Below are 91,750 nucleotides of genomic sequence, written 5' to 3'. Positions count from 1 at the left end.
AATCCCCATAGCGCACCGCGTGCGGCCCGCAGGTTCGGGCACCGTCGACTTTCCGACGCCTCGCGGCGTCCGAAACTCTAAACGGAAGCGGACCGGCGACTTTTGCGGTCACTACCCAGAAGCAGACTGACCGCTACCGGCCCAGTTCTTGCCATCAGATTACTGTTGTGGCCTTCCTCAACGTGCACCGTGGCGTTGCCGATCCGGCGGACGCAACCTCAACTTCGTTGGCTCGATATGTTCGGTCAGGAAGGAAAGATGTTCGAGGGCTATAAGTTTATCCCCCAATTCAGCCTCTTCATCATAGGTTCGCTCTGTCTCCGTTTGACCTTCGTGACCAAAGATGTCGCAACGGACACTGTCCGCGACTTTGCCCTTCAGGATTGTTGTGCACATACCACGATAGCTGTGAACATTTTTGTCAATCCAGGCACCCCTGTTTCGATGTCGCCATTCGGTGCCTTCGGGAAACGCCCATGCGCGCAACTTTTCAAAGATTGACTTCCGAAACGTATCGGCGAAGCTTCTGGCTTTCGGAGCCTTCATTTCGGGAAACAGATATGTGTGACCGAGGCCACGCATTGCCTGAACATAATCGATAAAGCCGAGGCGAATAAGTTCAGGATGAATGGGAAGCTTGCGGATGGACTGCACGTTCTTCAGATCGCGATCTTCGCTGTAATCGATCTGCATATATGGGATCGGGTCATCCTCATGGACATCGGCTAGCCGTAGTCCGGCAAGTTCTGAACTTCGACCACCATAGAGAGGCAGCATGATCGGTAGGTAATACCATGCGTCGTGAAAAATTTCGTCGCCAGCATTTAGACGATCATCAAGGCCCGCTGAGCCGGACCAAACCGGCGCAGAGAGTATGTGGCGAACTTCTTGTGGGGTCCAGTTAGCTCGCAGGTCGCGCTTACGCTTAGCCTTTCGGCCGCCATTCTTCGTCAGCGTTGCACGGGCAGATTTGAAATCAAGAGCCTCTGCTGTCCTGTGGCCACCTCCCTCGGCACTTGCGCCGAATTCGATGACCTTCGCGATCCAGGTCAGATGCTTATTCATCGTTTTCTGGCTGATACCAACTTCGGATGCAGGCATCTCTTTTGCCCGCGCCAGACTGGCAGGGAAACCTTGTTCACGCTCTGCCGTTGTGCGACCCCAGCGATTGGGGAGGGTTCGGCACAGGGCTTTGAATTTTACGACGCTCTCTTGAGTGATGTTTTCGATTTCTACGTTGTTTCCCGACGCGAAGTCGAACATCGCGATAGCCGTTCGAACCTGCTTTATTGTATCCGGGCTCCAGCCATCCTCGTAAGAGGCTGCAGCGATGCAGTCCTCCGCCGCTTCTTTAAGCAGCTTCGTATCGGCTGTTTTCGTTTCTGAGTTCCGATAAGGAGCGTTGGTTTCAGCGGCTACGGTAGCTTCCTGAGGCGTAGGTCCTTCGAATTGCCCTGTTTGCGGCTTTTCGCCACCATCCGCAGCGCACTCTGACGCTGCGACCGGTTCGTGCGCCGTCGTCGTTGGCTCAGTGTCATCCGCCTCGTTGAAAGCCTGTTGTTCATCGGGTCCACTTGTCTCGGGTTCGATATCGTTTTCGTAGGCAAGGGGGGCGTCGTCCCGAAGAGCCTCGTCAATCCAATCTCGAAAGTCGAAACCGCTATCGGGCAATTGCCGCGCGGCCTCCAAGCAGGCGGCCGCTCGAGCTTCATAAATCAGGCGCTGCAACTTTTCGAGATTTGACCCGGTCGGGGTGATCTTGAAGCTTGAGGCGTAATCGTCGAGTTGACGCTTCGTAACTTCGGTCTTTCCCCTACGTTGATGGCACAACATCGCGACGCATGACGCATCATCCGCCGACCAGCCGCGCGCCAGGAGATCGTCAAAGTGGTCCGGAGTAAAGTCGGCGTCAATTCCGCGACGGGCGCGAATATCATAGAATTCCGCGAAGACGCGATTGGCGCGTGCGTCGTCGGCAGGATCATCGCCGTTCCCAATCTGATCGGTTAAGATACGGTCCAACTGAACCCGCATCGCGTCCTTGAATGCAGCTTTCATCTGATCGGGACGGATTGCGACGCCAACGCTTCCATACGACATACTTATGTTCCTCGCCTGAACCTCCAGACGAGCCATAATACCACGCGCAGTTCGGTAGTTACCAGTGCAAAGTGAGAACGAAACCGAAACAGGCGTTCCTGCAAGCGTAAGCTTGCGTCGCCAATGATAGGTCCCACCGCGAAGGCGAAGATTGGTAGTCGTCATCGAATACGCTCCCTGTGGGAACAGCGATGGGAACAGGTTTGGGGACAAACCTACCCGACCGCTGAAAGGATCGCCAATTTTCAATGACTTAGGGGTAGTTGGTCGGGGAGAGAGGATTCGAACCTCCGGCCCCTGCCTCCCGAAGACAGTGCTCTACCAGGCTGAGCTACTCCCCGACCGATGTCTGCCGCCGGTGCGAACCGAACGGCGAGGCAGGAGGGCGCCTATAGGCAGACGGCGTCCGCGTGGCAAGCATAGTTCGCACATTCGGGCGTCTTTCTTTTGTCCACAGGTCTGTCCACGCCGTGCCCACAGGTTCTGTACAGGCTGTAACACGCTTGTCCTCGGGCTTTTGCCACGTACCACACTCCCCTTGCACACGGCGGCCGGGCAACGTCTAAGCTGACGGCCATGAACACGAATCCCGAAACCGGCGACGCGGCCGGCGAATCCGACACGCCCGCTGACATTTCATCGCGCGCGAACGCCGATCATTATGAATGGCAATATCTCGATCTCATGCGCCGCATATGGACCGAAGGCGACGAAAGGCGGGACCGCACCGGGATCGGTACGCGATCGGTGTTCGGCGTGACGATGCGTTTCGATCTGTCGGACGGCGCGATGCCTTTGATCACGACGAAGCGCGTGTATTGGAAAACCGCGACGCGCGAACTGCTGTGGTTCCTCACCGGGGAAACCAATATCAGGCCGCTCGTGCAACAGCGCGTCGGGATCTGGACCGACTGGCCACTCGACCGGTACCGGCGCGAAACGGGCGAGCCAATCAGTGCCGAGGATTTTTCCGCCCGCATTGCAGAAGACGCCGAGTTTGCCCGGCGATGGGGCGATCTCGGCCCGGTCTATGGCAAGCAATGGGTCGATTGGCCGACCTATGTGCCGGCGGGGGACGGGCTTTACCGCAAGGGAGAGGGTGTGAATCAGGTCGCGCAGCTTGTGGAAAGTCTGCGCGGCAATCCGGGTAGCCGGCGCCATATCCTCGAGGGGTGGAACGTCGCGGAGCTGGATGCGATGGCGCTTCCGCCGTGTCACAAGACCTATCAGTATCATGTGGCGGACGGACGGCTGAACGGCCTCCTTTACCAGCGCAGTTGCGACGTGGCTTTGGGGCTACCGTTCAACCTGTGGTCGGCGGCGCTGCTGCAACGCATGCTCGCGGCGCAGGCGGGGCTGTTGCCGGGGCGCTTTACGTGGATGGGCGGGGACACGCATCTCTACCTCAATCACGAACCGCTGGTGACAGAGCAGTTGGCCCGGACGCCGTCGGGTCGCCCGATTCTGTCGATCCGCGATGGGGTTAAAAGCATTTTCGACTATGGGATCGAAGATTTCACCGTGTCCGGCTACGCGCCGCAACCGCATATTTCCGCGCCCGTCGCGGTCTGATTGCGAGAGTTTGAAAAAATATTACGTCTCTGTTTCGATCATCGTTGACAGCGTGGAACAGCTCGCCTAATTGCCCGTCACCCCAAGGGGAGAGCGGGTGTAGCTCAGTTGGTTAGAGCGCCGGCCTGTCACGCCGGAGGTCGCGGGTTCAAGTCCCGTCACTCGCGCCACTTGGGGATTTCGATCCTGATCGAACAGCATGGCGGCGGTATCCGAAAGGATGCCGCCGCGCTGCGTTTGGCGGGCGATGGGCCGCCGGACGGCATGATATCCAAACCCGCCGCCGGGTTACCGCAGAATCAGCCCCAGCGCCCCGTTTCCATCCAGATGAGAAAGCGGCGGAGCGGCAAGAGCCACGCGATGCCCAGCACGAGATAGACCGGCACTTGCGCCAGCACCGGCCAGCGTGAAATCGGCTCCACACTTGGGGATTTCGATCCTGATCGAACAGCATGGCGGCGGTATCCGAAAGGATGCCGCCGCGCTGCGTTTGGCGGGCGATGGGCCGCCGGACGGCATGATATCCAAACCCGCCGCCGGGTTACCGCAGAATCAGCCCCAGCGCCCCGTTTCCATCCAGATGAGAAAGCGGCGGAGCGGCAAGAGCCACGCGATGCCCAGCACGAGATAGACCGGCACTTGCGCCAGCACCGGCCAGCGTGAAATCGGCTCCACCAGCGTGACGACGATCCCCGAATAGATCAGCATCCCGAAAAGCAGTGCCAGCACGCCCACAGGCTTTCGCCACGTCGGTTTCCATTCTGGATCGGTCATGGGCGTGCCTTTTCAAACGGGCCGAAGAATCGCGTCGGCGTCACCACCGCATCCAGGGGACGGTCATGCGCCTCGCAGGGCAGCGTATCGACCTCCTGTACATCCCAGGCCATGCCGATGGCCAGCGTATCGCGATTCGCACCGAGCCAGCGGTCGTAATGGCCGCCGCCCTGTCCCAACCGCTCGCCCGCAGCGGTAAAGCCGACGAGCGGCACGATCAGCACATCGGGCACCAACGCCGCGGTATCGGCTTCAGGCTGCGGCATGGCGAAGGGACCGCCGGCCAGATCGCTATCGTCCCACGGGTCGGTCCATTCGCGAAAATTCATCGGCGCATCGCGGTCGGCAAAGGCGGGGAGGGCGATGCGGTGACCGGCCTCCTGAAAAAAGCGGGCGTAATGGCGGGTCGGGGCCTCGTGCGCGGCGGCGTGATAAAGGCCGATGACGGCATCGTCGCCGATCATCGCCAGCATCGGCGCCGGCGGGCGCCGCATGATGAGCGCACGGGTCGCATCGGGCAGGGCGGCGACATGGTCGCGGCGCATCTGGCGCAATTCGGCGCGCAGGGCTTTTTTGCGCGCGGCCTGCGTTTCGTTCATCCGTGATGCCTTTTAAAAGCCGGGAAAGGGTGACGGGCCCACCATTTGGTCGTTTGCCGTGTGAAATCCTCTGACGCCTGTAACGTCAGGTGGGGGCCATATATCCCAGGCCACGGCCCGGAACAGGGACAGCCCCCTAGGATTGCTTATAGCCTCAGGGATGTTCTGTCGGCTCGTGCCACGCAGAACCCGTCGCTTCGTGATTTAGGGATGATGGTCGCCGCCCTCAAGGTGGCGGGCGATATTTTCGATGCGCTGCGTGATGGCGTCGATCGTGCGCGACAGCTGCGCGTCCGCTTCGGGATCGCGTTCGGGCGGGGCGGATCGTGGCGCCGGGGCGGCCGCGCGCTGCATTTCGTGGAGCTCGTCGGCGAGCATCAGCGCAGCGAACAGCAACATGCGCGGTTCGCTTTGCCCCATCGCGCCGGCCTTGCGTATCGATTCGTCGATTCTTTCGCCCAATGCGCGAATGTGCTCTTCCTCGCCCGGTGCGCAGCTCACGGCGAAACTGCGCCCGCCGATCGAAAGCTTGAGATTGCTCATGCCGAAGCCCTGTCCGAAGCCGCGCCCGGATCGCCGCCAGCCAATTCGTCTGACATGGCGGGAGTCAGCCCGGCGATAAGCACGTCGATCTCCTGGACCGCAGTCCCGATCCTGTCCCGCATCGCGTCGCGCTGCCGCCGCAAATCGTCGATTTCGGCGGTGTGCGCCTGCGGGCGGGTTGCGGCCTGCTCCAGCCGGACAAGCGCGCTCTGCAATCGCGCGAGCGCGGCTTCGGGCGTATCCACGCCGGTTTGAGTGTCATGGCTGTTCATCGTTAGTCGTTCCTCGCCCCTCGCAAAATCGTCGATTCGCCGAACGGGATCGTCATACGAGCCCGCGGCCGCTCCGTTAAACGGCGTCGAACCGCCCGAGCGACCGCAACCGAACCCCACCATGCGGCGGGTCGGTTCGCGAACGCGGTTTGTCTTAGCGCACAGAAACGATTGGTAAAGCAATGGTCAAAAACGGTTTTACACCCTATCGCATCGAGGCAGGCGCTGCCCCGTGGCGGGACAGCCGGGGTGCAAACTTGACGAGGCGGCACCGCACCCGCAAAGCACGCCCGCCGACGAATCGAAACGTGCAATCGAACAAGGGGCCACTCAACGCCGCCCCGAAAGGCCGGAATACAAGAGAATGACTTTGGATCGCAGCCAGCTCACCCCCATGGCCAACGCCATTCGTGCCTTGTCGATGGACGCGGTGCAGGCCGCCAATTCCGGGCACCCCGGCATGCCGATGGGCATGGCCGATGTGGCAACGGTTCTGTGGTCGGATTATCTGAAATTCGATCCCAAATCGCCCGACTGGCACGACCGGGACCGTTTCGTCCTGTCCGCAGGGCACGGTTCGATGCTGATATATGCGTTGCTCCACCTGTCGGGCTACGACCGGCCTACGATGGACGACATCCGTAATTTCCGCCAGCTTGGCAGCGTGTGCGCCGGGCATCCGGAAAACTTTCTCATCCCCGGTGTGGAATGCACGACCGGCCCGCTGGGGCAGGGGCTGGCCATGGCGGTCGGCATGGCGATGGCGGAGCGGCATCTTAACGCCGAGTTCGGCGACGCGCTGGTCGATCATCGTACGTGGACGATCGCCGGGGACGGCTGTCTGATGGAAGGGATCAACCACGAGGCGATCGGCCTTGCCGGGCATCTGAAGCTTGGCCGGCTGAACGTGCTTTGGGACGACAATGACATCACCATCGATGGTGCGACCTCGCTTTCGACGAGCGAGGACATCAAGGCGCGCTATGCCGCGACCGGCTGGCATGTGACCAGCTGTGACGGGCATGATTTCGGCGACATCCGCCGCGCTCTGGATGAAGCGGTGGCCGATCCGCGTCCGTCCCTCGTCGCGTGCAAGACCGTGATCGGCAAGGGCGCCCCGAACAAGCAGGGCACGTCTGCCACCCATGGTGCCGCGCTTGGCGACGAGGAAATCGCCGCGGTCCGCCAAACGCTGGGCTGGAGCGCCGCGCCGTTCGACATTCCGTCCGACATCGCCGCCGAGTGGCAGCAGACCGCCGTGCGCGGACGCAAGGCGCGGCAGGAATGGACCGACCGCCTCGCGAAATCGCCCGACGGGGAGGCGTTTCGCGCCCGCATGTCGGGTGAATTGCCCAAGCTCGCCGACTGGCAGGAATACAAGGAGCAGCTAACTCGCGACATGCCGAAGATGGCGACGCGCAAGGCGAGCGAGGCGGCATTGGGCGTGCTCACCGCGTCGGTCCCAGCGCTCGTCGGCGGGTCGGCCGATCTCACCGGGTCGAACAATACCAAGACGCCCGCGACCACGCCCTTTACGGCGGAGGATTACGCGGGTCGCTACGTCTATTACGGCATTCGTGAATTCGGCATGGCCGCGGCGATGAACGGCATGGCGCTGCATGGCGGGGTCATCCCCTATGGCGGCACCTTCATGGTGTTCTCGGATTATTGCCGCCCGGCCATCCGCCTCTCCGCCCTGCAGGAGGCGCAGGCGATCTATGTCATGACGCATGATTCCATCGGGCTTGGCGAAGATGGGCCGACGCATCAGCCGATCGAACATCTCCAATCGTTGCGCATGATCCCGAACCTGCGCGTGTTCCGCCCGGCCGACGCGCTCGAAACGGCGGAATGCTGGGAACTGGCGCTGCGCCATACGACGGGGCCGTCACTTCTCGCGCTCAGCCGGCAGAACCTGCCCGCGCTGCGCACCGACGCGGATCAGAACCGCAGCGCGCGCGGCGCGTATCGCGTCCGCGCCGCCGATGCGCCGCGCAAGGTCGTCCTCATCGCCAGCGGTTCCGAAGTGCAGCTCGCGCTCGACGTCGCGGAGGTGCTGGAGGCCGAAGGCGTGGGCGCGGATGTCGTGTCCATGGTCTGTACGCAGCTTTTCGACGAGCAGGACAAGATCTACCGCGACGATATCTTGCCGCACGTCAAGCCGAGCGATATCCTGCGCGTTTCGATCGAGGCGGGCAGCTCTTACGGGTGGGAACGCTATACCATGCTGGACGGTCTCCAGATCGGGATCGACCGGTTCGGCGCTTCTGCCCCCGCCGCGGATCTGTTCGAGAAATTCGGTTTCACGACCGATGCCATCGTTCCGCAAATCAAAGCACGTCTAGGCATCTAAGAGGAGTTTCAGCATATGGCGACGAAGGTTGCAATTAATGGTTTCGGTCGTATCGGACGGCTGGTTGCGCGCGCTCTGCTCGAACGCGACGATCACGATCTGGAACTGGTGGCGATCAACGATCTCGCCGATGCGAAGGACAACGCGCTCCTGTTTTCCTACGATTCCTCGCACGGGCGCTTCCCGGGTGAGGTAACGTCGGACGCCGACAGCATCACCGTGAATGGCAAGAAGATCGCGGTCACGAAGGAACGCGATCCCGGCAAGCTCCCGCACAGGGCGATGGGCGTCGACATCGTGCTCGAATGCACGGGCTTTTTTCAGTCGAAGGAGGCGGCCAGCCCGCATCTCGATGCAGGGGCGAAGCGCGTGCTCATCTCCGCACCGGCGAAGAATGTCGACAAGACCATCGTGTTCGGCGTCAATCAGGGTACGCTGACCGCCGACGACATCGTCGTGTCGAACGCAAGCTGCACGACCAACTGCCTCGCGCCCGTCGCAAAGGTGCTGCACGAAGCGGTCGGGATCGAACGCGGTTTCATGACCACGATCCACAGCTACACCAACGATCAGCGCATGCTCGACCAAATGCACTCGGACATGCGTCGTGCCCGCGCCGGGGCGCAGAACATGATCCCGACGACGACGGGTGCTGCCCGCGCGGTCGGCCTCGTGCTGCCCGAACTCAATGGCAAGCTCGATGGCAGCTCGGTCCGCGTGCCGACGCCGAATGTCAGCCTGATCGATCTCGTGTTCACCCCGTCGCGTGACACCAGCGCTGAGGAACTGAACGAAGCGCTCAAATCCGCGGCCAATGGCGCGCTGAAGGGCGTGCTTGATTATACGGAAGAGCCGCTGGTGTCCTCGGACTTCAACCATTATCCGGCCAGCTCGACCGTGGACAGCCTCGAGACCGCAGTGCTGGAAAACAAGCTCGCCCGCGTCGTGTCGTGGTATGACAACGAATGGGGCTTCTCCAACCGGATGATCGATACCGCCGGCGTGATCGCTGGCCTGATCTGAGCCGGGGGGCGGACGATGAGCGTGGGGCGGTTGGTCGGCATTGCGCGGCATGACCGCCCGCGCGGTCCGATCGAGGAAATAGACGCCGTCGAGGTTACGGCCGAAGCGGGCCTCGACGGCGATTATCGCGGCGCGATGAAGCCGGACGGCCCGCGCAAGCGTCAGGTTTCGCTCATCACCGCATCGGGATGGGCCGCCGCCATGGCCGACCTCGATCTCGCGCCCGACGCCATCCGTTGGTCCGAGCGTCGCGCCAACCTGCTCGTCGATGGCATTGCCTTGCCGCGCGAGGCGGGCGCACGAATCCATATCGGCGAAACTCTCGTTATCGAGGCGGTGCAGGAATGCGACCCCTGCAGCCGGATGGAGAACATTCACGCCGGATTGAAGGCAGCGCTGATGCCGGATTGGCGCGGCGGCCTGCTGGGCCGGGTGCTGAAGGGCGGGCATATCGCCATCGGCGACATCATAAGGATCGAAGCATGAGCAGCTTTCGCACTCTCGACGATATTGAACAGGTTTCGGGCAAGGTGGCGCTGGTTCGCGTCGATCTCAACCTGCCCATGAACGGCGGGCAGGTCACCGACCGCACGCGGATCAATGCCTCGGCGCCGACGATACTGGAACTGGCCGATGCGGGGGCGAAGGTGCTGCTGCTCGCGCATTTCGGCAGGCCGAAGGGGCAGCGAAGCTCGACCCAGTCGCTCAGCATGGTGGTCGACGCGGTGCAGGATGTTCTGGGCCGGGAAATCATGTTCGTGCCCGAAGTTGCCGGCGATGTCGTCGCGCAATCGGTCGGCATATTGCGCGATGGCGATGTCGCCATCCTCGAAAATACGCGCTTCTGGCCGGGCGAGGAGGCGAACGACGCCGAATTTGCCGCGGCCATCGCCGCCAATGGCGATTTCTACGTCAATGATGCGTTTTCCGCCGCCCATCGCGCCCATGCCAGCACCGAGGCGATCACCCATTGCCTGCCCAGCTTTGCCGGGCGTGCGATGCAGAAGGAGCTGGAGGCGCTCGACAGGGCGCTTGGCAATCCGGAAAAGCCGGTCGCGGCCGTCGTCGGCGGGGCGAAGGTGTCGAGCAAACTTGCCGTGCTGGAGCATCTTGTCGGGATCGTCGATCACCTCATCATCGGTGGCGGCATGGCCAACACCTTCCTTGCCGCACGCGGGGTCGATGTCGGCAAATCGCTGTGCGAACATGAATTGAAGCCCACGGTCGAAGCGATCATGGAGGCGGCCGATCGTTCGGGCTGTACCGTGCATCTGCCCTATGACGTTGTGGTGGCGACCGAATTCGCGGCCAATCCCGCATCGCTGCGCACGTGCAACGTGCACGAGGTCGCGGCGGAGGAAATCATCCTGGACATCGGGCCGCAGGCGACCGAGGCATTGGGCGATGTGCTCAAGACCTGCCGCACGCTTGTGTGGAACGGCCCTCTCGGCGCGTTCGAGACAGAGCCGTTCGATGCGGCGACCGTATCCCTCGCCAAGACCGCCGCCGCGCTGACCCGCGAAGGCTCGCTCGTATCGGTGGCGGGCGGGGGCGACACGGTCGCGGCGCTCAACCATGCGGGTGCAGGCGATGATTTCACCTATGTCTCGACTGCTGGCGGGGCCTTCCTCGGATGGATGGAAGGGCGCGAATTGCCTGGGGTTGCGGCGCTGACGCCCTGAATTTTCCGAACCTTTCTCGAATACAAGACCAAACAGGGGATTGCGACGATGACTTACGACGAAATGCTTGAACAGATCCGCAATGGCGACGGCTTCATCGCCGCATTGGACCAGAGCGGCGGTTCGACGCCCAAGGCGCTGCGCGGTTATGGTGTCGATGACGATGCATGGTCGGGCGACGAGGAAATGTTCGCCATGATCCACGCCATGCGCAGCCGCATCGTGACCTCGCCATGTTTCAACGGGGACAAGGTTCTCGGCGCGATCCTGTTCGAAAAGACCATGGACGGCGAGGCCGACGGCAAGCCGGTGCCCACCGTCTTGCAGGAGCGGGGCGTGGTCCCTTTCCTCAAGGTCGACAAGGGGCTGGAGGACGAGGACAAGGGCGTTCAGCTGATGAAGCCGATGCCGGGCCTTTCCGAATTGTTGAAGCGCGCGAAGGACAAGGGCGTATTCGGGACCAAGATGCGTTCGGTCATCCATTCCGCCGAGGCGCAGGGTATCGCCGCCATCGTGAAGCAGCAGTTCGATGTCGGCAATCAGATCGTCGATGCAGGGCTGATGCCGATCCTGGAGCCGGAATACACCATCACCGCAGACGACCGCGCTGAGGGTGAAAAAATCCTGCGCGATGAAATCCTGAAAGCGCTGGACGAGCTGTCTGGCGGTCGCCAGATCATGCTGAAGCTGTCGATCCCGGCAGTGCCCGGCACCTATGATGCGCTGGTCGACCATCCGGCGGTGGCGCGCGTCGTCGCGCTTTCGGGGGGGTATTCGCGCGCCGACGCCTGCGCCGAGCTGTCGAAGAACAAGGGCATGATCGCGAGCTTCAGCCGCGCTCTGCTCGAAGAGCTGCGCCATCAGATGGACGACAAGCAGTTCGACGACGCGCTTTCCGCCGCGATCGAGGAGATCTACTGCGCATCGGCGGAGAAGAACGCCGCCTGAGCCTGCGCCTATGGCGTGATCGCGTAAACGAAGCGGTAATCCCCCGTCGGGATTGCCGCTTCGCCTTTTTCAGGCGCCACGTTCGTGAGCTGAACGCGGGTTCCGCGCAACGTGGCGTCCTCCCCGGCGATGAGCGTGCGTGTCTCGGTCCCTTCTTCGCCCTCTACCGTCACCTCCACGACGACGCGGCCGACCCATACGCATTGCGTGCCCACCGGACAGCGGCTGTCTTCAATCACGGCCTGCGTGGTGAGTGTCCAGTCGTCCGCCCGCACCGGTTCGCCGATGGCAACAGCCGCCCGCGTCGAAGGCGGGGGCGAGGTGCGTTCCGTGCGTTCCTCGCCCATCCCCGCACATCCGGAAAGCGTGGCGAGCGCCATGATGCAGGCAGGCAATATCGTTCGATCGTGCATAAGACTTCACACTCCTTCGCGACGCGGTTAGGGCATCGGGCATGAACCGCACCGATCTCTATCTCATTTCGCCGCTCGACGTGACCGGTGATTTTCCGGGCCGGCTTGCCCGCGCCATCGATGCCGGCGACGGTATCGTCACCGCTTTCCAGTTTCGCGTGAAGGACATGGATCAGCACGAGGCCGCACGTCTCGCCGAACCGCTCCACGCGATCTGCGCCGATCGCGGCGTCGGATTTATCGTGAACGATTCCATCAGCCTCGCCAATCGGCTCGGCGCCGACGGCGTGCATCTGGGGCAGGGTGACGGCACGGTTGCCGATGCCCGCGAAAAACTTGGCAAGGACGCGCAGATCGGCGTGACCTGTCATGCAAGCCGCCATCTGGCGATGGATGCGGGCGAGGCGGGGGCCGATTACGTCGCGTTCGGCGCGTTCTTTCCCAGCACGACGAAGGAAACCGAACATCGCGCAGAACTCGAACTGCTGGAATTCTGGCAGCATCTGTTCGAGATTCCGTGCGTGGCGATCGGCGGCATTACGCCGGAAAACTGCGCCCCGCTGGTGACGGCGGGGGCGGATTTTCTCGCGGTGTCGGGCGCTGTCTGGAACGGGGAAGAGGCGGCGTCGGTCCGTGCCTTCGCCCGCGCGATCGCCGACGCGCCGCCCCGGCCGGAGGGCGAATTTCGTCGCTAGGGGCCCGGCACGAATTCGTCTCCGCGACGTTTGATGCAGGAACGAGCGAACCGGTGCGTATCGAGCGACGACCGGAACTGATGAGGATGTGACGATTATGCGGCTTTCCCCTGCAACCCTGGCGTTTCCTCTGGCTCTGGCACTGGTCGCGTGCGGGAGCGAGGCCGAAACGCCGGAGCCGCAGCCGACGCAGAGCGAGGCCGCGGTAGACGACAACGACGCCGACGCCATGGCCAGCAACGATCCCGCGCCCGGCGAAACGCAGGCCAAACAATATCCCGACAGCGAGGAGCGGCCCACGATGCAGTTGCAGGTTGTCCTCGACCGCCTCGCCTTTTCGCCGGGGGTGATCGACGGAAAGATGGGCCTGTCGACCCGCAATGCGATCGAGGGGTTCCAGATGGCCAACGATCTGGAACCGACCGGCGAAATGAACGACGAAACCCGCGCAGCGCTCGCCGAATATGACAATATCGCCGCAACGCGCGTCGTCACCATTCCGGAAGAATTCGCCGTTGGCCGGTTCGAGCCGGTCCCCGACGACCCGGCCGAGCAGGCACAGATGCAGCGTTTGGGCTACGCATCGCTCGAAGAAAAGCTGGCCGAACGTTTCCACACTACGGTCGAGACGCTTCGCATGCTCAACCCCGATGGGCGCCCCGCTGGCGCGGACATGCTGGGCGCGAGCGCGACGCAGCGGTTCAACGATGGCGATGCGGCGGAAAGCGGATCGGCCCCGAAAGCCACGCCGTCGGCGTCCGCTTCCGCGTTGCCGGGCGCCAGGGAAGATGCCGAAAATGCGAATGGTTCCGCTTTCGCCGCCGGACAGAAAATTCGCGTTCCCAATATTGGCGCCGATTTCATGGACCGCCGGGCAAAGCTGGATGATGAGTGGCGCTCCACGCTGCGCATGCTCGGCGTCGGGACGGAGCAGCCCGATGCCGCCCGCATCGTGGTCGACGAATCGGAAAAGACGCTCGTCGCCTATAACGACAGCGATGAGGTGATCGCGACGTTCACCGTGACCTCGGGATCGAGCAATGATCCGCTCCCCATCGGCGATTGGAAGATCGATGGCGTCGCGCATAACCCGCCCTTCGCCTACGATCCCGACCTGTTCTGGGACGTGCCCGATAGCGAGCAGGACCGGCAATTGCCCCCCGGACCGAACGGCCCCGTCGGCGTCGTGTGGATCGACCTTTCGAAGGAACACTACGGCATTCACGGCACCTCGGCGCCCGAAACCATCGGCCGCGCGCAAAGCCATGGGTGCGTCCGCCTGACCAACTGGGATGCGGCGCGGCTCGCCGAAATGGTGTCGGGATCGACCAAGGTCGTGTTTCAGAAATAGGCGGGCCGGATGAACCCGTCGCGCGACAATTCGGGGCGTTTCGCCCGCGATGTGAAGATCGCGGTGATCAGCATCGCGCTGACCTCGATCGCCTGGTTGCTGGCCTATGCGCTGCTCGACCCCTATCGTCCGCCAGAACCGACCTATGATCCGAGCGTCGGCGATGCGCCGTTGCCGGCGCCCGGCGATGCCCGCGATGGGGCCGCAGTGCAGGCCCGCGGCGAGGGAAACACTCCGCCGGTCCGGCGTGGCGACATCGCTACGCGCGATCTGCCGGCACGCGCCCCGCTTGCGATTCCGGTCGCCGGGGTTCGGGCAGAGATGCTGACCGACACGTTCCGCGATGCGCGCGCGGGCGGCGCACGGGTTCATGACGCCATCGACATCATGGCCCCTGCCGGAACGCCGGTGATGGCGGCCGAAGGCGGTGTGGTCGAGAAACTGTTCCGCTCCGACGAAGGCGGCAAGACCGTCTATATCCGCACGCGGGACGGGGGAGAGATTCATTATTACGCGCATCTTGGCGGCTATGCCGCGCCATTGCGCGAGGGCGTGCGGATACGGCGCGGCGACCGGATCGGCACGGTCGGAAGCACCGGAAACGCCGATCCGTCCGCGCCGCATCTTCATTTCGCGGTGATGCGGATGGAACCGGGTGAGGAATGGTTCGAAGGGTCCGCCATCAATCCATACCCGTTGCTGACCGGGCGGCGCTGAACCGCGGATACGCCATGTGCGTAAGGGTGGATTGGCTTTCGTCCGATTGATCCCTATCTGGCAGGCACGCCCATACGAACACGCCAGACGGACATACGCATCATGACCATTCACAAGACCCGCATGCTCATCATCGGTTCCGGCCCCGCCGGGCTTTCCGCCGCGATCTATGCCGCGCGCGCAGGGATGGAGCCGATCGTGGTGCAGGGGCTTCAGCCGGGTGGGCAGCTCACCATCACCACCGATGTCGAGAATTATCCCGGCTTTCGCGACGTGATCCAGGGGCCGTGGCTGATGCAAGAGATGCAGGCGCAGGCAGAGCATGTCGGCACGCGGATGATGTGGGACACGATTACCTCGGTCGATCTGAAGAGCGGGCCTCCGTTCGTTGCGAAGGGCGACAGCGGCGACGAATATCACGGCGACACGTTGTGCATCGCCACCGGGGCGCAGGCGAAATGGCTGGGGGTGGAAGGCGAGCAGGCTTTTTCCGGCAAGGGCGTGTCGGCCTGCGCGACGTGCGACGGGTTCTTCTATCGCGGCAAGAAAGTCGTGGTCATTGGCGGCGGCAATACCGCGGTCGAGGAGGCGCTCTATCTCACCAACCATTCCGATGACGTGACGCTCATCCACCGGCGCGACAGCCTGCGTGCCGAAAAGATTCTTCAGGACCGCCTGCACAAAAGCGACAAGATCAGCGTACTGTGGAACAAGACGGTCGAGGAATTCTGCGGCGAAGACGGCAAGGGTCTGACCCATCTCCGGCTGAAAGACACCGATACGGGCGAGGAAAGCCGCTTTGACACAGAGGGCGCGTTCGTCGCGATCGGCCATGCGCCGGCGACCGAATTGTTCGCAGGGCAGCTCCCCCTCGATCCGTCAGGATATATCGAGGTGGCGCCCGGTACGCCCAGGACGGAAATCCCCGGCGTATTCGCATGCGGCGACGTGATGGATCACACCTATCGCCAGGCGGTCACGGCGGCCGGTACCGGGTGCATGGCCGCGCTCGATGCGGAACGGTTTCTGGGCACGCTGGAGGTCGCGCGCGACGAAATGGCGGGCGAGGACGCCTGAGCCCTGCGCGTGGCAAGCCAGCCGGGCCTCAGCGCCCGGCGCGCTTTTCCATGACGAAGCGCAGCAGCGCGCCATAGGTTTCGAGCATGTCGCCATCGACTTCGTCATCCTCGATCACGATGTCGAAGCTGTCCTCGATCTCGGTGAGAAGCCCTGCGACCGCCTGCGAATCCAGTTCGGGCAGCGCGCCGAAAAGCTCCGTATCCGCGTCGAAACCGGCGACCCTCTGTTCCGAAAGCGCCAGTATGTCGGCAAGCACGGCCCGCAATTTCGTATCGGACGACTGGATGACCGGGGGAATGGCTTCGTTCATAGCGCCCGGCGGCTTAGCTTTTGAAGGGCGCGGACGCAAGCATGGCGGCGCACGCTGGCAATGCTATGGATAGGATCATGACACCGCCGCATTCCCGCCCTGTCGATCATCTCGCCCTTTGCGGCGCGCCGGACGCCGATGCCCTCGTGCTGAAGGAGCGGACGCTGCCCTTTGCCGGGCTGGAGCGTGCGGTCGGGCACCTCGCCGCATGGCTTGCGCACAGGGGGGAGCAGGAGGGATGGGAAGACGGTGCCCGGGTGGCGAGCTGGGCGGGGAAGGGCTGGCTGACCTGCGTGATGCCGCTCGCCGCGCCGCGCGCGGGAATGGTGCACGTGCCGGTGAATCCGGTCCTGAAGCCCGCGCAGGTGGCGCATATCCTCGATGACAGCGGCGCGCGGATGATTATCGGCAACGCCGGTCGGCTTGATACGCTGGGCGATGGCGACGTGCCCGCGGGCTGCGCTATGGTCGAGGAGACGACCTGCGAAAAGGCGGCGATGGGCGGAAATGCCATGATGCCGTCGTCCGCCAAACCGCACGATCTCGCCGCGATCCTGTATACCAGCGGATCGACCGGGCGGCCAAAGGGGGTCATGCTCAGCCACGCGAATCTCTGGCTGGGCGCGGAGGCGGTGGCGTCCTACCTTCGCATGGGGCGTGACGACCGGACCTTGTGCGTCCTCCCCCTGGCGTTCGATTACGGACAGAATCAGCTGTTCTCGACATGGTTTGCGGGCGGTGCGGCGGTGCCGATCGACTATCTTTTCCCCCGCGCCGTGGTGAAGGCCGTCGCGGACAGACGGATCACCACGCTTGCCGGTGTCCCGCCGCTCTGGGTGCAATTGCTGGAGCAGGAATGGACGGCGGAGGCGCGCGCGACGCTGCGGCGGCTTACCAATAGCGGCGGCGCGCTGGGCGAACCATTGGTGCGGGCATTGCGAGCCCGCTTTCCCGATGCGCGGCTCTACCCGATGTACGGCCTGACCGAGGCGTTTCGCTCGACCTTTCTCGACCCCGACGTGGTGGACGTAAAACCGACCAGCATCGGCCGCGCCATTCCGCATGCCGAAATCATCGTGATGCGCGACGACGGAACGCCGGGCGGACCGGGAGACGAGGGCGAGCTGGTCCATGCAGGGCCGCTCGTCGCGCAAGGGTATTGGCGGGATCCGGCGCGCACCGCCGAACGGTTCAGACCCGCGCCGGCGAAATCGCGCTATGGCGGCATGGCGGTGTGGTCCGGCGACAGGGTGCGCATGGGCGAGGACGGTCTGCTCTATTTCGTCGGGCGGCGCGACGCGATGATCAAATCCTTCGGTCAGCGGATCAGCCCGCAGGAGATCGAGGATGCGGCGCTGGGCACCGACCTTGTGGCCGAGGCCGTCGCATTCGGCCTGCCCGATGCCCGCGCGGGGCAGACCATTCACATGGTCGCGCGCGCGGCGCCGGGGGTCGGTTCCGATCGCGCGCAGGCCGAATTGCCGAAGGCATTGTCCCGCGCATTGCCGTCCTTCATGCAGCCGGCCCATATCCATTGGCGCGATGAAATGCCGCGGGGCGCAACCGGAAAGCTGGACCGTGCCGGCCTCATCCACGCAATCGAGAGTGCTGCACGATGAAGAAGCTTGGCCCCATTCCCGATGGTTTTACCACGCTCGACGGAGAGCTTGCCATCGACGGTACGCCGGTATCGCAATGGGCGGGGCATACGCCTGCCTTCGTCTATTCCGCCGCCATGCTCGAACGGCGGGTCGCGATGTTGCGGTCGGCAATGCCGGGCGATCTGGCGATCCATTATGCGATGAAGGCGAATCCGTTTCCGCCATTGCTGTCGCGCATGGCGGGGCTGGTCGATGGTTTCGATATCGCCTCGGGCGGTGAATTGCGCCTGGCGCGAGAGGCGGGCGTGGAACCGGCCCGCATCAGCTTCGCCGGCCCGGGCAAGGACGATGGCGAATTGTCCGATGCGATCATGGCGGGCATCACGCTGAACCTGGAGTCCGAGGGAGAAGCGCGGCGAGCTTTCGCGATCGGAGAGCGGCTCGGCATTGCGCCGCGGCTGGCCATTCGGGTCAATCCCGATTTCGATCTGCGCGGCTCTGGCATGAAGATGGGGGGCGGACCGCGCCAGTTCGGCATCGATGCGGCGCGCGTTCCCGCGCTCGTCCGCGAAATCGTGGAGAGCGGGGCGCATTGGCGCGGCTTCCACATCTATGCGGGGAGCCAGGCGCTCGATGCGGCGGCGGTGATTGAAACGCAGGCCGCCACCATCGCACTGGCCGCCCGACTGGGTGAGGACAGCGGCGCGGCGGTGCCGCATTGCAATCTGGGCGGCGGTTTCGGCATTCCCTATTTCGCGGGTGACGCGCCGCTCGATATCGACGCGGTCGGGCAGGCGTTGTGCGGGCAATTGTCCGACCGTCCCGCCATATTGCGCGACACGGCGTTCGCGATCGAGCTTGGCCGATGGCTCGTCGGGGAGGCGGGGGTCTATCTGTCCCGCGTGCTCGATGTAAAGGAGAGCCACGGCGAGATCTTCGCGGTGATCGACGGGGGGCTGCATCATCAGCTCGCGGCATCCGGAAATTTCGGAACCGTGGTTCGGCGCAACTATCCCGTTGCCATCGCCAATCGGATGGATGCGCCGGCGATGGAGCGTGGGCAGACCATCGTCGGGCGGCTGTGTACGCCGATCGACCGGATTGCGGAGAATGCCGCCCTTCCGCGCATTGAAACGGGCGATATGGTGGCGGTTTTCTGTGCCGGTGCGTATGGGGCGAGCGCGAGTCCCTCGGACTTTCTGGGCCACGGAAAGGCCACCGAACTTATCTTTTGATGGGGCCAATCGGCCATTTGCACCATTACGGAGGTAATTTTTCGCGGATTTCCCCGTGGCTTTCTAGTTAACATTTGATTTAGTTGGATATGGATGCAGCTACGCTTATGCATCGAAACCTTATTGGGCATAATTCTCTCGTATCCCAGCGCAGAGGGCATGCTCATGTTTCAGAACGATAATGCGACTTTCGAAGACCGGACGCAGGTGCTTTTCAGGCAGGTGCGCGTAGGCCCGGCACAAGCGATGCGCCAATGCGTCGCGGCGGTGCAGCGCGGTGACCGCAACATCGTGCTGACCAGTGCGCTGCGGACCGAGCGACGGACGATCCTCACCGAAATCGGCCGGCTGGTCGGACCGAACTATCGACGCGTGTTGCGCTTCGATGCCGCGTTGGAATGCGGTCATATTCTCGACCGGCTCGATATCGATTGCGAAGATGCCCGCACCGAAACGTCGCGCCATCTCGTCGTCATCGATAATGCTGAAATGATGGACGCCACCACGTTGCGCGCACTTGGCGACATGGAAAGCCTGCCGGGCGGTTGCCCGCTTCAGATCGTGCTGGCCGGTGGGGAATTGTTGATTTCCCGCATGTTCGAGCCGAGCAGCAGCCAGCTGTGGTCCGCCACGAAACTTGCGCTAACGCTCGACGGAAGCGAGCCGGAAATGCGCAGCCAGATCGGAAGCGCCGACCGGCTCCGCCGCGAAATCGCCCGGACAGAAGCAAAGCTCGCCACTCAAAAGCGCATGCTCGCCATTTTCGAAGAATGCGGTAGCGATGGCGCCAATACGCTGATCTGATGCTTCGCGAACGGAGAAGATGGCGCCGATTTACCGACTAAAGTTCTCTCGCGACCGCAATGGAAAATCGTTTATTGTTCGCCATGCCCGCGTGCGAGGTAATCGGCCGATTGCATTTCCATCAGCCGGCTCACCGTTCTTTCGAATTCGAAGCGCCCGTCGCCCGCCTCGTATAGGTCGGCCGGTTCGGCATCCGCGCTTGCGATCAGCTTGACGCCGTTTTCATACAATGCATCGATCAGCGTGACGAAACGCGCCGCCTCGTTCCGCTCGCTCGGCGTAAGGCGGGGGATGCCGACGATGATGACCGAATGATAATTGCGCGCAATGGCGAGATAATCGGCGGCGCCGCGCGGCTCGCCGCACAGCCGCTTGAATGAAAAGACCGCAACGCCCTTGAGGCTCTTCGGCACCCAGATGCTTCGCCCACCACTCACCGGAAGATCGGTGCCGCTGACATGGTCGGCATCCTCGGGCGGGTAATCGGTCAGGCGGAAAAATGCCTCCCGCACCTTGTCGGTCGCGGCTTCGCCGAGAGGCGTGTGCCAAGTTTCGATGCCCGACAGCCGTTCCATGCGATAATCGTTCGGACCGTTGAGCGGGACGACCTGCAAACGCCGTTCGATCAGCGCGATGAACGGCAGGAAATGCTCGCGGTTGAGGCCGTCCTTGTAAAGGTCGGACGGCGGTCGGTTCGACGTGGTGATGATGGTGACATCCTGCTCCATCATCGCGGTGAACAACCGGCTCATGATCATGGCATCGGCGCTGTTGTTGACGACCATTTCATCGAACGCGAGACAGCGAACTTCGCCCGCGATGGCCGTCGCAACGGGCAGGATGGGATCGCCCGTTTCCTTCGCCCGTTCGGCCCGCAGCCGGTCATGCACGTCGAGCATGAATTCGTGAAAGTGAATGCGTCGCTTCGCCTGTACGGCAAGCGTGTCGTGGAACAGATCCATCAACATGGATTTGCCGCGCCCGACGCCGCCCCACATGTAGATTCCGCCGGGCGGCGGCGGCGGCGCCTTGCCGAACAGCTTTTGCAGGACGCCGCCTTGCGACGGGGCGGCTTTCTCGATCTTCTGCTGCAACGCGTCGAGCGTGACGGCGGCCTGCTGCTGCTCGGCATCGGGTCGGAGTTCGCCCGCGGCGACGAGCGCCTCGTATCGTTCGATCATCCCTGTCACAGTTCAGCTCGGCTTCCGCATAATTCCGGAAAAACTGGCGATGGTCGCATCATCCTGAACCATCAGCCCGCGAACAAAAACCATCCGCCCGGTTTCGCGCACGACCTCGACCACCGCGTCGAGCGGTTTGTTCCCGTCACCCGGCCCGACGAACTGGGTATTGAGTTCGACCGTCGCGCCGCCAAGGAATTGCTTGTCCAGCATGGTCGATGCGCCGGCAAAGATTGCGACGTCCGCAAAACCCAGGATGATGCCCCCATGGATGAGGCGATTGAGATTAAGGTGGCTGTTTTGCGGAATCATCCGAACGCGCACGCGCTCCCCTTCGCGGCGGGCGTGCATGGGGCCGAGCACGGCCTGATTATACTCGTCGGAACGGCCGACCAGCCACTCCATCCAGCCGTCCGCATCGCGAATGGGTTCGCGCCCACCGGCAATGGCAGGGGAATGGGCGGCCATGTCGCTTGTCATCTCAGACGAGCCGTTCGGCTTCCATCTTCTTGATTTCGGCGATCGCCTTCGCGGGATTCAGCCCCTTGGGGCAGACATTCGCGCAATTCATGATCGTGTGGCAGCGATACAGGCGGAAGGGGTCTTCCAGCTCGTCCAGCCGCTCACCCGTCATTTCGTCGCGGCTGTCGGCGAGCCAGCGATAGGCCTGCAACAGGATCGCCGGGCCGAGGAACTTGTCGGAATTCCACCAGTAGCTCGGGCAGGCGGTGGAGCAGCACGCACACAGGATGCATTCGTAGAGCCCGTCGAGCTTGTTGCGCTGTTCCGGCGATTGCAGCCGCTCCTTGCCCGCAGGGGTCGGCGTGACCGTTTGAAGCCAGGGGCGGATCGAGGCGTATTGTGCATAGAAATGCGTGAAATCGGGCACAAGATCCTTCACCACGTCCATGTGGGGAAGGGGGGTGATGCGCACTTCGCCCGCGCCGCAATCCTCGATCGCGGTGGTGCACGCCAGCGTGTTGCGCCCGTTGATGTTCATCGAACACGAGCCGCAAATCCCCTCCCGGCAGGAGCGGCGGAAGGTCAGCGAGGGGTCCTGCTCGCTCTTCATCTTGATCAGCGCGTCGAGCACCATCGGCCCGCACGTGTCGAGGTCGATCTCGAACTTGTCGTAGCGCGGGTTTTCGCCACTGTCGGGGTCGTAGCGATAGACCTTGAATTTCTTCACCCGGCCCGCTGTTTCGGCGGCGTGGGTATGGCCCTTGCCGGTGATCTTGCTGTTTGCGGGGAGGGTAAAGGTTGCCATGGGTTCGATCCGTGATCCGTGCTGCAGATGCGTTGTTTTACCAACAGCACATGCGCGCGATAGTCAAGGGTGGGGCTGCGTTTCGTCGGCCCGATGCAGCCTTTGGGAAAGGATGGGCTGTGCAATGTCATATGTCCGGCGGTTGTCGACATCAATGGCGAGCGCGCCATCGGTAAAGCTGACACCCTTCATGCGAATGCCGAATTTGCGACCAAGCCGCTTCATCGCACCGTCCAGCGTGATGAGCTTTGCCCGCATGAGCAGGATGTTCACGACGCCGAACGCCCGCACCATGCGCGAAGGGTTGTTCATGAACTGCCCCCCTTCGCGAAACACCTCCGCGGCGGCGAATGCCTTGCGATTGGCGAGCGCGTAAATGTTGCAATTGGCGTAGCCTGCGTCCTTCAATTCGTAGAATCGCCGCTGCCCTTCGGGATGGGCGGCAAGGACGCGTTCCCGCGTGGCCAGCCCTGCTGCGGCGTCGGCATCGTGCATCGCATCGCGCATCGCATCGAACCCTTCGCGGGTGAGCAGGACATTGTCGGCGGTGGTGATGATGAACGGGCCTTCGTCGCCTTCCGATGCGGCGATGACCGAATCGACGATACCCGGTTGCGACGGGACGAGCCGGACGGGCCGGTCGGGCCGGTCATAGGGCGCGACGACGGCGCCGACCGCGTCGTGCGCGTCCGCTTCTATCGAAATACGCACCTCCGCAATGTCCGGAATGTTCGACAGCGTTTCGAGAACATGGGTGATAAGCGGCGCGCCGCAGATCGGCACAAGGCATTTGTGCGAAACGTCGAATTCGCGGGCGAGCGGATTCACGACGCCGGTACGCTGCGCGGCGAGCATCAGGACGGTGACGGGCATGTGGCTCATAATTCAGTACCCCTCGGGCGCGGCCATGAGGCCATTGCGGATGAGGCTGTCGGCAAGAATGGTCTCGATAAGCTCCGCCTGGCTCAACCCGGCGAGGGCTGCGGCGCGGCCGAACACCTTTTCCGACCACAGGTTGCAGTTGAGATTGACCTCCAGGAACATGATTTCGCCCGTATTTTCGTTCACGCGAAATTCGAAGCGGCCATAATCGAAGGGGCGATACTCCGTCCAGAGCCGCCGTGTCATGTCGGCGATGCGCGCGGCCATCTCCTCGTTCTCGAACGGGTCGAGTGAATATTTGCCGCTGCGATCGACCAGATCGCGCTTTTCATAATAGGTGCGCAGGTGCGAGGGATCCTGTTGCCGGAAGATCTGCATCGGAAGGATATGCGGATCGCGCCACGTCATCACCGGCACCTCGACATCGCTGCCATCGAGGAACGGTTCGACGAGGGCATCGTGCCCTTCGTCGTGAATGGCCGCGATCGCATTGCGAATGCCGTTCCAGTCGGACGCGTCGCGCACGCCCCACGACGCAGACGATGCGTTCGGCTTGATGACGTAGCGTTCCGCCTCCGGGCAGCCGTCTTCGACGACCGGTGCGCCCCTGCGGTAGATCGCCCAGGGTGCGGTCGGCACACCGGCAAAGAGCGCGGCGCGTTTCGCCAGATGCTTGTCGTCGGACAATCCGCGCAGGATCGGGCTCGCGCCAAGGTGCGGGATGCCGAGCCGGGCGCACAGCAGCGGGCCCAGCATCTCGGAATTGAAGAAACCCGCGCGGTTGAGCAGCGGGAACACGAAATCCACCTGCGGATCGTCGAACAGCACTTCGAACCGGTCGGCCAGCTTGAGATTGAGGTCCAGCCCTTCGAGGATCGACCGCACCTCGTGATGATAGACGGCATGGTTGCCATCCTCGGGATGCGGACCGCCGCCCCACAGGGCATGTTTCGCAATGAACAGGATGCGCGTGCGCGCCTTCGTCATATCGTCGATTTTCAACGGCTCGATCGCTGGCAAGTGGAGTCCTTTCATTACGTCTAGCCTGGCCTCTTAAATAGGCTATAGCCTGCTTCCAAGATGATTTCGAAAATTGACCCGAGCCGCCCTTGCGTTGCGTCGATGGCGTGGCAGGCGCTGTCCGGCAGCGACGCGACCCGCGACGACGCGACGAAGGCGATCGCGCTGATGGCGTCGGGAGGGGATGCGCGCATCGTGCTCGACCCCGCGACGGGCCTCAACACATACATGTCCGCGCCCTACCCGCGCGATTGTCTTGCCTATGCTTCATCGACCGCAAATGACGTTTCGCCGGCCGGCTTCGCGCACGCGCTGGCCGCGCTTCGCGAGGATGCAGGCTCCTACGGCGCGCGGCTCGATACGCTGCGGGCACGGATCCGTGCGGCCTATGGCGCGGCGCCGGATCATGCGATCGCCTTCGCCCCATCGGGCACGGACCTTGAATATGTGGCGCTGGCCGCCGTGCGCGGGCGCGGGGCGGGGGGCGTTCACAACATCCTGCTCGGCGCGGACGAGGTGGGCAGTGGATGCATCCATTCCGCCCATGGCCGCTATTTCGCCCGTGAAACCGCGCGCGGGATCGCCGTCGTTCCGGGGGAGGAGGTCGACGGCATCGGTCCCGTCGCGCTTGCCGATGTGGCGGTGCGATGCGGCGCCGGACTGGCCCGGTCGAGCAGCGAGATCGCCGATGCCATCGCGGCGGAAGCGGAGCGTGGAATTGCGGACGGGCGGCACGTGCTGGTGCATGTGGTGCACGGGTCGAAAACCGGGTTGATCCTGCCGGAAATGACGGAGCTGACGGCGTTGAAGACACGTTTCGGCGATGATGTCAGCTTCGTCATCGATGCGTGCCAGGCCCGGATCACACCGCGTGCGATCGCCGCGTATCTGGCGCTGGATGCCATTATCTTCCTGACCGGGTCGAAATTCATGGGTGGCCCCCCGTTCAGCGGATTTGCCATCCTGCCGGCCGGCCTCGCCCGACATGCGGCTCTCGTACCGACAGGCTTTGCCGCGATATTCCGACGGGACGAATGGCCGCGCGAATGGCCGGGCCGCGACCTTTTGCCATGCGAGGATAATCTCGGCCTGTGGCTTCGGCTCGAGGTTTCGGTCTTCGAACTGGAACGATGGCAGGCGACGCCGATGCATCGGATCGAGGCGGTCATCGACGCCTTTCGCAATGCCGTGACCGAACGAATTGTGACGCCGCTCGGCCTATCGAAGGTTGTCGCCTATCCGCCGGGGCAGGCGGAAACGGCGGAAAACCATCCGGTCGCCATGCGCACGCTGGTCACTCTCGACATCAGCAGCCTGCCCGGTATCCGGAGTTTCGCGGATGCGCAGACGCTGCATCGCCGCATGGCCAATGCCGGGATCAGGCTGGGTCAACCGGTGAAATCGGTCCGCATGCCCGATGGCGGCTGGGGCGGGACATTGCGGATCGGGCTGTCCATGCCGCAGATTGCCAAGCTCGCGCAATGTGACCAGGACGAAGCCATTGGCATGCTGCGCACCGATATGGAGCGTATTGCAACCGCCATTCGCAGCCATGCGATAATGCCGGAATAGCAGGGGCACGGATGACGAACGCAGACCCAACGCGCGAACGCAGCTGCGTCATTTTCGGCGCATCGGGCGGCGTCGGCCATGCCATGTGCCGCCAGCTCGCCATGAGCGGCGCATTCGCCCGCCTCTATGCCGGAGCGCGAAGCGGCACGGTGCCCGATAGCTCCGAGGCCGTCCCCGGCGGGACGCCGATCACCCCCTTTTCATTCGATTTGACCGAAGAGCAGGGCATTGCCGGCATTGCGGAGCGCGTCGCGAACGAAACCGCGCCCGAAATGGTCATCGTCGCGACCGGCCTGTTACAACGGGAACCCGAGATTCGTCCCGAGCGCAGCTGGCGCACGATCGAACCGGCAGCAATGGCCGAGATGTTTCAGGTCAACACGATCGGCCCGGCCATTATCGGCAAACATTTCCTGCCGCTTCTTCGCCATGCGGAGCGGCCGGTCTTCGCCGCGCTTTCCGCGCGGGTGGGATCGATCGGGGACAACGGGTTGGGCGGCTGGCACAGCTACCGCGCGGCGAAGGCGGCACTGAACATGGTGTTGCGCAATTTCGGGATCGAGCTTCACCGCCGCAATCGCGAGGGGATCGTGGTCGCGCTTCACCCCGGAACGGTGGAAACCGCGCTGTCCGAACCGTTTCGCGGCAATGTGCCAGATCGTCAGCTATTCACGCCGGAGCATTCCGCGCGTTGCCTGCTTTCGGTGATCGACGGGCTGACTGCGGAAGACAATGGCGGATTTTTCGCCTGGGACGGTTCGCGCATCCCCTGGTAACGGACGGCAAAAGGCCCGCCCCCATAGAGGGGCGGGCCGTTCGTGAATGGTGGCGAGGTCGGATCGACCCCGCCCGACACTCTTATCCGAACGTCCGCTGCCACCAGCCGCGCCGGGGCGGCTCCTGCGGCGTCGGCTCGGTTTCATCCTTGGCAGACGCGGGTTCGGGCTTTGCGGGGGCGGCCGGTGCTTGCGCCGATGCCGCGTTCTCCGCCGGGGCCGGGGTGGGGGCCTCTTCGCGTGCCGCAGATTGCGCCGGCACCGCATCGGCGGTGGCCGAAGACGACGTCTGATCGCCCTCGCCAGCATCCGGCGCGGCCTCTGCCTTCTTCTTGCGAGGGCGGCGCGGCTTCTTGGGCTTGGGCGCATCGTCCGCGCCTGCCTCGGCGACGGGCACGTCCGCCGTCTCGCTCTCGCTCACCTCGGCCTTCTTGCGCCGGGGGGAGCGCCGCGACTTCGCTTTCGGCTTCTCCTGCTCGGCATCGGACGTGCTGTCCTCGGCAAGGCCATCCGATGGCGATACGTCGTCGGCGGGGACTTCGGACGCGGGCATTTCGGCCTCACCCTTTACCGCGTCGGACGTGTCCGCATTGCCGCTCTCGGACTGATCGTCCGATTTGCGGCGACGGCGACGACGCTTGCGCGGCTTGTCCTCATCCGCGGCGCCGTCCTGCGTTTCGGCGCCATGGTCCGTATCGGCATCGGTCTCGCCATTGCTATCGCCCTGGCCATCGGATGCGTCGTCGCCATCGTCCTGCGTGTCGCGCGTTTCGTCGCCGTGGCGGTTGCCACGGTTGCGGCGACCGCCACGCCGGCGGCGGCGGCGCTTGCGGCGATTGCCGTTGTCGTCCTCGCCCGTTTCGTCGTCGCCCTTTTCCTCGTCGCTCCGGTCGTCGTCGCGACGCGTTTCCGTACCGGCGCCCGCTTCTTCCTCTTCTTCGTCCTCGTCATCCTCGACATCGTCGGAATCGAGAATATCGTCCTGAAGCGTCTCGAACTTCGGCGAAAAGGTCGGTTTGGGGCCGGAGGAGCTGGCGCGCATCTTCGCGCCCTCGTTCTCGCCTTCGGGAAGCACTTCGACCATGACGCCGTAACGCTCCTCGATCTCGGCGAGGTCGGCGCGCTTGGAATTGAGCAGGTACACCGCCGCTTCGGTGCTGGCATAGAGGCTGATGGTGCTGCCCTTGCCCTTGGCGGCCTCGTCCTCGATCATGCGAAGGGCGGAAAGACCCGCGCTCGACGCGGTGCGGACAAGGCCCGTGCCGTCGCAATGCGGGCATTCGCGGGTCGTCGCCTCAAGCACGCCGGTACGCAGACGCTGACGGCTCATCTCCATCAGGCCAAAGCCCGAAATGCGCCCGACCTGAATGCGCGCGCGGTCGTTTTTCAGCGAATCCTTCATGCATTTCTCGACCTTTCGGATCGAGGAATTGTTTTCCATGTCGATGAAGTCGATCACGACCAGCCCGGCCATGTCCCGCAGGCGCAATTGCCGCGCGATTTCCTTCGCCGCCTCCAGATTGGTGGCGAGCGCGGTCTGCTCGATCCCGTGTTCCTTGGTCGATCGGCCCGAGTTGATGTCGATGGACACCAGCGCCTCGGTCGGGTTGATGACGAGATAGCCGCCCGATTTCAACTGCACGACCGGATCGTACATCGCGCTCAGCTGATCCTCCGCCCCGTAACGCTGGAACAGGGGGACAGGGTCGGCATATTGCTTCACACGCCGCGCGTGGCTCGGCATGAGCAGCTTCATGAACTGCTTCGCCGCCTTGTAGCCCTCGGGGCCTTCGACGACGACTTCCTCGATCTCGCGATTGTAGATGTCGCGGATCGCGCGTTTCACAAGGTCGCTGTCCGAATGGATCGGCGCAGGGGCGCTGGCCTGCATGGTGCGTTCGCGGATCTCGTCCCACAGCCGCGCGAGATAGTCGAAATCGCGCTTGATCTCGGTCTTGGTGCGGGACAGGCCGGCGGTGCGCACGATGCATCCCATCGACCGCGGCAGGTTCATTTCCGACACGATCTGCTTCAGCCGCTTGCGATCGGCGGCGCTGCTGATCTTGCGCGAGATGCCGCCGCCGTGGCTGCTGTTGGGCATGAGCACGCAGTAACGCCCGGCGAGCGAGAGATAGGTGGTGAGTGCCGCACCCTTGTTGCCGCGCTCTTCCTTCACGACCTGCACGAGCAGGACCTGACGCCGCTGAATGACGTCCTGAATCTTGTAGCGGCGGCGCAGGGCGAGCCGTTTCGCGCGGGCTTCGTCGGCGGCGCGCGCCTTGCCGCCACCCTGGCGGCGGCCCTTGCCGCGGGCACGGCGGGGGCGGCGATTGTCGCCGTCGTCATCGCCATCGTCGTCGGAGCCGCCCTCGACGGCGCCGTCCTCGATCGTGGCGACGTCGTCCTTCTCGCTCGTGTCGACCTCGGTCAGACCGTCGCCGGCCATTTCATCGGCGAGCGCGTCGCTGCTTTCGTCGTCGTCACGATCGTCATGGTCGTGCCCGTCGTCGCCGGAATCATCGTCGTCGTCGGAACGCAGGCGCGCCTCTTCCTCGGCGTGTTCCTGCTCCGCGGCGAGGAGGGCGTCGCGGTCCTGCTTCGGGATCTGATAATAATCGGGGTGGATTTCGCTGAACGCGAGGAACCCGTGCCGATTGCCGCCGAAATCGACGAAGGCCGCCTGAAGCGAGGGTTCGACCCGCGTTACCTTCGCGAGGTAGATATTGCCTTTTATCTGCTTGTGGTCGCTCGATTCGAAATCGAACTCTTCAATCCTGTTGCCCTTGAGCACCGCCACCCGGGTTTCTTCCTGGTGGCGCGCATCGATCAGCATGCGCGTTGTCATCAATTATTCTCCGTGCGCACGATATGGGGGGCAGGCCGCGTGGCGGCTGCCCGGCATAGGTGCGTTCGTTTGGGGAAACGCCCGGCCGGATGGGGAACGCATGTCCGAAGGCCGTGGCGTTCTGGTATGAATTGCCGGACCGGCGCGGGTTGCCCCGTGCCCCCGGCGGCGAAACTGTAACCGATGGCATATGCGGCCTGAAATGCGGGCGCGCGGCCCGCCTCATGGCATTGGCGACGGCGAAAGCCTGCAAGGGCTGCGCTGCTGTCGTCATTGCCAGAACCATAGATACCATCACCTTGAATTGCCCCGCCCTTGCCATGCGCATGATGTTCCATGCGCCCGGAAATGGGAAAGTGGCCGCCGGTCTGCGTGCAGAAAGGATCTTCGCCCCGCGTCCGGCCCCGTTCGGGATATGCCGCGCCGTCCCGAAAAAGGGCGGCGGCCCGCGCCGTACAGGGCGGGCGTTTCGCGTGACGAGAGGCGGATCTGCCACCGGTCGGGATCGACGCTAGCATTGCGGATCGGTTACGGCAACACGTCTCGCAACGATGGAAGGTTGCGATGATCGTTTCGCGCGTCGAACGCGGCATATGGGGCAAGAGTGTTGCGGGGGCGGTGTTTCCCGGCAATATCGGGCAGCGATGATGCGAGGGGGCGCTTCTTTTCCAGTACTCATGGCGTGGACCGCTTCGCTCGCGCTTTGCGGCGGGGCGCTTGCGGCGGCGCTGCTCACCGTGTTTCCGCCGCAGCGCGCGATGGCCGTCTACCGTCGCGATCTGCCCGCAGCGGTGCCCGTGGCCACGCCATCCGTCGCGATGGCGAGCGGCGCGACGGCGGGGTTGCCCCTGCTCGTGATCGACCCTGGGCATGGAGCGTTTGATTATGGCGCAACCGCGATGCACGGCTCGGATGGCACGATGGTCATGGAAAAGAATGTCGCGCTGTCGATCGCGATCGCGCTTCGCGACCGGCTCGTTGCGCTTGGCGGGGTGCGGGTGGCGTTGATCCGGGAGGATGACAGCTTCCTGCCGGTGGAGCATCGCCCGCGCATGGCGGAAAAGCTCGGCGCGGCGGCGCTGATTTCCATCCATGTCGACAGCGCGCCCGGTCGCGCGTCCGGCGCGCGGGGTGCCACCGTCTATACCCTGTCCCCGTCGCGCCGGGAACGCGGCCCATCGGGACGAAGGCGCAACGGACCGAACCGCGGCGCACGGGGGCAGATCGCCCAAGGCTCGGAAATCGCGATGATCCTCGATGATCTGGCCTGGCGTCAGACCGCGTTCGAATCCGCAATGCTCGCGCAGGCGGTCGAGGAAGAGGCGCGCGGCCGGCTTACGCTGCGCACTCCTTTCGCCCGTTCGGCACGGTTTGCGGTGCTGTCCTCCCCCGAATTTCCCGCCATCCTGTTCGAGGCCGGCTATCTTGGCAATGCCGAGGATGCCGACCGCCTGCTTTCGCCCGAAGGTCGCGGCGAAATCGTGGACGTGCTGGCCCGTGCGGCGCTCGGCTTCTTTGCCGAACGGGAGCGTTGGGGCGAATAGGCGTCCGGTCCGCCGCGTCTTCGCCCCGCGCCGCCGCGATCGGCAGCGTTCAGCTCAGGGTCAGTGGAAATCGGCTTTCACCTTCGCGAAATCCCGTGCTAATCCCCCCGGCGAAATGACAGCATCGACAAAATCCGAAAACTTTCTCGCCCGTGCGCGCGGCGATCTTTCCGTTCTGGGCGCCCGGATCGGTGAACGCTGGCGGGCCAGCCGGCTGTTTCGCTGGCTCTCGATCCTGTTCGTCCTGGGCGTTGCGGTGGCATTGGGCGCCTATGCCTTGCTGGGCGCGGGGTTGCCATCGGCGGATCGCCTGCTCACCTATCAGCCGCCACTGCCCACCATGGTACGCGGCGCGGACGGCGAAATCATCAACAGCTATGCGCGCGAACGCCGGGTGCAGCTGCGCTTCGTCGATTTTCCGGAGCCGCTGATCAATGCGTTCCTGTCGGCGGAGGACAAGACGTTCTGGAGCCATGGCGGCGTCGATTACACAGGGCTTGCCGGCGCGGTCGTCGATTATGTCAGCAAGATGGGATCGGGACAGCGCGCCAAGGGCGGCTCCACCATCACGCAGCAGGTGGCCAAGAACATCCTCGTCGGGGACGAATATTCGGTCACGCGCAAGCTGAAGGAAATGATTCTCGCCCGCCGGATCGAAGGCGTGCTGACGAAGGAAGAGATTCTCGAACTCTATCTCAACGAGATACCGCTGGGCCGGCAGAGTTTCGGCGTGCAGGCGGCATCGCGCGCGTATTTCGACAAGGATGTCGGCGATCTCGACCTGCACGAGGCGGCGTTCCTCGCGATCCTGCCAAAGGCGCCCGAACGGTATAGCCGCGCCAAATATGCCGATCTCGCGCTGGCCCGACGCAATTACGTGTTGCAGCAGATGGCCGACAATGGCTGGGCCAGCCAGGCCGAGGTGGACCGCGCGACCGCGCAGCCGCTCGGCCTCAAACCCCGGCGCAGCACCGATTACGACACGGCATCGGGCTATTTCGTGGAGGAAGTGCGGCGCCGCCTCATCGACAAATATGGCGAGAATGCCGAGGACGGACCGAATTCGGTCTATGCCGGCGGGTTGTGGGTGCGCACCTCGATGGATACCGAGCTGCAGCGCGCGGCGCGCACCGCGCTGCGCAAGGGCATCATGCGATATGGCGGCAGCCGCGGCTGGCACGGGCCGATCGCGACGATCAACATGGACGAAAGCTGGCAGACGCAGCTCATCGTCTCGAACCTTGCCATCGATTACAAGGATTGGCGCGTGGGCGTCGTGACCGAACGCGATGGCAATACCGCTCGCATCGGCTTTTCCGATGGGGAGACCTATCCGCTTTCCGTCCTGCCCGACGCGATGAAGGCGGGCGATGTCATCGTCGCCTCGCCGCAGGGGGATGGCTGGCGCACGCAGACGGTGCCCGAAATTTCCGGCGGTCTGGTGGTCGAAGACCCGCACACCGGGCGCATCATGGCGATGCAGGGCGGCTTCGATTCGCGGCTCGGTTCCTTCAACCGCGCGGTGCAGGCGAAACGCCAGCCCGGCTCCACGATCAAGCCGTTCGTCTATGCCAGCGGTCTCGATGCCGGCATGACCCCCGCGACGCAGGTCAACGACGCGCCGTTCTGCGTGTGGCAGGGTGCGGATCTGGGCGAAAAATGTTTCCGCAATTTCGCCAATCAGCGCGGCGCGGGAATGCAGACGATGCGATGGGGCCTTGAACAGTCGCGCAATTTGATGACGATTCAGATCGCGAACGACACCGGCATGGACAATGTGACCGACACGTTCCGCCGCGTCGGCATCGGCGATTACGAACCCTATCTCTCCTTCGCCCTGGGCGCGGGCGAAACGACCGTGACGCGCATGGTCAATGCCTATGCGATGCTCGCCAATCTGGGCCGGCAATATGATGCCACGCTCATCGATTATGTGCAGGACCGCAACGGCAAGGTGATCTGGCGTTCGGATAAGCGCCGCTGCGAAGGGTGCAACATGGCCGAATATGACGGCGGCCCGATGCCGCGCCTGCCGCGTGCGGGCAAGCAGGTCATGGACCCTGCCACCGCCTATCAGGTGGTTCACATGCTCGAAGGCGTGGTACAGCGCGGGACCGCGACGCGGCTGCGCGATCTCGACCTGCCGCTCTTTGGCAAGACGGGCACGACCAACGGGCCGACGAATGTGTGGTTCATGGGCGGTTCGGCCGATCTGGTCGCAGGCGTCTATCTCGGCTTCGATCAGCCGCGCTCGATGGGCGGCTATGCGCAGGGCGGCTCGCTCGCGGCGCCGATCGTGAAGGATCTTATCCTAGAGGCGAAGGACCGCTGGCCCGACAAGCCGGTGCGCGCGCCGGAGGGGATCCGCATGGTCCGGATCGACCGCCGTTCGGGCAAGCGCGTCTTCGAAGGCTGGCCGACGGACGATCCGAAGCCTGCGATCATCTGGGAAGCGTTCAAACCCGATACCGAGCCCAAGCGTTCGGCCAATCGGCAGACGCTGGAGGAACGGCGCATGGCCGCGATTTCGGCCCTGCGTGCCGCGATGCAGGAGCGCACGACCACCAGCCGTTCGGGCCCTGTACGCCGCAATTCGGGCGAGCAGCAACAGCAGATCGACGATACCTTCCTGGAGGATCAGGGCGGCATCTACTGATCCATCCGCTCTGTAACGGGATCGCGCGGGGCGGGCGGGCGCCTATTGCCACCGCGCCGCGCCATCCCTAGAGCGGCACACGACGGGCCGGATTGACCGGCGTTTCGAAACAGGCGCCGCCGCATTGCCGGCGGCAAGGCGGGCGATCCACCGCGATGCCCCGCTCAGGAGAAGATTGCCATGCGTGCCGAAGGGCAGGCCCATATTGACCGTATCGATGCCGCGCTCGCGCTCATCCGCCGTTCGCTGGACTGGGATCGGGCGCTGCGGCGGCTGGACGAGCTTAACGCGCGGGTCGAGGATCCGACGCTCTGGGACGATCCCAAGGGTGCGGAAGAGGTGATGCGTGAACGCGGCCGGCTGGAATCGTCCATCGGCGCGGTAAAGACCATCTCTGCGGAAATGGCCGATGCGGTCGAATTCGTCGAACTGGGCGAGGCCGAGGGCGATGATTCCGTGGTTGACGAAGGGCTGTCCAGCCTCGCGCGGCTGGCCGATCGGGCCGACACCGACAAAGTGCAGGCGCTGCTTTCGGGGGAGGCGGACGGATCCGACACCTATATCGAGGTGCACGCCGGCGCCGGCGGGACCGAAAGCCAGGATTGGGCCGAGATGTTGCAGCGCATGTATGCCCGCTGGGCTGAGCGGCGCGGTTTCAAGGTCGAGATCGTCGATTATCACGCGGGCGAACAGGCGGGCATCAAGTCCGCGACGCTGCTGGTCAAGGGCGAGAACGCCTATGGCTACGCCAAGACAGAGAGCGGCGTGCACCGCCTCGTCCGCATCAGCCCGTATGATTCGTCGGCGCGGCGCCACACGAGCTTTTCCAGCGTGTGGGTGTACCCGGTGATCGACGACGATATCGAGATCGACATCAACCCCGCCGATCTCAAGATCGACACCTATCGCGCGTCGGGTGCGGGCGGGCAGCACGTCAACACCACCGATTCCGCCGTGCGTATCACCCACACGCCCACCGGCATCGTCGTCGCGAGCCAGAACGACCGTTCGCAGCACAAGAACCGCGCCACGGCCATGAACATGCTGAAGGCGCGGCTCTATGAAAAGGAACTCGCCGAACGCGAGGCGGCGGCGAGCGGCGAATATCAGGCGAAGACCGAAATCGGCTGGGGTCATCAGATCCGCTCCTATGTCCTGCAACCGTATCAGCAGGTGAAGGATTTGCGCACCGGGCACGTGTCGACCAATCCGACCGATGTGCTGGATGGCGGGCTGGATTCGTTCATTTCCGCCGCGCTCGCGCAGAAGGTCACGGGCGAGCAGGTCGAGGTCGAGGACGACGATTGATGAACGGGACCGCCCTCCCGACATGGTGGCGCGTGGCAAGCGCGGGCGTGCTGCTCGCGCTGGCTTCGTGCGGTGGGAGCCAGGGCGACGATGGCCGCCCCGATACCGCGCGCGATTTTCCGAAAGCCGACCGCCCCGTGTCGCGCATCACCAGCAACCAGTTTTCGAACGAGCAGGACCGCGACGACCGGCGCGAAGCGGCGACCGTCATGGAGCTTGCCGATATTGCGCCGGGGATGACCGTGGCCGACATCGGCGCGGGGGAGGGGTATTACACCACCCGGCTTGCCGAACGCGTGGGCGGCAGCGGCCGCGTACTGGCACAGGATATCGACCGCGGCGCACTCGACCGGCTGGGACAACGGGTGGAGCGCGAGCGGCTCAATAACGTGTCGATCAAGCTGGGCAGCGAGGATGATCCGCGGCTTCCCGCCGACAGTTTCGACCGGATCTTCCTTGTGCACATGTATCACGAGGTGGCCGAACCCTATCCGTTTTTGTGGCGGTTGCGGTCCGCGCTGAAACCCGATGGGCAGGTGATCGTCGTCGATGTCGACCGCGCGACCGATGCGCACGGGATCCCGCCAAAGCTTCTGTTCTGCGAATTCGAGGCGGTGGGCTATTCGCTCGCCGAATTCACCCGCAGGCCGGAGCTGGCCGGCTATTACGCCCGTTTCGAAAGCAGGGGTCCCCGGCCGGACCCATCGGATATTGAACCTTGCCAGCAGGACGTCGCGCGCGCGGCGCCCGGAATGCCGGCGAACGCAATGCAGGAAACCGCCGCGCGCGGTCATGCGAACAGGGACGCATTATCATGAGTTTCAAAGGGTTGACCCCTATCGTTTATGGTGGACGCGAAGTCTGGCCGGTGATCGAGGGCGGCAAGGGCGTCTCTGCCACCAATCATGCCAGCTCCGGCGCATGGGCGGCGGCCGGCGGCATCGGCACGGTGAGCGCCGTAAACGCCGACAGCTATGACGCCGAAGGCAAGATCGTGCCCCAGCTTTACGAGCAGATGACCCGCAAGGAGCGGCACGAGCAGCTCGTGCGCTATGCCATCGACGGCGGCATCGAACAGGTGCGCCGCGCGCATGAAATCGCCGGTGGCAAGGGCGCGATCAACATCAACGTGCTGTGGGAAATGGGCGGCGCGCAGGAGGTGCTCGAGGGTATCCTGTCCGAGACCAGCGATCTCGTGACCGGCGTGACCTGCGGCGCGGGCATGCCGTATAAACTCGCCGACATCGCGCAGAAGCACAACGTCCACTACCTCCCGATTGTGAGTTCGGGCCGGGCGTTCCGCGCCTTGTGGAAACGCTCCTATTCCAAGGTGCCCGACCTCATGGCGGCGGTGGTGTACGAGGATCCGTGGCTCGCGGGCGGGCACAATGGCCTTTCCAATGCCGAGGATCCGTTGAAGCCCGAAGATCCCTATCCGCGCGTGAAGACGCTGCGCGACATGATGCGCAAGGAAGGCATCGCCGACACCGTGCCGATCGTGATGGCCGGCGGCGTCTGGGCGTTGAAGGAATGGAACGACTGGATCGACAATCCCGAGCTTGGCGCAATCGCGTTTCAGTTCGGCACGCGTCCGCTGCTCACCGAGGAAAGCCCGATCCCGCAGGGGTGGAAGGACGCGCTGCGCGAACTGGAGCCGGGCGATGTGTTGCTGCACAAGTTTTCGCCGACGGGGTTCTACTCCTCGGCGGTGCGCACGCGTTTCCTCAAATCGCTGGAGGCGCGCTCGGAGCGGCAGATCCCCTATTCCCGGGTCGAGGCGGGCGAGCATACGGTGCAACTCGACGTCGGGGTGAAGGGCAAGAATTTCTGGGTCGCGCCGAAGGATCGCGAACGCGCCCGCGCCTGGCACGCCGCCGGTTTTACCGAAGCGCTGAAAACGCCCGACGATACCGTCGTCTTTGTCGAGCCGGAGGAACGCGCCACCATTCGGGAGGATCAGGCCGCCTGCATGGGGTGTCTGTCGCATTGTTCGTTTTCGTCATGGAAGGATCATGACGATTACACCACGGGCCGGCTGGCCGACCCGCGCAGCTTCTGTATTCAAAAGACGTTGCAGGACATCGCCCATGGCGATCCGGTGGAGAACAATCTGATGTTTGCAGGGCACGCGGCCTATCGCTTCAAGCAGGATCCGTTCTATTCCAACGGGTTCACGCCGACGGTGAAGGAACTGGTCGACCGCATCCTGACCGGCGAATAATCGCCCCGCGTCAGAGCCACCCTTCGAGAACCTGGTCCGGCGGGCGGTGTCCGTCGGCCCATACGCGGATGTTGGCGATGACGCGGTCGCCCGATGCGGCGCGGCCTTCCTCGGTCGCGCTGCCGATGTGGGGCTGCGTCACGGTGTTGCGATGGGCGAGCAGGCGCGCATCGACATGCGGTTCGTCCGGATACACGTCGAGCCCCGCGCCCCACAGATGCCCGCTTTCCAGTGCGGCGATCAACGCGTCCTGATCCACGATGTCGCCGCGCGCCGTGTTGACGAGCGCGGCGCCCTCCTTCATCGCGGCGATGCGACCAGCGTCGATGAGTTGATGCGTGGATGCGCTCGCCGGGCAATGCAGCGTGACGATATCGGACATGGCGAGCAGATCGTCGAGCGTGTCGCAATAATCGGCGGCGAACATGCGCTCCACCGCTTGCGGAAGGCGGTGGCGATTGTGATAGACGATCTTCATGCCGAAGGCGCGGGCGCGATGGGCGACCGCCTGCCCGATGCGGCCCATGCCCACGATGCCCAGCACCTTGTCGCCGAGCCTTCGGCCCAGCATCGCCGACGGCGCCCAACCGCCCCATTCGCCGCGCCGGACCAGCATGGTGCCCTCACGCATACGGCGCATCACGCCGATGAGCAGCGCCATCGTCATGTCCGCGGTGTCGTCGGTAAAGACGCCCGGCGTGTTGGTCACGATGATCTGCCGCGCGCGTGCGGCGCGAAGGTCGATATGGTCGGTGCCCGCACCGAAATTCGCGATCAGTTTCAGGCGGTCGCCCGCCTGTTCGATCAATTCCGCATCGATCCGGTCGGTGACGGTGGGGACCAGCACGTCGCATGTCCGCGCCGCTTCCACCAATGCTCCCTGCGAAAGCGCGCCGTCATCCTCGTTCAGCCGACAATCGAACAATTCGCGCATGCGCGCTTCGGTCGCGGGGAGGAGCTTTCGCGTGACGGCGATGCGGGGCTTGCCGTCGATGCGGCGCTGGGGAATTTCGTCGGCCATATTGCGGCGCTACGACCCCTTTGCCGCGCGGGTCAAGGGGGCGGCCCGCAGCATGGCGGCGGAGAGCGTGCCGCCATGGGCTCGCGCGTCCAGTCGGGCATAGCGCTCCGGCGCGCGATAGGGCCGCGTATTGCGATATTGCCCGAAGCGCACCGGCGGGGCTATTGCGATTCGTCATGCTTGCAAGGTTCCTGTCCGCCCTTCTCGTCGCCGTGCTCGCACCGGGCACACCCGTTCATGCCGAGGAGGAGGTGCCGTACTGGGCCTCCATCCAGGTGTCCCGCGCCAACATGCGGTCGGGTCCGGGCGAGAATTACGCGATCGAATGGATATATCAGCGCGATGGATTGCCGGTGAAGGTCGTCCGGCGGTTGAGCGGGTGGCGGCTGGTCGAGGACCCGGACGGCGCGCGCGGATGGATCGTGTCGCGCTTTCTCTCGCTCGAACGCACGGTCATCGTGACCGGTGACGCGCTTGCCCCGATGCGCGCGAAGGGCAGCGAAACGGCGCCGCTGCTCTGGCGGTTGGAGCCGGGCGTGGTCGGCAATCTCGGCGAATGCGGGGGCGGATGGTGCGCGATCTCCATAGGCGAGAGAGCGGGCTATGTCGCGGCGAACCGCATCTGGGGCGAGGGCGAGCCCTGAACGTCGGCGGCGTCGCCCCCTTGCGCTGTGGCGGGGCATTGCCTAGGGCGTTTTCGCAAGTGCGATGTATCTGGCATGGCACGAGTCTCTTAGCCGGCGAGTCTGATTTTGGTCGACCTTTCGCAATATCTGCCGATCCTGATATTCCTGGGGATCGCGCTGGGGCTTTCGGCCCTCTTCGTGTTTCTGCCCATGGGCGTGTCGCGCCTGACGGGTGCGCATAATCCCGATGCCGAGAAAAACTCGGAATATGAATGCGGCTTTCCCGCGTTCGAGGATCCGCGCAGCCAGTTCGACGTGCGATTCTATCTCGTCGCGATCCTGTTTATCATCTTCGATCTTGAGGCGGCGTTCCTGTTCCCCTGGGCCGTCAGCCTCGACCTCACCGGATGGCCGGGCTGGATCACGATGATGATATTTCTGGGCGAGCTGATCATCGGCTATGCCTATGCATGGAAGAAAGGAGCGCTGGAATGGGAGTGAACGACACGCCTCTGGCCGCCAGCCCCAGGACCCCGAACCCGCCGGGTACCACCGTGTCCGGCGCGGCGCATAATCCCGCCCTTCATGGCGAACGTGCGCCCGATCCCGATTTCTTCAACTCGGTCAATGCCGAGGTCAGCGACAAGGGTTTCCTCGTCACCAGTACCGAGGAATTGTTTCAGTGGGCGCGGACCGGCTCGCTGTGGTGGATGACCTTCGGCCTTGCATGCTGTGCGGTGGAGATGATCCACGTCAACATGCCGCGCTATGACATGGAGCGGTTCGGCGTCGCGCCGCGCGCCTCGCCGCGGCAGTCGGACGTGATGATCGTGGCCGGAACGCTGTGCAACAAGATGGCACCCGCGCTGCGCAAGGTTTACGATCAGATGTCCGATCCCAAATATGTGATCAGCATGGGCAGCTGCGCCAATGGCGGCGGTTATTATCACTATAGCTATTCGGTCGTGCGCGGCTGTGACCGGATCGTGCCCGTCGACATCTACGTGCCTGGATGCCCGCCCACGGCAGAAGCGCTGCTCTATGGCGTGATGCAGCTCCAACGCAAGATCCGCCGCATCGGCACGGTGGAACGCTGATGGCTGTCCGGCATTCCGCACCGAAGATCACCTCGAACGAAGGGGTAAGAGATACGCTGAGCGCGGCGCTGGGTTCGATGCTGGTCGACGCGCATGAGGAGCATGGCGAGATCCTGCTTCGCGTCGGGCGCGAGCATTTGCCCGATGCGTTGCGTATCCTGCGCGATTCGCACGAGTATCAGCAGCTCATGGAAATCGCCGGTGTCGATTATCCGCAGCGTCCCGAACGGTTCGAGGTTTGCTACTGCCTGCTGTCGCTCACGAAGAACCACCGCATCGTGGTGAAGGTCAACACGGACGAGGCGACGCCGGTGCCGACGGTCACGCATCTGTGGCCGGTCGCCGGATGGCTGGAGCGGGAGGTGTTCGACATGTTCGGCGTGCTTTTCGCCGGCAACCCGGACCTGCGCCGCATCCTTACCGATTATGGCTTCGAAGGGCATCCGTTCCGCAAGGATTTCCCGCTCACCGGACATGTCGAGCTGCGCTATTCTGAGGATGAGAAGCGCGTCGTCTACGAACCGGTCGAGCTGGCGCAGGATTTGCGCCAGTTCGATTTCATGAGCCCGTGGGAGGGCGCGGATTACGTCCTTCCCGGCGATGAGAAGGCGGAGCCGACCGAGGCGCAGACCCGCGGCGCGCCCAAGGCCGACGAGCCGAAAACGACAGAAAGCGCGAAACAGACCGGCGCTGGCGCAAAGGCCGATGCGAAGGCTGCGAAACCGGTTGCCGCCGGTGAAGGAACGACGAAGGACGGCGGCGATGAGGCGCCGGCCCCCGAGCCGACGGAGGATCAGCCCGGTCAGCCTCCACGCGCGGGCAGGACCACCGATACCGCCGCCGGAACGCAAGTGAACGAGGACGATCCGCGCGCCGACGAGGACGCGCAGGACGGAGACAAGTCATGAGCATGACGCTCGAACAATCGCCGACCACGGGCGATGAGACGATCACGAACTACACGATCAATTTCGGGCCGCAGCACCCAGCGGCGCACGGCGTGCTCCGCATGGTCATGGAGCTCGATGGCGAGATCATCGAGCGTGTCGATCCGCATGTCGGCCTGCTCCATCGCGGCACCGAAAAGCTGATCGAGCACAAGACCTATCTTCAGGCGCTGCCCTATTTCGACCGGCTCGATTACTGTTCGCCGCTGTGCATGGAGCATAGCTACGTGCTGGCGATCGAGAAGCTGCTCAATGTCGAGGTGCCGGAGCGGGCGCAATATCTGCGCGTGCTGTTTGCGGAACTGACGCGGATTTCGAACCATCTGCTGAACATTGGTTCGCACGTCATGGATGTCGGCGCGATGACGCCGAACCTGTGGGTGTTCGAACTGCGAGAGGATTGCCTCAATTTCTTCGAGCGCGCATCGGGCGCTCGCATGCACAGCGCCTATTTCCGGCCCGGCGGCGTGCATCAGGACGTTCCGCTCAAGCTGCTCACCGATATTGGCGACTGGTGCGATACGCGCCTGCCCGAGTTGTTCGGCGATGCGATGAGCCTCGTCCTCGACAATCGCATTTTCAAGCAGCGCAACGTCGATATCGCCAAGGTCAGCAAGGAAGACGCGCTGGCCTGGGGATTTTCCGGCCCGTTGATCCGCGCGGCGGGCATCGAATGGGACCTTCGCAAGTCGCAGCCCTATGACGTGTACGACCGCATGAATTTCGAGATTCCGGTGGGCACCAACTCCGATTGCTACGACCGTTTCATGGTCCGCGTCGAGGAAGTGTACCAGTCGGCGAAAATCATCAAGCAGTGCATCGCCGAAATGCCGGAGGGTCCGATCGCGACGCTCGACCGCAAGGTCGCACCGCCCAAGCGCGGCGAGATGAAGCAGTCGATGGAAGCGCTCATCCACCATTTCAAGCTTTACACCGAAGGCTTTCACGTGCCGGCCGGCGAAGTTTATGTCGCGACCGAAAGCCCCAAGGGCGAATTCGGCGTCTATCTCGTCAGTGACGGCAGCAACAAACCCTATCGCTGCAAGATCAGGCCGACGGCGTTCTCCCATCTTCAGGCGATGGATTTCATGTGCAAGGGCCATATGTTGCCCGACGCGACCGCCATTCTGGGCGCGATCGACGTGGTGTTCGGGGAGTGTGACCGCTAATGGCCGACCGTTATCTCGAAGCCGATACGCCGGAATTGCGCGCGCGCTGGGGCGCGTTTGCGTGGACGGACGACAATGCGGCAAAGGCGAAGGAGATCGTCGCGCGCTATCCCGACGGGCGGCAGAAATCCGCGGTGATGCCGCTCCTCGATCTGGCGCAGCGGCAGGTCGGCGCGGAAACGCAGACGCAGGGCTGGCTGCCCATTCCGGTGATGGAATATGTCGCCGCCTATCTCGACATGCCGATCATTCGCGTGGTCGAGGTCGCGACGTTCTACACCATGTACAATCTGGCGCCGGTGGGCCGGTTCCACGTGCAGGTATGCGGGACGACGCCATGCATGTTGCGCGGGTCGGACGATATCATCGCCGCCTGCAAGGCGCGCGGCATGGCCAAGGGGCACACGACCGAGGACGGGCTTTGGACGCTGACCGAGGTGGAATGCATGGGCAATTGCGCGACCGCCCCGATGGTGCAGATCAACGACGCCAATTACGAAGATCTGACGCCTGACCGGTTGAACGCCGTGCTCGATGCGCTGGCGGCCGGCGAAACGCCGAAGGAAGGCACGCAGGAACCGGGGCGCCACACCAGCGAACCGTCCGGCGGGCCGACAACCTTGCGCGAAATGGTCGATGCGAACCACGATTACCGGAGCGAATGGTGATGGCCCGCGCGACCCCGTCCGATATCCGCAATTACCGCGTCGCCGCGGTCATGTTCTTTATCGCATCGATTGCGTTCTTCGCGGTCGGTAACATGGCGCTTGGCGCGGTGTTCCTGGCGCTGGGCGCGGTGTTCGTCGCGCAGGGTCGCGGCACGCGTGGCGAGGGGCAGGACTGATGGAACTGGTGCCGACACTGATCGTCGCGGTGATCGCCATCGCGATTGCCTGGAAATTTCTGAAAGGCGCGCTCAAGACGCTGGCTTTGCTGGCGATCCTGCTCATCGCCGCGCTTTTCGTGCTGGGAGGGCTGTGATGCTCGCCGACAAGGACCGTATTTTCACCAATGTCTATGGCTTTCAGGACTGGGGCCTGAAGGCGGCGCAGGCGCGCGGCGACTGGGACGATACGAAGGCGATCCTCGCCAAGGGGCAGGACGCGATCATCGACGAGATCAAGGCCAGCGGTCTGCGCGGCCGGGGCGGGGCGGGCTTCCCCACGGGGATGAAATGGTCCTTCATGCCCAAGGAATCGAAGGATGGCCGGCCGAGCTTCCTCGTGATCAACGCCGACGAATCCGAGCCGGGTTCTTGCAAGGATCGCGAAATCATCCGCCACGACCCGCACAAGCTGATCGAGGGGGCGCTGGTCGCCGGTTTCGCGATGCGGGCGCGGGCGGCGTATATCTACATCCGCGGCGAATATATCCGCGAGGCCGAAACGCTCTTCGCCGCCGTACAGCAGGCTTATGATGCAGGGCTTGTGGGCAAGAACGCCTGCGGTTCGGGTTATGATTTCGACGTATTCGTCCACCGCGGTGCGGGCGCGTATATCTGCGGCGAAGAAACCGCAATGATCGAAAGCCTGGAAGGAAAGAAGGGGCAGCCGCGCCTCAAACCGCCGTTCCCGGCCGGTGCGGGCCTGTACGGGTGCCCGACCACGGTCAACAATGTGGAATCCATCGCGGTTGCGCCGACGATCATGCGGCGCGGCGCGAACTGGTTCAACAGTTTCGGGCGTGAGAACAACAAGGGCACGAAGCTGTTCCAGATTTCGGGCCATGTCGAGAAGCCCTGCGTCGTCGAGGAATCGATGAGCATCCCGTTCAGCGAGCTGATCGAGAAGCATTGCGGCGGGATTCGCGGCGGATGGGACAATCTGCTGGCCGTGATTCCGGGCGGGTCTTCGGTGCCGCTGGTGCCCGCGGCGCAGATCAAGGACGCGCCGATGGATTTCGACGGGCTCAAGGAGCTGGGCTCGGGCCTCGGCACGGCGGCGGTCATCGTCATGGACAAAACGACCGACATTGTTCGCGCGATTTCGCGGATCAGCTATTTCTACAAGCATGAGAGCTGCGGCCAGTGCACCCCCTGCCGTGAGGGCACCGGATGGATGTGGCGCGTGATGGAGCGCCTGCGCGAAGGGGACGCCGCGCCCGAAGAGATCGACATGCTGTTCGAAGTGACGAAGCAGGTCGAAGGGCACACCATTTGCGCGCTCGGTGACGCGGCGGCATGGCCGATCCAGGGGTTGATCCGCCATTTCCGGCCCGAGCTGGAGCGCCGGATCGGCGCGAACCTGCCGGAAGCGGCGGAATGATGGCGGCATACGGTTTGACAGGCGCGTCAATGTCGCTAGCACGCGCGCAACGTGTGATCGCGCATACTGGCGCGGCGGCGCCGACCCAAGCAGAGAAGAATTCCCGATATGCCTAAGGTTACCGTCGACGGACAGGAACTCGAGGTGCCCGCAGGGGCCACCGTGCTGCAGGCGTGCGAGCTTGCTGGCAAGGAAATCCCGCGTTTCTGCTATCACGAACGGCTGTCCATCGCGGGCAATTGCCGCATGTGCCTGGTCGAGGTGAAGCCCGGACCGCCCAAGCCGCAGGCGAGCTGTGCGCTTCCCGCGACCGAAGGCCAGGAAATCCGTACCGACACCGAAATGGTGAAGAAGGCGCGCGAAGGGGTGATGGAGTTCCTGCTCATCAACCACCCGCTCGATTGTCCGATCTGCGATCAGGGCGGCGAATGCGATCTTCAGGACCAGTCGATGGCCTATGGCCGCGGCGCGACGCGCTATCACGAGAACAAGCGCGCCGTGACCGAGAAATACATGGGCCCGTTGATCAAGACGATCATGACGCGCTGCATCCATTGCACGCGCTGCGTCCGGTTCAGCGAGGAAATCGCCGGTGTGGACGAAATCGGCGCGCTGTATCGCGGCGAGAACATGCAGATCACCACCTATCTGGAACATGCGGCAAAGCATGAACTGTCGGCGAATGTCGTCGATCTGTGCCCTGTCGGTGCGCTGACCAGCAGGCCCTATGCCTATGAGGCGCGGCCCTGGGAATTGAAGAAGGTGCCGGGCATCGACGTCATGGACGGCGTCGGCAGCAATATCCGCATCGACAGCCGCGGTCGCGAGGTGCTGCGCATTCTGCCGCGCGTCAACGACGACGTGAACGAGGAATGGCTCACGGACAAGGGGCGTCATGCGCTCGACGGGCTGACGCGCCGCCGTCTCGACCGGGTGTGGATCCGCCGCGAGGGGAAGCTGCAGGCCGCCGACTGGAACGAGGCATTCGGCATGATCCGCGATGCGGCACCGGACGACAGCATTGCCGCCGTGCATGGCGATCTCGTCGATTGCGAAACCTTGTTTGCGGCGAAGGCCTTGCTCAAGGCCATGGGCTCCTCGCTGATCGAGGGGCGTCAGAATGGCATGGTGTACGACACCTCCAGCATGGCGGCGCTGAATTTCAATTCCGGTCTTGCCGGGATCGAGGAAGCCGATTGCATCCTCATCGTCGGCAGCCAGATCCGGCATGAAGCACCGCTCGTCAACACGCGCATCCGCAAGGCGGTGAAGCGCGGGGCGAAGGTGTTCATCATGGGACCCGAATGGGAAACGACGTATCCCGTCACTTTCCTCGGAAACGATCTTGGCGGGTTGAACGATGTGTCCGGCGATCTGGCCGATGCGATGGCCGCGGCGGAACGTCCCGCGATCATTGCCGGCGGCGCGGCATTGGCGCGCGGCGCCCTTGGCCGCTTGCTTGCGCTGGCGGGCGAGTGGAAGCTGGTGCGCGATGGCTGGAACGGGTTCAATGCGTTGCATGCGCCGGCGGCGCGGATGGGCGGCCTGATGCTCGGCTATGCGCAGGCCGGCGGCATGAAGGCCATTGCGGACGCCTCGCCCAGGGTGCTGTTGTCGCTGGGTGCGGACGAGATGGATTACGCCCCGTTCGAACAAAGCCTGAAGGTCTATATCGGCCATCACGGCGACAAGGGTGCGCATGCGGCGGATATCATCCTGCCCGCCGCAGCCTATACCGAGAAGCACGGCACGTACGTCAATATCGAGGGGCGGGTGCAGCGTTCGGAAAAATCGGTCTTCGCGCCCGGCGACGCGCGCGAGGACTGGACCATTTTGCGCGCGCTTGCCGACGCGATCGGCGTCAATGTCGGTTTCGACAGCTTCGACGAATTGCGCAGCGCGATGCACAAAGAGGTACCGTCGCTCGCGATTGACGGACTGGCTGAATTCGGGGCGACATTGCCCGCGGGCGGCGGCGAGGCATCGGGCGTGATCGACGCCTATCCGGTAAAAGATTACTACCTCAGCAACGCAATCTGCCGCGCCAGTCCGACGATGCAGCGCTGCTCGGCCGAATTGCTGCACGGGGAAGAAGTGGCGGAGGCCGCGGAATGACTGCTTTCTTCGTAGATCTGGGCATGGCCTATGGCTGGGCGTGGTTTCTGGCCACCGTCATCGGCGTATTGCTGATCGCGCTGCCGTTGATGCTCGGTGTGGCGATGATCATCTATGCCGACCGGAAAATCTGGGCGGCGATCGCGCTGCGGCGCGGGCCGAATGTGGTTGGCCCGTTCGGCCTGCTGCAAAGCTTTGCCGACGGGTTGAAGGTGTTTCTTCAGGAAACGATCATTCCATCGGCGGCGAACAAGGGCCTGTTCCTGATCGCGCCGATCATCACCTTTACCGTGGCGCTGCTGGCATGGGCGGTCATTCCGTTCGGGCCGGGAATGGTGCTGGCCAATATCAATGTCGGCCTGCTCTATGTCTTGGCGATCAGTTCGCTGGGTGTGTACGGAGTCGTCATCTCGGGCTGGGCGTCGAACTCGAAATATCCGTTTTTCAGTGCGATGCGCGCTGCAGCTCAGATGATTTCGTATGAGGTTTCGATCGGCTTCATCCTGATCTGCGTCATTCTCTACGCCGGCACGAGCAATCTGAACGGGATCATCCTGGCGCAGGTCGGGCACGGGTTCGGGCTGGTGAACGGGTTTGTCTTCAATATCCTGCTGTTCCCGATGTGGGTGATGTTCCTCATCTCCTCGCTTGCGGAAACCGCACGTGCGCCTTTCGACCTGACCGAGGCGGAATCGGAACTCGTCGCGGGGTATCAGACCGAATATTCGTCGATGAGCTTCGCGCTGTTCTGGCTCGGCGAATATGCCAACGTGCTGTTGATGTGCGCGCTGAATGCGATCCTGTTCTTTGGCGGATGGCTGCCGCCGCTCAATATCGATCTGATCCCGTGGTTCGACATTCCGGGCATTTTCTGGCTGTTGTTGAAGATCCTGTTCTTCTTCTTCATCTTCAGCTGGGTGAAGGCGACCGTGCCGCGTTTCCGCTACGATCAGCTGATGCGGCTTGGCTGGAAAGTGTTCCTGCCGTTGAGCCTGGTGTTCGTGGTGCTCGTTTCGGGCTGGCTGATGCTGACGCGCTATGACGGCGATGCCTATCAATCGAATTGCATGGTCGCGCGCGGCGCCATAGAGGGCGCGCCCGTTTCCCCGCTTTGCAGGATCGAGGACGTTCAATGAGTGTCGCACAGCTCGTCAAGAGCTTCACCCTCTGGGAATTCGTGAAGGCGCATGCGCTGACGCTGAAGTATTTCTTCAAGCCGAAGGCGACGATCAACTACCCCTTCGAGAAGAACCCCCTGTCGCCCCGTTTCCGCGGCGAACATGCGCTGCGCCGCTATCCCAATGGCGAGGAACGCTGCATCGCGTGCAAGCTGTGCGAGGCGGTGTGCCCGGCACAGGCGATCACGATTGAATCGGAACCGCGCGAGGACGGCAGCCGCCGCACGACGCGCTACGACATCGACATGACGAAATGCATCTATTGCGGTTTCTGTCAGGAAGCCTGCCCGGTGGATGCCGTGGTCGAGGGGCCGAATTTCGAGTATTCGACCGAAACGCGCGAGGAACTGCTCTATGACAAGGCGAAGTTGCTCGCAAACGGGGACAAGTGGGAACGCGCGATCGCCGCGAACCTTGAAGCGGACGCCCCCTACCGCTAGGGGCGCGGCGCGGGACATGATGAAACCATGATTCAGACCATAACCTTCTACCTGTTCGCGGCGCTGCTGATCCTGTCGGCGGTGTTCGTCATCATGGCACGCAACCCGGTGCATTCGGTGCTCTGGCTGATTGTCTGCTTCTTCAATGCGGCGGCGCTGATGATTCTCATTGGGGCGGAATTCATCGCGATGCTGCTCGTCATCGTCTATGTCGGGGCGGTCGCGGTATTGTTCCTGTTCGTGGTAATGATGCTCGACATCGACTTTGCCGAATTGCGGGCCGGTTTCGTGAAGAATTTCCCGTTCGGCATCATCCTTGCCATCGTTCTGCTGGCAGAGCTCGTGCTGGGCTTTGGCGCCTATCGCGCAGGCGGGCTGGATATCGGCATGGCGGACGGCACTGCGGCCCCCATGATTGGCGAATCGAACATCGAATCGCTGGGTGCGCTGCTTTACGGCCGCTATCTCTTCCTGTTCGAAGCGGCGGGCGTCGTGCTTCTGGTGGCCATGGTGGGTGCGATCGTGCTGACCCTGCGTCAGCGTAGCGAGGTGCGCGGGCAGAATATCGCGCAACAGATCGCGCGCCGGCCCGAAGACGCGACTTACAAGGCGAACCCGGAAACGGGGAAGGGAGTGCGGCTGTGATCGGGATCGAACATTATATCGTGATCAGCTCGATCCTGTTCGTGCTGGGCGTGCTCGGCATCTTCCTCAACCGGAAGAACATCATCGTCATCCTCATGTCGATCGAGCTCATCCTGCTCGCCGTGAACATCAATCTCGTCGCGTTCAGCGTGTTCCTGAACGACATGGTCGGACAGGTCTTCGCGATGTTCGTGCTGACCGTTGCGGCGGGCGAGGCGGCCATCGGGCTCGCCATTCTGGTCATCTATTTCCGGAGCCGTGGCACCATTGCGGTGGACGACGTCAATCGGATGAAGGGGTAAGCCGGTCGTGTCGTCGATTTCGATCATCGTTTTCCTGCCCTTGCTGGCCGCGCTTGTCGCGGGGCTGGGCAATCGCGCCATCGGCAGTTTCGCGGCAAAGGTCGTGACGACCGGCGCGTTGTTCGTGTCGTGCGCGCTATCCTGGCCGATTTTCCTGACCTATCTTGGCGGCGACGTCGACGGGACGGTCGTTCCGGTGCTGAACTGGGTCCGGTCCGGCGGCATGGTGTTCGACTGGGCGCTGCGCGTCGATACGTTGACCGCCGTGATGCTGGTCGTGATCACGACCGTGTCGGCGCTCGTCCACCTCTACAGCTGGGGGTACATGGACGAGGATCCGGATCAGCCGCGCTTCTTCGCCTATCTGTCACTGTTCACCTTTGCCATGCTCATGCTGGTAACCGCGAACAATCTGGTGCAGATGTTCTTCGGCTGGGAAGGGGTGGGGCTGGCGTCCTATCTGCTGATCGGGTTCTGGTTCCGCAAACCGTCCGCAAGCGCCGCCGCGATCAAGGCGTTCGTCGTCAACCGCGTGGGCGATCTTGGCTTCATGCTCGGGATTTTCGGCACGTTCCTGGTCTTTGGCACCGTATCGATTCCGGAGATTCTCGCTGCTGCGCCGGGCATGGCCGGATCCAGCATCACGTTTCTCGGCATGCGGCTCGACACGATGACGATCCTGTGCCTGCTGCTTTTCATCGGTGCGATGGGCAAGTCGGCACAGCTTGGCCTGCACACTTGGCTGCCCGACGCGATGGAGGGGCCGACACCGGTCTCCGCGCTTATCCACGCGGCGACGATGGTGACCGCAGGCGTGTTCATGGTGTGCCGCCTGTCCCCCATGTTCGAGGCCGCGCCGATCGCGCTCGCCGTCGTGACGGTGGTCGGTGCGTTGACCTGTATCTTCGCCGCGACCGTCGGCACGACGCAGACCGATATCAAACGCGTCATCGCCTATTCGACCTGTTCACAGCTTGGTTACATGTTCTTTGCGGCGGGTGTCGGCGCCTATGGCGCGGCGATGTTCCACCTGTTCACCCATGCCTTCTTCAAGGCGCTGTTGTTCCTCGGTGCGGGTTCGGTCATCCACGCGATGCATCATGAGCAGGACATGCGGTATTACGGCGCGCTGCGCAAACGCATCCCGGTCACGTTCTGGGCCATGATGGCAGGCACGCTGGCGATCACGGGCGTTGGTCTCTATGCACTGCATCTCGGCTTTGCAGGCTTCTACTCGAAGGATGCCATTCTGGAGGCGGCCTTCGCACGCGGCACGGAAACGTCCTATCTCGCCTTCGCGCTCGGTATCTTCGCGGCTCTGCTGACGAGCTTCTACAGCTGGCGTTTGATGTTCCTGACGTTCTGGGGCAAACCGCGCTGGTCGCAATCGGAACATATCCAGCATGCCGTGCATCATGGCGAGCACGAGCCCGACGATCACAATCCCGCACGTCAGGAGGATGCCGGCCACGACCCGCATGCACCGGTCATCGCCGATGATACGGCGGCGGACGCGACCGCAGGCTATCACCCGCATGAAAGCCCGATCGTCATGCTGATCCCGCTCATCGTGCTGTCTCTGGGCGCGGTATTCGCAGGCGGCGTGTTCAACCACGCTTTCATCGACAGCGAAGCGTTCTGGAACGGCAGCATCTTCTATAACGAGGGTCTAATCCATGCGCTGCACGAAACGCCGTTGTGGGTGAAATACGCGCCCTTCGTGGTGATGCTGATCGGGCTTGCTATTGCGTGGAACAATTATATCCGCAACCCGGCGGCGCCTGCCGGTTTCGTCAGGAAGTTCGGAGGCGTATACACGTTCCTGAAGAACAAGTGGTATTTCGACGAGCTCTATAATTTCCTGTTCGTGCGCCCGGCTTTCTGGCTTGGTCGCAAATTCTGGAAATGGGGCGATGTCGGCTTCATCGACCGGTTCGGCCCCAATGGCGCCGCGCGCGTCGTGGCCAGCGGGTCCCGGCTCGCCGCCAAGGTGCAGTCTGGTTATCTTTACAGCTATGCGCTGATCATGTTGCTTGGGCTGGTCGCCGCGATCAGCTGGGCCATTGCACGCTAAGGACGGGGCGCGACACGAATAATGGACGGTTTTCCCATCCTTTCCCTCATGCTTCTGGTTCCGCTTGCCGGGGCCATCGCCTGTTTCTTCGTCAATGCGGGGACGGCGCGCGCGATTGCGCTCGCCGCCACGCTCGCCGACGTGCTGCTCGGTATCGCGCTTTGGGCGAGCTTCGACGTTGGCGGCGCGCAGTGGCAATTCGTCGAACGGGCGGAACTGTTCGCCGGTTTCAGCTATGCGCTCGGCATCGATGGCATCGCGCTGATGCTCATCGTGTTGTCGGTGTTCCTGATGCCGATCTGCATCGCGGCAAGCTGGCTGTCGGTAAAAACCCGCGTGGGTGAATACATGGCGGCGTTCCTGCTGATGGAAATGCTGATGATCGGCGTTTTCGCGGCGCAGGATCTTTTCCTGTTCTACATCTTTTTCGAGGCCGGCCTGATCCCGATGTATCTGATCATCGGGGTGTGGGGCGGCGACAACCGGATATATGCGTCGTATAAATTCTTCCTCTACACGCTGCTCGGCTCGGTGTTGATGTTGATCGCGATGTTCTGGATGGCGAACGTGGCGGGCACGACCGATATTCCGACGCTGATGGCCTACGATTTCCCGACCGGGGCGCAGACGTGGCTCTGGCTCGCGTTCTTCGCCAGCTTCGCCGTCAAAATGCCGATGTGGCCGGTGCATACCTGGCTTCCCGATGCGCACGTTCAGGCGCCGACGGCGGGGTCGATCATCCTCGCCGGCGTGCTGCTGAAAATGGGCGGCTATGGCTTCATCCGTTTCTCGTTGCCGATGTTCCCCGATGCCTCCGCGCAATTTGCATGGCTCGTTTTCGGGCTGTCCATGGTGGCGGTCGTCTACACCAGCCTCGTCGCACTGGTGCAGCAGGACATGAAGAAGCTCATCGCCTATTCTTCGGTCGCGCATATGGCGATCGTGACGGGCGCGCTGTTCGCATTCAATGTGCAGGGGCTGGAAGGTGCGATGATCCTGATGCTCAGCCATGGGCTCGTATCGGGCGCGCTGTTCCTGTGCGTCGGTATCATCTACGACCGTCTGCATACGCGTGAGATTGCGCGTTATGGCGGGCTGGCGATCAATATGCCGCGCTATGCGCTGTTCTTCCTGCTTTTCACCATGGCGAGCATCGGTCTTCCAGGCACGAGCGGCTTCGTCGGCGAATTCCTGAGCCTTGCCGGCATGTACGAGATTTCGAGCTGGCTCGCGCTTGTCTGCACGACGGGCATCATCCTGGGGGCGGGATACATGCTGTTCCTTTATCGCCGGGTTGCGTTTGGTGAACAGGTGAGTGCCGATGCCGCCGCAATGCCCGATCTCGACAAGCGTGAATGGGCCATGCTGATCCCGCTGGCCGCCGCGACCCTGTGGATGGGTATCTATCCCGAAAGTTTTCTGGCCCCGATGCGCGCCGATATCGAATGGCTCGATCAACGGATTGCCGCCGCCGCGCCCGCGAGTGACGCGCATCTCGCGTTGCCGAACGCGGAGGCGCGTGCCGCCGCCATCGAAGCCGCGCATGAGGGGGGAGCACACTGATGAACGATTTCTCCCAATCCCTGCAATTGATCGCGGCCGAGGAAGTGCTCACGGTCGGCGGCCTCTTCCTGTTGCTCGCCGCCGCGTGGATGGGCGACCGGGCATCCAAGGTGATTTCGATGGCCGCGGTCGCCGTTCTCGCGGTCTGTGCCTTCATCGCCGCGCCCACTCTGGGCGAAGGGTTGATGGGGCCGGAAACCGTCGCGTTTGGCGGGCAGTATACGGCCGATGCCTTTGCCGCCTTTGCCAAGCTGCTCATCTATCTGTCGGCGGCCGTGGCGCTCATGGTGGCGCCTGGTTTCTTTGACCGTCACGGAGCGATGCGCGCCGAATACCCGGTGCTGATCCTGTTCGCCGTGCTCGGCATGAACATGATGGTGGCGGCGACCGATTTCCTGACGCTGTATATCGGGCTCGAACTCAACAGCCTTGCGGCCTACGTCCTGGCGGCGTTCCTGCGCACCGACGAACGTTCGGCCGAGGCGGGGCTCAAATATTTCATCCTTGGCGCGCTGGCGAGCGGGATCATCCTGTTCGGGATGAGTCTTGTCTACGGCTTCGCCGGGAGCACCGATTTCGCGGCTGTCCGTTTCGTGCTGAGTGGGCCATTGTCGACAGGCGCGCTGTTCGGGCTCATTTTCGTGCTGGCCGGACTTGCCTTCAAGATCAGCGCCGTGCCGTTCCACATGTGGACGCCCGACGTTTACGAAGGTGCACCGACGCCGGTAACGACGTTCTTCGCCACCGCGCCGAAAGTCGCGGCGCTGGCGCTCACCATGCGGGTGGCGTTCGGGCCGTTCGGCGCGCAGGTCGATGCCTGGCAGCAGATCGTGATATTCGTCGCGCTCGCATCGATCGTGGTCGGTGCACTCGGTGCCATCGGGCAGGCCAATATCAAGCGTCTGCTGGCGTATTCGTCGATCAACAATATCGGCTTTCTGCTGATCGGTCTTGCCGCCGCGACGCCGCAGGGCGCATCGGCCATGCTCGTCTATCTTTTCGTCTACGTCTTCATGTCGATCGCGGGTTTTGTCATCGTGTTGATGATGCGCGATGCCGATGGAAACGCGATCGAATCGATCGACGATTTCGCCGGATTGTCGCGGACTCGCCCCGCGCTCGCATGGGCCTTGCTGGCCGTGATGTTCAGCCTTGCGGGCATTCCGCCGCTGTTCGGATTCTGGGGCAAGTTCGTCGTTTTCGAGGCGGCCGTGAACGCCGATCTTATCGTACTGGCCGCGATCGGCATCGCGGCGAGCGTCATCGGCGCGTTCTACTATATCAAGATCGTAAAGATCGCGTTTTTCGATGAACCGGTCGATCGTGTCGCGCCCGTGACGCAGACATCGCACAAGGTCATTCTCGCCCTTGCGTGCATCGTGATCTCGCCGCTGGGTTACCTGCTTACGCCGTGGCTGGGTTCGCTGGCAGACAAGGCGGCGCTTGCGCTGTTTCTGATTGTCTGATCGGGTCGTGCCTTCGCCGATCGAGGTCGTATCCTCGATCGGATCGACGAATACCGAATTGCTGGCCCGTTGCGCACGGGGTGAAACGGTTCGCGAAGGTTCATGGCTCGTCGCGGACCGGCAAACGGCGGGCCGGGGACGGCTTGGCCGCGAATGGCATGATGGCGCTGGCAATTTCATGGGATCGACCGTGATCGCGTTGAATGACGGGTCCCCCGCGGCCCATACGCTGGCGCTCGTGGCGGCGTTGGCCGTCTATGAAACGATCGCGGCGGCACTTGCCGATACACGGCGGCTGACGTTGAAATGGCCGAATGACGTGCTGTGGGAGGGGGCGAAGATCGCTGGAATCCTGCTGGAACGGCAGGGCGACGCGGTCGTGGCCGGGATCGGGGTCAACATCGCCCGCGCACCACAGATCGACGGTGCCGCTACGGCGGCGCTTGCCGATTTGGGGGTCCACGTCGGACGCGATGCGCTCGCCCATGAACTTGGGCATCAGTTCGCCGTATTTCTGGCGCTCTGGCGCGGGGCTGGCCTCGTGGAGATCGTGTCGCGCTGGATGGCGCGAGGTCCGGCGCGGGGCGCGCTTCTGTCCGCCACCACTCCGGGTGAAGGGACGGTGACGGGGCATTATGCGGGGCTCGGGCCCGATGGATCGCTGAGGCTTGGCCTTGCGGATGGCCGGGAACGCGCCATCTATGCGGGTGAAGTGGCGATGATCGCCGGCAAAGGAGATGAGTGAAGCCATGTTGCTGGCCGTCGATGTTGGAAACACCAATATTGTCTTTGCGGTGATCGCGGGCCGCGACGTTCGCGCCCGTTGGCGGATCGCGACCGATGCGCGCCGCACGGCGGACGAATATGCGGTTTGGCTCATGCAGCTGTTCGCGATTGGCGGGATGACCTTTGCGGATATCGACAGGATCATCGTATCGTCGGTGGTTCCCCGTTCGCGGCACAACATGGCGGTGCTCGGCGAGAAATATTTCGGCACCGCCCCCATTTTCGCAGGGGAAAGCGCGGATGGCTGGGGCATCGACATCGATGTGGAGGAGCCGCGCTCGCTCGGTGCGGATCGGGCGGTGAATGCGATTGCCGCGCACGATGCGATCCCCGGGGACCTCATCGTGATCGATTTCGGCACGGCCACCACCTTCGATGTGGTCGATTTCAATGGCGCCTACAAAGGGGGCATCATTGCGCCGGGGATCAACCTGTCGCTCGACGCGCTGGTCAATGCGGCGGCAAAGCTTCCGCGCATCGCGATAGAGGGGCCGAGCCAGAACAGCTCCGTCATCGGTCGCAACACGGAAACGCAGATGCACATCGGCGTCTTCTGGGGCTATGTTGCCATGATGGAAGGGCTGGTCGCCCGGCTTCGGTCGGAAATCGGCCGCCCGGTCAAGGTGGTCGCCACCGGCGGTCTTGCCCTGCTATTCGATACGCACACCGATATTTTTGACGTCGTCGACGTCGACCTTACGCTTACAGGCCTGGCCATACTGGCAGAACGGGCCGGAAAGAACTTATGAAACCGAAAAACGAACTTCTCTTCCTCGCGCTTGGCGGATCGGGAGAGATTGGCATGAACGTCAATCTATATGGCTGCGATGGCAAGTGGCTCATGGTCGATCTGGGCATGACGTTTTCCGATCCGGGCTATCCCGGCGTCGATCTCGTCTTTGCCGACCTCGATTTCATCGAGGAGCGGCTCGACGATCTTGAGGCGATCGTCGTCACCCATGCGCATGAAGATCACATCGGCGCGGTGCCCTATTTCGCGGCCGATCTCGGCGTGCCGATCTATGCCACCCCGTTCACCGCCGAACTGGTGCGGCTGAAACTGGAAGAAGCCGGCATTCAGGATGAAGTCGAACTGCGCATCATCGACCATCTCGACGAGTTTCAGGTCGGGCCGTTCGGGATCCGTTATGTTCCGCTCGCGCATTCGATTGCGGAGGGTAACGCCCTGCTGATCGACACGCCTTATGGCCGCGTCTTCCATACCGGCGACTGGAAGCTGGACAGCGATCCGCAGGTTGGCGAACCGGCAACGCCTGAGGAATTGCGCGAAATCGGTGACGATGGCGTGCTGGCGCTCGTGTGCGATTCGACCAATGTGTTCAATCCGTCGGCATCCGGCTCCGAAGGCGAGGTGCGCAAGGCGCTCGAGGCGGAAATCGCGCGCCATGCCGGCAAGCGCGTCCTTGTCACCACGTTTGCATCCAATGTTGCGCGGCTTCAGACCCTGGGCCGGGTGGCGAAGGAAAGCGGGCGGACCCTGTGCGTGGCGGGCCGTTCGCTCGACCGTATCATCGGCGCGGCGCAGAAAAGCGGATATCTGCTCGATTTCCCCGAAACGGTCAGCTTCGACGAGGCGATGGATGTTCCGCGCGGCGAGCTGCTCATCGTGGCGACGGGCGGGCAGGGTGAACCGCGCGCCGCCCTTGGCCGGATCGCAGCGGAAAACCACCCGCTCGAACTCAGCAAGGGCGATGTCGTCCTGTTTTCCAGCCGGCAGATCCCCGGCAACGAGCTGGCCATCGGCTACATCATGAATCAGCTGGCCCGCCGCGGGATCGAAATGGTCACCGACCGGCAGGAACTCATCCATGTGTCCGGCCATCCCGGCCGTCCCGAACTGATCGAGCTGTATGGCTGGCTGAAGCCCGAAATCCTCGTTCCCGTGCATGGCGAAACGCGCCATATGATGGAGCAGGCACGGCTCGGGCGGGAGCAGGGCATCCCCCATGCCATCGATCAGCGTAACGGCGATATCGTTCGCCTCGCGCCCGGTAAGCCGCACAAGATCGGTGAGACGCAGGCCGGGCGCCTGCTGCTCGACGGGGACATCATCGTGCCGGCGGATGGCGAATCCATCGCCGCGCGGCGCAGGCTCGCGGCCAATGGCCTGGTCACCGTGGTCTTGCCGGGCAAGGGCACGAAGACCGCCCCCGCCATCAGCGCGATCGGCCTCCCGCTTGACGAGGACATGGACGATTTCGTCGCCGAGGCGCAGGCCGACATCGGCAAGGCGCTCGGCCGGTTGAAGGGGGGGCGCGCCAAGGACCGCTCCGCCGTTCACGAGGCCGCCCGCCTTGCGGCCCGTCGTGCCGCGCGCCGGTGGTCGGGCAAGAACCCGCAGGTCGTCGTGATGACCATGGGTTGATCGATGCAGCTGACGTCCGGCCTTGCGATCTATTTGCTGTTCTGGGTCATGGCGGCGTTCGTCGTCATGCCCTTCGGCATTCGCACGCATAACGAAACGGGTGAGGGCGGAATTTCGGGCCAAGCGGACAGTGCGCCGGTCAATTTCCGCCCGATGCAGGTTATCATGCGCGCAACGCTGCTGTCGGCGGCATTGTTCGCGCTGTTCTATGCCAATTACCGGGCGGGTTGGATCACGGTCGACGATCTCAATTTCGTCAACCCTCCCGAAGAGATCGCCGCCCGGCAATACGAGGCGGAATAGCTATTTGCGGATCCGCTCGATCGCTTGCGCGAGCGCGACGTAAAGCTTGCCCATGTCGGACGACAGCAGCGTGATCGACAGCGCATTGCCGTCCCTCGTGGACAACAGGTTGCGCAGCATCGTTTCGAAGTCGCGAATGTAACGATTGACGTTCTCACGAAATTCGGCGTCGGCCTCGTAATGGTCGTGGACCGAACGCGCCTCGCCATTGTCGAGCAGGCGCACCGCACGGCGCGTGAAAATGCCGCGTTCACCACGCAAATATGCCTGCCATGCGGTTTCGCTGACCTCGGCAGAGAGCACCTTGTCGATGTCGATGGCCGTGGAATGAAGCGCGTCCGTTATCTGCGCGACGCGCCGGGCGAACCCTTCGTCGCTGTCCTCCTCGGCGCGGGCGCGTGCCTCCGCGATGCGATGTTCGAGATGAGCAGTCAGCTCGTCAATGCCGCGAAGCCGTTCCTCCAGTTGTCGGGCGGCGGTCCGTGCCGCCTCGGTCGCCTGCGCGAGCGTCGCATCGAAGGCGGCCACGGTTTTCCCGCCCGTCCGGTTCAACGCGTCCTCCACCGCCGCGCCGGTCCGTGTCCCGACATCGGCGGCGAGCGCCGCGACCGCCTTTGCCGAATGGCTTTCGATCTCGGCAATGGCGGACCGGTTCGCCTCCGCCAAGGTGCGGACCGCACCGTCGAGCGCCGCCTCGGCCGTTGCCGTCATGGCCTCGGCATCGGCGCGGGTGCGTTTTACCATGTCGCGCAATTCGATGAGCTGTTCCGCATGATCCGCACCGCGTGCCTGCATCGTGTCGTGCAATGCATCGATTTCGGCCATGGCGGAGCGGGTCTGCTCCCGCGTGGCGGCAATCGCCTGACTCAGACGCTGGCCATCGTTGCTCGCCTCGTTCACCATATCGCGCACCGAGGTCACGCTGCGGTCCATGGTTTCAAGCCGTTCCTCCGCCTCGGTCAGCGCTTGCGGCAGACTATCGCGAGAATGGCGGGCGCTGGCCTCGATCAGGTCAAGCAGACGCGCACTTTGTTCCCGAAGCGCGCCCACCGCCGCATCGGTTCCGTTCAAAGCCTCACGGCTATCGCCCAGCTGCCGCGACAGCGCGGCCAGCCCGGTCGCGATCGTTTCTTCCGCTGCGCGCCCGCGGGAAGCCGCGTCGTCCATCCGTTCGCCATATTCGGCCAGCTGCGTCGAGATATGCTCGGCATGACGGGCGAGATCGCCGCTGGCCGCTTCGTAACGCTGACGCCGCTGTTCGATCTCCCCGTCGAGATCGCCGAGCCGCTCGCCCAGCCGTTCGGTCATCGCATGGCTCGCGTCCTCTGCCTGCACGAGGCGTTCGGCGAGTTGTGCATCCATCGTTTCGCCGCGCCGGGCGAGATCGTCGTGCAGACGGCTGATTTCCGCGGATAGAGCGCGGACCCGCGCGCCCGTCGCGTTGAGCGCTTCCTGACCGGTCGCGTCGATCTTCGCGAAGAGCGCATCGGCGCCCGCGCCGATTTCGCCGAGGCGCGCGTGCCATTGCCGGCCCACGTCCTGCGCCCCTGTATCGATCGCGCCGAGCTGTTCGCGCAAGCCATCGAGCCCGTGCTGACGGCTTTCGTCGATGCGCGCGCGCGCGGCGTCAAGCGCCTCTTCGAGCGCGCGACACTGGCTACGGAGCGCGTCGATCCCTTCGCCCTGCTGCGCCCCGATGCGCTCGCGCAGCGCGGCGCTTTCGCGGTCGAGTGCGGCGAAACGTTCCGTCGTTTCCTCGCCGAGCTGCGCAAGCCGTCGCTCGAACTCGATCAAGACGGTGCCCGCCCGGTCGTGCATCGCGTCGATTTTGAGTGTGCTGGCCTCGCCAGCCTCGCCAAGCCGTGCGAACCCGGAGGTCAGCCGTGCGACCTGATCATCGGCGGTCGAGCCGGCCTGCCCGATGGAATTGGTAAGATCGCGGGTGGCATTGGTGAGGACCGGAATCTGCCCGCGCAGGTTTTCCATGTTGGTCAGCGCCTTGCGACTGGTTTCGTGCAGCGTTTCGATCCGGGCGCCGTTCTCCCCGATCAGCGTTTCGAGGCGATGCGCGCTTTCCCCGATGCGATCGGTCGCCACGCGGCCCAACGATTCGAGATCGCGCGCCTGATAGGTCAGGAATTCGCGCGCGATGCTGAGTTCGCCGTTGACGCGCACCAGCCGGTCTTCAAGCGAACGCGCTTCGTCGCGCAGCAGCGCCGCGCTTTCGGCAAAGCGGCTCGCCTCGGCCCTGCTGAACCGCATCGCAACCGCCCAGCCGGCGAGGATCAGGAGCACCGGCATCGACCATGCCACGATCATTTCGGCCCATCGACCCGCATCGCCGCCCGCTGCGGCATCGCGCTGCGCATAGGCATAGAACGCCGTCCAAGCGACAATCGCGACCGCCACCATGACAGGCGCGACCCACCCGCGCGCCTTCGGTGCCGCGGCCTCAGGCTCCGCGTTCCAGTCCGTTTCGACCTCGGTCCGCTCCTCCGCAACGGGGGCGGTGACGGCGGGATCGGTCTGCTCGTCCGTGCCGATGGACACGATATTGCGCTGTTCTTTCATGACCGTTGCAAATAGCATGGTTCGCGTCTTGCGGAACCCTTCGTCGGTCCGCTTTTGCGCAGCTTTTGCGTCCGCACACGGGTAAATTGGCGCTGCGCCGACTTGCATCGGGGCGTGGTGCGATCCATGAATAGCCCTGCCCGATGATTGTGAGGAAGCACGCTGCCGGGCGCATTCTTGCAATTCCAGCTTTTGCAAACGTATCGAATTGGGGAAATTTCGTTGCGCGTCGCCGTTCTTTCCATGCTGGAGCCGTTCGAGGGGAACGGCCTTCGTCCGGGCATGTCCCGTCCGCGGGCACGGCTTCGCGTGGGCGGGCAGGCCGTGATCCGGCATCAGCTCGACCTCGCACTGGCGGCCGGGGCGCAACGCATCCTGCTGCTCGCCGATGCGGGGGAGGAGGGCGTCGATGGCGTTCTGCGCGCGGCCCGCGATAATGGCGTCGATGCGCGCAGGATTTCGGATGCCCCGGCGCTGTGTGCGATGGTGAGCACGGCGGATGAAATATTGCTGCTTTCCGATGGGCTGCTGTCCGACCCGTCGGCGGCGTTGCCGATGCTCGACAAGGGGTCGATGGTTGCGACCCTGCCGATCGAGCCGGGGCTTGCGCTGGGGTTCGAAAGGCTGGATGCCGAACGCGCCTGGGCCGGGCTGCTGTTGATGCCGGGCTCGCTATGCGAACGCCTGCGCCAGTTGCCGCGCGATTGCGACGTTGCCTCGTCCCTTCTGCGCATCGCACTCATGGCCGGCGTGGCGACGAAGCCGGTCGACGAGGCGTGCCTTGCCGATCATCGCTGGGCCATCGTGGCGAACAATCATATCGCGCAAGAGGTCGAGGCGGCGCAGCTTTCGCGCAGCCTTGAAGAGACGCGCGGAAAGACGCCGGGGCCACGCCTCGCGGCCATGGCGGTGCGGCGGTTCAGTGCCAGTTTCCTTGAAACCGACCGTTCGCCGGTCCTGCTCTGGTATGCGGCGCTGGCCGTCCTGCTCGTGGCGGGCGGGGTGACGGCTTTTCTTTCGGCAGGGAGCGGCCTGCTCCTGTTCGCTTTCGCATGGCTCGCCGGGCGCGGTGCGCTCGTCCTCGAAGAAGCGGTGCGGCAGGGCCGGATCGGCATGACCGCGCGAAGCGGCATGTGGCGCGGCGCCGCGTCGCTGTTCGATCTTGTGCTGTTTGTCGCGCTTGGCTTCGCCTTGACCGATGGCGACTGGTCGTGGTTCGGGGGCTGGTACCTTGCCTTCGTGTTGGTTGCGGTCGTCGCGATCGGCGAGTTGCAGGTAGAACCGGAACGGATGCGGGTGTGGCTCGCCGACCGGTTCGTGCTGTGCGCGGGGCTTGCCCTCTTCGCCTATACAGGGATGCTGGCGCCGTTTGCCATGGTGCTTTCGGCGCTGGTGCTCGCTCTATGGGTCGTGGTTGCGCGCGGCGGCGGAAACGCGCGGCGCGGGTGACAAAAAAGGGCGAAGGCGCGGCCTTCACCCTTTCCGGTTCGTTCAAGTCGCAATCAACGGCGCGGTATGCGCCGCCGCGTCAGCCATAGCAGCACAAGCCCGACCGCCATCGCGATTCCGCCATAAACCGCCCAGCTGTCCTGCCCGAGCATGAAGCTTTCCGCCGGCCACATCACGAGGCCGAGCCCCTGAAGCGTCCAGAGCCCGCCGACGAGGACGAGGGCGGTGCCGAACACCTGCATGATGATGCGCAACACCGCCCTTTCTCCTTAACGCTTGTCGACAGGCACGTAGTCGCGCTGCGCCGGGCCGGTATACAGCTGACGCGGGCGGCCGATACGCTGTGCGGGATCGGAGATCATCTCGTTCCATTGCGCGACCCAGCCCACCGTGCGGGCGAGCGCGAACAGCGCGGTGAACATCGTCGTCGGGAAGCCGATCGCCGACAGGATCACGCCAGAATAGAAATCGACATTGGGGAAAAGCTTCTTCTCGACGAAATAATCGTCGTTCAATGCCATTTCCTCAAGCTGCAACGCGACTTCGAACACCGGATCGGAAACGTTCAGCGCTTCGAACACTTCGCGGACGGTTTTCTGCATGACCGTCGCGCGCGGGTCGTAATTCTTGTACACGCGGTGCCCGAAACCCATCAGGCGGAACGGATCGTCCTTGTTCTTGGCACGGGCGATATATTCGGGAATCTTGCCCGGCGTGCCAATTTCGTGAAGCATATTGAGCGCCGCTTCGTTCGCGCCGCCATGCGCCGGACCCCACAGACAGGCAATGCCCGCCGCGATGCAGGCGAACGGGTTGGCGCCCGACGAACCGGCGAGGCGCACGGTGGAGGTCGATGCGTTCTGTTCATGGTCGGCATGCAGGATGAAGATACGGTCCAGCGCGCGTTCCACGACCGGGTTCACCTCGTATTCCTCGGCCGGAACGCCAAAGGTCATGCGCAGGAAATTGCCGGTGTAGGACAGCGAATTGTCCGGCTGCATGAAAGGCTGACCGATGGCGTATTTATACGCCATCGCCGCGATCGTCGGCATTTTCGCGATCAGGCGGTGCGAGCTGATCTTGCGGTGTTCCGGGTCCGAAATATCGGTGCTGTCGTGATAGAACGCGGACAATGCGCCGACCGCGCCGCACATGATCGCCATCGGGTGCGCGTCGCGGCGGAAACCCTGATAGAACTGGCGCAGCTGATCGTGCAGCATGGTGTGGCGCGTGATGGTGTAGGTGAAATCGTCCAGCGCGTCCGCACTCGGCAATTCGCCATTGAGCAGCAGGTGCGCGACTTCCATGAAGCTGGAATGCTCGGCGAGCTGTCCGATGGGATAGCCGCGGTGCAGCAGCACGCCTTCCTCGCCATCGATATAGGTGAGCGCGGAATCGCAGCTCGCCGTCGAGGTGAAGCCCGGATCATACGTGAACATGCCGGTATTGGCGTAGAGCTTGCGAATGTCGACGACATCGGGACCGAGCGTGCCGCTTTTGATCTCGAAATTGTTCGTATCGCCCTTCGCGTTCAGTGTCGCGTTAGTGTCGCCCACTTGAGTTCTCCTTCATCAATCAACGGTTGGTATCGGTCTGCGCCGCGGCGGGGGTCTGCGCGGCGATGCGCGCCAGGCTTTCCTCGCGACCGAGCAGGACCAGAACATCGAAAATTCCCGGCGAAACCGCCTGCCCGGTCAGCGCCGCACGCAAGGGTTGCGCGATCTTGCCCAGACCGAGCTCGCGTTCCTCGGCCATCTGCTTCAAACTGGCCTCGAGGCTTTCGCTTGTCCAGACATCTGCCGCGAGCAGCCTTTCATGTGCGCCGACAAGAAGCTGCCGCGCATCGTCGGTCAACAGTTTCGCGGCCTTCTCGTCCATGGGGAGCGGACGGCTGCGGAACAGGAACAGCGCACCTTCGGCCAGTTCGTCCAGGTTCTTGGCCCGCGCCTTGAGCGACGGCATCGCCTGCACCAGCAGGTCGCGATCGCGCCCCGGGTCAAAGCCTGCCTCCAATGCGGCGATACGGGGGGCGGCGAGGTCTGCGAGCCTGCCGTCATCCGCCTCGCGCATGTAATGGCCGTTCAGATTGGCGAGCTTCTTCGTGTCGAAGCGCGACGCGCTCTTGCCGACGCCCGACAGGTCGAACAGGGCGATCGCCTCGTGCCGGTCGATGATTTCGCGATCGCCATAGCCCCAGCCGAGCCGCAACAGGTAGTTCGACACCGCTTCGGGAAGCAGGCCCATCTCGTCGCGATAGGCATCGACCCCCATGGCGCCGTGACGTTTCGACAGTTTCGCGCCGTCCGCCCCATGAATGAGCGGGATATGCGCATAGATCGGTTCCGCCCATTCGCCGGTGATCGCGTTCATCGCATGAATGATCGGCAATTGGCGAAAGGCGTTGTTCAAATGATCGTCGCCGCGGATCACGTGGGTGACGCCCATGTCATGGTCGTCGACCACCACGGCGAGCATGTAGGTCGGCGTGCCGTCGGAACGCAGCAACACGTAATCGTCAATTTCGCAATTGCGGACCTTCACGCGGCCCTGCACCGCGTCATGGATGACGCTTTCGCCCTGTTCCGGCGTTTTCAGCCGCACGACATAGGGCGCATCGGCCGGCGCATCGGCGGGATCCCGGTCGCGCCACCGGCCATCGTAGCGCAGCGGCTTCTTCGCGGCGCGCTGCTCGCTACGCATCTGTTCGAGTTCTTCCGCCGTGGCATAGCATTTATACGCATGCCCTGCATCGAGCAGCCGGTTGGCGACGGCGACATGGCGTTCGGCCCGCTCCGATTGAAAGACGGGCGGATCGTCGTAATCGAGGCCGAGCCAGTCCAGCCCGTCTAGAATCGCGTCGATCGCCTCCTCGGTCGAACGGGCACGGTCGGTATCCTCGATCCGGAGCAGCGCGCGGCCGCCGTGATGGCGCGCGAAGAGCCAGTTGAACAGGGCGGTCCGCGCGCCGCCGATATGCAGGAAACCGGTCGGCGACGGCGCAAACCGGGTGACCACCGGGCGCTCGGTCCCGGGCGTATCCGCCGGACTGTCGGTGGACCCTGTAACGCTGCCGCTTGCCATCTGGTGCCGCTTCCTATCCAATAAACCCATGGTCGCGCCGCAATTTCCGAAACCCGACGCCTTCGATGGGCGATCCGGCATCCCGATTGCGGGCGAACCGGATGGCGCGCCGCATGCCGCGGGGCCATCGTCTTCGCGTTTGCGGCAATGGGGCAAGCGCGGCAGTTTGTCCAGCCTGCTGAACCGTGCCGAAGCCTTTCTGACCGACCGGCCGTTCGAGCGTATGCCCTGGCTCGCGGTGGCGATGCTGGCGGGAATCGGGGCCTGGTTCGTTTTGCCGGGGGTGGCCGAATGGCTGTTCGCGCTTGGCGTGTGCGGGGTGATCGCCGGCGCCTTCGCCACGCGCCAGCCCGACGGTTCGCGGCCCCTGGTGCGCAGTGCGGCAATCGGTCTGGCGACGATGTTTGGCGTCGGCCTCGGGCTCATCTGGGCGCGGTCAGAACTCGTTGGGACGCCCCCCATCGGCGGGCCGGTCGTGGCGCCCATCACGGCCACCGTGCTGGAGCGGGAGGAGCAACCATCCCTGAATCGCGTGCGGCTCATGATCGCGACGCGCGACCCGCGGGAGGAGCGCACGATCCGCGCGCGCATCAATATCAAGGCCGAGGATGACCGCCCGTTTCTCAAGGAGGGGGCCAATATCGCGGTTCGTGCACGACTGACCCCGCCGACGCATCCGGTGTTGCCGGGCGCTTACGATTTCGCGCGGGTCGCGTGGTTCGACGGCGTGGCCGCCACGGGATCGGCGCTCGATCCGCCGCGCCTCATCGCGCCGGGGGCGGCCGGGGTCGCCGCCGAGGCATCGCCGACGGGTGGAGGGTTGGGTGCATGGCGCCGCGATCTCGCCCGTCATGTGCGCGAACGGCTCGATACGGTTGCCGGTATCGACGCCGCCGCCGTCGCCATCGGCGCCACGCTGGCGAGTGGTGACCGCAGCGCCATCGACGAAATTAGCGCGCAGGCGATGCGCGACGCCGGACTGGCGCACCTGCTGTCGATCAGCGGGCTGCATGTCGGGGCGGTGGTGGCGATCGCCTGGTTCGTGGTGATGCGGATTGGCGGGCTGTTTCCTGCCGTCGCTTTGCGTTGGCGCCTGCCGATCCTCGCGGGGACGGCGGGGGCGGGGGCGGCGCTCGGTTATACCCTGCTTACCGGGGCGGCATTGCCGACGATCCGCGCATGCATCGCATCGTTTCTCGTTCTGTTCGCATTGTCTGTCGGGCGGCAGGCGCTCTCCCTGCGCCTGATCGCGATTGCGGCGATGACGATCATGTTTTTCTGGCCGGAAGCCGTCGTCGGTCCGTCCTTTCAATTCAGCTTTGCCGCCGTGATCGCCATCGTCGCCTTTCACAACAGTGCGGGGATACAGGATTTCCTTGCGCGCCGCGAAGAGGGGCGCGGATGGTGGCGTCCGGTCGTGGCTCTTTTCCTGACCGGGCTGGTGGTCGAGGCGTGCTTGTCGCCGCTCGTCCTCTTTCATTTTCATCGCACCGGGGTGTTCGGGCCTTTCGCCAATCTGGTGGCGATACCGCTCACGACCGCATTGGTCATGCCGTTGCTCGGCCTGTCGCTCGCGCTGGATCTGATCGGGCTGGGCGGCCCGGTATGGATGGCGACGGGGTGGGCGCTTCAGGCGCTGATCGAAATTGCGTTTCTGGCATCCGGTTCGGAGAATTCGGTGATCCTGCGGGCGCAGCCGCCGCTATGGTCCATCCTTCTGTTTGCCGCGGGGTTTTTCTGGTGTGCGCTTTGGTCGGGGCGCATCCGATTGTACGGGTTGATCCCGATGGGAACGGGGGTCGTGATGCTGGCGATACAGCCTGCACCCGATCTCATGATAGCGGCGGAGGGCCGGCATGTCGCGATCGCGGACGAAAGCGGGCGGATCTATCTGTTGCGCGACCGCGCCGGTTTCACGCGCGATGCGCTGCTCGAACATGCCGGTGTCGATCCTGACATCGGCGATTACGCGAGACTGGAAAACATTCCGGGAGCGGAATGCAACCGCGCCTTTTGCCGGTTCGAAATGCGGCAACGGCGCATCATGGTGTCGCAGCGCCGGGCGACCGTCGATTACGCGGCGATGGTTGCGGCATGCACCGACAGCGATATCGTGATCGCGGAGTGGAAGTTACCCGGCGCGTGCAAGCCGCGCAGTCTGAAGGCGGATCGCGCCCTGCTTACGCGCAGGGGCGGCATGACATACGATTTCGAAAGTGGGGCCATCGCCTATGCCCGCAATCCCGGTGACGGGCACGGCTGGCGGCGCAGCGGGGTGCCGGCACAGGCGATGAAATGACGAAGGCGCCCCTCTCTTCTCAGTGATAGCGCCGCAGGAGACCCGCAAGCCGTCCTTGCACCTGCACATCGTGAGCGTCGTATACCTGGGCCTCATACGCTGCATTGGCAGGATCGAGGCGAACCTTTCCGGCATCGCGATGCAGATATTTCAAAGTCGCCTCCACACCATGGACGAGAGCGACGATAATCTCGCCATCGCGCGCCTCTTCGGTACGGCGGACGAGTGCGAAATCGCCATCGAAAATTCCGGCCTCGATCATGGAATCCCCCGACACTTCGAGCGCATAATGCTCGCCGGCACCGAGCAATGCGGCCGGCACCGGCAGCATCTGCTGATCCTCGAGCGCCTCGATCGGCATGCCCGCGGCAATACGGCCGTGCAGCGGGATTTCGACGACGTCATTTGCGGGCGCAGTGTTGCCGCTCTTGCGGTTGAGGGGCACGACGGTTCCGGCCTCCACCTTCGAGTCCGCGCCGGGACGATCGGTCTGGCGTATCACCTCGAGCGCGCGGGCGCGGTTGGGGAGGCGGCGTATGAAGCCACGTTCTTCGAGCGCGGAAATGAGCCGATGCACACCCGATTTCGATTTCAGGTCGATCGCGTCCTTCATCTCCTCGAACGAGGGGGAGATCCCGGTTTCGTCGAGCCGGTCCTGAATAAATACCAGCAATTCATGCTGCTTGCGCGTGAGCATCGGTTCGTTCCTCCTGTTCTACGAAATCAATCCGTGAACGAATAAGGAACAGTTAGGCAACAAACGGAACGCCGTCAATCGTCCTTCTAACCATATAGGCGAAAGATGGGCACGTCGTCTCCGTTTTGGATGCATTTTGCGTGCGCCGGGCGAACGATCAGGGCATCTGCCACGGCAAGCGGAGCGATCGCACCGCTATCCTGAAGCCGCAGGGGTTCGACCATGCCTTCGTGAATGCGTGCGCGAATGAATTCCGCTCTTTTCCCGACCGGTTCGAGCGAACCGCGCAGCGGCATGGTCTGCGCAGTAGGGAGAGGGTTGGTACAGCCGTTCATGGCGCGGATAAGGGGGAGGGCGAACAGGAATGCGGTGACGAAGCAGGACACCGGATTGCCCGGCAGGCCGAGCACGATCTGCCGCCCCCTGCGCGCGACCATCACCGGCTTGCCCGGCTTCATCGCCACGCGCCAGAATGCGAGTTCAGCCCCCATGGATTCCAGGGTCGGCCGGATCAGATCGTGATCGCCCACCGATGCACCGCCGCTTGTGATGACCAGATCGGCGTCGTCTGCCGTTCCGAACGCGGCGAGGAGCGCCTCCCGCTCATCGGCGACGGGTCCGCGGCGTGTCACATCGCAGGGCAGCTCGCCGCACATCGCGGTCAGCATCGGCCCGTTGCTGGCCGGCAAGTCGCCCGGACCCAGCGGTTCGCCCGGGGCCCGCAATTCGTCGCCGCAATCGAGGATGGTCACCCGCGGTCGGCGCCGCACCGGCACCGTGCCATGTCCGCCGCCGATCGCGAGGGCGAGGGCGGCGGGGCTCAACCGCGCGCCAGCGCTCAGGAGAACCGAACCCTCGGTGAAATCGAGCCCGCGCGGGCGAATGTGGCGGGACAGCGGATCGGGCGCCGTTCCTGCGAAATGGAGCGTATTGCCGTCACGCCGGCACTCTTCCTGCACGAGAACCGCGTCGGCGCCCGGCGGTACGATGGCGCCGGTCGAAATGCGCACCGCACGGCCCGCATCGACTTCTTCGGCGAAGGGATGGCCGGCCGCGCTTTCCCCGGCGATCGTCCATGGTCCGGGCATGTCGGCGCCGCGCACCGCCCATCCGTCCATCGCCGAAAGCGGGTGCGACGGCTGCGTCCGCCGGGCGAGCAGCGGTTCGGCAAGGTAACGCCCCGCGGCGCTCTCGACCGCAATCGTCTCGCCTTGCGTCGGCGCGGCCATGGCCAAGAGCCTTTGCTGCGCGTCTTCGAGGTCGAGCAACGGGGTCACGGTTCGAAATCCTCGAACCCTGCGGCGCGCCAGCGGCCCGATTTTCCGCCATCCTTCGCGATCAGGCGGACCGCGTCGATCACCATCCCCTTGTCGATCGCCTTCGCCATGTCATAGATGGTCATCAGTGCGACGCAGCTTGCGGTAATCGCTTCCATTTCGATGCCGGTTTTCGCAGAGATGGCGGCGGTGGCCGTAACGCGCAGGGCGTCGCTCTCCCACGCGAAGTCGATCGCCACGGAATCGAGGCCGAGCGGATGACACAGCGGGATGAGCTCGCCTGTCCGCTTCGCCGCCATGATGCCCGCGACGCGCGCGGTGGCGAGCACGTCGCCCTTTTGCACCGTGCCCTGCCGGATCGCCTCGCGCGCCTGTGCGGACATGACGATCCGGCCGGAGGCGACGGCGACCCGCCGGGTCACGGCTTTCGCGCCGACATCGACCATGCGGGCATTGCCCTCGGCATCGAGATGGGTGAGCTCGCTCATCCGTGGAGCAGGCGCCGGGTCGCGCCTTCTACATCGTCCTGCCGCATGAGGCTTTCGCCGACGAGGAAACAGCGCACGCCGCTTTGCGCGAGCCGTTCGCAATCCTGGTGTGTCGCGATGCCGCTTTCGCCGACGAGCAGCGCATTGGCGGGGGCGAGCCCGGCCAAGCGTTCGGTCACGGCGAGATCGGTCACGAAGCTGCGCAGATCACGGTTGTTCACGCCGAGCAGGCGCGAGCGCAGCCCCAGGGCGCGCTCCATCTCACCCTCGTCATGCACCTCGATCAAAACGTCCATCCCGCGTTCGAGGGCCGCAGCCTCGATCTCTGCCATCTGCACATCGTCAAGAGCGGCGACGATGATCAGGATGGCATCGGCCCCGATGGCGCGCGCCTCCGCCACCTGCCACGGATCGACCATGAAATCCTTGCATAGCACGGGGAGGGAGCAGGCCTGCCGCGCGGCGACGAGATAGTCGGCGTGCCCCTGAAAATAGGTTTCGTCGGTCAGCACGGAAAGACAGGTCGCCCCACCGGCGGCGTAGTCCCGCGCATGCGATTCAGGATCGAAATCCGCCCTTATCAAGCCCTTGGATGGGGACGCCCGCTTGATTTCGGCGATCAGGCCGAACCCGTCCCGCGATGCGTCGCGCAGACGGCTTTCGAACCCGCGCACCGGTTCGCGCCCGCGCGCGGCGAGGTCGAGCGTGCCGATTGTGCGTTCTGTCCGGCGCCGTTCGACCTGGGCGCGGGTGTTGGAGCAGATTTCGATGAGCTTGTTCGTCATTTGACCGTATCGATCCAGCAATTGAGGAGCGCGTTCGCCAGCCCCTTGTCGATGGTTTCGCCTGCTTCCTCCGCCCCGGCGCGAAGGTCGGGGGCCATGCCCGCAAGCCACAGGGCGGCGCCTGCGTTCAGCACGACCGCATCGCGATAGGCGCCCTGTTCGCCCATGACCAGCCGCCGAAGCGCATCGGCGTTATATGCCGCATCGCCGCCGCGAATGGCATCGAGCGGATGGGCCGGCAGCCCGGCATCGGCGGGCGTCAGCGTACCCGGCACATCCATGCCGATGGCCGCGACCCGGCTCGGCCCGGCGATCGACAATTCGTCGAGCCCCTCCATCCCCGACACGATCATCGCGCGTTCCGTGCCGAGCAGGCGCATCGCCTCGGCATAGGTGGGCACGAATTCGGGCCGCGCGACGCCGATCAATTGCCGCCGCACGCCCGCCGGATTGGCGAGAGGACCGATGAGGTTGAAGATCGTGCGGCGGCCGAGCTCACGACGAATGGGTGCGATCCGGGCAAGCGCAGGATGGTGGGACTGCGCAAACAGGAATGCGATGCCGAGGTCGGGCAGGGTATCCTCGGCGCGGTGCCCCGCCCGCGCAAGGTCGAGGCCCAGCATTTCCAGCGTATCGGCGCCGCCCGCCTTGCTCGACGCGGCGCGGTTGCCATGCTTTGCCACCGGCACCCCCGCTGCCGCGACGACGAGCGCCACCGCCGTCGACACGTTCAGGCTGTGCTGCCCGTCGCCGCCGGTGCCGCAAACGTCGATCGCCCCCTCGACCGCGGCGACCGGCAGCATCCGTTCGCGCATCGCGGTGGCCGCGCCGGCAATCTCCTCCGCCGTTTCACCCCGCTCGGCCATCATGACCAGCGTGTCAGCAATGTCCGTGTCCGGCATCATCCCGTCGAGCATCCGCCCGAACAGTTCGCTCGTTTCCAGGAGCGAGAGCGTCATGCCGTCACCCTTGCCGGCAGGGTCGCCGCAATGCCGCAGATGCGCAGGAAATTGGCGAGCAGGGCGTGACCATTCTCGGTCGCGATGCTTTCGGGATGAAACTGCACGCCGTGGATGGGAAGGTCGCGATGGCGAAAGCCCATGGCGTGGATGCCGTCCTGTTCGGGCCGCGGGGTCCATGCGTTCACGACGAGGCAGTCGGGCACATCCTCGACCACGAGGCTGTGGTAGCGGGTCGCGACGAAGGGCGAGGGCAGTCCGGCAAAAACGCCGTCGCCGTCGTGCGTGACCGGCGAAGTCTTTCCATGCATCAGCCCGCCGCGCACGACCGTGCCGCCGAAATGCTGACCGATCGCCTGATGGCCGAGGCACACGCCGAGCAGCGGGCGCCCCGCATCCGCGCATGCCGCGACGAGATCGAGGCTCACCCCCGCCTCGTTCGGAGTGCAGGGACCGGGGGAAAGGAGGAAGCCGGATGCGCCGCTCGCGATGGCGCGCGCGGCGGTGATGGCATCGTTGCGCACGACCTCGACCTCGGCTCCCATCTCCATCAGATAATGGACCAGGTTCCAGGTGAAGCTGTCGTAATTGTCGATGACGAGGATCATGGCTCTGCCTTTGCGGAGTTGCGCACCGCAATCAAGGGGCCAAGCGGGGGCGCGGCATCCATCCGCTCGCCTTCGGGGTCCCACAATCCCGACACGGACCCGTCGAGATAGAGCGCATCGGGCGTTTTTGCGACATCGCGAAAAAACCGGGCGAAGCGACCAAAGGAAACCATATCGTCGCTGATCACGAAATGGGCGTTTCCGTCCCGATCGACGCCCACACCGTTGCGAAAGTGGCGGGAGGGTCCGTTTTTGCCGAACTTCGGGTGCAGCTTGCCGCCGATCACCAGCATTGGCCCCGATTGCGTGGCGATCCGCGACGAGGGGGCGCTCGCCGCGTAATCGTCGGTCGTCGCCACATGCCATCCCGCATCGTCGGCATAGAACACGCCATTGGGAGCCATGTGAAAATTGCCCGGCCCCGCATTGCGGTTGAGAGGCACGCGCTCCTCTCCATCGATGACGTAAAGGCCTATGGGGCGCAGATCCTCCCCATACATGCCCGCATTCATGGCAAAGGCGATACGGTCCGCCTCCCCGCCCAGAAAATCGCGCAGCGCCCCGAACCGTTCGAGCGGGCGGCCATCCGCACTGTCGAGATAGAGCGCGATTTCGTGCCGTTCGGGATCGGCGATGCAATGGGTGAAACGCTGCCCCTCGAACCGTTCGGTCCGGCACGGGGGCGCGGCCGTCCCGGCGGCATCCTGCCCCCCGCACGCGGACAGGGCGATCAGGACGAAGAGGATAGCGCGCCGCGGCGCCATCACTGCCCGTAATCCGGCTCTCCCGCCATGCGGACAGCCTCGCGCGCGGCGGCGAACAGAGCGCCCGATTTCGCCTCGCATTCGCGTTGTTCCGCGTCGGGATCGCTGTCGGCGACGATGCCTGCACCCGCCTGCACATGCATGGTCCCGTCCTTCACCACCGCGGTGCGCAGCACGATGCAGCTGTCGACCGAACCGTCCGGCGCGAAATAGCCGACCCCGCCCGCATAGGCGCCGCGTGTTTCCGGCTCCAGCTCCGCGATGATCTGACAGGCGCGCACCTTCGGCGCACCGCTCACCGTGCCGGCCGGGAACCCTGCGAAAAGCGCATCGACCGCGTCGTGCTTTGCATCGAGCCGGCCGACCACGTTCGATACGATATGCATGACGTGGGAATAGTTCTCTACCGCGTAGCTGTCGGTCACCTCCACCGTACCGGCCTGTGCCACCCGGCCCACGTCGTTGCGCCCGAGATCGAGCAGCATGAGATGTTCGGCCCGTTCCTTCGGATCGGCAAGCAGTTCGGCGCGGTTCGCGGCATCGCGCTGCGGCGTGTCGCCGCGCGGCCGGGTTCCGGCGATGGGCCGGATCGTGACTTCGCCATCGCGGACCCGCACCAGGATTTCCGGGCTGGACCCGGTAAGGGCAAAGCCGGGAAGGTCGAGGAAATAGAGAAAGGGCGAGGGGTTGATCCGCCGCAATGCACGATAGAGGGCGAGCGGCGGCAATTCGAAGGGCGTGGTGAAACGCTGCGCCAGAACGACCTGAAAAATATCGCCGGCGGTGATGTAGTCCTTCGCCCGGAGCGCCATGTCCCGATAGGTTTCGGCTGGCACGCAAGGGCTCGCCGCGATTTCGGGATGGGCGATCCCTGCATCGTTGCGGGGCAGGCGTGCCCCTGAAAGCCGCGCGAGGCAGGTTTCCACGCGTTCCACAGCGCCCGTAACCGCATCGTCCGCCCCGCCGCCGGCCCAGACCGGTGCGATGCAGAACACCGCATCCTTCAGGCTGTCGAAAACGAGCAGGACCGTCGGCCGCACGAAAAGCATGTCGGGCAGGTCGAGCGGATTGGGCGCAGGCCGGCCCACCGTTTCGACAAGGCCGATGGTTTCATATCCGAAATAGCCGACGAGGCACGCCAATGCCGGGGGCAATTCGTCCGGCACATCGAACGTGCATTCGGCAACAAGCGCCCGCAGGCTGTCAAGCGGGCCGGTGTCCATCGCGGCGAAACCGTCACGATCCCGGCGCCAGTCGCGATTGATTTCGGCGCGCGTGCCCTTTGCGCGAAATACCAGATCGGGGTCCAGCCCGATGAGGCTGTAGCGCCCGCGTGTCTCCCCGCCTTCGACCGATTCGAGCAGGAAATCGCCGCGCTCCGCCTGCATCAGCTTGACCGCGGCGCCCACCGGCGTTTCGCAATCGGCGATGATGCGGCGCCAGACCACGCCGGATTTTCCCGCCCGCAAATTGTCGCGCGCCCGTTCGTCGTGGTCCCGCCCGTTGCTCGTCCCCCCCGTCACCATCGGATCAGCGTGACCCGGCGAGCTGTTCGCGCACGGCGGCAATGACGCCATCGTTGCGGCGGACATCGCGCGAATTGCGGATCGCGCGGTTCAGCTGCTCGGCATATTCGTTGCCGCGCAATGTCGCCAGTTCGCCGCGGGTGGATTCGATCAGCGGATCATCGGCGTCGAGTTCCGGCGTTTCGATCTCGTCGAGCGCCACGATGAACCAGCCGCCGTTGCGCGGTGCCTCGATCCGTTTTTCCGACCCTTCGGCCATGGTGAACATCAGCGCGAGCGGCGGCGGCACCTGCTGTCCGCTCGCCATGAGCTGACGGCGCGACAGGCTGATCGGGTTGGCCGGCGGCACGTTCTGGTCGAGCGCGGCTAGAGCCTGCGGCAGCGTCTTGCCGCCCTTCATCGCCTTCAGCACGCTATCGGCGGCGCGCCTGGCCGCGGCATTGCCCTTCTCGCGGCGATAATCGTTGAGCAGCGTCGGGCGCAGTTCGGCAAAGGCGGGCGGGGCGGACCGGGTGATCTTGCCAGGCGCGAAGACGATATAGGTCTCGCCATTGGCGCCGGCCGCGATCTGCGGATCGCTCGACGCGTCCATCGCGTAGATCGTGGGCACGACCCGCGCGACATCGGCGGGAAGTTCGGTCTCGCTTTGATAGAGCGTTCCATCTTCGAGCACGGGGCCGGTGGTCTGCACCTCGGCGCCGATCATGCGCGCCACCTCGGCGAGGCTGGCGCCGGACGACAGCCGCTCTTCCACCTCGGATGCGCGATTGGCGAGCGCTTCGCGGCGCTTGCCCTGCACGATGGCCTGTTCCAGCTCGCCACGAACGGAGGCGAGGCTGCGATCCTCGGTCCGATCAATGCCGTCCAGCCGTAACACGTACCAGCCCAGCGGCCCGCGCACCGGCCCCACGAGCGCGCCGCGCTGCGCCTCGTAAGCGGCCTGCGCGACGGCGGGGGAGGCGGACGAGGCGAGCGCGGCCCGGCTTTCGGGCGCGATCTGCGTGGTGGCGAGGCCGGCCTGGCTTGCCGCGGCGGCGAGCGTCGCGCCGCTATTGACCGATTGCACGATCGCATTGGCGGCGGCCTGTGTCGGCAGGACGAGCTGTGTCAGCGTGCGCTGCTCGCTGCCGCGATATTGTGCCGCGTTTTCGCGATAGCGCGCCGCGATCTCCGCCTCGCTCGCGGTGATCGCGCCCAGCGCGTCGCCGTTCAGCACGGCATAGCGGATCGTGCGCCGTTCGGGCAGCAGGTAATCGGCACGGTTGTCGGCCAGGAATGTTTTTAGCGTCGCATCGGAAACCTCGTCCTCGCCGGCAAAGGCGATGGCGGGAAGAAGCGCGATCGAACCCTTGCGCGTTTCGTTCAGCATGCCGGCATAGCGTTCGGCAAGAATGCGCGGCGATTCCGTGCCGATGGTCGTCGCCGACAGCATCATGCGCGCGACCAGCCCGTTCTCGACATCCTTGCGCAGCATCGAATCGGAAATCCCGGCCCCTTGCAGCGCCTGGCGATAGGCCTGCTCGCTGAAATTGCCGTCCGCGCCCTGAAACGCCGGAATCTGCGTCAGCTCGCTTCCGATCAGCGAATCGCCGATGCGCACGCCGGCCTGACGCCCGAAATCGTAAAGCGCAGCCCGCGCGATGAGCTGATCCAGAATTTCGTCCACCGCCCCTGTGGACAGAAATTCGTCGAGCGAAAGTTCCGGATTTTCCTGCCGCGCCGCTTCATACGCGCTGGTGATCGCGCCGCGAAGATCGGCGGTGGTGATCCGTTCGTCCCCGACGGTGGCGGCCCGTTCGCTGCCCGCAACGCCGCCGAAACCGAAGCCTGTGACATCCGCGCTGGCAAAGGCGAGCGCGATGAGCCCGACAAAGGCCAGAACGAGCGCCAGGCCGATCCTGGACTGGAATATCTTGCGAAAACCCTGGATCATGAAGAGACAGCCTGCCTGTTTTTTTCCGTGTGCCTTTATGTCGCGCGCCATCGGGCCCGCGAGAAAGGATCGCGATCGAACAGGCGCCTTAGGCGGGGATGCGCGCCGTCGCAATACATCAGGCGCCATTCGCGGGCCGATTTGTCCGATCGCGACATGTCCCAGGACGTGGCGCATTTGGGCGCGCCCCGGCTTTGACAGGAACCTTCGCTTGGGCTAGCGGCGCTCGGCTTGCTTTTTACGGAATATCTCAAAGAAAGAGCCATGATGTCCCAGCGCCCCTATATCGTTGGCAACTGGAAGATGAACGGCATGCGGGCCGCTTTGTCCGAAGCGCGTGCCATCGACCGCGCCGCACAGCGCCTTCCCAAGGTGGAGGTCGCCATCGCCCCGCCCGCAACGCTGATCGCTGCCATGCGCGAGACGGTGGAGTTCGTCGGTGTCGGCGCGCAGAACTGTCATTATAGCGACAAGGGCGCCCATACGGGCGATATCGCGGCAACCATGCTGCGCGAGGCGGGCAGCGACTTCGTCATCGTCGGCCATTCCGAACGCCGCGCCGATCACGGCGAAACCGACGCCGACGTAAAGGGCAAGGCCGAGGCGGCACAGGCCGCGGGGATGGGCGTGATCGTCTGTGTCGGCGAAAGCGAGGCGCAGCGCGATTCGGGCGATGCGGAAACCGTCGTCGCGGCACAGCTTGCCGCATCGCTTCCCGGCGAGACGGAGCGGCTTTCGGTCGCGTATGAGCCGGTGTGGGCGATCGGAACGGGGCGCACGCCGTCTGTCGACGATGTCGCTGCCATGCATGCGCGCCTGCGCACCGTGCTGACCGACACATATGGCGAGAAGGGCGAAAAGGTTCGCATCCTTTACGGCGGGTCGGTCAAGGGCGAGAATGCCGCCGAACTGCTCGCCGTGGCCGAGGTTGGCGGCGCGCTGGTCGGCGGGGCGAGCCTTTCGGCCGATGGATTCGTGCCGATCATCTCCGCCGCGGCCGAGCTTTGATCCCCATGCCGCCGGTTGCGCCTTCGCATTCGAGGGGGTAAGGGCGGCGCGAAGGGCGCGACGTGCCCCGTTCGTGGATGACAGGTTGATCGAAATCCGATGACGCTATTTTTCTTTCTGACGATCGTGCAGGCTCTGGTCGGTGCGGCTCTTGTGGGGGTCATCCTCATGCAGCGCAGCGAAGGCGGCGGGCTGGGCGTGGGCGGAAGCCCGTCGGGGCTCATGTCGGCGCGCGGTGCGGCCGATTTCCTGACGCGGGCGACGGCGATCCTCGCGGTGCTGTTCGTTGTGCTTTCGATCATTCTGGCAGCCGTTTCGGTCGAGGCGACCTCGGTCAGCTCCGTCGATACCTCGCTCGACCGTTCGCTGCCGTCGGCGCCTGCCGATCCGCTTGGCGGGGCGGGCGCGGCACCTGAGGCCGATCCGGCGCCCGTGCCGGCGAACGAGGATCCGCTGGCGGGTCAGTAATTCCATCCGGGCGGGCGGGCGCGCATATTCGCGCTTTCCCGCATCTTCATCGACGAAACCCGTGACCCTGCCGCAGCGAAGGCTTGCGGTGGGGCCGCGCATTGCAGTAAGGGCCAAATCCCATGGCGCGGTACATTTTCATCACCGGCGGCGTGGTCTCCTCGCTCGGCAAGGGGCTGATGGCGGCAAGCCTTGCGGCGCTCCTTCAGGCGCGTGGCTACAAGGTCCGGATTCGCAAGTTCGATCCCTATCTCAACGTCGATCCCGGCACGATGAGCCCGTATCAGCATGGTGAGGTCTTCGTCACCGACGACGGGGCGGAAACCGATCTCGATCTCGGGCACTACGAACGGTTCACCGGCGTATCCGCGCATCAGAGCGACAATATCACGTCCGGCCGTATCTATCAGTCGATCATCGCGCGCGAACGGCGCGGCGATTACCTCGGCGCCACGGTTCAGGTCATTCCCCACGTCACCGATGCGATCAAGCAGTTCGCGCTTGCCGATACAGAGGGGCTGGATTTCGTCCTGTGCGAATTCGGCGGCACGGTCGGCGATATCGAAGGGCTGCCCTTTATCGAGGCGATCCGGCAGCTTCGCAACGAAATGCCGCGTGAGGATACGCTGGCCATTCACGTCACGCTGGTCCCCTACATCAGCGCGGCGGGCGAGTTGAAGACGAAACCGACGCAGCACTCGGTGCGCGAACTCACCAGTCTCGGCGTGCAGCCGGACATGCTGCTGACGCGCTGCGAACGCCCGCTTCCCGAAAGCGAGCGCCGCAAGATCGCGCAATTCTGCAATGTGCGGACCGAAGCGGTCGTGCCCGCACTCGACGCCAGCAGCATCTATGCCGTGCCGCTGCAATATCATGCCGAGGGGCTGGACGCGGAGGTTCTGCGCCATTTCAACCTCGACAGCGCGGTGCCCGATCTGTCGCGCTGGACCGACATCGTCGATCGTTTCGAAAACCCGGAAGGCGAGGTCACGATCGGCGTGGTCGGCAAATATGTCGGCCTGCCCGATGCGTATAAATCGTTGAACGAGGCGCTGGTCCATGGCGGCATGGCCAACCGGGTGAAGGTCAACGTACGCTGGATCGACGCGGAATTGTTCGCGCAGGACGATGACGAGATCGTCGGACAGCTCGAACCGCTGCACGGCATTTTGGTGCCCGGCGGATTCGGCGAGCGCGGCAGCGAGGGAAAGATCGCCAGCGTGCGCTTTGCCCGCGAACGCAAGGTGCCGTTCTTCGGCATCTGCCTCGGCATGCAGATGGCCTGTATCGAAGCGGCGCGAAACACCGCCGGCGTGGCCGCGGCCTCGTCCACCGAATTCGGCGAAACGCCGGAGCCGGTTGTCGGTATCATTACCGAGTGGATGACGTCCGAAGGTTTGGAAAAGCGCGCGGCGGGCGGCGATCTTGGCGGCACGATGCGGCTGGGTGCCTATCCGGCGCGGCTGTCCGAGAATAGCCGCGTCGCGCAGCAATATGGCACGACCGAAATTTCGGAGCGCCACCGCCATCGGTACGAGGTGAACGTCGCATATCGCGAACGGCTGGAGGCGGAGGGCCTTCAATTTTCGGGCATGTCGCCGGACGGACTTCTTCCCGAAATCGTCGAGCGTCCAGACCATCCGTGGTTTATCGGCGTGCAGTTTCACCCCGAATTGAAAAGCCGCCCGTTCGATCCGCACCCCTTGTTCGACGGGTTCATCGCGGCGGCGGTGGCGCAATCGCGGCTGATGTAATGTTCGATTTGCGCGGGGCGCAGGCGGTATAAATCGTTAATAAACTATACTGTCCCCTCTTCGTCATTTTACGAAATGCAGTGCAATCATTATTTTAGCGGTAGCAGTCCTAAAATGGGGCAGCGCCGACGTTCAACTTGAACACACCCCAGGTTTTGTGGTGAAGGCACGCTTGGATCGCGTTCGGTGGTGACTGTCTTTCTGCGACCCGGACAGTTATTTTCGGATGCGATGCGGCGGTTACGTCGCGGGGGCGGGCTTCGGTCCGTCCCCCTATCGCCGTAAGATCCGGTTCGCACACGGATCTTTGCAATACCCGCCCAGCGGGCTCAGCCTTCGCATGGAAACCTTCGCATAGAAAAGGGCGCAATCGGTTGCCCGACCGCGCCCTTCGTTTCGCCTGAAACAGGCGGCTTTGTGTTGATCAGGGTTATGATCAGGCCGCGCGAGTGTCGTCCGCCTCATCGACCAGCGACAGCGCGCTTTCGGAGCCGCTCGCGCCACGAGCGTTGTCGTCGCCGATCGCGATCTTCTTTGGCTTCATCGCTTCGGGTACTTCGCGTTCGAGATCGATGACGAGCAGGCCGTCACGCATCTGCGCATTCTTGACCAGCACGAAATCGGCCAGTTCGAAGCGGCGCTCGAACCCGCGCTGCGCGATGCCGACGTGCAGGAATTCGCCGGTATCGGCATCCTCGGCCTTCTTTCCCGCCACGGTCAGCAGGTTCTGCTGCGCGGTAATCTCGATGTCATCGCGCCGGAAGCCGGCCACCGCCAGCGTGATGCGATAGCTGTCCTCGCTACGGCGTTCGATGTTGAAGGGGGGATAGTTGTCGCCGCTGCTCTGCCGCCCATTGTTTTCGAGCAGGTCGAAAAGCCGGTCGAACCCGACAGTGGTGCGGCGATAGGGGCTGAAATCAAAACGGTTCATCTTGCAAATCCTCCAATAGAAGCAATTTACGGCAGCGTTGCGAAACCCATCATGGCGTCACGCGTTCTGCCCATACTTGCCATCCACCCGTTTGGCGTGCGACGGCTGCGGGTAATCTAGGAAAGGCGGAAACGGTTTCAAGCCTGATTTACGATCGAAGAAACGCGTGAAAACGCGAGACAGGATATGACAATGAACGCCAACCGCGAAGCGCCCAAGGTCGAGCTTTATACCAAGTTCGGTTGCCCCTACTGCCACCGCGCGGTCGATCTCCTGCAAAAGAAGGAGGTCGCATTCACCGAATATGACATCACGACCGATGATGAAAAGCGCGACGAGATGCGCAGCCGCAAGCCCGATGCCCGCACCGTCCCGCAGATTTTCATCGACGATCAGCCCATCGGCGGTTCGGACGATCTCATGGCGCTCGAACGTTCGGGCAAGCTGGATACGATGCTGGGGCGCTGAATGACGTGCATCGCGCTTTATCAGGCGAATACGGGGATCGATCCGGAGCGTAACGCCGCCGATCTCGTCGATGCGGTGCGCCGCGCTTCGGCCGGGGGTGCTCAAATGCTGTTTACCCCGGAAATGAGCGGGCTGCTCGACCGGGATCGCAAGCGTGCCTCGGCCCATATCACGGCGGAGGATGCCGACCATGTCCTGTCCGCCGTGGGTCGTGCCGCGCGCGACGAAGGGCTTTGGGTCGCCTTGGGTTCGCTCGCGATCCGGCGCGAGGACGGACGATGGGCCAACCGTGCCTTCGTCGTCGACCCGGATGGGGCGATCGCCGCGCGCTATGACAAGATCCACATGTTCGACGTCGATCTCGACAGCGGCGAAAGCTGGCGGGAATCGAATGCCTACGCCCCCGGCGAACGGGCGGTGTATTGCGAAACGCCGGTCGGACGGCTGGGGCTAACGATCTGTTACGACATGCGTTTTCCCGCCTTGTTCGGCTCATTGGGCGAGGCGCGCTGCGACGCGATCAGCGTACCGGCTGCCTTTACCGTGCCGACCGGGCGGGCGCATTGGCATACCATGTTGCGGGCCCGCGCGATCGAGGCATCGGCCTTCGTCATCGCGGCGGCGCAGGTGGGTGAGCACGAGGACGGGCGCGCCACCTTTGGTCATAGCCTGGTGATCGATCCATGGGGCGATGTCCTGCTCGACATGGGTGATGCGGGGCCGGGCGTGGGTTTTGCCGAAATCGACCGCGACCGCATCGCCACCGTGCGCAGGCAATTGCCGAGCCTTGCCAATCGTCGGGAATTCCATCATCCACCGGCGGCATGATTGTCTTCGATCTTAGCTGTCAATCGAACGACCACCGTTTCGAGGCCTGGTTCCGTTCTTCCGCCGATTTCGAGCGGCAGAAGCGCGACGGTTTGCTGATGTGTCCGCAATGCGGGAGCACCGATGTGGAGAAGGCGGTGATGGCGCCCGCCGTGGGCCGCAAGGGCAATCGCGACACGCGTGCGCCGACCGCCGATACGCCGGGTGGCGAGCGATCTTTGCCCGTACCCTCGACGGCACCGGGGCCTGCGCCGCGGGCGGGGCAGGGCGCGGCGGCGGGCGTGCCCGAAGAGGTAAGGAATGCGCTGGTGCAGCTTGCCGACCTTCAGAAACGCGTGATCGAAAAATCCCGCTGGGTCGGGCGTGGGTTTGCCGAGGAAGCGCGCGCCATCCATTACGGCGAAAAGGATGCCGAACCGATTTATGGCGAGGCCAGCCCGGAGGAAAGCCGCGCGCTCGCCGATGAAGGGGTCGAGGTCGCGCCCTTGCTGTTTCCCGTCGCGCCGCCCGACAAATTGAACTGAAACTTCTGGCAAGCCGATTGTCATTCCGTGCGTTGACGGCTAAACCCGCCGACGGCGCGCCCGTAGCTCAGCAGGATAGAGCACCAGATTCCTAATCTGGGGGCCACAGGTTCGAATCCTGTCGGGCGCACCAGCTTTTGCTCCTTCCCCGCCATGGGACATCGTTCGTAAATGAACGCGATGGCTCCGTGTCGCCGGTTGCGCGATCCTGCATCGTTCGACGCGATCAGCCTTTACCATCGCCGCTCGTCATGCCGCGGGCCGATACTGGCCGGCCCCGTTATCGGGCAGCGCGCTTTTTACCCGCAGCATGGAGAGCGCCGCCACACTCAGTGCGCCCGCGGCAAACAGCATGGTCCAGATCGGTTCGCCGGGGAACAACGCGTTCATGATCGTGCCCATGACCGTCGCAACCAGCAATTGGGGGACGACGATGAAAATATTGAACAACCCCATGTAAATGCCGAGCTTCGCCTGCGGAAGGTTGGATGCAAGAATGGCGTAGGGCATCGCAAGAATACTGGCCCAGCCAATGCCGATGCCGATTTCCGCCAGAAGCAGTACATGCGGATCGCGGATCAGGAAGAACGCCAGGAAGCCCGCAGAACCGAGCAGCAGGTTGATGATATGCGTCGTCACCTGTCCGAATCGGCGGCTCATCCAGGGGAGCAGCGTCAATGCGGCAATGGCGGCCACCCCGTTGTAGAGCGTGAAAAGCACGTTCACCCAATTGGCCCCCTCGTTATAGGCGGCGCTGGCCGGGTCGGTGCTGCCAAAGACATATTGCGTGACGACGGGCGTGGTATTGATCCACATGATGAAAAGCGCGGACCAGCTGAAGAATTGAGCGAGAGCGAGGCGCTTCATCACATCGGGCATTCCTGCAAAATCGCCCACGATACTCGACAGCATGTTGGCGGTGCGACCCCGCCGGCTGAGCGAGATGGCGATCGCGCTCAAAATGCCATACGCGGCAAGCAGCGCGCCCAAGAGCAGCATCTCCTTGCCCAGATCGAGGGCGCCCACCACGAACAGCACGATCACGCCCGACACGATCCACATCGCCGCGCCCCCATAGGATTTGCGGGCGAGCGCGCCGACCTGCTCGCCCGTGTCGATCGCTTTGGGGGCGCCTTCGAAACCGGCCTGCTCTTCGGGGCTGTATTCCTTGGTGGTGAGAGTGGTCCACAGCACGGCGAGCACCAGCGCCGCCGCACCGAACCAGAAGCTCATCCGCACCGTATCGGGCAGCAGCCCCGGCGCAGCGACGTTCGATATGCCGAACTGTTCGAGCAGCCAGGGAAAGATCGAGCCGACCACCGCGCCCGCGCCGATGAAGGCGGTCTGCACCGAATAGCCCGCGCTGTGCTGATCCGTGCGCAGCATGTCGCCGACGAAGGCGCGAAAAGGCTCCATCGAAATATTGAGCGACGCGTCGAGTACCCACAGCATGCCCGCCGCGAACAGAAGCGGCGCGCCAAAGCCGGGGCTTAGCGGCATGAGCAGCAGGGCCACGGCGGCCAGCAATGCGCCGGTCAGGAAATAGGGGCGACGCCGACCGAGCCTGTTCCACGTCCGGTCCGACAGATGGCCGATGATCGGCTGCACGATCAGCCCGGTAAGCGGTGCCGCGACCCATAGCGCAGGCAGATCGTCCATGCTCGCGCCCAGCGTCTGAAACACCCGGCTGATATTCGCGTTCTGAAGCGCGAAGCCGATCTGAATTCCGAAAAAGCCGAAGCTGATATTGAACAGGCCCCAGAAACTCTGACGCGGTTTTTCGGGGCGTGCGGCGCTCGTCATGGGAAAGATCCTCGTCCGTGTCCCGCAGGTCTTCGTGCCCACGCGCAACGCCCCATCGCTTGCACGAAGCGGCGGCGGCAACAAGGCTGCATACGAATGTGGCGTCAGGCCGCGGTGGGCACCGGGTGACCGGTCGACCCCCGGACGACGAGCCTTGCGGGCAGCTTGCGCGGGGGCAGGTCGCGCCCCTCGATCTGCGCGAGCAGCGTCTCGACGAGCGCGCGGCCCGCGCCCGAAATATCCTGCATCATCGTCGAGAGCGGCGGCGTGGTGAGGCAGGCGGCGGGAATATCATCGAAACCGATGACCGCCACCGCGTCCGGCACCGCAATGTTCGCCTCGGCAAGTGCGCGCATGGCGCCGATCGCGATGAGGTCGCTTGCCGCGAAGATCGCGTCGAATGCACGCCCGCTCGCGATCAGGGCGCGCGTGGCGGCATGGCCCGCTTCCTCGGTAGTGATCGCATCGAATTGCAGCGACGGTTCGCATGCGATGCCCTGTGCACGCAAGGCATCGCAAAAGCCGTTATAGCGCCCTTCGAATTCGGGATAATGTTCGTCCGCATTGCCGACAAAGGCGATGCGGCGCCGACCATTCGCCATCAGATGTTCCGCGGCCAGTTGCCCCGCGGCCCGGTTGTCGGTGCCCACGGTCAATCCGCTCGCATCGCTGGACACCGAACCCCAGCGCGTGAAATGCGTGCCCTGTCGTTCGAGCTGATCGAGCCGTTCGCGATAGAGCGTGTAATCGCCATAGCCGAGCAGGATCAGCCCGTCGGCGCGGTGGCTGTCCTGATACCGGACGTGCCAGTCATCCTCCATCTTCTGAAACGAGATGAGGAGATCGAGACCCCGGTCGGCGCAGGCGCGAGTGATGGAACCGAGCATGGCGAGAAAGAAGGGATTGATCATGCTTTCATCGGGCGTGGGATCCTCGAAAAAAAGCAACGCGATCGTGTTGGAACGCTGCGAACGCAGCGAACTCGCATTCTTGTCGACGGTATAGTTCAGCTCCGCGGCGATCGCCTCGATCCGGGCGCGGGTCTGCGGGCTGACCGACTTGTCTCCGCGCAGCGCCCTGCTGACGGTGGGCTGCGATACGCCCGCGCGATAGGCGATGTCGAAACTCGTTGGCCTGCCGCTCGGCGCGCGTCCCAAAACCGTTCTCCCCCGCGCCGCTTCGGGCGTCGTGTTGTCTTGCGCAAGGATTAGTCCTTCATCGCGCATTTGGCAACTTGGCCGGCGGTCCGGCGACCTGCGCATGCGGGGGCCGGGGCATGGATCGTCCTCCTGCCGCCCGCCGCTTCGCCGCCGCCGTATCGCCGGCACATACGTATGCTGTCTTCCGTAATGGGCAGGGTGCGGCGTATCGGCTGGATCCTTGGCGATGAACCGGAAGACCGGACCCATCCGCCGGATCGAGGCAACACGACAATTGGACGGCCCATCGCGGCCCGTTCGGGAAGAGGGCATAACCGATGGCATTTCGCGAGGCGCTTCGCAGCGGCATCAGCATTTCCGCAATCTCCGCCACCCTGGCCTTTGCCGGAGGAGCGATGCCATGTGCGGCATTCGCGCAAACGACGCAGCCCGAAACGCCGGAAGAGACGGACGAGGCCCGCCCGGTCACAGATCCCGATGAAACCGCGGACAATGTGATCGTCGTCACCGGATTTCGCGCCAGCCTCGAAACCGCCGTCGCGGAAAAGAAGCTTTCCGACCAGATCGTGGAATCGATCACGGCGGAAGATATCGGCAAGCTGCCCGATGCGTCGATCGGCGAGTCGATCGCGCGGCTTCCCGGCCTCGCGGCACAGCGGCTCAACGGGCGCGCCAATGTCGTGGCGATCCGCGGCTTCGGCCCGGATTTTTCGCAGACATTGCTCAACGGCCGGGAACAGACCACGACGAGCGACAACCGCTCGGTCGAACTCGATCAATATCCGTCCGAAATCGTCAACCAGGTCGTCGTCTACAAATCGCCGACCGCGAGCCTTGTCGGACAGGGTCTGGTCGGCACGATCGACATCCGTACCATCCGCCCGCTCGAAACCGGAAAGCAGATCATCGCCATCGGTGCGCGCGGATCGTGGGCCGACATCGGTGCGCTCAACGCCGGGTCGAAGGAATTGGGCTACCGTGTCAACGGAACCTTCGTGGATCAGTTCGCGGACGATACGCTCGGTGTCTCGGTCGCGGCGTCCTATGTGGATGAGCCTTATCAGATTCAGGAATTCAACGCCTGGGGCTATGCCGGGACGCAGGTTAATGGCGAGGATGCGGCGCTCATCGGCGGTTCGAAATCCTATGTGACCTCGACGCGGCTCAAGCGGCTCGGCATCAATGGCACGGTGCAGTGGCAGCCGATGCCGCAGCTCACCCTTACCGTCGACGGGTTCTATTCGAACTTCGACGATGACCAGACGAAGCGCGGGATCGAGCTTCCGCTCGGCTTCGGGGCCTCGACGCGCTTCGATCCGGCCGGTTTCACGGTCGAGGACGGCCTCGTCACCTCGGGTCAGTTCAACAATGTGCGGGGCGTCATCCGCAACGATGTGTTTCAGCGCAAGGCCGATCTGTATTCCGGCGGTTTCAACGCGCTGTGGGACGACGACGAGGGCTTTAGCGCGTTCTTCGACTTCGGCTATTCGCGCACCGACCGTAACGAGCTGAGCCTGGAAAGCTATGCGGGGACGGGCTTCAACGGTCCGGCCACCGGGCGCGGTTCGGCGGCGAAGATCACCTTTGCCTCGGGCGATACGGGAACCGTGTTCAATCCCTCGCTCGATTACAGCGATCCCGACCGCATCTTTCTGACCGACCCGCTCGGCTGGGGCGGCGGAACGGTGCCGCAGGCCGGCTACTCCAACAATCGCATCATCGAGGACGAATTGTTCCAGTTCCGCGGCGAGGTGAAAAAGGAGTTCGACGACGGCGTCCTGCGCAGCGTGCAGCTCGGCGCGAACTATACCAAGCGCGAGAAGGGCCTGACGCCCGACGAAGCGTTCGTGCGTCTTCCCGGCGATGCGACCGAGGTGGCGATCCCCTCGCAATTCCTCCTGCGCGCGACCGATCTTACCTATCTCGGGCTCGGCCCCATCGTGAGCTACGATCCGCGCGATCTCATCGCAGCCGGCGTTCTCGATCTCGAACCGCGGGTGACGACCGGGCCCGATGCGGCCGCTGACGTGCTCAGCAAAAGCTATACCGTCAACGAGGATCTCGTGACGCTCTACGCGCAGGCCAATATCGAGCAGGAGCTGGATATCGGTATCCTGACCGGCAATGTCGGCGTGCAGGGGATCCATACGTCTCAGGAATCGACCGGTTTCATCTTTCCGGCGAGCGGGCCTGTGATCACCACGCAGGGTGACGATTACTGGGACATCTTGCCCAGCGCGAACCTGTCGCTCCGGCTCGACAGCGACTGGGTGGTGCGTGTCGCCGCCGCGCGTGAAATCATGCGCCCCCGGCTCGACGACATGCGCCTTTCGATTGCCTATGGCATCGACAATTCGGTGCCCGGCGGACTCATTCGCGGCAACGGCGGCAATCCGTTCCTGCGCCCCTATCGCGCCAATGCGGTGGACTTCAACGTGGAGAGATATTTCGGCACGGGCGGCGTCGTCGCGCTTCAGATGTTCTACAAGGATATCGAAAGCTACGTATTCAACGGGCGTTTCGCGTATGATTTTTCCGACTTCCCGCCGCCGACCGGGATCGAGGCCTATCCCGGCCTTCCGACGGACGGCACGCTGGAGGCGCCGACCAACACGGGCGGGGGCGATCTTTATGGTGCGGAACTTGCCGTGACGCTTCCCTTCGATACGTTTTCCGACACATTGCGCGGGTTCGGTGTCACCGGCGGGGCAAGCTATACCAAGACCGGGATCGAGGATGCGGACGGGAACGAGACGCTCATCCCCGGCTATTCGAAATGGGTGGTGAACGGCACGGCCTATTTCGAGCGAGCAGGCTTCAACACCCGGCTGAGCGCGCGCTATCGTTCGGCGTTCCTCGGTGATTTTACCGGCTTCGGCGGCTCGCCCGTGCGCCGCACGGCACAGTCCGAAACCATCATCGACGGACAGATCGGCTATGATTTTCAGCCCGGCAGCACGTTCGACGGCCTCTCCCTCTACCTTCAGGGGCAGAACCTGACCGATCAACCGTTCGTGTCCACCGGGGAAGAGCCCAATCAGGTCGTCGATTATCAGCTTTACGGTCGTCGTTTCCTCGCTGGCTTCACCTACAAGTTCTGAGGCGCGGGGCGGGGGTGCGCGCGGCGGTTGACGCAGGATGCGCGCTGCCGCCGGCCGCATTGCCTCACCCGGAACGAGGGAAGGATTACGGTCCATGATGCAGGATGATCATGCGCAGCGACCGTTGAAAATCGCGATCGCGGGGGGCGGCACGGCGGGGTGGATGGCCGCCGCCGCCCTCGCAAGGCTCACGGCGTGCGAGGTCGTGCTCATCGAATCGGAGGCGATCGGTACGGTCGGCGTCGGAGAGGCGACCATTCCGCAGATCCGCCTGTTCAATCGCGCCCTCGGCATCGACGAGGGCCGGTTCCTGCGCGAAACGAAGGCCACGTTCAAGCTCGGCATCGCGTTCGACGGCTGGCGGCGCGACGGCGAACGCTACATGCATGCATTCGGCCATGTCGGGCGCGGGGCGGGATTGCTGCCGTTTCATCAGCTTTGGCTGCGCGGGCGGGAACTGGGTCTGGCGAAGGATCTTTCCGCCTACTCACTCAACGAAATGGCGGCGCGCGCGGGCAAGATGCGGGTGGGGCAGGATCGCGCAGCCGCCGACATGCCCTGGGCCTGTCATTTCGATGCCACGCTCTACGCAGGCTTCCTGCGCCGTTTCGCGCAAGAGCGCGGTGTGGAGCGGATCGAGGGTCGGATCCTCGCGGTCGAACGCGATGGCGAAAGCGGGACGATCGCCGCGCTCGCCCTCGATGCGGAGCGGCGGGTCGAGGCGGATTTCTTTTTCGATTGCACCGGGTTTCGGGCGTTGCTCCGGGACAGGACGGCGGGCGATGGTTTCGCGGACTGGAGCCACTGGCTTCCCTGCGACCGCGCGGTGGCGGTGCCCGGCGCGCCGGCGGACCCGATCGCGCCCTACACGACCGCGACGGCCCGTGCCGCAGGCTGGCAATGGCGCATTCCGTTGCAGCACCGGACCGGCAATGGCCTCGTCTATTGCAGCGAGTTTCTGTCGGAAGGAGATGCGGAAACGCTCCTGCTCGATCATATGGACGGCGCGCCGATCGGCGCTGCCAACCATCTGCGTTTCACCACCGGCATGCGCATGGCGCCGTGGCAGGGCAATTGCCTGGCGCTGGGTCTCGCGGCCGGTTTTCTCGAACCGCTCGAATCGACGAGCATTCATCTCATCCAGTCGGGCATCGCGCGTTTTCTCGCCATGCTGCCCCGCCGCGACGCGCCCGTCGTCATGGCGGAGGAATTCAATCGACAGGCACGGTTCGAATGGGAAAACATCCGCGATTTCCTGATCCTCCATTACGCCGCCAATGCGCGTGAGGGGCAGCCGTTCTGGGATCGCTGCCGGGCGATGACGCTCCCCGATCGTCTCGCCGCGCGGCTCGCGATGTTCCGCGCCACAGGCTTTGTCCAGCGTGAGCATGATGAGCTGTTTACCGAGCCGGGCTGGGTTCAGGTACTTCTGGGGCAGGGGGTTGTCCCCCATACGCTTCACCCCAACACCGATGCGCTCGCTGCGCACGTGCTTTCCCGCATGCTGGACGAAATGGCGGCGGGTATCGCGTCGCTCGTCGAAACCATGCCGACCCACGTCGAAATCTTGCGCGAATTCTGCGCATCGCCACCCATGCCCCGATCTGCCGCCATGATGGAGACAGCCCGATGAAACGCCTCGCCCTTGTTGCCGCCGCCCTGATTGCGAGCGTGCCCGCAATTGCCCAAACCGCCGCGGCCCAACCAGCACCCGAAAGCTTTCGCGAGCGCGGGGTGGAGGATGAAATCATCTATTTCGTGCTGCCGGACCGGTTCGCGAATGGCGATACGCAAAATGATCGCGGTGGCTATCCCGCGGATCGGCTGCTCAGCGGATATGACCCGGCGCACAAGGGGTTTTATCACGGCGGCGACCTTGTGGGCCTGACCGAAAAGCTCGACTATATTCAGGGGATGGGCGTCACCGCGATCTGGTTCGCGCCGATCTTCAAGAACAAGCCGGTGCAGGGCAAGCCCGGCGATCCGGAAAGTTTCAGCGCGGGCTATCACGGGTACTGGGTTACCGATTTCACAAGGGTCGATCCGCATTTCGGCACGAACGCGGATTTCGAAGCCTTCGTCGCGGCGGCGCATGCGCGCGGGATGAAAGTCTATATGGACATCATCGCCAACCACACCGCCGACGTGATCCGCTTTGCAGAGGACGAATACGTTTATCGCGGCAAGGGGGATTATCCCTATTCCACGCGCGGCGGTCCCGATGGTCCGGCCATCAACGAAGGGTTCGACCCCGCCGATCCGAGCGCCGAAAACTGGGCGCGGCTGACCGATCCGTCCTTTGCCTACACCCCCGTCGTGCCGGAGGCGGAGCGTCATGCGAAGGTTCCTGCCTGGCTCAACGATCCGATCTATTACCACAATCGCGGCGATACGTTCTGGATCGGTGAAAGCAGTGTCGATGGCGATTTCGTGGGGCTGGACGATCTGTTCACCGAACATCCGCGCGTCGTGAACGGAATGATCGAGATTTTCGGCGACTGGATCGATCGTTACGGGATCGACGGCTTTCGGATCGACACCGCAAAACACGTAAATCCCGAATTCTGGCAGGCTTTCGTACCCGCCATGCTCGCCCGGGCGGAGGCGCGGGGCATCCCCAATTTCCATATTTTCGGGGAGATCGCGTATGATACGCCGGACGCCGTCACCGCCGCGCGGGTCATGGCGGAGGCGGGTCTGCCCTACGCACTCGACATGGGCTTCGCAAAGACGGCGCAGCTCGTCGCGAGCGGGCGGGAAAGCCCCGCCGTCATGGCGGATTTCCTGTTGCAGGACGTGATCTATCCCGGCGGGGCGGTCACCGCCACGGGCCTGCCGACGTTCCTTGGCAACCATGATTTCGGGCGGTTTTCGATGTTCCTGCGCGATTATGCCGGAACCGACGATCGCACCGAACTGCTCGCCCGGACAAAGCTCGGCCATGCGATGATGTTCGCACTGCGCGGCGTGCCGACGGTCTATTACGGGGATGAGCAGGGGTTCATCTCCGACGGCAATGACCAACTCGCGCGTGAGGACATGTTCGAAAGCCGGGTCGATGCCTATAACGACAATGGTCTGCTTGGCACCGATGCCACCACGGCACAGGCGAATTTCGATGCCGGACACCCGCTTTACCGTCTTATCCGCGAACTGGCGGCGATGCGCACCGGCTCTCCGGCGCTGCGCCGGGGGTTGAGCATTGTGCGCGGTTTCGATCACGAGGGGCCGGGCCTGCTCGCGGTGGAGCGATACGATGCAGCCAGCGGAAACCGCGTCCTCGCCGCGTTCAACACCTCCAAGGAGCCGATCACGCGCGACATCGCGGTGAATTACGATGCCCGCGCGCTGACCCCGCTTTCCGGCGAATGTCCCGCGAGGGTCACCGCCCCTGGCAGCGTGCGGCTGACCATCTCCGCCTTCGGCTGGGCTGTGTGCGAACTGGAGACCGGGTGATGGCAGACGTCGACACGGTTCAGCGCACCGCGCCGGCCGACGCCGCGGTGGAGTGGTGGCGCGGCGCCGCGATCTATCAGATTTAT

The 91,750-nt window shown here is 63.9% G+C and carries 84 protein-coding genes, 3 tRNA genes and 1 pseudogene (1 of these 88 only partly in view); 55 read left to right on the top strand and 33 right to left on the bottom strand.

Going from position 1 to position 91,750, the window contains the following annotated elements; all coding sequences use genetic code 11:
• Positions 1–177: 177 nt before the first annotated feature.
• Positions 178–2,058: a site-specific integrase gene (locus tag K4G67_RS07210; RefSeq protein WP_239805684.1), complete on the bottom strand. Its 1,881-nt coding sequence runs from the start codon at positions 2,056–2,058 to the stop codon at positions 178–180.
• A gap of 306 nt (positions 2,059–2,364) precedes the next feature.
• Positions 2,365–2,441 (bottom strand) — tRNA-Pro (locus tag K4G67_RS07205).
• A gap of 235 nt (positions 2,442–2,676) precedes the next feature.
• On the opposite strand from K4G67_RS07205, the gene thyA reads away from it, so the two are divergent.
• Both thyA and K4G67_RS07195 read left to right on the top strand, forming a co-directional pair.
• Positions 2,677–3,672 carry a thymidylate synthase gene (gene thyA / locus K4G67_RS07200; RefSeq protein WP_275588764.1) on the top strand — a complete coding sequence of 332 codons (996 nt, stop codon included), beginning with the start codon at positions 2,677–2,679 and terminating at the stop codon, positions 3,670–3,672.
• A 93-nt stretch (positions 3,673–3,765) separates the two neighbouring features.
• Positions 3,766–3,842: transfer RNA gene (locus K4G67_RS07195), tRNA-Asp, on the top strand.
• A gap of 129 nt (positions 3,843–3,971) precedes the next feature.
• Here the strand turns inward: K4G67_RS07195 and K4G67_RS07190 are convergent.
• The 5 genes from K4G67_RS07190 to K4G67_RS07170 all read right to left on the bottom strand — a co-directional run bounded on the left by K4G67_RS07190 (position 3,972) and on the right by K4G67_RS07170 (position 5,860).
• On the bottom strand, positions 3,972–4,094 hold the full coding sequence (locus K4G67_RS07190) for a DUF2842 domain-containing protein (RefSeq protein WP_239805683.1): 123 nt from the start codon (positions 4,092–4,094) through the stop codon (positions 3,972–3,974).
• Positions 4,095–4,224: 130 nt separating this feature from the next.
• Positions 4,225–4,446, bottom strand: a complete 222-nt coding sequence (locus tag K4G67_RS07185; RefSeq protein WP_239805682.1) for a DUF2842 domain-containing protein — start codon at positions 4,444–4,446, stop codon at positions 4,225–4,227.
• Complete coding sequence (locus K4G67_RS07180) at positions 4,443–5,045, bottom strand: 5-formyltetrahydrofolate cyclo-ligase (protein ID WP_239805681.1); 603 nt, start codon at positions 5,043–5,045, stop codon at positions 4,443–4,445. Before K4G67_RS07180 ends, K4G67_RS07185 begins: the two co-directional genes overlap by 4 nt.
• A gap of 204 nt (positions 5,046–5,249) precedes the next feature.
• Positions 5,250–5,588: a cell division protein ZapA gene (locus K4G67_RS07175; protein WP_239805680.1), complete on the bottom strand. Its 339-nt coding sequence runs from the start codon at positions 5,586–5,588 to the stop codon at positions 5,250–5,252.
• Positions 5,585–5,860, bottom strand: a complete 276-nt coding sequence (locus K4G67_RS07170; protein WP_239805679.1) for a hypothetical protein — start codon at positions 5,858–5,860, stop codon at positions 5,585–5,587. Before K4G67_RS07170 ends, K4G67_RS07175 begins: the two co-directional genes overlap by 4 nt.
• Positions 5,861–6,224: 364 nt before the next feature.
• Between K4G67_RS07170 and tkt the strand changes: the two genes are divergently transcribed.
• Genes tkt through K4G67_RS07145 form a run of 5 tightly spaced genes read left to right on the top strand, consistent with a single transcriptional unit; the run spans position 6,225 to position 11,866 of the window.
• Positions 6,225–8,213, top strand: a complete 1,989-nt coding sequence (tkt, locus tag K4G67_RS07165; protein WP_239805678.1) for a transketolase — start codon at positions 6,225–6,227, stop codon at positions 8,211–8,213.
• Positions 8,214–8,228: 15 nt separating this feature from the next.
• Positions 8,229–9,236, top strand: coding sequence for a type I glyceraldehyde-3-phosphate dehydrogenase (gene gap, locus K4G67_RS07160; protein ID WP_239805677.1), 1,008 nt, complete (start codon positions 8,229–8,231; stop codon positions 9,234–9,236).
• Positions 9,237–9,251: 15 nt separating this feature from the next.
• On the top strand, positions 9,252–9,722 hold the full coding sequence (locus K4G67_RS07155) for an MOSC domain-containing protein (RefSeq protein WP_239805676.1): 471 nt from the start codon (positions 9,252–9,254) through the stop codon (positions 9,720–9,722).
• Positions 9,719–10,918 (top strand): phosphoglycerate kinase, encoded by a 1,200-nt coding sequence (locus tag K4G67_RS07150; protein WP_239805675.1) that lies wholly within the window; start codon positions 9,719–9,721, stop codon positions 10,916–10,918. The genes K4G67_RS07155 and K4G67_RS07150 overlap by 4 nt, the downstream gene beginning before the upstream one ends.
• A gap of 48 nt (positions 10,919–10,966) precedes the next feature.
• A complete protein-coding gene (locus K4G67_RS07145; RefSeq protein ID WP_420830002.1) occupies positions 10,967–11,866 on the top strand; it encodes a fructose bisphosphate aldolase in 900 nt (299 codons plus the stop codon).
• An 8-nt stretch (positions 11,867–11,874) separates the two neighbouring features.
• Here the strand turns inward: K4G67_RS07145 and K4G67_RS07140 are convergent, their stop codons facing one another.
• Entirely contained in the window at positions 11,875–12,279 is a 405-nt protein-coding gene (locus tag K4G67_RS07140) for a hypothetical protein (protein WP_239805674.1), read from the bottom strand.
• A 41-nt stretch (positions 12,280–12,320) separates the two neighbouring features.
• Between K4G67_RS07140 and thiE the strand changes: the two genes are divergently transcribed.
• From thiE to trxB, 4 genes are all read left to right on the top strand, one after another.
• A complete protein-coding gene (gene thiE, locus K4G67_RS07135; RefSeq protein ID WP_239805673.1) occupies positions 12,321–12,974 on the top strand; it encodes a thiamine phosphate synthase in 654 nt (217 codons plus the stop codon).
• Between the two features lie 97 nt (positions 12,975–13,071).
• The gene (locus K4G67_RS07130) at positions 13,072–14,325 is read left to right on the top strand and encodes a L,D-transpeptidase family protein (protein ID WP_275588763.1); all 1,254 of its coding nucleotides are present in this window, start codon (positions 13,072–13,074) and stop codon (positions 14,323–14,325) included.
• Positions 14,326–14,334: 9 nt separating this feature from the next.
• Entirely contained in the window at positions 14,335–15,042 is a 708-nt protein-coding gene (locus K4G67_RS07125) for a M23 family metallopeptidase (RefSeq protein ID WP_239805672.1), read from the top strand.
• A gap of 102 nt (positions 15,043–15,144) precedes the next feature.
• Positions 15,145–16,119, top strand: a complete 975-nt coding sequence (trxB, locus tag K4G67_RS07120; RefSeq protein ID WP_239805671.1) for a thioredoxin-disulfide reductase — start codon at positions 15,145–15,147, stop codon at positions 16,117–16,119.
• Positions 16,120–16,147: 28 nt separating this feature from the next.
• Here trxB and K4G67_RS07115 read toward each other — a convergent pair whose 3' ends face one another.
• Positions 16,148–16,432 carry an acyl carrier protein gene (locus K4G67_RS07115; protein ID WP_239805670.1) on the bottom strand — a complete coding sequence of 95 codons (285 nt, stop codon included), beginning with the start codon at positions 16,430–16,432 and terminating at the stop codon, positions 16,148–16,150.
• Between the two features lie 77 nt (positions 16,433–16,509).
• Between K4G67_RS07115 and K4G67_RS07110 the strand changes: the two genes are divergently transcribed.
• From K4G67_RS07110 to K4G67_RS07100, 3 genes are all read left to right on the top strand, one after another.
• Positions 16,510–18,051 carry an acyl-CoA ligase (AMP-forming), exosortase A system-associated gene (locus K4G67_RS07110; protein WP_239805669.1) on the top strand — a complete coding sequence of 514 codons (1,542 nt, stop codon included), beginning with the start codon at positions 16,510–16,512 and terminating at the stop codon, positions 18,049–18,051.
• On the top strand, positions 18,048–19,268 hold the full coding sequence (locus K4G67_RS07105; protein ID WP_239805668.1) for a pyridoxal-dependent decarboxylase, exosortase A system-associated: 1,221 nt from the start codon (positions 18,048–18,050) through the stop codon (positions 19,266–19,268). Before K4G67_RS07110 ends, K4G67_RS07105 begins: the two co-directional genes overlap by 4 nt.
• A gap of 165 nt (positions 19,269–19,433) precedes the next feature.
• Positions 19,434–20,072, top strand: a complete 639-nt coding sequence (locus K4G67_RS07100; protein WP_239805667.1) for a hypothetical protein — start codon at positions 19,434–19,436, stop codon at positions 20,070–20,072.
• Between the two features lie 71 nt (positions 20,073–20,143).
• On the opposite strand, the gene zapE is transcribed toward K4G67_RS07100, so the two are convergent.
• The 5 genes from zapE to K4G67_RS07075 all read right to left on the bottom strand — a co-directional run bounded on the left by zapE (position 20,144) and on the right by K4G67_RS07075 (position 24,437).
• Positions 20,144–21,262: a cell division protein ZapE gene (gene zapE, locus K4G67_RS07095; RefSeq protein WP_239805666.1), complete on the bottom strand. Its 1,119-nt coding sequence runs from the start codon at positions 21,260–21,262 to the stop codon at positions 20,144–20,146.
• Positions 21,263–21,265: 3 nt separating this feature from the next.
• A complete protein-coding gene (locus K4G67_RS07090) occupies positions 21,266–21,721 on the bottom strand; it encodes a PaaI family thioesterase (RefSeq protein ID WP_239805665.1) in 456 nt (151 codons plus the stop codon).
• A 13-nt stretch (positions 21,722–21,734) separates the two neighbouring features.
• A complete protein-coding gene (locus K4G67_RS07085) occupies positions 21,735–22,520 on the bottom strand; it encodes a succinate dehydrogenase iron-sulfur subunit (protein WP_239805664.1) in 786 nt (261 codons plus the stop codon).
• Between the two features lie 63 nt (positions 22,521–22,583).
• On the bottom strand, positions 22,584–23,402 hold the full coding sequence (locus K4G67_RS07080; protein ID WP_239805663.1) for an NTP transferase domain-containing protein: 819 nt from the start codon (positions 23,400–23,402) through the stop codon (positions 22,584–22,586).
• A gap of 3 nt (positions 23,403–23,405) precedes the next feature.
• Positions 23,406–24,437 (bottom strand): D-alanine--D-alanine ligase family protein, encoded by a 1,032-nt coding sequence (locus K4G67_RS07075; protein ID WP_239805662.1) that lies wholly within the window; start codon positions 24,435–24,437, stop codon positions 23,406–23,408.
• 87 nt (positions 24,438–24,524) lie between these two features.
• Between K4G67_RS07075 and K4G67_RS07070 the strand changes: the two genes are divergently transcribed.
• Together K4G67_RS07070 and K4G67_RS07065 are read left to right on the top strand one after the other, a co-directional pair.
• Positions 24,525–25,994 carry a hypothetical protein gene (locus tag K4G67_RS07070; RefSeq protein ID WP_239805661.1) on the top strand — a complete coding sequence of 490 codons (1,470 nt, stop codon included), beginning with the start codon at positions 24,525–24,527 and terminating at the stop codon, positions 25,992–25,994.
• Between the two features lie 11 nt (positions 25,995–26,005).
• Positions 26,006–26,770, top strand: coding sequence for an SDR family NAD(P)-dependent oxidoreductase (locus tag K4G67_RS07065; protein ID WP_239805660.1), 765 nt, complete (start codon positions 26,006–26,008; stop codon positions 26,768–26,770).
• 82 nt (positions 26,771–26,852) lie between these two features.
• Here K4G67_RS07065 and K4G67_RS07060 read toward each other — a convergent pair whose 3' ends face one another.
• On the bottom strand, positions 26,853–29,615 hold the full coding sequence (locus tag K4G67_RS07060) for an Rne/Rng family ribonuclease (RefSeq protein WP_239805659.1): 2,763 nt from the start codon (positions 29,613–29,615) through the stop codon (positions 26,853–26,855).
• Between the two features lie 677 nt (positions 29,616–30,292).
• Between K4G67_RS07060 and K4G67_RS07055 the strand changes: the two genes are divergently transcribed.
• The 5 genes from K4G67_RS07055 to K4G67_RS07035 all read left to right on the top strand — a co-directional run bounded on the left by K4G67_RS07055 (position 30,293) and on the right by K4G67_RS07035 (position 37,344).
• Positions 30,293–31,159, top strand: a complete 867-nt coding sequence (locus K4G67_RS07055; protein WP_239805658.1) for an N-acetylmuramoyl-L-alanine amidase family protein — start codon at positions 30,293–30,295, stop codon at positions 31,157–31,159.
• Between the two features lie 115 nt (positions 31,160–31,274).
• The gene (locus K4G67_RS07050) at positions 31,275–33,815 is read left to right on the top strand and encodes a penicillin-binding protein 1A (protein WP_239805657.1); all 2,541 of its coding nucleotides are present in this window, start codon (positions 31,275–31,277) and stop codon (positions 33,813–33,815) included.
• 180 nt (positions 33,816–33,995) lie between these two features.
• Positions 33,996–35,123, top strand: coding sequence for a peptide chain release factor 2 (gene prfB / locus K4G67_RS07045; RefSeq protein ID WP_239805656.1), 1,128 nt, complete (start codon positions 33,996–33,998; stop codon positions 35,121–35,123).
• Positions 35,123–35,941, top strand: a complete 819-nt coding sequence (locus tag K4G67_RS07040) for a class I SAM-dependent methyltransferase (RefSeq protein ID WP_239805655.1) — start codon at positions 35,123–35,125, stop codon at positions 35,939–35,941. The genes prfB and K4G67_RS07040 overlap by 1 nt, the downstream gene beginning before the upstream one ends.
• On the top strand, positions 35,938–37,344 hold the full coding sequence (locus tag K4G67_RS07035; protein ID WP_239805654.1) for an NAD(P)H-dependent flavin oxidoreductase: 1,407 nt from the start codon (positions 35,938–35,940) through the stop codon (positions 37,342–37,344). The genes K4G67_RS07040 and K4G67_RS07035 overlap by 4 nt, the downstream gene beginning before the upstream one ends.
• Before the next feature lie 10 nt (positions 37,345–37,354).
• Here K4G67_RS07035 and K4G67_RS07030 read toward each other — a convergent pair whose 3' ends face one another.
• Both K4G67_RS07030 and K4G67_RS07025 read right to left on the bottom strand, forming a co-directional pair.
• Entirely contained in the window at positions 37,355–38,365 is a 1,011-nt protein-coding gene (locus K4G67_RS07030; RefSeq protein WP_239805653.1) for a 2-hydroxyacid dehydrogenase, read from the bottom strand.
• A gap of 9 nt (positions 38,366–38,374) precedes the next feature.
• The gene (locus K4G67_RS07025) at positions 38,375–38,518 is read right to left on the bottom strand and encodes a hypothetical protein (RefSeq protein WP_239805652.1); all 144 of its coding nucleotides are present in this window, start codon (positions 38,516–38,518) and stop codon (positions 38,375–38,377) included.
• A 23-nt stretch (positions 38,519–38,541) separates the two neighbouring features.
• On the opposite strand from K4G67_RS07025, the gene K4G67_RS07020 reads away from it, so the two are divergent.
• From K4G67_RS07020 to K4G67_RS06920, 21 genes and pseudogenes are all read left to right on the top strand, one after another.
• Positions 38,542–39,009 carry an SH3 domain-containing protein gene (locus K4G67_RS07020; protein WP_239805651.1) on the top strand — a complete coding sequence of 156 codons (468 nt, stop codon included), beginning with the start codon at positions 38,542–38,544 and terminating at the stop codon, positions 39,007–39,009.
• A 108-nt stretch (positions 39,010–39,117) separates the two neighbouring features.
• Positions 39,118–39,492 (top strand): NADH-quinone oxidoreductase subunit A, encoded by a 375-nt coding sequence (locus K4G67_RS07015; protein WP_202083808.1) that lies wholly within the window; start codon positions 39,118–39,120, stop codon positions 39,490–39,492.
• A complete protein-coding gene (locus K4G67_RS07010) occupies positions 39,483–40,088 on the top strand; it encodes a NuoB/complex I 20 kDa subunit family protein (protein WP_239805650.1) in 606 nt (201 codons plus the stop codon). Before K4G67_RS07015 ends, K4G67_RS07010 begins: the two co-directional genes overlap by 10 nt.
• Entirely contained in the window at positions 40,088–40,996 is a 909-nt protein-coding gene (locus tag K4G67_RS07005; protein ID WP_239805649.1) for an NADH-quinone oxidoreductase subunit C, read from the top strand. The genes K4G67_RS07010 and K4G67_RS07005 overlap by 1 nt, the downstream gene beginning before the upstream one ends.
• Positions 40,993–42,204, top strand: coding sequence for an NADH-quinone oxidoreductase subunit D (locus K4G67_RS07000; protein WP_239805648.1), 1,212 nt, complete (start codon positions 40,993–40,995; stop codon positions 42,202–42,204). Before K4G67_RS07005 ends, K4G67_RS07000 begins: the two co-directional genes overlap by 4 nt.
• The gene (locus tag K4G67_RS06995; RefSeq protein ID WP_239805647.1) at positions 42,204–42,872 is read left to right on the top strand and encodes a complex I 24 kDa subunit family protein; all 669 of its coding nucleotides are present in this window, start codon (positions 42,204–42,206) and stop codon (positions 42,870–42,872) included. Before K4G67_RS07000 ends, K4G67_RS06995 begins: the two co-directional genes overlap by 1 nt.
• The gene (locus K4G67_RS06990; RefSeq protein WP_239805646.1) at positions 42,872–43,048 is read left to right on the top strand and encodes a hypothetical protein; all 177 of its coding nucleotides are present in this window, start codon (positions 42,872–42,874) and stop codon (positions 43,046–43,048) included. The genes K4G67_RS06995 and K4G67_RS06990 overlap by 1 nt, the downstream gene beginning before the upstream one ends.
• Positions 43,048–43,185, top strand: coding sequence for a hypothetical protein (locus K4G67_RS06985; RefSeq protein ID WP_239805645.1), 138 nt, complete (start codon positions 43,048–43,050; stop codon positions 43,183–43,185). Before K4G67_RS06990 ends, K4G67_RS06985 begins: the two co-directional genes overlap by 1 nt.
• A complete protein-coding gene (gene nuoF, locus K4G67_RS06980; RefSeq protein WP_239805644.1) occupies positions 43,185–44,468 on the top strand; it encodes an NADH-quinone oxidoreductase subunit NuoF in 1,284 nt (427 codons plus the stop codon). Before K4G67_RS06985 ends, nuoF begins: the two co-directional genes overlap by 1 nt.
• A 108-nt stretch (positions 44,469–44,576) precedes the next feature.
• The gene (gene nuoG / locus K4G67_RS06975; protein WP_239805643.1) at positions 44,577–46,583 is read left to right on the top strand and encodes an NADH-quinone oxidoreductase subunit NuoG; all 2,007 of its coding nucleotides are present in this window, start codon (positions 44,577–44,579) and stop codon (positions 46,581–46,583) included.
• Positions 46,580–47,629 (top strand): annotated as a pseudogene (gene nuoH / locus K4G67_RS06970) (NADH-quinone oxidoreductase subunit NuoH); the annotation flags it as partial. The gene nuoG and the pseudogene nuoH, both read left to right, overlap by 4 nt.
• A gap of 86 nt (positions 47,630–47,715) precedes the next feature.
• Positions 47,716–48,201, top strand: coding sequence for an NADH-quinone oxidoreductase subunit NuoI (gene nuoI, locus K4G67_RS06965; protein WP_202083821.1), 486 nt, complete (start codon positions 47,716–47,718; stop codon positions 48,199–48,201).
• 27 nt (positions 48,202–48,228) lie between these two features.
• Entirely contained in the window at positions 48,229–48,846 is a 618-nt protein-coding gene (locus K4G67_RS06960; RefSeq protein WP_239805642.1) for an NADH-quinone oxidoreductase subunit J, read from the top strand.
• Entirely contained in the window at positions 48,843–49,148 is a 306-nt protein-coding gene (gene nuoK / locus K4G67_RS06955) for an NADH-quinone oxidoreductase subunit NuoK (RefSeq protein WP_202083826.1), read from the top strand. Before K4G67_RS06960 ends, nuoK begins: the two co-directional genes overlap by 4 nt.
• Positions 49,149–49,155: 7 nt before the next feature.
• Entirely contained in the window at positions 49,156–51,222 is a 2,067-nt protein-coding gene (gene nuoL, locus K4G67_RS06950) for an NADH-quinone oxidoreductase subunit L (protein WP_239805641.1), read from the top strand.
• A gap of 21 nt (positions 51,223–51,243) precedes the next feature.
• A complete protein-coding gene (locus tag K4G67_RS06945; RefSeq protein WP_239805640.1) occupies positions 51,244–52,785 on the top strand; it encodes an NADH-quinone oxidoreductase subunit M in 1,542 nt (513 codons plus the stop codon).
• On the top strand, positions 52,785–54,251 hold the full coding sequence (gene nuoN / locus K4G67_RS06940) for an NADH-quinone oxidoreductase subunit NuoN (protein ID WP_239805639.1): 1,467 nt from the start codon (positions 52,785–52,787) through the stop codon (positions 54,249–54,251). The genes K4G67_RS06945 and nuoN overlap by 1 nt, the downstream gene beginning before the upstream one ends.
• Positions 54,244–54,996: a biotin--[acetyl-CoA-carboxylase] ligase gene (locus K4G67_RS06935; RefSeq protein WP_239805638.1), complete on the top strand. Its 753-nt coding sequence runs from the start codon at positions 54,244–54,246 to the stop codon at positions 54,994–54,996. The genes nuoN and K4G67_RS06935 overlap by 8 nt, the downstream gene beginning before the upstream one ends.
• 4 nt (positions 54,997–55,000) lie before the next feature.
• Positions 55,001–55,786 carry a type III pantothenate kinase gene (locus K4G67_RS06930; RefSeq protein ID WP_239805710.1) on the top strand — a complete coding sequence of 262 codons (786 nt, stop codon included), beginning with the start codon at positions 55,001–55,003 and terminating at the stop codon, positions 55,784–55,786.
• Entirely contained in the window at positions 55,783–57,423 is a 1,641-nt protein-coding gene (locus tag K4G67_RS06925) for a ribonuclease J (protein ID WP_239805637.1), read from the top strand. Before K4G67_RS06930 ends, K4G67_RS06925 begins: the two co-directional genes overlap by 4 nt.
• A gap of 3 nt (positions 57,424–57,426) precedes the next feature.
• Entirely contained in the window at positions 57,427–57,726 is a 300-nt protein-coding gene (locus K4G67_RS06920) for a DUF1467 family protein (RefSeq protein WP_239805636.1), read from the top strand.
• Here K4G67_RS06920 and K4G67_RS06915 read toward each other — a convergent pair whose 3' ends face one another.
• A complete protein-coding gene (locus tag K4G67_RS06915; protein ID WP_239805635.1) occupies positions 57,727–60,297 on the bottom strand; it encodes a coiled-coil domain-containing protein in 2,571 nt (856 codons plus the stop codon).
• Positions 60,298–60,519: 222 nt separating this feature from the next.
• Here K4G67_RS06915 and K4G67_RS06910 point away from each other — a divergent pair, with 222 nt between their 5' ends.
• Positions 60,520–61,746, top strand: a complete 1,227-nt coding sequence (locus tag K4G67_RS06910) for a hypothetical protein (protein WP_239805634.1) — start codon at positions 60,520–60,522, stop codon at positions 61,744–61,746.
• A gap of 53 nt (positions 61,747–61,799) precedes the next feature.
• On the opposite strand, the gene K4G67_RS06905 is transcribed toward K4G67_RS06910, so the two are convergent.
• From K4G67_RS06905 to gltX, 3 genes are read right to left on the bottom strand one after another with little or no spacing between them, the layout of a single operon-like run.
• Entirely contained in the window at positions 61,800–62,003 is a 204-nt protein-coding gene (locus tag K4G67_RS06905; RefSeq protein ID WP_338026400.1) for a hypothetical protein, read from the bottom strand.
• A gap of 12 nt (positions 62,004–62,015) precedes the next feature.
• Entirely contained in the window at positions 62,016–63,302 is a 1,287-nt protein-coding gene (locus tag K4G67_RS06900) for a citrate synthase (RefSeq protein ID WP_239805633.1), read from the bottom strand.
• Between the two features lie 19 nt (positions 63,303–63,321).
• The gene (gene gltX, locus K4G67_RS06895) at positions 63,322–64,827 is read right to left on the bottom strand and encodes a glutamate--tRNA ligase (protein WP_239805708.1); all 1,506 of its coding nucleotides are present in this window, start codon (positions 64,825–64,827) and stop codon (positions 63,322–63,324) included.
• Between the two features lie 28 nt (positions 64,828–64,855).
• Between gltX and K4G67_RS06890 the strand changes: the two genes are divergently transcribed.
• Complete coding sequence (locus tag K4G67_RS06890; RefSeq protein WP_239805632.1) at positions 64,856–67,126, top strand: ComEC/Rec2 family competence protein; 2,271 nt, start codon at positions 64,856–64,858, stop codon at positions 67,124–67,126.
• Positions 67,127–67,145: 19 nt separating this feature from the next.
• On the opposite strand, the gene lexA is transcribed toward K4G67_RS06890, so the two are convergent.
• From lexA to K4G67_RS06845, 9 genes are all read right to left on the bottom strand, one after another.
• Complete coding sequence (gene lexA, locus K4G67_RS06885; protein WP_239805631.1) at positions 67,146–67,823, bottom strand: transcriptional repressor LexA; 678 nt, start codon at positions 67,821–67,823, stop codon at positions 67,146–67,148.
• Between the two features lie 86 nt (positions 67,824–67,909).
• On the bottom strand, positions 67,910–69,100 hold the full coding sequence (locus K4G67_RS06880; RefSeq protein ID WP_239805630.1) for a molybdopterin molybdotransferase MoeA: 1,191 nt from the start codon (positions 69,098–69,100) through the stop codon (positions 67,910–67,912).
• Positions 69,097–69,588 (bottom strand): cyclic pyranopterin monophosphate synthase MoaC, encoded by a 492-nt coding sequence (gene moaC / locus K4G67_RS06875; RefSeq protein WP_239805629.1) that lies wholly within the window; start codon positions 69,586–69,588, stop codon positions 69,097–69,099. The genes K4G67_RS06880 and moaC overlap by 4 nt, the downstream gene beginning before the upstream one ends.
• Positions 69,585–70,373: an indole-3-glycerol phosphate synthase TrpC gene (gene trpC / locus K4G67_RS06870; protein WP_239805628.1), complete on the bottom strand. Its 789-nt coding sequence runs from the start codon at positions 70,371–70,373 to the stop codon at positions 69,585–69,587. The genes moaC and trpC overlap by 4 nt, the downstream gene beginning before the upstream one ends.
• Complete coding sequence (trpD, locus tag K4G67_RS06865; protein ID WP_239805627.1) at positions 70,370–71,332, bottom strand: anthranilate phosphoribosyltransferase; 963 nt, start codon at positions 71,330–71,332, stop codon at positions 70,370–70,372. The genes trpC and trpD overlap by 4 nt, the downstream gene beginning before the upstream one ends.
• Positions 71,329–71,940, bottom strand: a complete 612-nt coding sequence (locus K4G67_RS06860) for an anthranilate synthase component II (protein WP_239805626.1) — start codon at positions 71,938–71,940, stop codon at positions 71,329–71,331. The genes trpD and K4G67_RS06860 overlap by 4 nt, the downstream gene beginning before the upstream one ends.
• Positions 71,937–72,704, bottom strand: a complete 768-nt coding sequence (locus K4G67_RS06855; protein ID WP_239805625.1) for a phosphodiester glycosidase family protein — start codon at positions 72,702–72,704, stop codon at positions 71,937–71,939. The genes K4G67_RS06860 and K4G67_RS06855 overlap by 4 nt, the downstream gene beginning before the upstream one ends.
• The gene (gene trpE, locus K4G67_RS06850; protein WP_239805707.1) at positions 72,704–74,230 is read right to left on the bottom strand and encodes an anthranilate synthase component I; all 1,527 of its coding nucleotides are present in this window, start codon (positions 74,228–74,230) and stop codon (positions 72,704–72,706) included. The genes K4G67_RS06855 and trpE overlap by 1 nt, the downstream gene beginning before the upstream one ends.
• A gap of 4 nt (positions 74,231–74,234) precedes the next feature.
• Complete coding sequence (locus tag K4G67_RS06845) at positions 74,235–76,163, bottom strand: peptidylprolyl isomerase (RefSeq protein ID WP_239805624.1); 1,929 nt, start codon at positions 76,161–76,163, stop codon at positions 74,235–74,237.
• Positions 76,164–76,430: 267 nt separating this feature from the next.
• Here K4G67_RS06845 and tpiA point away from each other — a divergent pair, with 267 nt between their 5' ends.
• The 3 genes from tpiA to K4G67_RS06830 all read left to right on the top strand — a co-directional run bounded on the left by tpiA (position 76,431) and on the right by K4G67_RS06830 (position 79,393).
• Positions 76,431–77,171 (top strand): triose-phosphate isomerase, encoded by a 741-nt coding sequence (gene tpiA / locus K4G67_RS06840; protein ID WP_239805706.1) that lies wholly within the window; start codon positions 76,431–76,433, stop codon positions 77,169–77,171.
• A gap of 99 nt (positions 77,172–77,270) precedes the next feature.
• On the top strand, positions 77,271–77,639 hold the full coding sequence (secG, locus tag K4G67_RS06835) for a preprotein translocase subunit SecG (RefSeq protein WP_239805623.1): 369 nt from the start codon (positions 77,271–77,273) through the stop codon (positions 77,637–77,639).
• A 122-nt stretch (positions 77,640–77,761) separates the two neighbouring features.
• On the top strand, positions 77,762–79,393 hold the full coding sequence (locus K4G67_RS06830) for a CTP synthase (protein WP_239805622.1): 1,632 nt from the start codon (positions 77,762–77,764) through the stop codon (positions 79,391–79,393).
• 436 nt (positions 79,394–79,829) lie between these two features.
• Here the strand turns inward: K4G67_RS06830 and K4G67_RS06825 are convergent, their stop codons facing one another.
• Complete coding sequence (locus tag K4G67_RS06825; protein ID WP_239805621.1) at positions 79,830–80,324, bottom strand: Hsp20 family protein; 495 nt, start codon at positions 80,322–80,324, stop codon at positions 79,830–79,832.
• 192 nt (positions 80,325–80,516) lie between these two features.
• On the opposite strand from K4G67_RS06825, the gene grxC reads away from it, so the two are divergent.
• From grxC to K4G67_RS06805, 4 genes are all read left to right on the top strand, one after another.
• Positions 80,517–80,792 carry a glutaredoxin 3 gene (grxC, locus tag K4G67_RS06820; protein WP_239805620.1) on the top strand — a complete coding sequence of 92 codons (276 nt, stop codon included), beginning with the start codon at positions 80,517–80,519 and terminating at the stop codon, positions 80,790–80,792.
• On the top strand, positions 80,793–81,620 hold the full coding sequence (locus tag K4G67_RS06815; RefSeq protein WP_239805619.1) for a carbon-nitrogen hydrolase family protein: 828 nt from the start codon (positions 80,793–80,795) through the stop codon (positions 81,618–81,620).
• Positions 81,617–82,144, top strand: coding sequence for a DUF1178 family protein (locus tag K4G67_RS06810; protein WP_239805618.1), 528 nt, complete (start codon positions 81,617–81,619; stop codon positions 82,142–82,144). Before K4G67_RS06815 ends, K4G67_RS06810 begins: the two co-directional genes overlap by 4 nt.
• Positions 82,145–82,200: 56 nt before the next feature.
• Positions 82,201–82,277, top strand: a tRNA-Arg gene (locus K4G67_RS06805).
• A 116-nt stretch (positions 82,278–82,393) separates the two neighbouring features.
• On the opposite strand, the gene K4G67_RS06800 is transcribed toward K4G67_RS06805, so the two are convergent.
• Both K4G67_RS06800 and K4G67_RS06795 read right to left on the bottom strand, forming a co-directional pair.
• Positions 82,394–83,947 (bottom strand): MFS transporter, encoded by a 1,554-nt coding sequence (locus K4G67_RS06800; protein ID WP_239805617.1) that lies wholly within the window; start codon positions 83,945–83,947, stop codon positions 82,394–82,396.
• Positions 83,948–84,051: 104 nt separating this feature from the next.
• Positions 84,052–85,104, bottom strand: a complete 1,053-nt coding sequence (locus tag K4G67_RS06795; protein ID WP_239805616.1) for a LacI family DNA-binding transcriptional regulator — start codon at positions 85,102–85,104, stop codon at positions 84,052–84,054.
• 320 nt (positions 85,105–85,424) lie between these two features.
• Between K4G67_RS06795 and K4G67_RS06790 the strand changes: the two genes are divergently transcribed.
• The 4 genes from K4G67_RS06790 to K4G67_RS06775 form a co-directional block, all read left to right on the top strand.
• Positions 85,425–88,208, top strand: coding sequence for a TonB-dependent receptor (locus K4G67_RS06790; RefSeq protein ID WP_239805615.1), 2,784 nt, complete (start codon positions 85,425–85,427; stop codon positions 88,206–88,208).
• Positions 88,209–88,302: 94 nt separating this feature from the next.
• On the top strand, positions 88,303–89,841 hold the full coding sequence (locus K4G67_RS06785) for a tryptophan halogenase family protein (protein WP_239805614.1): 1,539 nt from the start codon (positions 88,303–88,305) through the stop codon (positions 89,839–89,841).
• The gene (locus tag K4G67_RS06780) at positions 89,838–91,664 is read left to right on the top strand and encodes an alpha-amylase family glycosyl hydrolase (protein WP_239805613.1); all 1,827 of its coding nucleotides are present in this window, start codon (positions 89,838–89,840) and stop codon (positions 91,662–91,664) included. Before K4G67_RS06785 ends, K4G67_RS06780 begins: the two co-directional genes overlap by 4 nt.
• On the top strand, positions 91,664–91,750 hold the 5' portion of the coding sequence (locus K4G67_RS06775) for an alpha-amylase family glycosyl hydrolase (RefSeq protein WP_239805612.1). 1,527 nt of this gene lie beyond the right edge of the window; the window shows 87 of its 1,614 coding nt (coding positions 1–87); the start codon lies at positions 91,664–91,666; the stop codon falls past the right edge of the window. Before K4G67_RS06780 ends, K4G67_RS06775 begins: the two co-directional genes overlap by 1 nt.

It is taken from the genome of Croceicoccus hydrothermalis (assembly GCF_022378335.1).
In the GTDB taxonomy this organism is placed as follows: Bacteria; Pseudomonadota; Alphaproteobacteria; order Sphingomonadales; family Sphingomonadaceae; genus Croceicoccus; species Croceicoccus hydrothermalis.
This window is presented reverse-complemented; position numbering and strand designations above follow the sequence as displayed.

Excerpts from the sequence above, each read along its gene's own strand:
- K4G67_RS07210 (WP_239805684.1), bottom strand. The coding sequence starts at position 2,058 with ATGAAAGCTGCATTCAAGGACGCGATGCGGGTTCAGTTGGACCGTATC.
- thyA (WP_275588764.1), top strand. The coding sequence starts at position 2,677 with ATGAACACGAATCCCGAAACCGGCGACGCGGCCGGCGAATCCGACACG.
- K4G67_RS07185 (WP_239805682.1), bottom strand. The coding sequence starts at position 4,446 with ATGACCGATCCAGAATGGAAACCGACGTGGCGAAAGCCTGTGGGCGTG.
- K4G67_RS07180 (WP_239805681.1), bottom strand. The coding sequence starts at position 5,045 with ATGAACGAAACGCAGGCCGCGCGCAAAAAAGCCCTGCGCGCCGAATTG.
- K4G67_RS07175 (WP_239805680.1), bottom strand. The coding sequence starts at position 5,588 with ATGAGCAATCTCAAGCTTTCGATCGGCGGGCGCAGTTTCGCCGTGAGC.
- K4G67_RS07170 (WP_239805679.1), bottom strand. The coding sequence starts at position 5,860 with ATGAACAGCCATGACACTCAAACCGGCGTGGATACGCCCGAAGCCGCG.
- tkt (WP_239805678.1), top strand. The coding sequence starts at position 6,225 with ATGACTTTGGATCGCAGCCAGCTCACCCCCATGGCCAACGCCATTCGT.
- gap (WP_239805677.1), top strand. The coding sequence starts at position 8,229 with ATGGCGACGAAGGTTGCAATTAATGGTTTCGGTCGTATCGGACGGCTG.
- K4G67_RS07155 (WP_239805676.1), top strand. The coding sequence starts at position 9,252 with ATGAGCGTGGGGCGGTTGGTCGGCATTGCGCGGCATGACCGCCCGCGC.
- K4G67_RS07150 (WP_239805675.1), top strand. The coding sequence starts at position 9,719 with ATGAGCAGCTTTCGCACTCTCGACGATATTGAACAGGTTTCGGGCAAG.
- K4G67_RS07145 (WP_420830002.1), top strand. The coding sequence starts at position 10,967 with ATGACTTACGACGAAATGCTTGAACAGATCCGCAATGGCGACGGCTTC.
- K4G67_RS07140 (WP_239805674.1), bottom strand. The coding sequence starts at position 12,279 with ATGCACGATCGAACGATATTGCCTGCCTGCATCATGGCGCTCGCCACG.
- thiE (WP_239805673.1), top strand. The coding sequence starts at position 12,321 with ATGAACCGCACCGATCTCTATCTCATTTCGCCGCTCGACGTGACCGGT.
- K4G67_RS07130 (WP_275588763.1), top strand. The coding sequence starts at position 13,072 with ATGCGGCTTTCCCCTGCAACCCTGGCGTTTCCTCTGGCTCTGGCACTG.
- K4G67_RS07125 (WP_239805672.1), top strand. The coding sequence starts at position 14,335 with ATGAACCCGTCGCGCGACAATTCGGGGCGTTTCGCCCGCGATGTGAAG.
- trxB (WP_239805671.1), top strand. The coding sequence starts at position 15,145 with ATGACCATTCACAAGACCCGCATGCTCATCATCGGTTCCGGCCCCGCC.
- K4G67_RS07115 (WP_239805670.1), bottom strand. The coding sequence starts at position 16,432 with ATGAACGAAGCCATTCCCCCGGTCATCCAGTCGTCCGATACGAAATTG.
- K4G67_RS07110 (WP_239805669.1), top strand. The coding sequence starts at position 16,510 with ATGACACCGCCGCATTCCCGCCCTGTCGATCATCTCGCCCTTTGCGGC.
- K4G67_RS07105 (WP_239805668.1), top strand. The coding sequence starts at position 18,048 with ATGAAGAAGCTTGGCCCCATTCCCGATGGTTTTACCACGCTCGACGGA.
- K4G67_RS07100 (WP_239805667.1), top strand. The coding sequence starts at position 19,434 with ATGTTTCAGAACGATAATGCGACTTTCGAAGACCGGACGCAGGTGCTT.
- K4G67_RS07090 (WP_239805665.1), bottom strand. The coding sequence starts at position 21,721 with ATGGCCGCCCATTCCCCTGCCATTGCCGGTGGGCGCGAACCCATTCGC.
- K4G67_RS07085 (WP_239805664.1), bottom strand. The coding sequence starts at position 22,520 with ATGGCAACCTTTACCCTCCCCGCAAACAGCAAGATCACCGGCAAGGGC.
- K4G67_RS07080 (WP_239805663.1), bottom strand. The coding sequence starts at position 23,402 with ATGAGCCACATGCCCGTCACCGTCCTGATGCTCGCCGCGCAGCGTACC.
- K4G67_RS07075 (WP_239805662.1), bottom strand. The coding sequence starts at position 24,437 with ATGAAAGGACTCCACTTGCCAGCGATCGAGCCGTTGAAAATCGACGAT.
- K4G67_RS07070 (WP_239805661.1), top strand. The coding sequence starts at position 24,525 with ATGGCGTGGCAGGCGCTGTCCGGCAGCGACGCGACCCGCGACGACGCG.
- K4G67_RS07065 (WP_239805660.1), top strand. The coding sequence starts at position 26,006 with ATGACGAACGCAGACCCAACGCGCGAACGCAGCTGCGTCATTTTCGGC.
- K4G67_RS07060 (WP_239805659.1), bottom strand. The coding sequence starts at position 29,615 with ATGACAACGCGCATGCTGATCGATGCGCGCCACCAGGAAGAAACCCGG.
- K4G67_RS07055 (WP_239805658.1), top strand. The coding sequence starts at position 30,293 with ATGGCGTGGACCGCTTCGCTCGCGCTTTGCGGCGGGGCGCTTGCGGCG.
- K4G67_RS07050 (WP_239805657.1), top strand. The coding sequence starts at position 31,275 with ATGACAGCATCGACAAAATCCGAAAACTTTCTCGCCCGTGCGCGCGGC.
- prfB (WP_239805656.1), top strand. The coding sequence starts at position 33,996 with ATGCGTGCCGAAGGGCAGGCCCATATTGACCGTATCGATGCCGCGCTC.
- K4G67_RS07040 (WP_239805655.1), top strand. The coding sequence starts at position 35,123 with ATGAACGGGACCGCCCTCCCGACATGGTGGCGCGTGGCAAGCGCGGGC.
- K4G67_RS07035 (WP_239805654.1), top strand. The coding sequence starts at position 35,938 with ATGAGTTTCAAAGGGTTGACCCCTATCGTTTATGGTGGACGCGAAGTC.
- K4G67_RS07030 (WP_239805653.1), bottom strand. The coding sequence starts at position 38,365 with ATGGCCGACGAAATTCCCCAGCGCCGCATCGACGGCAAGCCCCGCATC.
- K4G67_RS07020 (WP_239805651.1), top strand. The coding sequence starts at position 38,542 with ATGCTTGCAAGGTTCCTGTCCGCCCTTCTCGTCGCCGTGCTCGCACCG.
- K4G67_RS07010 (WP_239805650.1), top strand. The coding sequence starts at position 39,483 with ATGGGAGTGAACGACACGCCTCTGGCCGCCAGCCCCAGGACCCCGAAC.
- K4G67_RS07005 (WP_239805649.1), top strand. The coding sequence starts at position 40,088 with ATGGCTGTCCGGCATTCCGCACCGAAGATCACCTCGAACGAAGGGGTA.
- K4G67_RS07000 (WP_239805648.1), top strand. The coding sequence starts at position 40,993 with ATGAGCATGACGCTCGAACAATCGCCGACCACGGGCGATGAGACGATC.
- K4G67_RS06995 (WP_239805647.1), top strand. The coding sequence starts at position 42,204 with ATGGCCGACCGTTATCTCGAAGCCGATACGCCGGAATTGCGCGCGCGC.
- K4G67_RS06990 (WP_239805646.1), top strand. The coding sequence starts at position 42,872 with ATGGCCCGCGCGACCCCGTCCGATATCCGCAATTACCGCGTCGCCGCG.
- K4G67_RS06985 (WP_239805645.1), top strand. The coding sequence starts at position 43,048 with ATGGAACTGGTGCCGACACTGATCGTCGCGGTGATCGCCATCGCGATT.
- nuoF (WP_239805644.1), top strand. The coding sequence starts at position 43,185 with ATGCTCGCCGACAAGGACCGTATTTTCACCAATGTCTATGGCTTTCAG.
- nuoG (WP_239805643.1), top strand. The coding sequence starts at position 44,577 with ATGCCTAAGGTTACCGTCGACGGACAGGAACTCGAGGTGCCCGCAGGG.
- nuoI (WP_202083821.1), top strand. The coding sequence starts at position 47,716 with ATGAGTGTCGCACAGCTCGTCAAGAGCTTCACCCTCTGGGAATTCGTG.
- K4G67_RS06960 (WP_239805642.1), top strand. The coding sequence starts at position 48,229 with ATGATTCAGACCATAACCTTCTACCTGTTCGCGGCGCTGCTGATCCTG.
- K4G67_RS06945 (WP_239805640.1), top strand. The coding sequence starts at position 51,244 with ATGGACGGTTTTCCCATCCTTTCCCTCATGCTTCTGGTTCCGCTTGCC.
- nuoN (WP_239805639.1), top strand. The coding sequence starts at position 52,785 with ATGAACGATTTCTCCCAATCCCTGCAATTGATCGCGGCCGAGGAAGTG.
- K4G67_RS06930 (WP_239805710.1), top strand. The coding sequence starts at position 55,001 with ATGTTGCTGGCCGTCGATGTTGGAAACACCAATATTGTCTTTGCGGTG.
- K4G67_RS06925 (WP_239805637.1), top strand. The coding sequence starts at position 55,783 with ATGAAACCGAAAAACGAACTTCTCTTCCTCGCGCTTGGCGGATCGGGA.
- K4G67_RS06920 (WP_239805636.1), top strand. The coding sequence starts at position 57,427 with ATGCAGCTGACGTCCGGCCTTGCGATCTATTTGCTGTTCTGGGTCATG.
- K4G67_RS06915 (WP_239805635.1), bottom strand. The coding sequence starts at position 60,297 with ATGAAAGAACAGCGCAATATCGTGTCCATCGGCACGGACGAGCAGACC.
- gltX (WP_239805708.1), bottom strand. The coding sequence starts at position 64,827 with ATGGCAAGCGGCAGCGTTACAGGGTCCACCGACAGTCCGGCGGATACG.
- K4G67_RS06890 (WP_239805632.1), top strand. The coding sequence starts at position 64,856 with ATGGTCGCGCCGCAATTTCCGAAACCCGACGCCTTCGATGGGCGATCC.
- lexA (WP_239805631.1), bottom strand. The coding sequence starts at position 67,823 with ATGCTCACGCGCAAGCAGCATGAATTGCTGGTATTTATTCAGGACCGG.
- moaC (WP_239805629.1), bottom strand. The coding sequence starts at position 69,588 with ATGAGCGAGCTCACCCATCTCGATGCCGAGGGCAATGCCCGCATGGTC.
- trpC (WP_239805628.1), bottom strand. The coding sequence starts at position 70,373 with ATGACGAACAAGCTCATCGAAATCTGCTCCAACACCCGCGCCCAGGTC.
- trpD (WP_239805627.1), bottom strand. The coding sequence starts at position 71,332 with ATGACGCTCTCGCTCCTGGAAACGAGCGAACTGTTCGGGCGGATGCTC.
- K4G67_RS06860 (WP_239805626.1), bottom strand. The coding sequence starts at position 71,940 with ATGATCCTCGTCATCGACAATTACGACAGCTTCACCTGGAACCTGGTC.
- K4G67_RS06855 (WP_239805625.1), bottom strand. The coding sequence starts at position 72,704 with ATGGCGCCGCGGCGCGCTATCCTCTTCGTCCTGATCGCCCTGTCCGCG.
- trpE (WP_239805707.1), bottom strand. The coding sequence starts at position 74,230 with ATGGTGACGGGGGGGACGAGCAACGGGCGGGACCACGACGAACGGGCG.
- K4G67_RS06845 (WP_239805624.1), bottom strand. The coding sequence starts at position 76,163 with ATGATCCAGGGTTTTCGCAAGATATTCCAGTCCAGGATCGGCCTGGCG.
- tpiA (WP_239805706.1), top strand. The coding sequence starts at position 76,431 with ATGTCCCAGCGCCCCTATATCGTTGGCAACTGGAAGATGAACGGCATG.
- secG (WP_239805623.1), top strand. The coding sequence starts at position 77,271 with ATGACGCTATTTTTCTTTCTGACGATCGTGCAGGCTCTGGTCGGTGCG.
- K4G67_RS06830 (WP_239805622.1), top strand. The coding sequence starts at position 77,762 with ATGGCGCGGTACATTTTCATCACCGGCGGCGTGGTCTCCTCGCTCGGC.
- K4G67_RS06825 (WP_239805621.1), bottom strand. The coding sequence starts at position 80,324 with ATGAACCGTTTTGATTTCAGCCCCTATCGCCGCACCACTGTCGGGTTC.
- grxC (WP_239805620.1), top strand. The coding sequence starts at position 80,517 with ATGAACGCCAACCGCGAAGCGCCCAAGGTCGAGCTTTATACCAAGTTC.
- K4G67_RS06815 (WP_239805619.1), top strand. The coding sequence starts at position 80,793 with ATGACGTGCATCGCGCTTTATCAGGCGAATACGGGGATCGATCCGGAG.
- K4G67_RS06810 (WP_239805618.1), top strand. The coding sequence starts at position 81,617 with ATGATTGTCTTCGATCTTAGCTGTCAATCGAACGACCACCGTTTCGAG.
- K4G67_RS06800 (WP_239805617.1), bottom strand. The coding sequence starts at position 83,947 with ATGACGAGCGCCGCACGCCCCGAAAAACCGCGTCAGAGTTTCTGGGGC.
- K4G67_RS06790 (WP_239805615.1), top strand. The coding sequence starts at position 85,425 with ATGGCATTTCGCGAGGCGCTTCGCAGCGGCATCAGCATTTCCGCAATC.
- K4G67_RS06785 (WP_239805614.1), top strand. The coding sequence starts at position 88,303 with ATGATGCAGGATGATCATGCGCAGCGACCGTTGAAAATCGCGATCGCG.
- K4G67_RS06780 (WP_239805613.1), top strand. The coding sequence starts at position 89,838 with ATGAAACGCCTCGCCCTTGTTGCCGCCGCCCTGATTGCGAGCGTGCCC.